At 56.7% G+C, this 115343-nt stretch carries 103 protein-coding genes, 1 tRNA gene and 4 pseudogenes (1 of these 108 running past the window's edge); 45 read left to right on the forward strand and 63 right to left on the reverse strand.

Translation table 11 applies throughout. The features are described from left to right. Positions 1-104 precede the first annotated feature (104 nt). The 14 genes from DU506_RS21555 to DU506_RS01860 form a co-directional block, all read right to left on the reverse strand. A complete protein-coding gene (locus DU506_RS21555; RefSeq protein ID WP_181870666.1) occupies positions 105-278 on the reverse strand; it encodes a hypothetical protein in 174 nt (57 codons plus the stop codon). A gap of 476 nt (positions 279-754) precedes the next feature. Next, entirely contained in the window at positions 755-916 is a 162-nt protein-coding gene (locus DU506_RS22060; protein WP_235825396.1) for a hypothetical protein, read from the reverse strand. A gap of 5 nt (positions 917-921) precedes the next feature. Further along, positions 922-1233, reverse strand: coding sequence for an N-acetylneuraminate synthase family protein (locus DU506_RS01805; RefSeq protein WP_235825397.1), 312 nt, complete (start codon positions 1231-1233; stop codon positions 922-924). Between the two features lie 47 nt (positions 1234-1280). Continuing rightward, positions 1281-1952, reverse strand: coding sequence for a PIG-L deacetylase family protein (locus DU506_RS01810; protein WP_114485255.1), 672 nt, complete (start codon positions 1950-1952; stop codon positions 1281-1283). Beyond that, complete coding sequence (gene pseI, locus DU506_RS01815; RefSeq protein WP_114485256.1) at positions 1949-3010, reverse strand: pseudaminic acid synthase; 1062 nt, start codon at positions 3008-3010, stop codon at positions 1949-1951. The genes DU506_RS01810 and pseI overlap by 4 nt, the downstream gene beginning before the upstream one ends. Beyond that, a complete protein-coding gene (locus DU506_RS01820; RefSeq protein ID WP_114485257.1) occupies positions 3000-3926 on the reverse strand; it encodes a GNAT family N-acetyltransferase in 927 nt (308 codons plus the stop codon). Before DU506_RS01820 ends, pseI begins: the two co-directional genes overlap by 11 nt. Further along, entirely contained in the window at positions 3919-4476 is a 558-nt protein-coding gene (gene pseH, locus DU506_RS01825) for a UDP-4-amino-4,6-dideoxy-N-acetyl-beta-L-altrosamine N-acetyltransferase (RefSeq protein ID WP_220254270.1), read from the reverse strand. Before pseH ends, DU506_RS01820 begins: the two co-directional genes overlap by 8 nt. Next, the gene (pseG, locus tag DU506_RS01830; RefSeq protein ID WP_114485259.1) at positions 4448-5572 is read right to left on the reverse strand and encodes a UDP-2,4-diacetamido-2,4,6-trideoxy-beta-L-altropyranose hydrolase; all 1125 of its coding nucleotides are present in this window, start codon (positions 5570-5572) and stop codon (positions 4448-4450) included. The genes pseH and pseG overlap by 29 nt, the downstream gene beginning before the upstream one ends. Further along, entirely contained in the window at positions 5545-6168 is a 624-nt protein-coding gene (locus DU506_RS01835; RefSeq protein WP_114485260.1) for a pseudaminic acid biosynthesis-associated methylase, read from the reverse strand. The genes pseG and DU506_RS01835 overlap by 28 nt, the downstream gene beginning before the upstream one ends. Beyond that, on the reverse strand, positions 6165-6884 hold the full coding sequence (gene pseF, locus DU506_RS01840; RefSeq protein WP_114485261.1) for a pseudaminic acid cytidylyltransferase: 720 nt from the start codon (positions 6882-6884) through the stop codon (positions 6165-6167). The genes DU506_RS01835 and pseF overlap by 4 nt, the downstream gene beginning before the upstream one ends. After that, positions 6884-8083 (reverse strand): UDP-4-amino-4,6-dideoxy-N-acetyl-beta-L-altrosamine transaminase, encoded by a 1200-nt coding sequence (gene pseC, locus DU506_RS01845; protein ID WP_328587947.1) that lies wholly within the window; start codon positions 8081-8083, stop codon positions 6884-6886. Before pseC ends, pseF begins: the two co-directional genes overlap by 1 nt. Further along, positions 8044-9042: a UDP-N-acetylglucosamine 4,6-dehydratase (inverting) gene (gene pseB, locus DU506_RS01850; protein WP_114485263.1), complete on the reverse strand. Its 999-nt coding sequence runs from the start codon at positions 9040-9042 to the stop codon at positions 8044-8046. The genes pseC and pseB overlap by 40 nt, the downstream gene beginning before the upstream one ends. Next, positions 9042-12623: a glycosyltransferase gene (locus DU506_RS21880; protein WP_220254271.1), complete on the reverse strand. Its 3582-nt coding sequence runs from the start codon at positions 12621-12623 to the stop codon at positions 9042-9044. The genes pseB and DU506_RS21880 overlap by 1 nt, the downstream gene beginning before the upstream one ends. 153 nt (positions 12624-12776) lie before the next feature. Next, entirely contained in the window at positions 12777-14003 is a 1227-nt protein-coding gene (locus DU506_RS01860) for a FliC/FljB family flagellin (protein WP_114485264.1), read from the reverse strand. A gap of 181 nt (positions 14004-14184) precedes the next feature. Between DU506_RS01860 and DU506_RS01865 the strand changes: the two genes are divergently transcribed. Then, positions 14185-15123, forward strand: coding sequence for a GNAT family N-acetyltransferase (locus DU506_RS01865; RefSeq protein ID WP_220254272.1), 939 nt, complete (start codon positions 14185-14187; stop codon positions 15121-15123). An 87-nt stretch (positions 15124-15210) separates the two neighbouring features. Here DU506_RS01865 and DU506_RS01870 read toward each other — a convergent pair whose 3' ends face one another. Further along, positions 15211-15597, reverse strand: a complete 387-nt coding sequence (locus tag DU506_RS01870) for a helicase C-terminal domain-containing protein (protein WP_147273728.1) — start codon at positions 15595-15597, stop codon at positions 15211-15213. Positions 15598-16082: 485 nt separating this feature from the next. On the opposite strand from DU506_RS01870, the gene DU506_RS01875 reads away from it, so the two are divergent. From DU506_RS01875 to DU506_RS01885, 3 genes are read left to right on the forward strand one after another with little or no spacing between them, the layout of a single operon-like run. After that, positions 16083-16592, forward strand: a complete 510-nt coding sequence (locus DU506_RS01875) for a hypothetical protein (protein WP_147273729.1) — start codon at positions 16083-16085, stop codon at positions 16590-16592. Next, entirely contained in the window at positions 16592-19021 is a 2430-nt protein-coding gene (locus DU506_RS01880) for a hypothetical protein (protein ID WP_114485268.1), read from the forward strand. Before DU506_RS01875 ends, DU506_RS01880 begins: the two co-directional genes overlap by 1 nt. Then, positions 19018-22335, forward strand: a complete 3318-nt coding sequence (locus DU506_RS01885; protein WP_114485269.1) for a site-specific integrase — start codon at positions 19018-19020, stop codon at positions 22333-22335. Before DU506_RS01880 ends, DU506_RS01885 begins: the two co-directional genes overlap by 4 nt. A gap of 98 nt (positions 22336-22433) precedes the next feature. Here DU506_RS01885 and DU506_RS01890 read toward each other — a convergent pair whose 3' ends face one another. The 4 genes from DU506_RS01890 to DU506_RS01905 are packed head-to-tail and all read right to left on the reverse strand — an operon-like array spanning position 22434 to position 24432. Next, positions 22434-22718: a hypothetical protein gene (locus DU506_RS01890; protein ID WP_114485270.1), complete on the reverse strand. Its 285-nt coding sequence runs from the start codon at positions 22716-22718 to the stop codon at positions 22434-22436. Next, positions 22709-23029 (reverse strand): hypothetical protein, encoded by a 321-nt coding sequence (locus tag DU506_RS01895; RefSeq protein WP_114485271.1) that lies wholly within the window; start codon positions 23027-23029, stop codon positions 22709-22711. Before DU506_RS01895 ends, DU506_RS01890 begins: the two co-directional genes overlap by 10 nt. Before the next feature lie 10 nt (positions 23030-23039). After that, positions 23040-24203: an Arm DNA-binding domain-containing protein gene (locus tag DU506_RS01900; protein WP_114485272.1), complete on the reverse strand. Its 1164-nt coding sequence runs from the start codon at positions 24201-24203 to the stop codon at positions 23040-23042. Beyond that, entirely contained in the window at positions 24196-24432 is a 237-nt protein-coding gene (locus tag DU506_RS01905; protein ID WP_114485273.1) for a hypothetical protein, read from the reverse strand. The genes DU506_RS01900 and DU506_RS01905 overlap by 8 nt, the downstream gene beginning before the upstream one ends. A gap of 154 nt (positions 24433-24586) precedes the next feature. On the opposite strand from DU506_RS01905, the gene DU506_RS01910 reads away from it, so the two are divergent. Together DU506_RS01910 and DU506_RS01915 are read left to right on the forward strand one after the other, a co-directional pair. After that, on the forward strand, positions 24587-24832 hold the full coding sequence (locus tag DU506_RS01910; protein ID WP_114485274.1) for a helix-turn-helix domain-containing protein: 246 nt from the start codon (positions 24587-24589) through the stop codon (positions 24830-24832). 21 nt (positions 24833-24853) lie between these two features. Continuing rightward, complete coding sequence (locus tag DU506_RS01915; RefSeq protein ID WP_114485275.1) at positions 24854-25075, forward strand: helix-turn-helix domain-containing protein; 222 nt, start codon at positions 24854-24856, stop codon at positions 25073-25075. Between the two features lie 20 nt (positions 25076-25095). Here the strand turns inward: DU506_RS01915 and DU506_RS01920 are convergent, their stop codons facing one another. The 8 genes and pseudogenes from DU506_RS01920 to DU506_RS01955 form a co-directional block, all read right to left on the reverse strand. Further along, entirely contained in the window at positions 25096-26193 is a 1098-nt protein-coding gene (locus tag DU506_RS01920; RefSeq protein ID WP_114485276.1) for a PDDEXK family nuclease, read from the reverse strand. Between the two features lie 295 nt (positions 26194-26488). Next, positions 26489-27688, reverse strand: a complete 1200-nt coding sequence (locus DU506_RS01925; RefSeq protein WP_114485277.1) for an ImmA/IrrE family metallo-endopeptidase — start codon at positions 27686-27688, stop codon at positions 26489-26491. A 12-nt stretch (positions 27689-27700) separates the two neighbouring features. Then, positions 27701-27985 carry a type II toxin-antitoxin system HigB family toxin gene (locus DU506_RS01930; protein WP_114485278.1) on the reverse strand — a complete coding sequence of 95 codons (285 nt, stop codon included), beginning with the start codon at positions 27983-27985 and terminating at the stop codon, positions 27701-27703. 121 nt (positions 27986-28106) lie between these two features. Beyond that, positions 28107-29843, reverse strand: a complete 1737-nt coding sequence (locus DU506_RS01935; RefSeq protein WP_114485279.1) for a restriction endonuclease subunit S — start codon at positions 29841-29843, stop codon at positions 28107-28109. Beyond that, complete coding sequence (locus DU506_RS01940) at positions 29840-31321, reverse strand: type I restriction-modification system subunit M (protein WP_114485280.1); 1482 nt, start codon at positions 31319-31321, stop codon at positions 29840-29842. Before DU506_RS01940 ends, DU506_RS01935 begins: the two co-directional genes overlap by 4 nt. Positions 31322-31411: 90 nt before the next feature. Then, positions 31412-33478 (reverse strand): annotated as a pseudogene (gene hsdR / locus DU506_RS01945) (EcoAI/FtnUII family type I restriction enzme subunit R); the annotation flags it as partial. A 7-nt stretch (positions 33479-33485) separates the two neighbouring features. Then, entirely contained in the window at positions 33486-34577 is a 1092-nt protein-coding gene (locus DU506_RS01950; RefSeq protein WP_114485281.1) for an ISAs1 family transposase, read from the reverse strand. Positions 34578-34646: 69 nt separating this feature from the next. Then, positions 34647-35030: pseudogene (locus DU506_RS01955) on the reverse strand (type I restriction endonuclease); the annotation flags it as partial. Positions 35031-35305: 275 nt separating this feature from the next. On the opposite strand from DU506_RS01955, the gene DU506_RS01960 reads away from it, so the two are divergent. The 3 genes from DU506_RS01960 to DU506_RS01970 all read left to right on the forward strand — a co-directional run bounded on the left by DU506_RS01960 (position 35306) and on the right by DU506_RS01970 (position 39302). Next, a complete protein-coding gene (locus DU506_RS01960) occupies positions 35306-36766 on the forward strand; it encodes a hypothetical protein (RefSeq protein ID WP_114485282.1) in 1461 nt (486 codons plus the stop codon). A 91-nt stretch (positions 36767-36857) separates the two neighbouring features. Further along, on the forward strand, positions 36858-37646 hold the full coding sequence (locus DU506_RS01965) for a hypothetical protein (protein WP_114485283.1): 789 nt from the start codon (positions 36858-36860) through the stop codon (positions 37644-37646). A gap of 99 nt (positions 37647-37745) precedes the next feature. Beyond that, a complete protein-coding gene (locus tag DU506_RS01970; protein ID WP_235825400.1) occupies positions 37746-39302 on the forward strand; it encodes an SIR2 family protein in 1557 nt (518 codons plus the stop codon). A 203-nt stretch (positions 39303-39505) separates the two neighbouring features. Here the strand turns inward: DU506_RS01970 and vapB are convergent, their stop codons facing one another. Then, entirely contained in the window at positions 39506-39733 is a 228-nt protein-coding gene (gene vapB, locus DU506_RS01975; RefSeq protein WP_114485284.1) for a type II toxin-antitoxin system VapB family antitoxin, read from the reverse strand. A 283-nt stretch (positions 39734-40016) separates the two neighbouring features. Beyond that, positions 40017-40093, reverse strand: a tRNA-Arg gene (locus DU506_RS01980). A 154-nt stretch (positions 40094-40247) separates the two neighbouring features. On the opposite strand from DU506_RS01980, the gene DU506_RS01985 reads away from it, so the two are divergent. Continuing rightward, positions 40248-41243 (forward strand): TRAP transporter substrate-binding protein, encoded by a 996-nt coding sequence (locus DU506_RS01985; RefSeq protein WP_114485285.1) that lies wholly within the window; start codon positions 40248-40250, stop codon positions 41241-41243. Positions 41244-41395: 152 nt separating this feature from the next. Beyond that, positions 41396-42331, forward strand: a complete 936-nt coding sequence (locus DU506_RS01990) for a LysR family transcriptional regulator (RefSeq protein ID WP_114485428.1) — start codon at positions 41396-41398, stop codon at positions 42329-42331. An 82-nt stretch (positions 42332-42413) separates the two neighbouring features. Here DU506_RS01990 and DU506_RS01995 read toward each other — a convergent pair whose 3' ends face one another. Continuing rightward, on the reverse strand, positions 42414-43805 hold the full coding sequence (locus DU506_RS01995) for an FAD-binding oxidoreductase (RefSeq protein WP_114485286.1): 1392 nt from the start codon (positions 43803-43805) through the stop codon (positions 42414-42416). A 325-nt stretch (positions 43806-44130) separates the two neighbouring features. Between DU506_RS01995 and DU506_RS02000 the strand changes: the two genes are divergently transcribed. From DU506_RS02000 to DU506_RS02010, 3 genes are read left to right on the forward strand one after another with little or no spacing between them, the layout of a single operon-like run. Continuing rightward, positions 44131-45174 (forward strand): TRAP transporter substrate-binding protein, encoded by a 1044-nt coding sequence (locus DU506_RS02000; protein WP_415843553.1) that lies wholly within the window; start codon positions 44131-44133, stop codon positions 45172-45174. After that, a complete protein-coding gene (locus DU506_RS02005; RefSeq protein ID WP_220254273.1) occupies positions 45175-45693 on the forward strand; it encodes a TRAP transporter small permease in 519 nt (172 codons plus the stop codon). After that, positions 45690-46952: a TRAP transporter large permease gene (locus tag DU506_RS02010; RefSeq protein WP_114485288.1), complete on the forward strand. Its 1263-nt coding sequence runs from the start codon at positions 45690-45692 to the stop codon at positions 46950-46952. The genes DU506_RS02005 and DU506_RS02010 overlap by 4 nt, the downstream gene beginning before the upstream one ends. 236 nt (positions 46953-47188) lie before the next feature. On the opposite strand, the gene DU506_RS02015 is transcribed toward DU506_RS02010, so the two are convergent. From DU506_RS02015 to DU506_RS02055, 9 genes are all read right to left on the reverse strand, one after another. After that, the gene (locus tag DU506_RS02015; protein ID WP_114485289.1) at positions 47189-49834 is read right to left on the reverse strand and encodes an AMP-binding protein; all 2646 of its coding nucleotides are present in this window, start codon (positions 49832-49834) and stop codon (positions 47189-47191) included. Between the two features lie 89 nt (positions 49835-49923). Then, positions 49924-50154, reverse strand: a complete 231-nt coding sequence (locus DU506_RS02020) for a hypothetical protein (protein ID WP_114485290.1) — start codon at positions 50152-50154, stop codon at positions 49924-49926. A gap of 59 nt (positions 50155-50213) precedes the next feature. Further along, positions 50214-50849, reverse strand: coding sequence for an urease accessory protein UreG (gene ureG, locus DU506_RS02025; protein WP_114485291.1), 636 nt, complete (start codon positions 50847-50849; stop codon positions 50214-50216). Positions 50850-50871: 22 nt separating this feature from the next. Then, complete coding sequence (locus DU506_RS02030; protein WP_114485292.1) at positions 50872-51585, reverse strand: urease accessory protein UreF; 714 nt, start codon at positions 51583-51585, stop codon at positions 50872-50874. Further along, positions 51563-52075, reverse strand: a complete 513-nt coding sequence (gene ureE / locus DU506_RS02035) for an urease accessory protein UreE (RefSeq protein WP_114485293.1) — start codon at positions 52073-52075, stop codon at positions 51563-51565. Before ureE ends, DU506_RS02030 begins: the two co-directional genes overlap by 23 nt. A 23-nt stretch (positions 52076-52098) precedes the next feature. Beyond that, on the reverse strand, positions 52099-53814 hold the full coding sequence (ureC, locus tag DU506_RS02040) for an urease subunit alpha (protein ID WP_114485294.1): 1716 nt from the start codon (positions 53812-53814) through the stop codon (positions 52099-52101). Further along, complete coding sequence (locus DU506_RS02045; RefSeq protein WP_114485430.1) at positions 53811-54131, reverse strand: urease subunit beta; 321 nt, start codon at positions 54129-54131, stop codon at positions 53811-53813. Before DU506_RS02045 ends, ureC begins: the two co-directional genes overlap by 4 nt. Before the next feature lie 38 nt (positions 54132-54169). Next, positions 54170-54472, reverse strand: a complete 303-nt coding sequence (locus tag DU506_RS02050; protein WP_114485295.1) for an urease subunit gamma — start codon at positions 54470-54472, stop codon at positions 54170-54172. Between the two features lie 27 nt (positions 54473-54499). Then, on the reverse strand, positions 54500-55384 hold the full coding sequence (locus tag DU506_RS02055; protein ID WP_114485296.1) for an urease accessory protein UreD: 885 nt from the start codon (positions 55382-55384) through the stop codon (positions 54500-54502). Between the two features lie 307 nt (positions 55385-55691). Here DU506_RS02055 and parS point away from each other — a divergent pair, with 307 nt between their 5' ends. Continuing rightward, positions 55692-56141, forward strand: coding sequence for a type II RES/Xre toxin-antitoxin system antitoxin (gene parS, locus DU506_RS02060; protein WP_114485297.1), 450 nt, complete (start codon positions 55692-55694; stop codon positions 56139-56141). Beyond that, positions 56138-56602 carry an RES family NAD+ phosphorylase gene (locus tag DU506_RS02065; protein WP_114485298.1) on the forward strand — a complete coding sequence of 155 codons (465 nt, stop codon included), beginning with the start codon at positions 56138-56140 and terminating at the stop codon, positions 56600-56602. Before parS ends, DU506_RS02065 begins: the two co-directional genes overlap by 4 nt. Before the next feature lie 16 nt (positions 56603-56618). On the opposite strand, the gene urtE is transcribed toward DU506_RS02065, so the two are convergent. The 5 genes and pseudogenes from urtE to urtA all read right to left on the reverse strand — a co-directional run bounded on the left by urtE (position 56619) and on the right by urtA (position 62332). Further along, on the reverse strand, positions 56619-57317 hold the full coding sequence (urtE, locus tag DU506_RS02070) for an urea ABC transporter ATP-binding subunit UrtE (RefSeq protein ID WP_114485299.1): 699 nt from the start codon (positions 57315-57317) through the stop codon (positions 56619-56621). Continuing rightward, positions 57317-58153, reverse strand: a complete 837-nt coding sequence (gene urtD / locus DU506_RS02075) for an urea ABC transporter ATP-binding protein UrtD (protein WP_114485300.1) — start codon at positions 58151-58153, stop codon at positions 57317-57319. Before urtD ends, urtE begins: the two co-directional genes overlap by 1 nt. Then, positions 58150-59295 (reverse strand): urea ABC transporter permease subunit UrtC, encoded by a 1146-nt coding sequence (urtC, locus tag DU506_RS02080; RefSeq protein ID WP_114485301.1) that lies wholly within the window; start codon positions 59293-59295, stop codon positions 58150-58152. The genes urtD and urtC overlap by 4 nt, the downstream gene beginning before the upstream one ends. A 3-nt stretch (positions 59296-59298) precedes the next feature. Beyond that, a pseudogene (urtB, locus tag DU506_RS02085) lies at positions 59299-60897 on the reverse strand (urea ABC transporter permease subunit UrtB). A gap of 91 nt (positions 60898-60988) precedes the next feature. After that, the gene (gene urtA / locus DU506_RS02090; protein WP_114485302.1) at positions 60989-62332 is read right to left on the reverse strand and encodes an urea ABC transporter substrate-binding protein; all 1344 of its coding nucleotides are present in this window, start codon (positions 62330-62332) and stop codon (positions 60989-60991) included. A 480-nt stretch (positions 62333-62812) separates the two neighbouring features. Between urtA and DU506_RS02095 the strand changes: the two genes are divergently transcribed. After that, positions 62813-64363 carry a BCCT family transporter gene (locus tag DU506_RS02095; RefSeq protein WP_114485303.1) on the forward strand — a complete coding sequence of 517 codons (1551 nt, stop codon included), beginning with the start codon at positions 62813-62815 and terminating at the stop codon, positions 64361-64363. Positions 64364-64482: 119 nt separating this feature from the next. Here the strand turns inward: DU506_RS02095 and DU506_RS02100 are convergent, their stop codons facing one another. The 5 genes from DU506_RS02100 to DU506_RS02120 form a co-directional block, all read right to left on the reverse strand. Further along, positions 64483-66009: a tripartite tricarboxylate transporter permease gene (locus tag DU506_RS02100; protein ID WP_114485304.1), complete on the reverse strand. Its 1527-nt coding sequence runs from the start codon at positions 66007-66009 to the stop codon at positions 64483-64485. After that, positions 66009-66461 (reverse strand): tripartite tricarboxylate transporter TctB family protein, encoded by a 453-nt coding sequence (locus DU506_RS02105; RefSeq protein WP_114485305.1) that lies wholly within the window; start codon positions 66459-66461, stop codon positions 66009-66011. Before DU506_RS02105 ends, DU506_RS02100 begins: the two co-directional genes overlap by 1 nt. Next, complete coding sequence (locus DU506_RS02110; protein ID WP_114485306.1) at positions 66461-67462, reverse strand: Bug family tripartite tricarboxylate transporter substrate binding protein; 1002 nt, start codon at positions 67460-67462, stop codon at positions 66461-66463. The genes DU506_RS02105 and DU506_RS02110 overlap by 1 nt, the downstream gene beginning before the upstream one ends. Positions 67463-67642: 180 nt before the next feature. Next, positions 67643-68374, reverse strand: coding sequence for a response regulator (locus DU506_RS02115; RefSeq protein WP_114485307.1), 732 nt, complete (start codon positions 68372-68374; stop codon positions 67643-67645). Between the two features lie 58 nt (positions 68375-68432). Continuing rightward, positions 68433-70118 (reverse strand): ATP-binding protein, encoded by a 1686-nt coding sequence (locus DU506_RS02120; RefSeq protein WP_114485308.1) that lies wholly within the window; start codon positions 70116-70118, stop codon positions 68433-68435. Positions 70119-70416: 298 nt separating this feature from the next. Between DU506_RS02120 and DU506_RS02125 the strand changes: the two genes are divergently transcribed. Both DU506_RS02125 and DU506_RS02130 read left to right on the forward strand, forming a co-directional pair. After that, positions 70417-71145 carry a ZIP family metal transporter gene (locus DU506_RS02125; RefSeq protein ID WP_114485309.1) on the forward strand — a complete coding sequence of 243 codons (729 nt, stop codon included), beginning with the start codon at positions 70417-70419 and terminating at the stop codon, positions 71143-71145. A gap of 283 nt (positions 71146-71428) precedes the next feature. Then, positions 71429-71851 (forward strand): CBS domain-containing protein, encoded by a 423-nt coding sequence (locus DU506_RS02130; protein ID WP_114485310.1) that lies wholly within the window; start codon positions 71429-71431, stop codon positions 71849-71851. Between the two features lie 52 nt (positions 71852-71903). Here the strand turns inward: DU506_RS02130 and folK are convergent, their stop codons facing one another. Then, positions 71904-72356, reverse strand: a complete 453-nt coding sequence (gene folK / locus DU506_RS02135) for a 2-amino-4-hydroxy-6-hydroxymethyldihydropteridine diphosphokinase (RefSeq protein WP_114485311.1) — start codon at positions 72354-72356, stop codon at positions 71904-71906. Positions 72357-72563: 207 nt separating this feature from the next. Between folK and DU506_RS02140 the strand changes: the two genes are divergently transcribed. Continuing rightward, positions 72564-73310, forward strand: coding sequence for an SDR family oxidoreductase (locus tag DU506_RS02140; RefSeq protein WP_114485312.1), 747 nt, complete (start codon positions 72564-72566; stop codon positions 73308-73310). A 135-nt stretch (positions 73311-73445) separates the two neighbouring features. On the opposite strand, the gene ybiO is transcribed toward DU506_RS02140, so the two are convergent. The 4 genes from ybiO to DU506_RS02160 all read right to left on the reverse strand — a co-directional run bounded on the left by ybiO (position 73446) and on the right by DU506_RS02160 (position 78031). Beyond that, the gene (ybiO, locus tag DU506_RS02145) at positions 73446-75830 is read right to left on the reverse strand and encodes a mechanosensitive channel protein (RefSeq protein ID WP_415843549.1); all 2385 of its coding nucleotides are present in this window, start codon (positions 75828-75830) and stop codon (positions 73446-73448) included. Between the two features lie 63 nt (positions 75831-75893). Beyond that, a complete protein-coding gene (locus tag DU506_RS02150; protein ID WP_114485313.1) occupies positions 75894-76325 on the reverse strand; it encodes a YqaA family protein in 432 nt (143 codons plus the stop codon). A 4-nt stretch (positions 76326-76329) separates the two neighbouring features. Further along, the gene (locus DU506_RS02155; RefSeq protein WP_114485314.1) at positions 76330-77157 is read right to left on the reverse strand and encodes an IclR family transcriptional regulator; all 828 of its coding nucleotides are present in this window, start codon (positions 77155-77157) and stop codon (positions 76330-76332) included. 79 nt (positions 77158-77236) lie between these two features. Next, positions 77237-78031 (reverse strand): enoyl-CoA hydratase, encoded by a 795-nt coding sequence (locus DU506_RS02160; RefSeq protein ID WP_114485315.1) that lies wholly within the window; start codon positions 78029-78031, stop codon positions 77237-77239. A 238-nt stretch (positions 78032-78269) separates the two neighbouring features. Between DU506_RS02160 and DU506_RS02165 the strand changes: the two genes are divergently transcribed. From DU506_RS02165 to DU506_RS02185, 5 genes are all read left to right on the forward strand, one after another. Continuing rightward, a complete protein-coding gene (locus DU506_RS02165; protein WP_114485316.1) occupies positions 78270-79589 on the forward strand; it encodes a DUF2252 domain-containing protein in 1320 nt (439 codons plus the stop codon). Between the two features lie 10 nt (positions 79590-79599). After that, on the forward strand, positions 79600-81357 hold the full coding sequence (locus DU506_RS02170; protein ID WP_235825403.1) for a sensor histidine kinase: 1758 nt from the start codon (positions 79600-79602) through the stop codon (positions 81355-81357). Then, on the forward strand, positions 81354-82736 hold the full coding sequence (locus DU506_RS02175; RefSeq protein WP_114485317.1) for a sigma-54-dependent transcriptional regulator: 1383 nt from the start codon (positions 81354-81356) through the stop codon (positions 82734-82736). Before DU506_RS02170 ends, DU506_RS02175 begins: the two co-directional genes overlap by 4 nt. Before the next feature lie 227 nt (positions 82737-82963). After that, positions 82964-83989, forward strand: coding sequence for a TAXI family TRAP transporter solute-binding subunit (locus DU506_RS02180; protein ID WP_114485318.1), 1026 nt, complete (start codon positions 82964-82966; stop codon positions 83987-83989). 81 nt (positions 83990-84070) lie between these two features. Next, positions 84071-86203, forward strand: a complete 2133-nt coding sequence (locus DU506_RS02185) for a TRAP transporter permease (RefSeq protein WP_114485319.1) — start codon at positions 84071-84073, stop codon at positions 86201-86203. 129 nt (positions 86204-86332) lie between these two features. Here the strand turns inward: DU506_RS02185 and serA are convergent, their stop codons facing one another. Further along, positions 86333-87577, reverse strand: a complete 1245-nt coding sequence (gene serA, locus DU506_RS02190; RefSeq protein ID WP_114485320.1) for a phosphoglycerate dehydrogenase — start codon at positions 87575-87577, stop codon at positions 86333-86335. 225 nt (positions 87578-87802) lie between these two features. Between serA and DU506_RS02195 the strand changes: the two genes are divergently transcribed. The 4 genes from DU506_RS02195 to djlA are packed head-to-tail and all read left to right on the forward strand — an operon-like array spanning position 87803 to position 91744. Further along, positions 87803-88102, forward strand: coding sequence for an exodeoxyribonuclease VII small subunit (locus DU506_RS02195; RefSeq protein ID WP_114485321.1), 300 nt, complete (start codon positions 87803-87805; stop codon positions 88100-88102). Then, a complete protein-coding gene (locus DU506_RS02200) occupies positions 88096-89013 on the forward strand; it encodes a farnesyl diphosphate synthase (protein ID WP_114485322.1) in 918 nt (305 codons plus the stop codon). Before DU506_RS02195 ends, DU506_RS02200 begins: the two co-directional genes overlap by 7 nt. Positions 89014-89017: 4 nt before the next feature. Continuing rightward, a complete protein-coding gene (dxs, locus tag DU506_RS02205; protein WP_114485433.1) occupies positions 89018-90952 on the forward strand; it encodes a 1-deoxy-D-xylulose-5-phosphate synthase in 1935 nt (644 codons plus the stop codon). Between the two features lie 30 nt (positions 90953-90982). Beyond that, positions 90983-91744 carry a co-chaperone DjlA gene (gene djlA, locus DU506_RS02210; RefSeq protein ID WP_114485323.1) on the forward strand — a complete coding sequence of 254 codons (762 nt, stop codon included), beginning with the start codon at positions 90983-90985 and terminating at the stop codon, positions 91742-91744. A 27-nt stretch (positions 91745-91771) separates the two neighbouring features. Here the strand turns inward: djlA and DU506_RS02215 are convergent, their stop codons facing one another. Then, on the reverse strand, positions 91772-92656 hold the full coding sequence (locus tag DU506_RS02215; RefSeq protein ID WP_114485324.1) for a LysR family transcriptional regulator: 885 nt from the start codon (positions 92654-92656) through the stop codon (positions 91772-91774). A 92-nt stretch (positions 92657-92748) separates the two neighbouring features. On the opposite strand from DU506_RS02215, the gene DU506_RS02220 reads away from it, so the two are divergent. Continuing rightward, positions 92749-93732: a DMT family transporter gene (locus DU506_RS02220; RefSeq protein WP_114485325.1), complete on the forward strand. Its 984-nt coding sequence runs from the start codon at positions 92749-92751 to the stop codon at positions 93730-93732. Between the two features lie 75 nt (positions 93733-93807). After that, a complete protein-coding gene (locus DU506_RS02225) occupies positions 93808-95373 on the forward strand; it encodes an alpha/beta fold hydrolase (RefSeq protein WP_114485326.1) in 1566 nt (521 codons plus the stop codon). A gap of 56 nt (positions 95374-95429) precedes the next feature. Here the strand turns inward: DU506_RS02225 and DU506_RS02230 are convergent, their stop codons facing one another. Both DU506_RS02230 and ribA read right to left on the reverse strand, forming a co-directional pair. Continuing rightward, on the reverse strand, positions 95430-95780 hold the full coding sequence (locus DU506_RS02230; RefSeq protein ID WP_114485327.1) for a hypothetical protein: 351 nt from the start codon (positions 95778-95780) through the stop codon (positions 95430-95432). Between the two features lie 35 nt (positions 95781-95815). Continuing rightward, on the reverse strand, positions 95816-96451 hold the full coding sequence (gene ribA, locus DU506_RS02235; RefSeq protein WP_114485328.1) for a GTP cyclohydrolase II: 636 nt from the start codon (positions 96449-96451) through the stop codon (positions 95816-95818). Positions 96452-96638: 187 nt separating this feature from the next. Here ribA and DU506_RS02240 point away from each other — a divergent pair, with 187 nt between their 5' ends. The 10 genes from DU506_RS02240 to DU506_RS02285 all read left to right on the forward strand — a co-directional run bounded on the left by DU506_RS02240 (position 96639) and on the right by DU506_RS02285 (position 107431). Continuing rightward, a complete protein-coding gene (locus DU506_RS02240) occupies positions 96639-97139 on the forward strand; it encodes an invasion associated locus B family protein (protein ID WP_114485329.1) in 501 nt (166 codons plus the stop codon). 152 nt (positions 97140-97291) lie between these two features. Continuing rightward, positions 97292-98395 carry a uroporphyrinogen decarboxylase gene (hemE, locus tag DU506_RS02245; RefSeq protein ID WP_114485330.1) on the forward strand — a complete coding sequence of 368 codons (1104 nt, stop codon included), beginning with the start codon at positions 97292-97294 and terminating at the stop codon, positions 98393-98395. Next, entirely contained in the window at positions 98395-99258 is an 864-nt protein-coding gene (gene speE / locus DU506_RS02250) for a polyamine aminopropyltransferase (protein WP_114485331.1), read from the forward strand. The genes hemE and speE overlap by 1 nt, the downstream gene beginning before the upstream one ends. 134 nt (positions 99259-99392) lie before the next feature. Next, on the forward strand, positions 99393-100403 hold the full coding sequence (locus DU506_RS02255) for an amino acid ABC transporter substrate-binding protein (protein ID WP_114485332.1): 1011 nt from the start codon (positions 99393-99395) through the stop codon (positions 100401-100403). 292 nt (positions 100404-100695) lie between these two features. Further along, a complete protein-coding gene (locus tag DU506_RS02260) occupies positions 100696-101721 on the forward strand; it encodes an amino acid ABC transporter substrate-binding protein (protein ID WP_114485333.1) in 1026 nt (341 codons plus the stop codon). A gap of 87 nt (positions 101722-101808) precedes the next feature. Then, positions 101809-102999 (forward strand): amino acid ABC transporter permease, encoded by a 1191-nt coding sequence (locus DU506_RS02265; RefSeq protein WP_114485334.1) that lies wholly within the window; start codon positions 101809-101811, stop codon positions 102997-102999. A 25-nt stretch (positions 103000-103024) separates the two neighbouring features. Beyond that, positions 103025-104125 carry an amino acid ABC transporter permease gene (locus tag DU506_RS02270; protein WP_114485335.1) on the forward strand — a complete coding sequence of 367 codons (1101 nt, stop codon included), beginning with the start codon at positions 103025-103027 and terminating at the stop codon, positions 104123-104125. A gap of 61 nt (positions 104126-104186) precedes the next feature. Next, positions 104187-104915, forward strand: coding sequence for an amino acid ABC transporter ATP-binding protein (locus DU506_RS02275; RefSeq protein ID WP_114485434.1), 729 nt, complete (start codon positions 104187-104189; stop codon positions 104913-104915). A 124-nt stretch (positions 104916-105039) separates the two neighbouring features. After that, positions 105040-105468: a host attachment protein gene (locus DU506_RS02280; protein WP_114485336.1), complete on the forward strand. Its 429-nt coding sequence runs from the start codon at positions 105040-105042 to the stop codon at positions 105466-105468. A gap of 112 nt (positions 105469-105580) precedes the next feature. Beyond that, on the forward strand, positions 105581-107431 hold the full coding sequence (locus tag DU506_RS02285) for a methyl-accepting chemotaxis protein (RefSeq protein WP_114485337.1): 1851 nt from the start codon (positions 105581-105583) through the stop codon (positions 107429-107431). Here the strand turns inward: DU506_RS02285 and DU506_RS02290 are convergent. Beyond that, entirely contained in the window at positions 107419-108345 is a 927-nt protein-coding gene (locus tag DU506_RS02290; protein ID WP_114485338.1) for a LysR family transcriptional regulator, read from the reverse strand. The two genes, DU506_RS02285 and DU506_RS02290, sit on opposite strands and share 13 nt — an antisense overlap. 227 nt (positions 108346-108572) lie before the next feature. Between DU506_RS02290 and DU506_RS02295 the strand changes: the two genes are divergently transcribed. Then, on the forward strand, positions 108573-109349 hold the full coding sequence (locus DU506_RS02295) for a ferredoxin--NADP reductase (protein ID WP_114485339.1): 777 nt from the start codon (positions 108573-108575) through the stop codon (positions 109347-109349). A gap of 109 nt (positions 109350-109458) precedes the next feature. On the opposite strand, the gene glnK is transcribed toward DU506_RS02295, so the two are convergent. The 3 genes from glnK to DU506_RS02310 all read right to left on the reverse strand — a co-directional run bounded on the left by glnK (position 109459) and on the right by DU506_RS02310 (position 111599). After that, positions 109459-109797 (reverse strand): P-II family nitrogen regulator, encoded by a 339-nt coding sequence (gene glnK, locus DU506_RS02300; protein WP_114485340.1) that lies wholly within the window; start codon positions 109795-109797, stop codon positions 109459-109461. 144 nt (positions 109798-109941) lie between these two features. Then, entirely contained in the window at positions 109942-111192 is a 1251-nt protein-coding gene (locus DU506_RS02305; RefSeq protein WP_114485341.1) for an ammonium transporter, read from the reverse strand. A 68-nt stretch (positions 111193-111260) separates the two neighbouring features. Then, positions 111261-111599 (reverse strand): P-II family nitrogen regulator, encoded by a 339-nt coding sequence (locus DU506_RS02310; protein WP_114485342.1) that lies wholly within the window; start codon positions 111597-111599, stop codon positions 111261-111263. A 328-nt stretch (positions 111600-111927) separates the two neighbouring features. On the opposite strand from DU506_RS02310, the gene DU506_RS02315 reads away from it, so the two are divergent. Together DU506_RS02315 and DU506_RS02320 are read left to right on the forward strand one after the other, a co-directional pair. Further along, a complete protein-coding gene (locus tag DU506_RS02315) occupies positions 111928-112317 on the forward strand; it encodes an accessory factor UbiK family protein (protein ID WP_114485343.1) in 390 nt (129 codons plus the stop codon). Between the two features lie 222 nt (positions 112318-112539). Beyond that, positions 112540-114047: pseudogene (locus DU506_RS02320) on the forward strand (YifB family Mg chelatase-like AAA ATPase). Here DU506_RS02320 and DU506_RS02325 read toward each other — a convergent pair. Further along, positions 113995-115020 carry an alpha/beta hydrolase gene (locus tag DU506_RS02325; RefSeq protein WP_114485344.1) on the reverse strand — a complete coding sequence of 342 codons (1026 nt, stop codon included), beginning with the start codon at positions 115018-115020 and terminating at the stop codon, positions 113995-113997. The pseudogene DU506_RS02320 and the gene DU506_RS02325 sit on opposite strands and share 53 nt — an antisense overlap. A gap of 183 nt (positions 115021-115203) precedes the next feature. On the opposite strand from DU506_RS02325, the gene DU506_RS02330 reads away from it, so the two are divergent. After that, positions 115204-115343, forward strand: the beginning of a protein-coding gene (locus DU506_RS02330) for a malate synthase G (protein ID WP_114485345.1). The gene runs 2035 nt beyond the window's last position; the window shows 140 of its 2175 coding nt (coding positions 1-140); it begins with the start codon at positions 115204-115206; its stop codon lies off the right edge, out of view.

The raw sequence follows: 115343 nt of genomic DNA on the forward strand, positions 1-115343 counted from the left end.
CCGTGAGCATTTGTCGGGGCATGGCAGGCTCGCCGTTTGTTGGTGTCGGAACCTCTATTCTGTGAGCTTGCCCCTATCCTGCCAAATCTTCCTGCCACCAAACATCAACAGACCCTAGCAACGCTGGTCGCTTTTTTACTGCGGCGCTTTTTCTTGCTGCCCCCCTGCGGTAACGATGACTTACCGGTCAAGATCAGATACACCACCACCAAGCTGCAATTGAGGCTGACCCACATCGCAAAAATGGCGACCAAAAGTATCCATGTCGTGGTATCCATCGTTTTCTCATCACATATGTCGAACGCATAAACTCAATATGCAGTTATTTAATAACTTCTAATACGCATGATACTAGCAACGGGCGAGGGCTTTCCAGGCTTAGCCACCCAAAACATCGCGCGGTTTACGCGCCCTCCCACCCTATATCAGCCATCTCAGACCTCAGGCTCAGCAGTTTCCCGGATTTCCACCCCTTTGGGGGCTTTGCCTTCCCACTGTGTAACGTCGGCAGCGTTTGGTGCCAGCGCCTGCTTTCTCATTCCGTTTGGCTACCAAACGCATTTGATAGTGTGGTAATCCATCCATTTTTAGCGGGATTCAAAAGTAGCCCTCAGGCCATCATGGCCAATTTCTGTTGAGGAGTAATCCCCTCTCAGTCCCATACTGGGGCGCTCGTTATTGTAATGCCAGAGCCAGCCGCGTGGCGTAATCCTGAACAGCTTCAGTGCTGTCGAAGAAATACTGAGCCAGCCAATTATTTCAACACATCTTCCGTAACCGGCGTATTAACACTAGCTGCAAACGGAACCACCTTCCCAATCACCCTATCCAAATACTTCGGCGGCAACCCATACCCCGGCCGAACGCACCGAATGCACCGAATGCAATCCTCAGTAATCACATCGCCGGCCTTCATATCCTTCACAAAGTAAAGCGAGCGCCGGAACTGGGCATTGCCCTGCGCACTGGATTTTCGGCCGTAGTCGACTTGCTCCAATGCCTTCCAAGCGGTTTTGCTGTCGCGACACAGAGCAGCGAGATCCGCAGGCTCCAGCGAGAAGCTGTCATCGGGGCCGCCGCCGTTGCGATCCAGGGAATAGAAGCGCCAAGTACCACGCTGGCAATGGCCGTGGTGTTATCCAGCGTGTGGTCCGACAAGTCGGTAACTAGGCCAAAGCGCTCGATCATGTCTCTGATGGTGCGCAGGTTGTAATCCTCTGTGGAAACAGGCATGTCTACCACGGGGTTCTCAAACCGCGAACTAGAAGTGCGGATACAGCTCAACAAATCACCCTCACCGCCATCATTGCTTCAGCAGCACCTACGCCCACAAAACTTCCCCGAAGTTCCGCAAACCGTCTCGCATTCACTATGGAGCGAGAATGCGGAGCTTCTCGCATCTCCAGCTCATAAGCAGCCAAGGCACTCATTTTAGTTTCCAGATGTTCTGAGATATCCACGAAAACGCTAGGCATGAAAGGTTTCGCGACCGGGGAATTCCACTCAGTCGTAGAGAGTACCTCAAATGCATATATCTCCATGACAGGCGAACCAGGTACCGGTCTACACGCCGTTAATACCGCCTGATGGGTGATTCGATGATCAATATTGAGGTCACCGTTGTGGTGCGTGTACACAATCTGCGGCTTCACTTCATCCACTACCTGCTCCAACTTCTGCACGATATCGAGCAGTGGCACTGTGTCCATGCGATTATCCGGGAAACCGAGCATAAAGCTTTGCTTGATCCCCAAAATCGTGTGAGCCGAAGTGGCGGCCGCGTTGCGCTCAGACAGTTCCTGTTCGCTGGCGTCCTGCCGAGAGGTGACGCCGTCCGCCAGAAACACGGCGTAAACTATATCTCCCTGTGCAACGTGCTTGGCGATAGTTCCACCGCAGCCTAATGCTTCGTCGTCAGTATGAGCCGCAACTACTAATACAGATCTACTCATCCGATATACCTCCACTTCATAGCTATACCAGCTTGCAAATCCTGATTGACTTTCCGGCCAAGTAGCACATCAATATGCTTTGGAGCCAAACCGTACCCGGGGCGAACGATTCGTAGGTTTTGCTCTGTCAAAACTTCACCCTTCTTCACAGCCTCAGCTATATAAAGGGAGCGACGAAATTTTAAGGATTTTTGCTCTACAACTGCGCCACCATATACAACCTTGCCGACACTAGCCCAAGCGCGCTCGCTTTCTTCTACCAGTGCTGCGAATTCTTGTGGTTCCAATGAAAAAGTGGAGTCAACACCGCCATCCTCTCGCCTAAGCGTGAAGTGCTTTTCAATCACAGTGGCACCTAGCGCTGCTGCAGCGCATGGAACGCCAATTCCGAGAGTATGATCCGACAGGCCCACCTGTAAACCAAACATCTCACGTAGATGGGGGATCGTCGCAACATTGGCATCTGCTGCCGTTGCAGGATAACTGGAGGTACACTTCAAAAGGATTATATTGTCATTCCCTTCGCCTTTGGCTGCCTGTACTGCATCTTGAATATCTGATACTGATGCCATTCCCGTTGACATTATGAGTGGCTTGCCTGTGGCTGCTGCCTTCCGGATAAGAGGCAGGTCAACTAGCTCAAACGACGCAATTTTGTAACAGGGAGCATTCAGCTCTTCAAGCAAGTCGATCGCGGAAAGCTCAAACGGGGAGCTAAACACTGTTAGCCCTAACTCATTACAACGATCAAAAATTGGCTTGTGCCATTCCCACGGAGTGACCGCCTCTTTGTAGAGTTGGTAAAGGTTACGTCCATGCCAAGGACTGGCTGGGTCATCAATCAGAAATTCTGGACTATCAATGTCAAGCGTAAGCCCATCAGGACTAGCGGTTTGAAGTTTAAGGGCATGAACACCAGACTTAGCCGCTGCTTCAACCAGCTCCATTGCGCGGTCAAGCGACTGATTATGGTTGCCGGACATTTCCGCAATGATAAACGGAGGGTGATCTGTCCCAACCTTTCTGCCATTTATCAGAATATCATTTTCAGTAGACATCATTATCACCCAAACAAAAATTTATATTTTGACCAAAATAGACAGGTTTTAAATCACTGACATTGAATGCGATAAAGTTGTCACCATCCTCAGAATCATCATAAGCATTAGATAAAAAAAGGCTTCTATGGATAGTGGTTGACCAAACATTTATCAATTTAAAACCTTCAGGAATAGCTTCAACATCTTCAAGCAATGAAGCAAGCGCATCTTTATCAGTGCCATCAAGGTCGATAATATGCAATGCACTTTTTTCTCCAAAAAATTTACATACACAATAGGCAACGACTTCTTTTTTCTTTCTAACTATGCCAAACCAGTATTTTACACCAGGCTTAGACTCGTATCGCCACCTGACGAAATCCCGGTCCTTCACTATACTAAACTCTCGCTCTTTCGATGCCTTCTTTGAACATTCAGCTAAACCAGATCTATCAGGCTCACTCAATTGTCCAAAAAACCATTCATTTTTCTGTCTTTTATTGACCCGGAAAACTTTCTTTTCGAGAAAACCAATCTTATCCTGATCCCCCCACCCAACTCTCTTATGACCCGGCAGGGCCAGAACGTTTGGAACTCCATATGCGATGGCACCGTAGTTATTCTCATGGGCGTCATTAAGTGAAGCCTTACTTATCTTTACAAACAGGTGCTTGCCTTGATGACCCGGACAAACAAAAACATTATTGCAAAGTAAGGCGGTGGCAGGCAGGCCTTGCCAGACACAGCTTACCGGGTACAAACAATATCCGGCTACAATTTCACCTTCCTGAATGAAGGCATATATTATATTTCTATTATCAAAAATCCATTCGTAAACTTCGGAAGCCAGCTTTCGATTAAATGCAGCCTCCCAAGCTGAAATAAAACCATTCTTCTGGCTAGAATTAATTTTCACCAAATCATATTCATTCATTTATACACACCTTGAGCCCGGAGCCAGAGTTAGCCCCCTCTATAAGCGCAAAGCGAGTTACACTTTCGTACCCCTCCGTCCCCATGTACTGATCACGAAAAACACCTTCAACGTTAAAGCCAAGCTTAAGGTGAAAATAGTAACTACGCTCATTGCTCTCTAATACATCAGCATTGAGCTTATGAAACCCGAGGTCATTGAAGTAATATATAAGAGCTTCCCGTCCCATTTTAGTACCAGTTCCTGGGGGCGCATCAGGTGCGGTGTAGAAACCCCAAAATGCATTACGAGAAACTCTGTTCATTTCCGTGAAATACATCACTCCACGGGGGGTATTGCCCTCGTCTAAAAAAATCAGCCATTCAGAGTCGCTCTTTTCGAACTCGCGCTCAAACCAAAGCTTATGCTTCTCGAGTTCTATAACTGATTGAGAGAACATGCTTGACCGAACCGATGGATGGTTTCTCCACCTCAGCATAAGCTCTAAGTCGTTTTCTCCAATTTCTCGTAACGCCATTATTTTATTTTTCCAAAAGCTCTCGGATGACATACTCTGTGCCGCGCCCATCCACAACTTTTCTCATCGCTGCTGAGCGTTTCGTATTAACTTCCAGATTCTGAAGTGCGTTTTCAATCGCGAGTGTCACAGCCGTATCTGTAAGCTTATCAGCAGGCCCAAGAAACTCAATCAAACCCTTACGCACCAGCGTTCGATTAATCTCATCTTGATTACTCGCAACACTGGTAACAATCGAGTTCAAACCAAGACACATTCGTTCCCAATTCGTAGCCCCTCCGGCCCCTAACATCAGGTCTGATCGCACCATTAAGGCCGCCAGGCTAGGCAACGCTGAATACAATCTCGTTTTAGAGCGCGCTTCAACTAGGTTTTCTACAATCGCTGGTGACGGGTGATTCTTTCCGATCACAACATCCACGAACAGATGCTTAAATTCCGGGCCTGCCAACGCTCTCAGATACCGCTCCGTGAGGTGGTAAGGGTCGCTGCCGCCCACAAAAATCAGAACCCGTGATATGACCCCATCGCGTTCCGGCAAAGATTTTGCTAGTTCTGCATATTCAGGGCGTAGCAGCGCGTACTTTGGCCCCAGAAGTAAGGTGCAATTCTCACTCACTATGCGTTCGTAACGCTCGATGATGCTGTGGTCTAAAGCATTCTGGTCCAACAAAACGGTACACTCATGAGGCCGATTCGCCAGATCGTCGATCACCATGATGTTGCCCACTGCGTTGGTCAGGGCACGCTCCCATTTCGCATCCAGCGCATAGTGGTCCACAACCAGCCAGTCCGGCGCGAGGTGCATCAGCAATGGTCGACAGGCCTCGGCATCGGCCTGCCAGCTCGTGCCTAGCCAGTGTGCATGGACCGGTTGCGCATCGCTATCTGGCCCGGTACCACCGGCTTGGCTCAGTATAGGCAGCCGATGTGCTATAAAGCCGCGTGCCTCGATCATATTTATCAAGTGACCAGGATGCTCGCGACACAGAAAGTGGCACTCGGCACCTTGCTCACGTAGCGCATTAGCCAGCGTTAGGCAACGCATGACGTGACCAGTGCCGATCTCGACAGCGGCGTCAACTCTTAATACGACGATGCTTATTGGCTTTTTTGCAGTAGAAACCATGTGATATCATCTTGGGGGAAATTAGGATCTCTGTAGTATACAAATCCATAGTCAATCAATTTCATTTCAGGGTACAGTTCCATGATTTCACCTGCAAAGTCACGCTTAAATAGCTTCTCCTTGTAACCACGGTACTCTACAGCTACTGGTGATGGATTATAGTATTCGGCTATAAGCAAGTATTTTTTTGTCGAATTAACAAGCTTTTGGTATGCCGTATTAAGTTCATCCGGATTGATGTGTATTAGCACTCCTTTTACTAATGAAAGGTCATATTTATTTTGGGATTTAAAATCTAATATACTAGTGTTTGATATATTTTTTTCAGGAATGTTTTTTTTTAGATTCTCGGCTGCATTATTATTTATTTCAACAGCGTACATCTCACTTTCAGGTAGCAGCAGATTAATTGCCTTCAGATTCATTCCAATATTTGCACCAAATTCAATGATACTTTTTATTCCTGAAGCATGACTTAGAGCTTTTGAGAAAAAGCTTATATTGCTAGCAAAAAGCAATTCACTCTGATTACGCTGAACGTATTCATCCCCAAAGGTTCCAGCCCAGAATTCTTCTTGATCAGTTTTAAATTTCATAGAGCCTCTTTATATCTTAATACGTTAAACAACCATCGTGCTCTTTCCCAGTCCTCCGGGGTATCAATATCCTGCACCCAGTGACGCGGCAATTTTACCGGCACGGCATCGTCGGTAAAGATAGGCTTACCCTGTAACCACGCTTCGGCGCGTCCCCAGTAGAACTGGCCGGCGTCGTGCCAAGCCTCTTCCAGATCCTGGGAACGGGTGGTGAAATGCTCGGGCTGGAACATCGCCACTCGCCCCTCGGCAGTCAGGCGCAAGGCGCGCTGAATGGGAAAGGCGTAGCTGGTTACCGAAAAGGCATACGCAACGCCTACGCTCTGCAGCGCTTGCCAACCCAGTTGAAGATCATCGGGCTGAACAAAGGGAGCGGTTGCATAAAGACAGCACACGGCCAGCGGGGCTTGATCATGCTCGCCCAGCCATTCAATCGCATGAGCGATTACAGGAATGGTGCCGGTATAATCATCCGATAACGCTGCTGGACGGATGAAGGGTGTCTCAGCCCCCCAGTCGCGAGCCACGGCTGCAATCTCATCGTCGTCTGTGGAAACGATCACCCGATCAAAGCAGCGGCTCGCGATGGCCGCTTCAATCGACCAGGCAATCATCGGCTTGCCACAGAAGTCTTTGATGTTCTTACGCGGAATGCGCTTGCTGCCGCCACGGGCGGGAATCACGGCGATGCAGCCAGTGACTGACGTATCATTCATCACAGCCCCAACGCCTTGCGCAAGGCAGCGATCACCAGGTCTTGCTCAGCCTCGCTCATAGTAGGATAGAGCGGCACACTGATCGCCTCAGCGTAGTAGCGCTCAGCTTCAGGGAAATTCCCGTGTTGAAAGCCTAATGGCTGATAGTAAGGCTGGGTGTACACCGGAATATAGTGCAGGTTGACGCCGATACCCTGCTCGCGCAACGCCTCGAAGGCCTGACGATGACTGACGCTAATCTCATCGAGCTTGAGACGAATCACATAAAGGTGGCGCCCCGAGTAGCTGTATGGATGCTGCCAAGGGGTAACGACGGGAAGATCAGCTAATTTTTCATCGTAACGCTCAGCCAGAGCATTGCGCCGTGCCACATAATCACCCAACCGCTCAAGCTGAGAAACGCCTAACGCCGCCTGCAGTTCAGTCATGCGGTAGTTAAAGCCCAGTTCCACCTGCTGGTAATACCAAGGGCCGTCGGCTTCATGGGTCATCAACGCCGGGTCACGCGTCACGCCGTGGCTGCGCAGCAGGTTCATCCGGCTTGCCAGCGTATCGTCATTGGTCAGCGCCATGCCGCCTTCGGCGGTAGTGATGATTTTTACGGGGTGGAAACTGAACACGGTGATATCGCTATAGCGGCCGCTACCAATGAATTCCTCTTGGTACTTGCCGCCAATGGCGTGGGACGCGTCTTCGATGATGCGAAAGCCATAGCGTTGGCTCAGCGCGTGGATAGCTTGCATATCGCAGGGCTGACCGCAGAGATGAACGGCCACCAGCACCTTGGGCAAACGTTCTTCTTGTTCCGCTTTTTGCAGCTTCGCTTCTAGCGCGTCGGGACAGAGATTGTAGGTACGTGAATCAATATCCACAAAATCCACCTGCGCGCCGCAGTAAAGCCCACAATTAGCTGACGCCACGAAAGTAATGGGGCTGGTCCACAACCAGTCACCTTTCCCCAACCCCAGTGCTAAACAAGCAATGTGCAGCGCCGAGGTGGCGCTGTTAACGGCTAACGCATGCTTAGCCCCCACGTGGTTGGCTATGCACTGCTCAAAGCGCGGCACCATCGGGCCTTGGGTCAGAAAATCTGACTGCAGTACTTCCAGCACCGCATCGATATCGGCTTGCTGGATATCTTGGCGACCGTAGGGAATCATCAAATAGCCCCGATTTTGTCCCAGTGCGAGTCGAGCCATGCCCATAAATCCGCATCGCTCATCCATTCAGGGTTGCTGTCACTGGAGTACTCAAAACCCTCCGGTACCTTTTTGCCATCCTTGATACGGTTGGCATCCTGGTCCCAGCTATTGATGGCCGGAAGAATCTTGAAATGCTCTGGGTATTCATAGGTGTAATAAGCATCTTCAATGCCGATCATCTGCTCATGCAGTTTTTCGCCAGGGCGAATACCCACCTCTTCCTGAACAGCATCGGGTGCGACCACACGAGCCAGATCCGTTACTTTCATGGAAGGGATTTTTTTGACGTAGATTTCGCCACCTTCCATGTCTTCAAACGCATGCCAAACCAACTCGACGCCCTGCTCCAAAGAGATCATGAAACGTGTCATGCGGTTATCGGTAATCGGCAACACGCCCTTGTCCTTGATTGAAACAAAGAAGGGAATAACAGAGCCACGCGAGCCCATGACGTTGCCATAACGTACTACCGAAAAGCGCGTCTTTTGATGACCAGCATAATGATTGCCGGCCACAAATAGTTTGTCGGAAGTGAGCTTGGTTGCTCCATACAAATTGATCGGGCTACTGGCCTTGTCGGTAGAAAGTGCCACCACTTTTTTCACGCCTTTATCGATACAGGCATCAATTAAATTCATCGCCCCCAGCACATTGGTCTTGACGCACTCGAAAGGGTTGTATTCTGCCGTTGGCACGATCTTGGTCGCAGCGGCGTGCACTACATAATCAACGCCATCCAAAGCACGATAAAGGCGCTCACGGTCGCGCACATCGCCGATGAAGAAACGCACGCGCTCATCACCTTGGAAAAGCTTGGCCATTTCCCACTGTTTCATCTCATCCCGAGAGAAGATAATCACTTTTTTAGGGTTGTAGCGTGTCAGCAACATCGGGATAAAGGTGTGGCCAAAGGATCCTGTGCCACCGGTGATGAGGATGCTGGCATGGTCAAACATTATTCGTATACCTCAGAAATAAATGAAGGAATCTGTATAAACTCTTCACTTGGCTGGTTTAATACTCGATAAGGAATGCCGAGGTACTCGCACTCCCAAGCTGAGGTAGTGAAAGGGTCTACAATAATAACTTTTTTAGCCCTAGCGTAAGCTTTTTCTATAGGCCTATTTTGATCATCAAGTATAGCTCCTTCTGGAAGGAGGTTAATTATATTTTTCTCATAGCTTGGGTCAAAACCATGCTGTCTTCGAAAGCGAAAAACAACCTTCTCATAACTCGAAGCATCTAACTCTCTCAAAAAATCAAAGATATCTTTATTATTGTAGGGACTGCAATCTGTACCATCAGTAATATTGGGAATTTTAGGCCTATTAGGACCAATAATCAATATTTCATCTTTTGCTTTTACTTCTTTCATAGCCTCTTGATAACTATTAGCTAAATGCTCTAACCTGTGCTGTGGTGCTGGAATAGTCTTCTCACTCTCATCATGCCAACCCCATGTATAGAAGACATCAGAAATCCTTTTTTCATATACTCCTGCATGGCTTGAATATTCACCGTACGCTCCCCCATGCTGTTGCAGATGGAGAGGAACACCTTTTTCTGCATACAGTGCTGCTATGATGCGGCTAAACGTTGATGCCAGCTGAGTCGAAACAATAACTTCTGGTGAATACTTTTTCTCAATACGTTCAGATCTATCCAACATTTCAGGAAAAAGTTCCATGAACTCACCGGGCAAGCTTAAAGCCAAGCTTGTCCAAAAGCCGTTAAATCCTTCTAGGGGATTTTCTAAATCTTTCCTTGCTATTCTACAGCGAGCAGGCCAATCAATATATTTTTTTTCACCAACCCATATCGAAGGAATAAAAACCAAATCAATTTTTTCTTTTTTTAGCTTATCTCTCCAATAAACATGGCTATGTGCACCCAAGTCAAAAGCATAACCTTGACCACCTTTAACGTTATTCTTAATGTGTCTTTTCAAGCTGTTAAAATTTTCTTCTGACTTTTCATCTATCGAAAAATTAGCTCGCTCTTTTGCAACACCCGCAACATCAAAATAATCAGAGACATATGGAGAAAAATCATCCACTCTGTTATAGGTAAGCTTTCCAAATTCCATCAAATTAGCACATGGAAATAAAGAGGTAACGCGTTCACCTGACCTTTCATTTAACAGCTCGTTATTCCACCTAGAAAGATAAGCCTGTATAAACCTTTGACCAAGAAAGTAATGCAAAACAATATCCCAAAAACGAGCACCTTTTTCTAGACCATGGTAGTCATTAAGGAATATCGTCAACTCTTTTCTTGCCGATTCATATAAAAAATCCCTACTCTTTATTATCTCTATTGTAGAACAAATCTTAAGATTATTCTTGCTTCTCGCCGGTTTAATTTTTCTTTTGTCAGTGACAAAAGAAAGCATGTAATCGCGAGCGTCTTTAGCTTCAAAAATCACATCCAAAACAAAAGAAAGCTTTATCTTACTTTCATCACTTAGCGATTTCAGCCTTTCCTCACTAGGCAAAAATACGGCATCTGCGCTTTCAAGCTCGGTTGCCTGGTACGGAGACTCACCAACCTCTGCATTAAAGAGGCTGTGAAATTTCATATCATTAAACCGATAGAAGCGAAAGCCGTTACGGCTGGCCCAGTATTGTAGCTCAGCAAGGCTGGGCTGCTTTTCATGGGTTGGCTGGAATGCCACGCGGGCTTGAATTAGCAACGTATCTTTCAGCGCTTCTTTGCCATGGCCAAGAATTGTTGCAGCGTCGCTAAGGTCATCAAGGATAAGCCAGTCTAGACTTCCCAGCCCTTCAATGCTGTCTAGGGCAATGGTGTTGATAGGTAGCTTAGTTAGCACTTTCGCGCCTTGGCGTCGGTGTTCCGGCAACTGCACTTCTGGTAGCGGCACTAAAGTGCTGCTCATCTCAGGGGCTAGGCACGTATAAAGTGTGCTGGGCTTACCATCTCCCAACAAAGCGTGCTGGAAAACTTGAATGGTTTCACTGCCTTCATATTGTTTTGGATCGTCAATTTCACTGGCAGGGTCAAAAGCGACAATGCCGAAAGCACCAAGTGCTGCTAGCTTATCGGACGCTCCAGTTTTTATTAACTTAGCGCGGTTATCCAGCACGATCACTTTTCCGCTAATCTGCCAGTCGAAATCTGGGGCCGCTAATGGGCGTGTAGGAGTTTTTGCGTTACTATGCTTACCCTGTACCATTCTCAGGAAAGAGGTATCTACCTTGAACTCGGGCTTGCCCGCTACACTAGTTAGGTTATGGCGGTGACGCTTTCTCTCGCTAAAGGTGAAGTCTTTATTACCTGCGCGCTGCTTCACCAAAGGGGTAAAGGCATTTACTAACCGTTGCGTCGCTTTATCAATATGGTGCTTTTGCTCACCTACACGCTTTGCGCGCTCTACATACGTTTGGTAAAGCGCTTCATCATCGTAAAAGACAATAACAGCATTGAGCAGTGGCTGCAGCTCTTCATCGTTGAGTAGATACTGGTGAGGCTCTTCATAGCATTCTTCAGGAAAGTCAAACGCGATACCGGCATCATCGATCATTTCGGGCATGCCGCCGCGGTTCGTTATTAGCGCGGGAATACTGTTAAGCATTGCCTCTGCCAATACACGGCCAGAGCTTTCCCACCATAGGCTTGGAGCCAGTAACACACGTGCACGGCTGTACGGCCCACACATATCGCTTGTGTTGGGAGTAACGATGATGTTGGGAAGGCTTTTCCGCTCTTGGCCAAGCTTTTTTGAGGTCTCGCGCAATACTTCTGCCCAATCCGCACGCGCTTCTACCACTTCTATCTCGATATCAGGCCTCGCGCGCTCAAGCTGCAGCGCAAGCTGAACAACGATACTCGCTCCTTTGACCCAGCTAGGGTTGACGTAAAGCAGTCGCTTACGCTCGTGGTGTTCAGCAACAAACGTCGCCGGGTCAATAAACTTACCTACTGGTTTAGCAACAAACCCTATGTCTTGGCGGTACATATCCGCAGTGGCTTGGCTATCGGTAAGAATCAAGTCGATATCTCGGCACCAACGTGTTGCCTTGTAGTTCCCATTGGCGAGGTAGAATGCTGACGGGATTCCACGAGAGCGGGCTTCATCAGGAATTAGCGTTTCTAGGGTTTGCCCACCGTAATACCAGACTACGTCCGGTTTGAAGCTATCAAGCAAGTACAAATACTGGCCATGCCACAGCTCTTCTTCGTGAGAAGTCAAGTGTCTTCTTTTACTGCTGTATGTCACTAATAACTGATGGGTAAGCGAATCGTCTTTCGCTTCAATCAGCTGATTAAGTTGCTTTTTGAAATCTGGGTGCTGTTCTTTTAAGCGCCCCATGCCTTTTACGTCATCGAATATAGTGGCACCTAGCACTTGCACCTCGTACCCTTGCCCCACCAGCTGATGCAGCATTTGCCGCACGCTCATGCTTGCCCCGCTGGAGGTATCCAGCAGGCAGGATGGATTCGCCCACAACAGACGGGGCTTACGTTTTTGATTAGCGGGTGCGGGTACAGCTGCTTGTTTAGCCATGGTGTTAATCAACCTAAAACATGAATGTCACTAGTGTACCTAATCACACCCGCGACGTAAGGATAAAAAATGATGTATTCAATGCGAAAAAAACCGGCCCCACAAAGGAGCCGGTTCATTGTGTTACTCAGCGATAAAGCGCTGGCTCTATCCTGACCGGTCAGGTTAACCCAGCAGAGAAAGTACGGACTGCGGGATCTGGTTGGCCTGGGCTAGCACGGAAGTACCGGCCTGCTGCAGGATCTGTGCACGAGTCATGTTGGCCACTTCTGTTGCATAGTCAGCATCTTCGATGCGCGAACGAGCGTCAGAGAGGTTGGTGGAGTTAGTATCGAGGTTAGTGATAGCGTCCCCGAAGCGGTTTTGCACCGCACCTAGCTCAGAGCGTAAACTATCAATGGTGCTCAGTGCTGAATCCAACTCGCTCAGTGGGTTTTCTGTGCGCTCAGCAACAGGTTGAGCATCCGCACCGTCTACAAACTTGACACCAAGCTTAGAGCCGCTTTGCTCAAACTCAACTGCATAGAAATCTTCGCCATCTTTGTAATAGATCTCACCATTCTCAGATGTTTCTAAATTAGCTTTATCAAAAGCAGCAGAAAGATCGGTTGGCACCGCGCCAGAAGCACCACCACTGACAATACTAGTAAGAGCAACAGCGCCTCCTGAAGTATTGACGTTGCCGCTAGCTGCGGTACCACCACTAGCCACAGCTGTAAATGTAAAGTCATCGCCATTCAGACTAAGGGTAAAATCACCTTCTTCATTTTGTGCAAGAGAACCGCCACTAATAAGATCGGCGTTTTCCGTTGTAGTGGCTTTTGCAAGATCTGCATCAGTCGTTGTTGCAGGATCTACTGGGCCATTCACACTAAAAGAGTCGATGCCGAGTGTGTCGGAGTTAATGGCCTCGAAAGCAATGGTGATAACCTCGTTGTCATTGGCCCCAACTTGAATATCCATCTCCTGAACGCCTTCTGCCAGCACTTTGGTGCCGTTGAAGTCAGTTTCTTTAGAAACGCGGTCAATTTCTTCGATACGCTGGTTGATCTCATCTTGAATAGAATTAAGATCAGATTGGCTGTTAGTGCCATTGGCCGATTGAACAGTCAACTCGCGGATACGCTGTACATTATCGTTGATCTGGTTCAGCGCGCCTTCAGCCGTCTGAGAAACGGAGATACCGTCGTTGGCATTACGGCTTGCCTGGTTGAGACCAGTGATTTGAGCGGTCATGCGGTTAGCAATGGCTTGACCGGCGGCATCATCCTTGGCGCTGTTGATGCGCAGGCCGGAAGACAGCCTTTCCATGGATGTGGTGAGCGCGTTCTGGGACTCACGCAGGTTCTGCTGGCCGATCATTGAAGTGATGTTGGTATTGATCACTGACATGGTGTGATTCTCCTTGACTGGACAATGGCCCGCTGGGCCTGCTGCTCGGCCACATTGTGCGCCGTTGTATTAAGTAACGGCGCCTCAGTCGCTTTCTTTAGGGCTCACATGAAAAATAATTGTAAAACTTGGTAACGTAGAGATGGGCTTGGTAGTCATAAGAGGTGCTAATGAGGAGATTATGCAGAGAATGGAGATGCATACCGGCACACCCGGAATGTCGGTTATCACCTGCCCCCAGCAATGGCGGCGCGAGGCCGTCTTGCAGCTGGCCGCCGCGCACGATGAACGCTACAGAGCCAAGCTGACGGCGGCGATCAAACAACGGCTGGAACGGCTTGACCCCGATTGGAGCGGCTTACTGATAAAGCCGGATGAGCAAGGCAAGCCCGCCGGTGCGGTTTGGGTGGAAGTACTGCCGGGTAACGAAGCCAACCTATGGCGACCGCATACTAAGTGTGACCATGCGCCGGAATTATTGCGCGCCGCCATTTGCTGGGTGAAGCGGCAGGGCCTGGGCGTGGTGAAAACGGTGCTTGAGGCGGACGACCTGCAAACCGCCGCGCTACTGGAAGAAAACGGCTTTCCCAAGGTGGTGAGCTTGCGCTATCTGAGCGTTTCCACCCGAACGCTAATGAAGGCGCCGGTGTCTGAAGCGGTTGCCGGCTTTACGCATGTGGAGGATGTCGCGCCTGAACGCCTTGAAGCGGTGTTTGGCCAGGTCGAGAAGGGCTCGCTGGACTGCCCCGAGTTGCAGGGGATGTTTAGCGTGCAAGAGGCGCTTCAGGGTTTTTATCGGCAGGACGCGCATGCCCCGGCGCAGTGGTACCTAGTGCGCTGCGAAGGCGAGGATGCCGGTGTGCTGTTGCTTGCCCCGCACCCGGAAGCCAGTAACTGGGAATTGATGTACATGGGGCTGGCACCCGCCTGGCGTAGCCGTGGGTTGGGCAGGCAAGTGGTAAATGAGGCGATACACCGAGCGAGGGCTGCCGGGGTGGAAGAGGTGGTATTGGCGGTGGATGATCGCAATAGCCCGGCGCGGGCGTTGTATGAGGGTGCCGGGTTTGGGTTAAGGGCCAGCTGTGCGGTGCATGCGTGGTTGGATACGGGCCGAGCCTGAGATTGCCGCGTCGCTGCGCTCCTACGCAATGACACCGTTGCTGGTGTGTCATCACGTGAAGTGATCTGGGGTTGTGCCGTTTTAGGGCTATAAAAGAACTGCCAACGGCTGCGTTGTTGTAGCCGTATTGTCTTGTTTCCCACCCGGTTCTGCTGCGTTCTGGTAGGCAAACAAGAAACGCGCCGGAATCGCGCCCAGCAAGGTGCGCTTGGGATACACACCTTGCCGCGCCGGGTAGCCGGAAGGCCGCGGAATACGTGGCTCCAGCAGGGTGACCAGTACGCCATCATCCGGGTGACGTATGGCGCGGCCCAACCCTTGGCGTAGCTTGTGCAAGGTGCGCACGGTGCTTTTGCGCTGCAGCATGCCCGAAGCAATGCGGATAGCATCTTCTTCAGCGACTTCTCGGCGGATTAATAGCTGCTCGACAAGGTGCTGTTCCACTTGGCTACGTATCGGGCGTGGGTTACGCACCACCACTAGATGCTGCCAGAACGCCTCATTTTTCTCTCGGTTGGGGGAAAGCCCTTCCCATCCGGCGGGGGTGGCAACCGTTCGCCTATCCCAAAAATAGTCCGCGTCAATAGGTGCTTCCGCTGTGATATGACCGGAGAGCTGGTACGCGAGCGGGGCTTATGATGGTACATCGTGCCGGTGAATGCAGGCCACTCAAGCCTCGATGCTTAAATATTGATGACGATACCAAAAGAAATTCTAAAGTTAGCTTCAATATTCTTTTAAAAATAATTTTCTATTGATTTGCATCATTATATATAACGCATAAAAACTATATATAAAACTCAAGCACTGGCCTTAGCATGACAAATTATTTTTAACTTTTTTATTACTTAGGGGTTGCGCCGCTTAAAAATCGTGATAAAAATAGATAGACATGTGATTAATACACACCCTTCTGTGAGCTCATAAAGCTCTCATCATAAAATAAAACAGGTGTTTTAATGCTGAAAGACTGTGGCTCCAGAAAGCTCTCGCTGTCTCAGTTAGCGGTATGTGATCACTTAACTCCTCCTGTGCGCCGCCTCTTGCTTTCTCGTCCTCCTTTTCTACGAGATGCACGGACCATGACAGAAGAGGGGATAAAAATAGCTATTTTTCAGTCGCCTCCGGTCGTCTACGAAGACTCGCCTGGCAATGATCGCTCCCGCTTCATGTGTATTGGCAATTTTTGGTCACTCTACCTCGCAAAGCAATTACCCGCTAGCGCAAAGATACGCGTTAACCTTATCGAGACACCGTTAAAAAAGAACATGGATGCGCTAGCACTAAGCCTAGCCTTGTCAGCAGACTCCTGTCACTCTTTAGCTCCCGACAAGACGTCACTTTACTTGGAAAGTATTCGTCAATACCTAAAGGCACACTTCCCTCAGATCGCTATGGATTTATCTCCACTATTTAAGGGAAAAAAGTCGTTCTCTGAAGCCTTCGGCATCAACCGACGCGACCTCTAATGGCTGGTTTTATGATTTCAGACGAAGAGCTCTACGCACTACTTGAAGAAGTGTTTCAACCACGTGAAGATTACTTTTCCATCGAACGGTTACAGCCACTGCTGGTAAAAACCATCGAGCACTTGGCAACCATTGCCGGCAAGGGCTGGGAAAATCCGGCGCTACTGCAACTGGCAAAGGCCCTCTGCAGTGGTCAGTTACCGTTGGCATCACAGCCGGGCAAGGGTGAAAAAGGTATTCGCGGCACCAACCCTGTACATGGCGCATTGTTTAAGCTTACCCAAGAGCAAAGCGAGACGAAAAAGCTTGATAGCCGTCTATTGCTACTTGCCCACATCATCAACGCTGCGTTTCAGTGGCGCAACGACATGCAGGCTGCTGACTTAAAGGAAAATTTCATAGAACAACGTGAAAAGCGCCTTAAACCAACCACTTACCTTAGAAACTTGGAAGCTGCTTGCAAGGTCGTTCGACTGATTGAAGCGGATTGGCTAGATTTTCTCGCGCCTTTAGATCAGTCGACTGAGGAGCTTCGCAAACGATGCGATGCGCATGCGGTAGACGAGGGAGAGGGCCAGCAACAAGACAACTATATAAAACAATTAGGTCGATTTTTCGCCTACGCCCTGAACAAACGGCAACCACGTCGCGGGTACCAGGAAGCAACTCACAATTCGTCGGAAAAAACGCCAACCGTTCAGCGCAAGCGCCGCTTTGACGACGACCTTGATGATAGCTGGAAAGAGACAGCCACCTCGGTCATCACGCTCCCGCCGGACCTTAGTGAACAGGCTGAGAGTGAGCTACGTACATCAGGGTTATCAACGACAGAGGAACGCCCTACAACAGAGCTTTCGCAGAGCGATCAGCCAATTAAAGCCGCAAAAGGAGATTCCTCTCTGCAAGCGGTGTTTCGTGCGCGTAGCCAGCAAACATTTCTAGATAAAGCCGCCCAGTTGTTACCCGGGCGCTGGGAGCAGCTCAGCTCTTTCGATCTTTGCCAGTTAATGCAGCAACTCAGCCAGCATCCGAAGGCAGCTCAGCGCCGCCAGCTTGGATGCGTGATCGGGCTGCTATTAATGACCGGCCGTAGCTTGGAAAGTGTGCTAAATGCACAGATCGTCAAGCGCCATAAATGGATTCCCAATGCCATCACGGATCAGTCGATATACGTTCGCCATGGTGACCAATTCTGGGTGTCAGGAATTTATAGGCCGGAAAATAGTCGCCAGCTGACAGGTGAATGGCCCCATCACATGCGCAAAACGCAAAAACACATGGCCCTTCCCATCGTACCTTTTTGCTGGCAGCTGATGGGGAATCATGCACACCATATCGCACAAAAAGTCAAAAAACGTTCAGTTTCACTGTTCGCAAACGACGATCGGGCACAACTGGAAAGTGAGCTGAAGTCGTTACTCACTGAGACCAACCGTAAAACAGGTTCTCGACTGACGGCGCACCGTTTGAGCACACACCTTTTTAATACACTCAACCAGGGAGACGCCGATTTAACAGCGGCCTGCCTGATCACGGCTCGCGTGCCCTCCTTTGGCCAACAGGCGTCACTTTATTATTACGCCCCAAGCGCGGAGCATCTGACACAACGCTATATACATGCGATGGAGACCATCAAGCAACAGTGGCTGGGGACATTCAAGCCAACTACAACCGACCCCTTTGCCCTTTCTCAGCCTCCCTCTCCAAATAACCAAGACCATGATGGCAGACCTCGTCATGTTGGATCTCAGCTCGTGCCGAAAACGGCGTATGTGGAAAGGCTCGTGTCGAATATGCTGCAACATATCAAGCGAGCCGATAAAACCCGTTCATTGCCGCATGCACTGCTAGATTTCCATAATGCCTACACGGCTTACACCATTGCGATGCTAATGTTCTGCACCGGCTATCGCAGTATTCGTGATCCATTACCCAGATGGGATCACATCTCCTTATCACGCCGTATGATCGCGATCGCGGATAAAACGGATGACCGACAAAGTCACGCTCGCTTCTTGCCGCTACCTGACATCATGGTCACACAGCTTCAGTACTATCTACGTCATCGTGACGGGGTTACTGGCCGCTTGCAGCTCTTTCTTCAAGAAGAGTGGGAAACGCCATTTATGTTCCTCGACCATCATGGCCATCCGAAACAAGTCACTCCCAAGCGCCTACAAGACCAGCTGAACTGGCCGGGCTCACCTCCGCTTAATATCAATCGCCATTATTTGCATACACAGCTCAAGGAAAGCAGCTGCTGCTCCGAGCTAGTCGATGCCTTTATGGGCCATTGGGATGCCGGACAAGAGCCTTGGGCCAACTACTCGACGTTCTGCCCCCGCGAATACTGCAATCATATTACGCCGGTGATAGCGCATTTGATGCAGCAACAGGGTTGGAAAGCTCTGCAGGGGGTTCCACGATGAATAATGAGACTATCTGGTCAGGCTGGAAACTGGCGAAGCCCACGAAAATGGCAACCGATGGCCAAGAAACCCGTCGGTATCAGCGCACAATGGGCCAATACAAGAGTTTATTGGCCACCCTTGAGACGTTGGACAATCTCGTACCTGGCGCATTGAATGGACAACACGGACTTGCTTTCCCAGACGAGGCAATCACTGGCGTATTTGAAGAGCTTCACCGAACAGCCTCACCCAAAGCGCTGAAAATTGCCCACAATTTGCTGGTGAAAGGACTAGAACGTGGCCATGCAAAACTGAAATGGCACGTGACGATTCCGAGTCCATTGGTCACTGTCACCCGCAAGCCCCCGACGGTGACGACCCATTCTTTCAGCGAATTGCATCCTTGGGACGATCTGGTGGAAGCCCATGAGGCAATGCCAAATTCTAAAGGGTTCAACGGCGATGCCCTGCATAAATGGCTTACGGGGCGGTGGCTCTTTCAGTTAATCCGTGAAGGCGCCTTAATGAACAGGCACGGCCTTGAGCAGATACCTGACGCTTTCGAGCGAGGCATCACCTTTTTCCCAGGCTCAGGATTTCTAACATTAGAGGAATGTATTCAGTCGTCAAACAAGGAGGATAAGGACGAAAAGGATGAGGGCGAAGAGAAAGATGGCGAGACGTCTGCTGACGACTCATCCTCTACGTCAACATTGGTACCTTCAATCGAAAAAGAGCAGCGCTTTCGCTACCGGCGGTTGTTCCTGAGTCCGGTTAGCCAGTTGCTTCTCCTCAACACCTATCAAGCAATAGGCAAAGCGTGGCCGCGGACCGCTTCCAAAAGTATCGTGCCCGTCGAGCAGTGCCTGATGTTTTATGTCAAAAATATCGCCGATGATGCACCGCCAGCGAGCTTCTCAGCCCTTCTATCAATGGCAAAAACATCGGCAGCACTGGAAATGTCGCCCTTGCTCACCCACTACGCGAGCAAAGCCGATATTTCGCTATCGCTGCGTCCGTCATCGTGGCAGCGTCTACTTCAACGAAAGGTGTTAACCGCTACCTCAGTAAAGACCGATGACGATGAAGTCTACCTGGACTTCCAAGCACCCAATCAAACTCGCACTACCGTTTCCGACCAACTAAAACAGCTTCGTCAGTTGCAGCGCTGTTTCTCGGCTTCTTTAGTAGGCCAAACAGGCAGGCACGAGGCAACTAACAATATTGAGGCATTTCTTGTCGTCTCAAACAATAACGGTGCAATGGTGACGCTATTGGCAAAATGGTGTCAAAAATTGATGCAAAAAGGCGGGCGCGTTAAATCCAAGCTCGTCGCCCGATCTGCTGCTACGTATTTATCGACCATAGCACGCCCGCTCGTCGCCCATAGCCAAGAGTTTGGAGATATACAGTCAGCAAGTGCCGATGAGTGGCAAGCCCTTTATGACAACGTCTTGAACAGTGCCAAATCACCTGGCATGCGGGCGAAGATGCAAAACCGTCTCAGTGATTTTCACCATTTCCTGGTCGACACCCTTGCGCTTCCGAACATCGACTTTGAGTACATAGGAGGGACAAAGCAACGCGTTGATGTAAACATCATCACCCCAGCTGAGTTTCACCGAGCCATGACGCTGATTGAGAAATCAGATCAGCCTGCGCGCTTTCGCACCATGCAGAAACTAGCGCTAATACTCGGGTATCGCCTCGGGCTGCGCCGCAGTGAGAGTGCCTCGTTACTGATACGTGATATCGCTTACCTTCCTGACCACGACGAAGTTCAGGGCGAAGTGATCATCCGTGCCAATCAGTACCGTCGCGGCAAAAGCTATTCGGCAACGCGACGGCTGCCGCTATGGCTGTTGATGCCCGAAGAACGCAAATCACTCATTCAGTGGACACAACAGCGGCGGGGTGAGGCCACTACTCAGGCCGTCGAAAAACAACTACTCTTTTGCCGCAGCGGGAGCGGCTACCTGCTGCTGGATGATAAAGAGCTATTTCGTCCCATACAGACTGCCCTAAAAACCGTAAGCGGTGACGATTCACTCCGCTATCACCACCTGCGCCACAGCTTTGTGACCTTTACGCTATTGCGCTTGTTGGAGCAGGCACCCGGCGAACTACTGCCACGCGCGTGGATACTCGACGATAATAGAAATGTAGCGATGCCAAACGCTGACGCCGACATTTCGGCCTTGGCCGGTCTTGCGCCCCAAGGCCGGCCATCGCGCAAACGGCTGTGGCAACTCGCACTATGGGCAGGGCATGCCAGCCCCGATGAAACACTCAGCTCGTATACGCACTTGTTGGACTGGGCGTTAGGCCAAGCACTGCGTGAGCGCTTCAACCCGATGCTCAGTATCGACACGCAATTCGCGCTACTTAACCTACCTTCTAAAACGGCGCTCAGTAGCTGGCGTAACCGTTGCGGGCTAAAAGGCCAGACTCAAGCCAGTGAATTGTTGCAATACCTGAAAGATGATTGGCAGAACTACCTTGCGGCTGACCTTTTTGAAAAAGAGTGGCACTCCTACCAGGCGCCCACACATAATCCACTCGATAACCCGCTGGAAGCCGCTTTCGACTGGCCCGAAGCCACGACGATTTATCAAAGCATGCGGCTAGTCGAGCAACAAGAAATCTGCGACGTACCGTTTGTTGATGCTATTCACCAGGCAGCCAGGCGGTTCGTCCTCGACCCTGAGCAGCTTCATCTCTTGATAGAAAATGGTGAAGCGCTGATGCAACGCAAAACGCGACGCAGCAATCAGCAATTTAGTCGTGAAGACAACCGCAATGACCGCTTACGTCGTGTTGCCTCAAAAAGCATTTACATGCCCGAGCTTCGTCGGTGCATGGCACCGCCTATCAAGCCGCCGGTATTGAGGGAAGCCGGGCAGTTTTTTCACCGGTTGCTCGACTGGCATCAGTCACAACCCGTTATCGCTGAAGAGAGCCTTATTACCTTACGTAAGCACATGCAGCGCAGCATCGGGCATATCGTGCTTCCCGATGCAAAGGCGATCAATCGAGTTCGTGAACTCTTACGACCGCTGCGTTGTTTTCAGCATGTTTATCTCGTTGTGGAAGTCGAGGCCACGGCAAAGGAGAAGAGAATTAAACAGCATTGGTCTAAAGCGACCGACATTCCTCATAAACGCATCAATTTAATGCCAACGCCCACCCCCTCAGGTCGCACGCGGCATTGGTACGGCAATGCCAACCTAAAAATCACTCGCGGCAACTACAAGGACACACAGCAACCCCTTTGGGAAGCTGTGCGCTTCGCGGCATTTATGGCGATCCTTGTATTGGGATTGGATAAGTGACGACAAGGCGTCAGATATAATCATCCCACCATAAAAACTATCCCCACCGCCTTGCTTAAAGGGGGTGGGGATAAGTTGATAATGGTAGTCCCACTGAACTAGCCGCTCAGCACCTCATAGGCTTTGATGAAGCAGAGTTTCTGACTGACGAAGTTGGCCCAGCGTACCGTTACCTGAAGACGCTGGCCCATTTTCGGAATCCCCGCTTCAGCCACATTGCGGTCGGTCAAGAAGACACGGAGATTGCCCTTCGGGCCGATCAGGTAGAGCGACCAGACTTGGTGCTGCATTAGCCATTCGGGGCCTTCGACACCGGCGACGTACAGCTCTACTTCGAACTGAAGGCCGGCCTTTTGGGCAGATGGTTGTTGTTTTACTGCCATGCCTGATCCTCCCACGCCCACAAGGTGCGTTCTAATTCGGCCAGCAAAAGCGGAATCGCACGCCGGTTAGCCATCAGGCCTAATTGCTTCAGCATCATCCCCACCCATGTCACCAAGGCTTCAAGGTTATTTGCTTCATCTCCATTGCCTAACCACATTACCAGTGCCGTGCCATTGGCTAAGTTGGTAGCCGCTGCGAGTGACTCCGCCAAACGACGCTCAACACGGCACCGAGCCTGGCGTTCAAATGTCAGCCTCACAGATTCGCGTGCCTGCTCGGGGGTCATTATCAGATTATCGAGTGTTTTCACTGGGTTCTCCTTAGGCGCGCTGAGCTTCTAGCATTTTTTCAAAGGCGGAGCCGTCTTGGCGGGTGAGATTCGGGACATAGCGCGAATAGACACGAAAGAGCATTTCCGTGGTGGTATGTCCCATTTGCCGTGCGATCCACTCGGGGTTCTCACCTGCCGCCAGCCATAACGTGGCGGCGGTGTGGCGCGTCTGATAAGGCCGGCGCTTACGCAGATCAAGCTCTTCAAGCAGCGGGTACCACACGCGTTTGGTGACGTTATGGTGAGAAAGAGAGGTTCCTTTACCTGTGGTGAATACGTAGCCGCTCTTTCCCGTCACTTCTCGCTGGGCTTTCAAGGCTTCGTAGACCGGCTTGGCCATGTCGATACTGCGGAAGGAGCCGTCTGTTTTGGTAGGCACCAATTTCCCGTTAACCAGCGACTGGTACACCAAAATTTGACGCCGAGAGAAATCCACGTGCTCCCAAGTCAGGCCATCGATTTCACCCGTACGCATGCCAGTGAAAAACCGCACGCTGTAGTAGTTGTGAAAATCAGGCCGCACACTGTCGATAATGAGTTGCACTTCCTCCAACGTGAACGGTTCCACATCGGTGCGCGGCACTTTGAGTGATTTAATCCCCCGGTAGGGTGAGCTAAACTCGTAGCGGTCGGCGGCTTCATTCAGCATCATGCGCAATGGCGTCATGATGTGGTTGATACGGCTAGCAGAGAGTTTCTTGCCGCTTCGGGTATTCACTTTGGCGAGGGAAGCCCGGAACTCAAGAATCTCTGCACGGGTGATGCTGCCGACCTCTTTCTTGCCTAATGCCGGCAAGATGTGGCAATCCAAACACCCCTGCACCGTTACAATTTGCGACTCACGCCATTCGATTTCCTTCTCTGCGAACCACGTTTCTGAAAACTGGATGAGTAGAGGCGTTGCCCGATAGCCGCCTGCAGCCGTCAACGCCCGCTTGCTCAAAGTCTGTACCCGTGGGCTCTCCGGAAAGTAGCGCCCGTAATCAAACGAGCCCAGCGTGATCTCTGCTTCGATCTTCTCCAGAATCCGTTGCAGCTTTTTACGATTAGCGGGTGTGTCGTCCAGCGCGGTTTGTTCACGGCAGCGCTTGCCCAAGTAACGAAAATCAAAGTACAGCTTGTCGGTTTCTTTGCGTGCGGCAACTTTACCCATGGCACACACCTCCCCCAGCCATCGGTACGCCGATGCTCTCCTCTTTGGAGTGCAGCTGCATATCGCGCTCGATAGGCTCCCACAGGTACAGAATCTTGCGGCCGCCAAACGGGCGGATGTAGTGGATGCCTTCCAGCAACACGTTGTCCTTCAAACGTTCACGAATGGTCCGTGCGTCGTACTTGATACGCTCGGCTAACTCAGCTGTTGTTAAGTAGTGCATAGACATCTTATGAATCCTAAAGTGGATTTATGTAGACTACACGCTACATAATAAGACCTTAAAAGAGGATGTCAAGCAGCTTTTGTAGCGTTTGCTCAACATAAGATGCGAGAACCCAAAATATTTGATAGGATGCGGCCAATTGAAAAAGGCAACCTCCATGATTCGATTTCGTTTAAAAGAGCTACTTGCTGAGAAAGGGTTTCAAGAAAATCGGCGGGTTACCCTTGATGAAGTGTCACAGGCGACTGGCATCCACCGCACGACACTGTCGAAGATCGCTAATCAGCGCGGCTATAACACCGGTACGGAAAATGTAGACCGGCTCTGTGAATATTTTGGCTGCAAGGTCGAAGATGTCATCGAATATGTCCCCATGCCCGATGCGCCACAATCATCCGATTAAGCTAACGTCCTGGGAAGGTTCATGCTCAAATGTCATCTATCCCGAATCATGGGAGAGAGAAAGCTGAAAATCGTCGATGTGGCCCGTGATACCGGCATCAACCGGGGAACCATCACGCGGCTATATCACGAGACGGCGAGCCGCGTAGAACTTGAGGTAGTCGAGGAATTGTGTCGATATTTTGACTGCCAAGTGGGAGATATCTTTGAGTATCAGCCTAATGGCACCAATAAATCATTGTGAGGGTTAAGCAACCCTTGACACTAAATCTGCCAGACCTGCTTGAGGCGACTGACGGTATGTGACCATTTGGGCGTGGTGGGTTTGCATACGGTGTTCTGGTTGCCGAACAGGCCTACTTCGCTGAAGGCTTCCTCACGGCTGACGGTATGTAGCCAGCGCACTGGCACCAGGTACTCGGCTTGTTCGTCGTCATCGTTGCGGTAAAGGTGCGGGTATGTCGATTGCGAGGCAAGTTCAAGCAGGGTCTTGCTGCCCAGCGCCGTCTCAAACCGATAGGTATCAGCACGCCAGCGCTCTCCGATGACCTCACCGACACCCACATAGCCTGTCTTGGGGATATTGACCCAAACTCGGTCGCCCTCCGAGAGCATGGCAAGGGTCTTGGAGTACCAGGTCGCACCACCACCGGCAATAAAACCGTACTGGCGTGCCAGCTCCCACGGGCGGTCGTCGCCAAAAGAAGCGTAGAACTCACCGTTCCAGGGTTCCTTCTTTGCCTTCCGGGAAGTGGGCTGAGCCGGCTCGTCTGGATCAATCATCCAGGCACGGCTGAGATAACGGTTTCCGCCATCCTCGAAGGCGGCGAAGAACATGGCATTGATCGACAACTGGGCATGTTCGTTGAGGTAATTGATGATGCGCTCGCTACTGGCATCGAGCCGGGTGGCGACCACCACCAACTGGTGGCTTTCGTTAAGAGGAGCAGCGTCCAGCGAGATACCGAACTTGGCCTCGAAAGCCTCTTCCAGGGTAGCGTGTGGGCGATGATAGCGTTCGGCGAACTGCTGATAGATATCGATCAGCTGGTAGTCGACCAAGGTGACTACCCAAGAGGCGTAATCGATGGCCTGGGCCACCACGTCGCGTGGGGTCTTGTCACGCTTCAGCTCGATGATGATCACCGTGCCATTGGCGTCGATGGCCATCAAGTCGATCAGCTTGTCGAAGGCGGTGCGCACCTGACGGCCGATCAGCAACCAGTCCCGGTTGAGAATCGAAACATCCTGCATGATCTGCTCTTCCAGCAGCCCTTCGTCGGCAAGTCCCGCATGGCGCAATTTCTCGGGCAGCTCGCCGGAGGAGCTCGCGAGCTTCCAGATTCCTTGTTCGATGGCCATGGTGGCTCCTTATCGCCCGCGGTAACTATAACTCTTGTCGTTTCCAGGGCAGTGCCCTATCGTGCTGTGTAACACGACCCCTGCCTCTTGGTCCCGACAGGAACCTACGCGGGGGTTCTTATGCCTACCTCCACGACAAAGGCTCTGTGAGCTTGCACAAGAAGTCACCGAAAAGTCATTGAAAATGATCCGGGGGGCACTGTAGTTCCGCACAGATCATTTACCAGCCCTTGGGTGTAAATATGGGGGGAGTTACGGCTCTGCACTCTTGGAGGGCGCCATCTGCCCTTGCTCGCTAACCGTCGATCTCTGCAGCTACTTTCTCTCTGAACGCGCTCCCAAACAGCCGGTGATTGCCTGTTTCATATCTAACCCGGCCGGCAATAATCGCTGGGGCAATGCTCAGATCATTCGCCAGCTGCCGGACAAACGATGCGCGAGTAATGGATCGGTAATCAATGCCTTCAGGCAGCAATGCTTTCTGCGCCAGGGCGTCGGCTTGCTGTTCTTTGTCATCCCCCGATTCGGCTTCCAAGTTATCGATAAACCAAGCCTCATTTCCATCTAGGTGCAAGGCGACATGAGCAAGCTCGTGCATCAGGGTAAACCAGAAATTGTCGAGCCTGTTATGGCGAAGTGTTAAAGCAATGACCGGGCTGCCACGTGTGCCTGCACAGGCCGCGCCGTCAAGGTAAGTTTTCGGCAAGTGCGGTTCAATGACGAGATGGATGCCGGATTTTTCCAAGTACTCCCGCGCCAGTTCCGGGCCTTTCTCAGACCAGGATAGCTGGGCGAGATTGCGCATCCATTCCAGATTAACCGTACCGCTTTGATACGTATTAGGGAGTCGCTGCTCCGCCGCGCACTGGAGAACTCGCGCCTGCCATGCCCACAGGGCGTAATGGTCACTGACCTTGTCATTGGTGCGAAGATGCGAGGTGGTCCGAAGCATTGCGGGCTCCAGCTCAAAGCCACCCCGTACGCCACTGAACAAGCGGGTCACCCACTCAGCAGCGTATTCCTTCAATTCCTGCAGGGAGCCTTCGAAACCCTCGAAATAACCTCGTTTTTGCATTACTGCCAAGGGGAATGCCTGCCAGTCGATGTCTTTCTCGCTGGCCGTCTCCTGTATCGGTTCCTGGATCAGTATGTCGGCGGGTATGCCAAGCCCCGCGTTCAACCGGCGGATCATATTGAGGCTGAGCCGCCGGGTGCCATTCAACACTTCGCTGACCTTTGGGGCCGAACCGATATAGGGGATAAGGTCTTTATTCTTCAGGCCCTGTTGATCCATGCGAAAGCGAATTGCCTCCACCGGATCTGGGCGGTCAATGGGGAACTCCCGCTGCTCATACTGATCGATCAGCATGGCCAGAACTTCGAGTTCATCGGCCTCCCGGGAACCTTCCTGCGGGTCAGCATCCATCAGCTCCATAAGGCGCGCCAGAGCAACCTCATGCTCTTCCGGAGTTTTGATGATTTTCAGATGATCCATGATGCCATTCCCTTAGAATTTCTTCTTGCTATATTCAGCGTGTGTCCCGACCCACTCCACCACAACGATGCCGTTCTGATAGCGAACCTTGACCACGAGCCGGAAGTGGTTGCCCTTAATGTTGAAGATCACCCGATTGCCGTCGAGAAAGTCCGCACTGGAATAGAGGTTTTTGATGTCCTGCGGAGTCTTCCACTCATATTGCTCGGCCTCGGCGTACCATGCCTCCAGCGCCTTCTTGGCGGGAGCATGCTTGCGCATGAAGTCGGTGAGTTTGTCTCGTCCTAAGACCTTCATGGAGTGAGGAGGTTCCTTTTTTTGGGAATTCTACTGTATATTCCCAAAATGGGAAAATAACGAATGGTTATAGCAGCCAAGCCTGTCAGCCATAAACGCACCCAAGTCATGTTTTCCACCATTAGTGCAGTGCCCCATCAGTGACGGCTTCGGCCAACTGGCAGCGGGTTTCGCTGGCCTGGTTCAGACGTTCCTTGAGGTGGGCGCATATGGCCATCAGTTCATCGACTTTTTGGACGATGCGGGCTTGTTCTTCCATCGGCGGCAAGTGAATAGCGTGCGACCAAAGCTTCTCTGAGATCAGTTTGCATGTGCCATGACTTGAGCGGTCCACAAGCTCGACTACTTTGGACTTACCTGCCTGCATATACAGAAGCAGATACGTGCTGATTTCTTTCGGGGGGACCAGTGCCTTCATGTCCTGGTTGATCGTAACCTCACGACCGGTGATCGCTACTGGGAAAGAGTGAGCCAAAATCATACCTCGAACAACCATTATAAGGCTGTTTTCAGGTACTACTTTCAGGGTCGTCTGTTTCAAAGCCTGTTCTGTAATTCTGATTTGAGAGTCTTGGATTAGGGGAAGCTTCATGTCTTTTGGTGATACCCAAGGAATGCTTCCATCCCAAAATTCAGCTTTGGACTTGGTAGGAGTAGACCCACCAAGAATTTTCCCCACGCTACCCAAAGCAACTTCAGCCCACCCTTGCAGAGAATGCGGTTTGCTTTTGATGCCATATCGTTGAAGAAGACATGTCACTGGTTCATCGTTGGGGTCCTGCTCCACCAATCGCCCCATCACTGCCAGTTGAAGAATGGTCTGCTTGAGCTTGTCGATGCTCAGCTCGGTGGTGAACAGGGTATCGAAATGGGCGGCGAGGCGGGTCCAGTTCTCGGCCAGTTCGGTAGCGTTTTCGGATTGGGTGAGAGTGCCGAGCAGGGTATCCACAAGGGTTTCGTGGGCCTCTAGCTGGTCGCCGACGTGCTGTTCCAGCCGGTCACAGAGGGCCAATAGCTCGTCGACTTTATCGACAATTCGGTATTGTTCAGCAAGTGGAGGCAGAGGAGTTGGAAGAGAGCTGATATGTTTTTGATTGACTGTTTTTTGTCCAGCTGTACTGATAAATAGTTCTTTTATTCTGGAGCGAAAGACAGATGAGGCACTCAGGATACAAAGGTACTCTGCTGCCACTAGGTTTTCAGGAGTTCTTACTCTAATAAAGTGATCGCAATATATCGCTTCGAGGCTAGTTCTGACAGGGATTAGCTGACCCACCAAGTCTTCGCTACCGTTGACTCGGATGATTAGTATGTCATTTTTGACGATACTGTATTTTTTTATAGACTTTCGACTTATGGGTAAAAGGCGCGTGTCTTCTAGGGATATCTCAAGATTGCTTATGTCGGCAAGTCGAATTACGGTGATTTCTTCACCATCAGCGTCACCTCGGCTTGATGCTCCGTTTTGAAAACTGGGATATAAATTGTCAAATTTGATCCACTTCCAACTTTTTGGTGCCGTGTAAGGTATATCTTCCTCCGTAACCTCCAGCAACTTCTTGATCTTCCCTTCCTTGACCAACCGGGCCTTCTCCTCAGCGATACGCTCCAGCAACACGCTTGCGGACTCATCGCTGGGGTCCTGATCGACCAGCTTACCGCGCACAGCAAGCTCCATAATCAACTCCCGAAGCTTCTTAATCCCGGTCAGCTCGATCTTGCCGTTTCGCCCTCTGCCCGCCGTTGATTTGGTGGTAACGGCGCTGGTCCAGAGGTCGAGGTGATCGATGACTGCTCCTGCCACATCGACACTTCCGCCATCCGTGGCGATCGCCGTTAATCTCTCCTGCCCACTCATGTCTGGCCTTCCACGTCGCGGGTGAGCGCATCGCCAAGGATGGTTTTCAGCTGGTTGCGCAGTGCCTGGATTTCGGCTTGCTGCTTTGCGTATTTGGCCAGCAGCTCGTCCGGGTCGTGGTTGATCTGCTCGCCCTGCCAAGGGTTCTTGATGTCCAGGTTGTAGTTACGGGCTTTGATCTCCTTGATGCCGACCTTCCAGGCCTGCTCGGTTTCCTCGCGACTGGCGAAGCCGTCGCTCTCGCTGCCCCACCAGTCGATCTCGGTCTGGAACTCCTCGACCTTCATCGGGCGGGTCTTGCTGTAGTTCTTCACGCCTTCCGGGTAGGGGTGTTCGTAGTACCACACAGCTTCGGTGGGCTGCCCTTTGGTAAAGAACAGCAGGTTGGTCTTGATGCCGGTGTAGGGGTTGAACACGCCGTTGGGTAGCCGAACGATGGTGTGCAGGTTGCACTCGGTGAGCAGCTTTTCCTTGAGGCGGGTCTTCATGCCCTCGCCGAACAGAAAGCCGTCCGGCAGTACCACTGCTGCTCGCCCGCCGTCTTTCAGCAGGTGGATGAACAGCGTCATGAACAGGTCGGCGGTTTCGCGGGTGCGGAAGGCGCTGGGGAAGTTGGTCTCGATGCCGTCTTCTTCCATGCCGCCGAACGGCGGGTTGGCGACGATGACGTCCACCCGTTCCTTGGGACCCCAACTGATCAGCGGGCGTGCCAGGGTATTGTCGTGCTTGATCTGGTCGGGTATCTCGATGCCGTGCAGGATCAGGTTGGTGGTGGCCAGCAGATGGGGCAGCGGTTTCTTTTCCACGCCGTGAATAGTGCGCTGCAGAATCCGCTCGTCCTGCGGGGTCTGCACGTAATGCTTGCGTTTGTGTTCGATGGTGCAGGTGAGAAAACCACCGGTGCCGCAGGCCGGGTCCATCACGCTTTCTTCAAGCCTGGGGTCGACCCGGTCGACCATGAATTGAGTGACCGCTCGCGGGGTGTAGAACTCGCCGGCGTTGCCGGCGCTCTGCAGGTCCTTGAGGATCTGCTCGTACATGTCGCCGAGTTCGTGGCGCTCGCTGGCCTTGTTGAAGTTCACGCCGTCCTGCAACTTGTTGATGACCTGGCGCATCAGCTGGCCGGACTTCATGTAGTTGTAGGCATCCTCGAAGACGTTGCGGATCACCACCCCTCGGTAGTCATCGCCACGCGCTTGGAGCTGCTGCAGGCCCGGGAACAGCATGGTGTCGATAAAGTCCTTGAGCTCGTTGCCCGTCATGCCCTCGGGATCGGCGGCCCAGTTTCGCCAGCGCAGCGGCTCGGGAATCGGCGAGCGGTAATCGTCATCAAGGGCTGCCCACTCTTTTTCCCGGTCATCAAAAATCTTCAGGAACAGCATCCAGACGAGCTGACCGATACGCTGGGCGTCGCCGTCGACCCCAACGTCTTTGCGCATGATGTCTTGAATGGACTTGATCGTGCTGCTGATTGCCATGGTAAGTCGTTTTCCATCAATAAAAGCAAACATGACCGCCCGGCGTAAATGAATCGCGCCGGGCGGCTGAAAATTAGGCTAGCCATCTTGTCATGCAGGCATGTGGTAGAGCGCGTCTTCCAGTTCGTGCAAGGCCTTTTGATATTTCGGCTTGCCGCCAAACGCCTCGAAGAGTTCCAGAACCGTGCCGATTTCGTTGAAAGGCGCCATGGTGAGCACGTTGGTATCTTCGATGGGCGTGATACCGGCATCGGCATACTTGTCGACCAGGGAATCCAGCACCTGGCGGGCCTGACCTTCGTAACGATTGAAGATGTCGCGCTTCTTGACCTGGTCGGCACGCTCACGGCGGGTCAGCGGCGGGCGGTCGAAGGCGATATGACAAATCACATCAAACGGATCGGGCTCGTCGCCAAGCGTGTCGCCCAGGTCCTTGATCAGATCTTCCCAGAAGATACCGCTTTCCTCCAGCTCTTCAAGGATCGCCTGCTTGCGCTCGGTATCCTGCCAGCGGCGCAGGAAATCGTCCAGGGAGGCGTACTGCTCCTGCACCTTCTTGCGGGTGTAGTCGCGCAGGCTCTCCGTGATCAAGTCACCGTTGGCATCCAGATACTGCACCCGCTCGGCCACCACCCTGACCTCCACGTCATCGACCACGTACTTGCGCCGTGGCTCGGGTCTCTGCTCCGGCCCCAGTGAGCCGGTATCGTCGGTCTCCCAGGTGGCACCCTCCTCCACCTCGTAATCACCATGCTCCTCGGCGACACCCTCGGCACTGGTGCCGGGTTCCAGGGAATCCTCTTCCAATTCGTCGTCCGGCGCGATGGGGGTATCGCCGCCCTGCGGTTGGTAGACCTTTACCGGGTCGCCGTCGAAGTCAGGGTCAGCGAACAGCTCGGTGGCCTTCTTGAAGTCGAGGATGGTGAACCAGTGCTTGTGGTAGTCGTCATTGATGCGGGTACCGCGACCGATGATCTGCTTGAACTCGGTCATCGACTGAATGCGCTGGTCGAGCACGATCAGCTTGCAGGTCTGGGCGTCGACGCCGGTCGTCATCAACTTGCTGGTGGTGGCGATGACCGGGTAGCGCACCTCGGGGTTGATGAAGTTGTCGAGCTCCGCCTTGCCCTCGGCCTCGTCGCCGGTAATGCGCATCACGTACTTGCGGTTCTCGGCCACTCGCTTGGGGTTGAGGTTGATCAGCGCCTGACGCATACGCTCGGCGTGGTCGATGTCCTCGCAGAAGACGATGGTCTTCTGGAACGGATCGGTGCTCTCCAGCAATTCGGTAATCTTGCGCGCCACCAGCTGGGTGCGCTTTACCAGCACCAACTGTTTGTCAAAATCCTTCTGGTTATAGATGCGATCTTCGATCTCCTGCCCGAGCTTGTCGCGCTGGCCTTTACTGGGCCGCCAACCCTGGAGATCGCGGTCGATATCCACCCGCACCACCTTGTAGGGGGCGAGAAAGCCATCCTCGATACCCTGCTTGAGCGAGTAGCTGTAGACCGGCGCACCGAAGTAATCGATGTTGGAGACTTCCTTGGTTTCCTTGGGCGTGGCGGTCAAGCCGATATGGGTGGCCGAAGAGAAATACGCCAGGATCGAACGCCAAGCGGAGTCTACCGCCGCGCTTCCGCGATGACATTCATCGATGACGATGAGGTCGAAGAAGTCGGGCGAGAACTGCTTGTAGATGTTCTGCTCTTCCTCGCTGCCGGTGACGGCCTGATAGAGCGAGAGATAGACCTCGTAGGACTTGTCCACCGTGCGGTGGGTGACCTTGGTCATCGCCTGGCCGAAGGGTTTGAAGTCGTTGTTCTTGGTCTGGTCGACCAGGATGTTGCGGTCCGCCAGAAACAGGATTCGCTTCTTCTGCTTCGACTTCCACAGCCGCCAGATGATCTGAAAAGCGGTGTAGGTCTTGCCCGTGCCGGTAGCCATCACCAGTAGGATGCGGTCTTGGCCGCGAGCCACGGCTTCCACGGCGCGGTTGATAGCGACGCGTTGATAGTAGCGCGGGCTGCGGCCGCTGCCGTCATCAAAATAGGGCTGCTCTACCGCCGGGCGCTCGGCGGAGCCTAGCCCCTTGTACTGGCAGTAGCGCTCCCAGAGTATTTCAGGGGAAGGGAACTCGTCCAACGCTAGGGGCGTTTCCGCAGGGCTATCGCAGTTGAGCGAACTGCTGAATGATAGCGAGTAGATAGTCGTCATCCCAACCGGCTTTCTTGCGTTTCCCCTTCTTGGAGCCTTTCGAGGGCTCTCGTTCGGTGGCGTTAAGTGCAAGTTTGCGCAAGAGAGCCAGATTTTCAGCGCCATGACCGCGACGCGTGCGGTTTTCATCTTCCTTGAACGTGACATCCAGCACCCAGTGCAGACTATTTTCAATGGCCCAATGCTGGCGAGTCACATCGATCATTCGCGCCGGTGACATGGCGTCACTCAGCAAGTAATACGCGGTTTCTTCTGTTGTTTTATTGGCCAGTTCTCGACGCCGCGTAATGCGCCCAACCGCTCCCAGGCCGGGCCACTGATGGCCTTCCTGCAGCCAGTTCAGGTCTGACACGACGGTGGCCGAACGCGTTTCGATGCGCCCGTGGCCGCTATCCGTAACAACGGTTGTATCCGCCTCATGCTCCATCATGAAACGGATGTCATCGAAAAGCGTCTTCTGGTTTCCTTTGACGGCCAATACGTACTGGCCGTTAGCCTCTGTGATCTGCCTGGAGAGCGAACGTTGGCAATGCATCGCATCGGCAGTGATCGTCACATCCGTTAACGACAACCACTCGAGTATGTCGGGGACGGCCTGGATCTCGTTGGATTTCTCATCGACCAGAAGCTGTCCCAATACCAGGCGTTGCTCCACTGCCCAGACATTGACAAGATGTAGCGGTGATTGTCCATCCACATGGTCATAAGCGCGTCTAAGGGACTTACCATCCACGGCGACGACGCCTTTCAGCTGCGCTGCAAAATCTGACATGAATGTCAAAAACTGCTCATGAAAGGCCTTTGGATCCAGATACCGAAAGACGCGGCTGAACGTATCGTGACTTGGCGTTCCATGCGGCAGTGAGAGAAATCGACCGAGAAAATCAGCTTTCGAACGTGCGAACAGCGCCATATCGGAACAGTCCTCGGCGCCGCTGATGACGGCGCACAGGGCAATGAACAGGACGTCGTTTAATGGATAACGGGCATTGCTGCCTCTGGGATCAGGAAGGTTATCAAAGCATGACGTCTCGATAGGCATGATATCTCTCTGATGAAGCAAATGATGATGCCCTCAGGGTGATTGATCACGAAGCAATATGTCCAATCCATCTGCGATAGCCCTGGGCGTTTCCGTCTGCCCATTCAAGCCGGTGCGGTCATGAAACAGGAAGCCGTCGCCGTTGCTCGAAAACACAAAGGGAACGTCCAGCGCATCGCTATAGGCCAACGCCTGCTGCATACCGTCGCCGAGGCTGTGCTTGTTGTCTTTGGCCTCGATCACCGCGATGGGGTGGTTCTTCTGGTAGCTGAGCAGGTAATCGGCTCGCCGCTTTTTACCCCGCGTATGCAAGCGCCCCCGCACGATGATCCGCCCAGCCGTGAAGGAAACCTCTTCACGAACCTGGGCTTGAATATCCCACCCGGCCTGCTCCAGAGCGGGAGTGATGAACTTGGTGCAAATATCCCTTTCGCTGAGGGCCTTCTTATCCATGGCAGATCCTGCTCGTCTGGCGGGTTGGGCGTTGGCCACCCCAGCTTACGGCACTCAGTCGACTTAATCATCCTGTGGTAGGCTGGCCTCAGTGGTTCAACTGAGCAATAAATGCAGTAAAGTAATGGCGAGGAAGTAACGGCGCGAGGCTTGGGTGCTGAGCTTGGGGCAGCTAACGACCCTAAGCGGACATCACGGCAGAAGCGGCATGCTGGTTCTGCCGTGTTACTTAGGTGGCATGATAATCTATGTTGTATTTCAATAGGAGCACTTAAGTGAGTCAGCAGGAATTACACGACTTAATTATTTATCAAGATAGATACTTTGAGATATTGACCGAGTTTTTCCTCAGCGTGACAGGGTGTCTGCCACGTGACTTTTCACTACTGGATAGGTTTTCGGAATCTATCCAAGGAATGGCTAGTACTTTAAAAGAGAACCCTAGAAGAGCTGAAAGTGCGATGGTGGCATTTTCAACTCTCGAAACAGAACTTAAGAAACTATATTCGGAAGAAGGTGGAAAAGCGTTTGGCGCAGCTAAGAAATTAGACGCATGTAAATTGAATCTGGGTGGAAGCAGTCGTTTCTTAGAAACACAGTTAAATGCTACGCGCAAATCACTTCTATATTCCGATACGGTTTTAATTCCAGACCCTGTAATGCCATGGCTGGAGAAAAAACGAGACGAAGAAAAGTTCAATCATGTTATCCCTCTTCAGATGGCATTTTTTATATTGCATTTGTGTGACCTCAAAGGGGGTGAATTTGATCTCCCACCATTTTTTGTATTTCCAAGTTTTGAGAAGTCACTTGAAGAACATGATCTGCAAACGCAAGAAAATGGCATTCAGCTTATCACCGATGTATTTTCACATTATGTAGACTCAGGTATAGCGCACCCTCATGATATTTTGGAGTTTGCTGGAAAATACCCTGACCTGTACTTTGAAAAAATTGAAGGAGCAAAGCTTTTTGTCTCACCCGGATCTGAGCCTGGGGAGCCTCTAAAAGTAGAGTTAGAAAATTACAAGGCTGAAATGAGGCAATGGAGGTCAGAAGATTGGTGTGATGAGCTGTTTTCGAAAGGTGATGTTAGTGTTGTAACTAACGCGATCTTTGAACGTATTATGCCAAACTACCATTTACTGGAAAATTCCGATGAACTCAAAAGCCATCCATTTCTCTGTGTTAATGCACAGGCGCATTATTACCAGCTTATCGCAAGTATGAAGAATGTATCTGCTGGTGACGTTGCGGCATTTGATCAATCTACCGCAGCAATTCTACAGTCTCTTACGTCTAAAAGACTTGATTATTTAGCTAATATTAAAGACTCGCAACTCGTGGCTTTGAGAAAGACAGATGAGAATGTTGAGTTTAGGAGAGAGTTAAGAGATTTAGTTAACAGTTTACCTAATACCAAGCTCGAAGATTTAGGGTATGTTGCTGCCGAAGTATGCTCTCATATTGAAAGGGCAATATCAAAACATGAGAAGCAGGTTTCATTATTTAATGATAAATATCAAGCAAAACATAAATACACGGCTTTAATCGCTGCTGGCACATTAGGCGTAACAATGTTTCCTGTTTTAGCACCATTCTTAGGTGCGTTACTTCCAGTAGGTGCGGCCGCAGCTACTGGAAAATATGTTTCCGATAAGCTCGACCAGAAGGCCGAGTTTGGACAGTTTTCTCATTCAATGATGGGTGTGATTTCGAGAGCAAAAGGGAAATGAAATATAACAAGGCGCTGCTACGGAAAATTTACTCGCTGGCGCTCCTAAATTTCTTCAGATAGCGGCGTTAGGCAATAAGGATATCGATAGAATGACCGAAGATGAGTGGCAAGGAATTTTTAGTGATACCGTGAATGCCATGATTGAGCATGTGAAACCATACTTATCGCCTATTTCATATCAAGAATCACCTGAGCGTGGAAGACACTACGGTAGTGGGTCGTATTTTGAGGCAGAAGAAGAAAAGTACTTAGTCACGAATGAGCATGTTGCAAGAAAGGTCAAAGAGGCATCCCTAGGGTGTCAGTTCATAGAAAATGAAAACATCATTAGGCTGACGAATCCGTTTTGCTGTAGGCCTCACCCAATTGATATTGCTATTAGCAAAATCGACTCGGGCATATGGGATCAGTATGGAGCAGGCTCTAAAGCAATACCGCTAGAACGATTTGCAAAGCAACATAGCCCTGCCACCCATGAGCTATTGTTTTTTGCTGGATACAGCGGCGAACGATCAGTATTTAGCTTTGATCACCTGATTACTAGGGGTACTCCATACCTAACACAAGAGTCTCCATTTCCTGAATCTGTCCAAGAAGGCGATCAGAACTACCATTTTTCTCTATTTTATCCGCCCGACCTTGCCCGAAGCGTTGATGGAACGTCTCATTTGCCAAATCCACATGGCTTCAGTGGATCCCTAGTTTGGGATACAAAGCGAGTTGCTTGCTTTTCTGAGAACAAAACTTGGGATCCAAGTATGGCTGAAGTTACTGGCATTGTGTGGGGCTGGCCTTCATCAAGTGGATGCATCCTTGTAACTAGAGTAGAGCATTTTATGCTCAAAGATCTTTTGCAGGAGTCCCGAAAAAATGCCTAACAAAGCACTGCTGATGGACAATTTTTCCGTTGTGCTCCAAATTTGCCGCAGAGCGCGGCGTTATACGTCACAATTAATTAGCCACGGGAACCGGCATAAATGATAGAGATGGAAGAGAATCTTGTAGGAATTTTTCGTGAGTCCGCCGCCGGGCCATTCCTTTTTTTGGGATCAGGGTTCTCTCGAAGATACCTTGGTTTAGAAAATTGGAGAGGTCTACTTTCCAAATTTTGCGTTGCTGGAAGACCTTTTGAGTATTACCTATCTTCAGCCAACGGTGACTATCCTAAAGTCGCGTCGCTATTAGCAAAAGATTTCAATGAATATTGGTGGTCGGCTGATGAATATTCGTCCAACGTAGAACGCTATAAATCAAAAATAGAAGATGAGACATCTGCCCTTAGAATAGAAGTATCCAACTACCTAACTACATTAGATCAATCCAAAGCAAAGGAATCTGAATACCCTGAAGAGGTCGCACTTCTAGCAAAATTGAACGTTGATGGTGTAATAACCACGAACTGGGATATGTTCGTTGAACAGCTCTTCCCTGAATATAAGACCTACATTGGACAGAAAGAACTGCTATTTCAGAACCCTCAAGAAATCGGAGAAATATATAAAATACATGGTTGTTCTACCATGCCTGACTCATTAGTTCTTACTGACACCGACTATGAAAAATTTAATGAAAAAAACACCTATTTAGCTGCAAAGTTAATAACTGTTTTTGTCGAACATCCCGTGGTGTTTATAGGCTATTCAATCTCAGATGAAAATATTAGCAGCCTCCTAAAAGCTATATCCTCTTGTATCGGAAGAGAAAATATTGAGAAATTACGTCGCAACTTAATCTTCATACAAAGGCTTGCGGATGGTGAAGAACCAAATATCTCAGATACGTATCTTACAATCGATGGCATTCAGATCCCGCTCGTTTTGGTGAAAACCAACGATTACCTGCCCGTCTACCGGGCTATAGAATCTACAAAAAGAAAAATCCCAGCTAGGGTGCTTCGTTATTGTAAAGAGCAGCTTTACGAGTTAGTTCAATCATCCGAGCCAGAAGAAAAAATATGCGTAGTTGATATAGATGAAATTGAATCCAAAGAAGATGTGGAATTTCTTGTTGGTGTCGGTGTGGCGCACCAAGAACAAGCAGGCCCTTCTTCGGTTGGTTATGCGTCGATAGGAGTGTCAGAACTGTTAGGTGACCTGCTGCATGAGAATCAAGATTATGATAGTGAGCAAGTATTAACACATGTTGCGCCTAGAGCCTGTAAGGGTTCGCAAAATGTGCCCGTATTTTACTATTTGAGAAAGCTCGGTATTGATAACCTTGAGCAGTATCAAGCATCCGCTTACAAGCTAGATAAAGTAGTGATGAGAGAGCTGAAGTCATTTCGTATGGAATCCTACAGAAAGCCGTTCTTCAGGACATATCGACACATGTCAATGAGTGAAATACTTGCGGCATGTACTCCGGAAAACGCCGCCGCCTACATTCCATTTCTGGTCGCTGATAAAATCGATCTTGATCTACTTCATAAGTTTCTACTTGAAAATGAGGCGAAATTTGATTACGGCGTATCTAACTATGCTAGTAGTTTCAAGAAGTTGGCTGCCCTTTACGATCGATTAAAATGGGGCTGGTGACGTATAAAAATGCTTTGCAGCCGATCCACTTTCCGCTACTTTTCTTCAGTCATCCGCTTCACTCGGTCGGCTGAAGGCGGGTATTATATCAGTTGTAACTAAAAGACTGCTCTTGGCCGTTACCGGCAGGCATATAAAACGGATGTTTTCTTCCCTACGCGCCTGGTTCCTGTAGTTCGCTCAGGATTGTCCTTCCCGGGGTTCTATTTTTCCCTATTTTCGCTACCAATGACCCCGGGGCGTTCTTTCAGAAAATCATCGTCAGCCTTCGGCAGATCGAGGAAGGATGCCCAGGATGGGCGAACAGGGCACAGGGTGATCACGTCCCCGTCCCGGGAGATAGCCAATTCCTCCAAGCCTTCATAGGCCATGTCAGCGGGCAGGCAAACAGCTTGGTCCTTGCCGATTCGGTAGATAGGTACGGTTCGCATTGGCCAGAGTCTCCTTGTCACGTGGGAGAGGAACGGAATTATGGTCAATTATTGTGGTGAGTATAATTCAGCGCCATGACGTAAAGAAAACCAAGGTTTAATTTTGATGAGGGGTATACGCCAATAAAGTGTGTGGCCAAGCTTGTGCCTAATAAAAGCCAAAGGTCATAACCGAATAGGCGTATCAGGAAGGTGATTAAGAGGTTGTGGTCACGATTTGGTCACAGGGTGGTCACAGGCAAAAAATAAGGGCTTACGCGTTAACGTAAGCCCTTGATATTCTTGGCGCGCCCGGCAGGATTCGAACCTGCGACCCTCGGCTTCGGAGGCCGATACTCTATCCAACTGAGCTACGGGCGCATTGCGTTTTTCAACGCGAGCGTATCGTAACCGTACGCGGGCAATGTGTCCAGCCATGAGGCGAGTCCGGCGCGGGAAAGCGGTTTGACCGTTCTCGCTCCCTTGGTGCATTCTTTCAAGGCGTTATCGCCTTATTCCCCAAGGAAAAATCACAATGAAAAAATTTGCTTTGAATACGCTGGCACTCGGGGTTTCCCTCGCGTTGGCCGGTACGGCTTTTGCTTCCGAATTTACCGATATGGACCCGGTCACGCTGCGCCTGGCGCACGTGGTCAACGAGCAGGATGGCTTTCATATTGCCGCCGTCAAGTTTCAGGAGCTGGTGGAAGAGCGTACCGAAGGCGCGGTGAGCATCGAGCTTTATCCCAATGCTTCGCTGGGTGACGAACGCACCCTGCTGGAAGGCATGCAGATCGGCACCGTGGATATGGGCGTGATCACCAACGGCCCGGTGGCCAATTTCGTCGAAGAGATGGCGGTGTTCGAGCTGCCGTTCCTGTTTCCCTCGCCGGAAGCCGCTTACGACGTGCTAGATGGCGAGATCGGCCAGGAGCTGCTCGACAAGCTGGCTGAGGTCAACCTGAAAGGCCTGGCCTATGCCGAACGCGGCTTTCGCAACCTGACCAACAGCGAACGCCCGGTGAATACGCCGCAAGACCTGGACGGCCTGCGCATTCGCGTCATGGAAAACCCAGTGTATGTGGATACCTTCCGCGAACTGGGCGCCAATGCCATCCCCATGGCGTGGACCGAAGCCTTGACCGCCATGCAGCAAGGCACCATCGATGGCCAGGAAAACCCGGTCAATGTGATTCATTCGTTCAATCTCTACGAAACCCAGGACTACATGACCCTCTCGCGGCACACCTATGCCCCGGCGATCTTCGTGATGGGCATGCCTGTCTGGAACCAGCTGCCGGAAGCGGCTCAGGACGTATTGGCCCAGGCCGCCCAGGAAGCCGCCGAGCATGAGCGCCAGGTAAACGCCGAGATGGAATCCGAGCAACTGGCCGAGCTGCGCGAGGCGGGTATGCAGATCAACGAATCGCCGGATATCCAGGCCTTCCAGGAAGCCGTTGCGCCGGTGTACGACAAGTACGGCGAGCAGTTCGGGGACTATCTGGAACGTATCCAGGCCACACTTCACTGACAGGCTCTCGTAACTGAGTCTCGTAACGAGCTCTCGTAACGGGCTTTCCGCCAAGGTGGGCCCAAGCGATGGATTTTCTGTTGTGGCCGGCGGCTGTTCAGGCGACATTACAACGATGCTTGAACAGCCGTTCCAAACAAGAGAAACGCTTGATGGATGAAACAACCAATACAAAACTGACATCAAGACTCAATAAGATAAATCTCAATTTATTATTGGTTTTTCATACGCTCTACCGGAAGCGGAGTTTGACGCTTACCGCGGAATCGCTCTGCCTGAGCCAGCCCGCCGTCAGCCACTCCCTGAAAAAGCTCCGCTTGTTACTGGGTGATCCGTTATTCATCAAGAGCGTGGATGGCATGCAGCCGACCCCGTTCGCCCGGCAGATGGATATCGCCGTGGGGAAAGGTCTGTTCTATTTCGACCAAGCGATTCACAGCAACAGCGAGTTCTCGCCCACCACATCGAAAAGGGAGTTTCGCGTCAGCCTGGTGGATTATGTCAGTCAGCAGCTACAACCCAAGCTCATTCAGCACTGCCTGACGCACGCACCGGGCTTGTGTTTCAACATGCTATCGACGCGCATCGCAAGTGCCGAGGGGGCTCAGCAGGTCCTGCAGCAACACGATATTGACCTGGCCATGGTGCAGCTCGAAACCCTGCCGCTCACCTCGCACCATGAGTATCTTTTCGACGATGAGATCGGCTGTGTCGGCGATGCCACGCGGCATGGGCATAAAAGCCATATCACTCTGGAGACATTCCTCAACACCCCGCAAATCGCCCTGTCTCATCGCGAGGACAGCCCGTCATTGATCAATGAAAGGTTAAAAAAGCTGGGGCTGGAGCGCAAGATCGTGGCCAAGACCCCATATATCAATCCGCTTCAGGAGATATTGGTCTCGACGAACCTGCTGTGTGTGGTAACCCGCAGCGCGGCCGATGCCATCTGTCGCAACAACGCCTTGAAGTTCTATGCCCTTCCCCTGGATGTGCCGACGTTCAAGGTATGCCTCTGCTGGGATGAACGGAAGGATCACGACCCTGGCATACGCTGGCTGAGAAAACTAATCAGGGAGCTGATATAACCCGCGCCCTGATCGTGTTTGCTGCTGGAACCGATTGGCTGTTTCTCAAGTTCAAGCTTTTCAAGTTCAAGCTTGCCCAAGCTCAATCCAGCGCCACCACCTTGCCGGGATTCAGCAGGCCCTTGGGGTCGAGGGCGGTTTTCATGCGTTTCATCAGGGCGATTTCCTCGCTGGAGCGGGTAATACTCAGGTAATCGCGTTTTTCGAGGCCGATGCCGTGTTCCGCGGAAATGGAGCCGCCATACGCTTTCAAAGGGTGGTAGACCAGTTGCTCGACCTGGCGACGGCTTTCAGGACTCTCGTCTCTCACCGTTATCATGATGTGCAGGTTGCCATCGCCGAGATGGCCGAATACCACTATCTTTGCCGCTTGGGGCCACTGCGCCTTTAGATTCTGTTCCAATTGCTCGGCGTACGCTTGCATATGCGGAATCGGCAAACTGACGTCGTAGGAAAACATCGGCTTCAGCTCTTTCACCAGGACTTCGATGTCTTCTCTTATCGCCCAGATGACCTGGCGCTGGGCACGGGAACTGGCCAGTACCGCATCGGTGATCAAACCGGCTTCCAGCGCTTTCTCCAGTATCAGCGAAAAGTCCTCGGCATCGCGTTCCTCGTCCAGGCCCAAGGTTTCGATGATGGCGTAGAAAGGCGAGTCATCCGCCAGCAAGGGGGTATGCTTGCCGCTCTCGGTGGTCATCAGCCTGTAGTGGTTGTTCCATAACGCCTCGAAGGCGCTGAGGCTATTGGCAAGCTCACGGGAGACAAAGCCCAACAGCCGGGTCAAGGCATCGAAGGAGGGCACCGCGACCAAGGCGGTCTGCTCGCTGGGCATGTAGGGCTGTAGCCGCAGTACGGCCCGCGTGACGATGCCCAAGGTACCTTCGCTGCCGATAAACAGCTGCTTCAGGTCGTAGCCGGCATTGTTCTTCAGCATTTTGTTCAACGAGCTGACCACGGTGCCGTCGCTGAGCACGGCTTCCAGCCCCAGGACTTGCTCGCGCATCATGCCGTAGCGTATGACCCTGATGCCCCCGGCGTTGGTGGCAATGTTGCCGCCAATGGTGCAGGAACCCCTGGCCCCGAGGTCGAGCGGAAACTGCATGTCGATCTCGCCTGCGGCTTCCTGCACATGCTGAAGCGTCACCCCGGCCTGAACCTGAATGGTGAAACCCACGGAGTCGATCTCTTCTATCCGGTTCATCAACTCCAGAGAGACCACCAGCTCGTCAGGGCTCGCCTCTCCGCCATGCACAACGCCGGTCATGCCGCCATGGGTCACCACCGGCTGATCCGCCTGATAGCACAAGGCCATTACCTTGCTCAGCTGTTCGGTGGTGCGCGGCCTGACAATCGCCTTGGCGCGACAAGGCGCACCGGTAAACCAGTCTACGCTGCGCTGCGAGACATCGTTACCCAGCAGCATCCCCTCGGGGCCGACTATCGCCACCAGGTCGTTCAGTAACTTGTCCATTTCTTGTTCCTGTTCCTGTCATAGCTTTCGCTTTAGCGGGCTACGCCATTGGTAGAAAGGTTTGGTAGAAAGGCCCGGCAATTTCGCCAGCCGTTTACAACTTCCACCAGGGGCATGCCATCAATGGTAAACACTTGCAGGCTAGCGCTAACCGTCATCACGCTCAAGCCCAAGATCTATAAAGATTTTTTGGATAAACGCCACGAATAGCGGAATAAAAATAAGTAATTTGTGCCGCAAGTTCGATGTGATATAGATGAAGCCCCAAGAAGACAATAACGCCGCGATTGCACACGACAAGAAAAGCCAACCCTCAGGAGCCCATGTGAACAACCTCGCCCGTTTCACCCCTCACCCCGTATCCAACACTACCGTTACCGGTCGGTTCAAACAGTTAACGCTTTCCCTCGCCTGTGCGGGTCTGTTCGGTTTACCCCTAGCCGGCCAAGCCGAGGAAATCGCCCCCACCACCCTGCGGCTTGCCCATGTGGTAAATACAGAAGATACCTACCATATCGCCGCCGAGCGATTCCAGCAGCTGGTCAGCGAACACACCGATGGGGCGGTAACCATAGAGATATTTCCCAACGCCACCCTGGGTGACGAGCGCACCCTGCTGGAAGGCATGCAGATCGGCACCGTCGATATGGGCGTGATCACCAACGGGCCGGTGGCCAATTTCGTGGATGAGTTTTCCGTCTTCGAGTTGCCGTTCCTGTTTCCCTCCTCTGAGGCCGCTTATGGTGTGCTGGATGGCGAGATTGGCCAGGAAATCCTGGGTAAATTGCAGGAAGTCAACCTCAAGGGGTTGGCATACGCCGAACGCGGATTTCGCAATATCACCAATAGCCAGAATGCGATCAATGAGCCCGCAGATCTCGACGGCCTGACGCTGCGCGTCATTGAGAACGAGGTCTACGTCGACACATTCCGCGAACTCGGAGCTAACGCCGTACCCATGGCGTGGACGGAAGCACTGACCGCACTGCAGCAGGGCACCATTGATGGCCAGGAAAATCCGGTCAATGCCATCCACGCCTTCAACCTGGCAGAAACCCAGGACTATCTCACCATGACGCGGCACATCTATGCGCCAGCGATCTTCATCATGGGCCTGCCGGCCTGGAATGGCCTTCAGGAGGAACTCCAGGACATCGTGCTTGACGCCGCGAAGGAAGCCTCCGCCCACGCCAGAGAACAAAATGCCGTCATGGAAGCCGAACAGTTGGCCGAACTGCGCGAGGCGGGCATGGACATCAATGAAACGCCCGATATCCAGTCATTTCAGGCAGCCGTTGCGCCGGTCTACGACACGTATGGCGACAAGTTCGGTGACTATCTGCAGCGAATTCAGGAAGAAGTAAACTAAGTGCCTGCCCACACCCATCCACTGGTGCTTTTCCTGCAGCGTATCGAGCGGGGCGTTGACGCCGTCATCGAGCCCACGGTTTTCTTGGGCATGGCGGCGTTGATCGGGGTGATCACCCTGCAGATCATTTCCCGGGTGCTGTTCTCCGCCGTGGGCTGGACCGAGGAAGTCGCCCGCTTTCTGCTGGTGTGGATCACCTTTCTGGGCGCCACCCTGGCCTTTCAGCGCGGTCGGCATATCGCCGTGACATTCGCCGTGGACGCCCTGCCTGGGCGGCTGCGCCAAGTCGCCCGTATTGCCGCCACCCTGATAGTGCTGGCCTTCATGGTGGCGCTAGTGGTGATCGGCTATCGCTACATGCAGGTGCAAAGCTTTCAGAAGTCGGCGTCGATGCGACTCTCCATGACCTACGTTTACGCCGTGATTCCGCTTAGCGCGGCCCTGATGGGCTGGTACGCCCTGGTCGATCTCTTGGAGCTATGGGTGGATGGCGAGCAACTTGAGGAGCCGAAGCCATGACGCTGCTACTGTTCGGCCTGTTTTTCGGCTTCATGCTGCTGGGTGTGCCTATCGCCCTGGCGATTGGCGCCAGCACCCTGGTCGCCCTGAGCCAGGCCGGGGTGCCCTTGATGGTGGTCACCCAGCAGATGTTCCAGGGCATCAATTCGTTTGCCCTGGTGGCGATTCCCATGTTCATCCTGGCCGGCGACTTGATGGCCCAGGGCAAGGTCAGCGAGCGGCTGGTCAACTTCGCCGACTCCCTGTTCGGCTTTCTGCGCGGCGGTTTGTCGGTGGTCTCGGTGATGGCGGGGATGTTCTTTGCCGCGATTTCCGGCTCCGGGGCGGCGACCACGGCGGCAGTGGGCTCGAGCCTGGTGCCGGAGCTGCGCAAGAAAGGCTACGACCCGGCCTCCGCCGCCAGTTTGATTGCCGCCAGCGGCACCATCGGGGTGGTGATTCCGCCTTCGGTGCCCATGATCATCTATGCGGTGATCGCCCAGCAATCGGTATCCAAGCTCTTCTTGAGCGGTTTTTTGCCGGGGCTGGCCATGGGGTTAGGGTTGATGGCGATTGCGATTACCCAGGCGTACCGGCGTCAATACCCCAAGGGCACCCCGCTTTCTCTGGCAACCATCTGGCGCACGCTGAAAAGCGCCAGCTGGGGGTTGATGACCCCGGTGATCATTCTGGGAGGAATATTTTCGGGCATCTTCACCCCCAGTGAAGCGGCGGTGGTGGCGGTCAACTACGCCCTGCTGGTATCGCTATTCGTTTATCGCGATCTCAAGCTGGGCGATGTGTATCGCATCCTGATTCGCTCGGCGATGACCACCTCGGTGATCATGCTGGTGATCGCCACCTCGGCGGTGCTGAGCTGGACGCTTTCCAGCTGGCAGGTGCCCGGCGCCATCGCGCAAGCGGTACTCTCCATCTCCACCAACCCCTACGTGATCATGCTACTGGTGGTGGGGGTAATCCTTTTGACCGGGGTGTTCATCGAAACCGCCAGCGCCCTGATCATTCTGACGCCGGTGTTGCTGCCGCTGGTGCTTCAGCTGGGCATCGACCCGATTCACTTCGGTTTGATCATCGTGGTGGGGCTGGCGATCGGCATGATCACCCCGCCGGTGGCGATCAACCTTTATGTGGCGTCATCGGTCACCCAGCTGCCCCTGGAGCGCATTACCCGGGCGATCATTCCCTACTTGCTGGGGTTGATCAGCGTGTTGCTGCTGGTGGTGTATGTGCCGATTCTCGCCGGCTGGTCGGGGGCTTGAATACCCGATCAAGAGAGTCGGATACGCCATTCAAAAAACAAACAAAGTCTAGCTTTCTATAACTCAGGTTAACGCCTGCAACCAACCGTACGGTGCACAGTGAAGGTGTGGTGGCCATGGAAGGCTCTCGAGGCCTGTGAAGGAAAGCGCGCGACACACAGGGAAGGGGAAAAGGCCTGCCACAACCTTTACGATTGCTCTGACCATCACCTGCCCGGTCAGGGCAATTTTTTTATTCAGCGCTTAGCCAGCGCAGCCACTTCATCATGCACAAGCCTGGCAATCGCCTGTTCATCACCCTTGAAGCGCTCGGGGTCGATAGGCTCGCCAATCACCACCCTGACCCGTTCGCGCTTCGGCATGCGCCGCCCCGGTGGCAGTGCCTCCCAAGTTCCTTCGATCCATATGGGTATCACCGGCACCGGCTTGGCGCACAATACCAGCCCCATGCCCGGCTTGAAGGCTTGCAGGTTGCCATCGAGCGAACGCCTGCCTTCGGGAAACCAGACCAGGCTATAACCACGTTCCAGACAGGTTACTGCAAGCGCCAGGCTGCTGCGTGGCGCAGTGCCGGGGTCGATAGGCAACACCCGCGCGCAGCGGCTTAACCAATGCGTCACCGGCCCGGAAAACAGCATGCCGGTCCAGCCCGCCCAGTAAAGCGATTCCAACTGATGACGGTCGAGTATCCGTGCCAGCACCAAGGGGTCGAGCAAGCTTAGATGGCGCGGGGCGATCAGATACCTGCCCTTGGTGGGTATGTTACCGCGCACCTCCAAGTCCATGAACAGATAACTGATGGCTCGCGCCAGTCCCAATAGCACCACACCGGTCGTTCGTTGCAAGGCGCTGCGCGGCGCCAGCATCGCCTTCTGGTCGTCATTGAGCATGTCTTCCGGTTGGCCGAGCGAGGTCAAAAAATCCTCCCCGGCTTCATCGGCGCCGGAAGCCCCCGCAGCCTCGTTGAGCAGGTCGCGCACATTCTGTACCCGGGAAATGGCGGCATCGTCCAAGTCGATCCCGGCATGCTCGCGCAGCGCCAGGGTCAAATCCACCCAGCTGAGTGAATCGATGTCCAAGTCCCGTGCCAGGCTGCTGTCCGGGGTAAGGCGAATATCATTGAACCGCCTGGCCAGATAATGCCAGGTCTTCTCCGCCGCCGGGTCGGAGAGCAACTGCTGATCCTCCGGGGCCATGGCTTCCGGGGTGATCGGTTCGGGCGCGGCCGGGGAGGTTTCGTCAACGTTACCCAGGCTCTCGAACAGCGCCTTCAATTTATGGCGGCGCAACTTGCCCAGGCGGGTGCGGGGCAGGGGGTCGAGCGTGATACGCAGTTCCCCCGGGCGGTGGTGGCTGGGCAGCTCGCGGGCCGCTTCGTTCACTGCGCTTTCGACGGCCCGGGGCAGGTCTTCGCCGCTGGCTTCATGCAGCAGGTCGGGCTCCGGCACCACCGCCGCCGCCAGGCGATCCTTATGCGCGAGCACGCCAGCTTCGCGGATCTTCGCGGAGGCCGTCAAGGCCTTTTCGACGCGTTCGGGATCGACGTTTTCGCCGCCGGAAAGCACGATCATCGCCGACTTGCGCCCCTGGATGTACAAATAGCCGTCCTCATCCAGCCAGCCGACATCACCGGTATGAAACCAGCCCTGGTCATCGAGGGCTTCCCGGGTCTTTTCCGGCAGGTTCCAGTAGCCACTGAAGACGTTGGGGCCACGCGCCAGTATCTCACCCTTTTCGGAAATTCTCAGCTCGACCCCGGGCAAGGCGGCGCCGGCGCTTTCAAGGCGAACGCTCTCGGGCGGGTTCATGGTCAGAATCGGTGAGGTCTCGCTGAGCCCGTAGCCAGTGGCCACATCCCAGCCCAGCCCTTGCAGCCTGGCGCCCAGTTCAGGGTCGAGCGCGGCGCCCCCCGCCACCATCAGGCGTAGGCGCGGGGCAATGCGTTGATGAAGCTTGCCGAACAGACGTTTCCCCAACTGCCAACCAAAGCGTCGGCGGGCGACAATCGAAAGCTTGAGCAACCCTGAAAACACTTCAGCCGCCAGTTTTCCGCGCCCGGCCACGCGCTCGTGCAGCGCATTCCAGATCGCTTCATAGAGGCGGGGAACCGCCAGCATCAGGGTGGCGTCACCCTCGCGCAGCGCCCGGACAATCTGCGGTCCCACCAACGAGAAGGGAATGATGATCGGTGCGCCAAGGGTCAAGGGAATCAGAATCCCCACGGTAAAGGGATAGACGTGGTGAAACGGCAAGGGCACCAGGATGCGATCACGACTGTCCGCCAGATTTTGCGTGCGCAGCGCTTCCACGTTGCTGGCGATGTTGAAATGGGTCAGCGGCACGCCCTTGGGGGGTCCGGTGGTACCGGAGGTATAAAACAGTGCCGCGACATCCTCCACCCGCGCGCGAATCGGTATCGGTTCGGCTTCCAGTAACCTGGCCCAAGGCTCGGCTCCGACTTCGTCCTGAGCGTCATCGAGAGATTCGTCATCGAGCACAAACAGCCTCACCTGCTCTTCGATCTCGGCCAGACGAGGGCGCAGCGCCCGGGTGGTAATCGCGAAATGCGGCTCGCAATCGTTCAGCGCATGCTGCATATCTTCGCCGGGCATCTGGGTATCCAGCGGTACCACCACGCCCCCGACATGCAGGATGCCCAGCGCCGAGATGATCCAGTCGACACTGTTGGGGGCCAGCATCACCACCCGGTCACCGCGTTTCAGCCCTTGCTGCTCCATGCCGCCGGCGAGACGTGCGCAACGTTCGAATACTTCCTGGCGACTGGTGGTGTCGAGCGTTTCTCGCCCCAGCTCGACGGCGGCGGGATGCTGTTCATCCACCTTTGCAGAGGCCAGCATCTGATTGAGCGTGGTGACATCCATTGACCGGGCGACTCCTCGCTTTTGGAATGGCTACTTAGTCCTAACCCTAGTCAAGCCTGGTCACCATCGCCATATATCATCAGACTGGCTCAACGCTGGGCTTGGCGCGCCTTGTAGCGCCGACGCGCGATACGCACCAGGGGCACCAGAGCGGCGCCACCCACAGCGACAAGCCCCAGAAACAGCCAGTGCGAGGGATGGCCGGTATGGCTGTGGACTTCCGTGGGAGCATGGCCGGAGTGGGAGCTGGCCACGCTGGCCAATACCAGTGCGAAAAAGCCCAGCAGCGAGCGGGAAAAGACATTTTTCACCAGAGTCATCACGTTTTCCTTGTATATATTTTGTATATATTTTGTATATAAACCGTATATAGAAACCATCAAGCCGTGGCGGCGGCCGTGGGACGCCGCTCGTCGAGCATGCCCTTGTCGAGAATGAAGCGGATAATCTCCTCAAGGCCCACGCCGTCATACAGGTTGGTGAACACGAAGGGCCGCTCGCCGCGCATCTTCTTCGAGTCGCGCTCCATCACCTCCAGTGACGCATGCACCTGCTCGGCGATATCGATCTTGTTGATGATCAGAAGATCCGACTTGGTGATGCCCGGCCCGCCCTTGCGCGGAATCTTGTCGCCGGCGGAGACATCGATCACGTAAAGCGTGAGATCGGAAAGCTCGGGGCTGAATGTCGCCGAGAGGTTGTCGCCGCCGGACTCCACCAGCACCAGCTCCAGGTTCGGATGGCGCCCCTGAAGTTCGTCGATGGCCGCCAGGTTCATGGAAGCGTCTTCGCGAATCGCGGTATGCGGACAGCCCCCGGTCTCCACGCCCAGAATCCGGTCGGCGGCCAGGGCATCGTGCTTGAGCAAAAAATCGGCGTCTTCGCGGGTGTAGATATCGTTGGTCACCACGGCGATGTCGTAATAATCGCGCAGCGCCAGGCACAGCTGCTTGAGTAGCGCCGTCTTGCCCGAACCCACCGGGCCGCCGACGCCGATGCGTAAACAATGTGTCATGTGTCTCTCCTGATGGTTCTCTTTAGCTTCTGAACAGCCGTGAATATTGGGTTTCGTGCAAGGCACTGGCGAGTGCCAGGCCGGGCAGCACCGGGCCAAGGTCGTCGTCATCCAGTGCCAGCGCCTTGTCTACCGCCGCAACCAGCTGGGGTCGTAGCCGTTCGACCAGCCGCTGGGCACTGGTATGCCCCAGCGGCAGCGCCTTGCAGGCCACCGCCAGCTGGTTTTCCAGCCAGGTCCAGGCAAAGCCGAGCAAGGTCTGGCGAATCGACACCCCGCGCATCTGGGCCGTCCAGGCGAAAACCGTGACATAGCCCGTCCCGGCGGGAAGCTCGGGCTCGCTGGGTAGCAGCTCAAGGCTTTCCAGCAGGCGCTTGAGCGAGGCGCCCAGGCGGGCATCCTCCGCCGCCAGTTCGGCGGTTTCGCGGTTGGCGCAGAGCCAGGCATCCCATTCGCTCAGGGCGCTGGCATCGCCTTTCACCCAGGCACGTTGCAGACGTACCAGCACCGGCAGCTCACAGCGGGTCAGGCCGTCTTCCAGCACGCCGGAAAGCCAGTCGCCCAGGCTTGCTTCATTCGTCACCCAGCCAAGCTCGAAGGCACTTTCCAGGCCTTGGGAAAAAGCGAAAGCTCCGATGGGCAGCGCCGGGCTGACCAGTTGCAGCAGACCCAGCAGCGCCAGATCGTCGCTTTGGCTTTCTAGCACGGCAAGCTCAGTGGGCATGGTGGTGCTCATGGCTGTGGTCGTGGGCATCCGAATGCGAATGCCCGTGTGAGTGACCGCCCGTTTGGTTATAGGCACCCGGCTCCGGGTCGAAGGTGGCGTTGTGGTGCTCAAGCTCAGCGCCCAGAAGCACGGCGAGTTCTTCCAGGACGTGATCCGGGGGGAAGCGTACCCAGCCGCCCCTGTCATCTTCACCTAACGCCAGCTGTACGTGGCGATTGCCCAGGTGATAGGCCAGCCGCGCCAGCGGTAAGCCAGCGGCCACCCGCGCAGTGACCACCGGCTCTACAGCGGCACAGACACGCACGACTTCACCGCTCTCAGCTTTCAGGCCTTCGCCGCTGCGCAGCACCGGGCCGCGATCCAGAAACAGCCCCAGTTCGCGACCGCTATCGCTCTGGGCTTTCAAGCGCCCGCGAATGCGCAGCTCGAAGGGCAGCGTCAGCGTGTCGCTGGCGGCGCTAGCCTCCACCGGCCCTAGACGTTCTATCAGTCTCAGCATGAGGGTTCCTTATAAAACGGTACTTAAAACAGGTGGTAGCGCTGGGCCAACGGCAGCTCGGTGGCGGGCTCGCAGGTTAAAATTTCGCCATCGCAGCGCACTTCGTAGGTCTGGGGGTCGACGGTCAGGTCGGGGCAGGCATCATTCAGCTTCATATCTTTTTTACGTACCTGGCGCACGTTCTTGCACGCCGCCAGTTCGCTATTGAGCCCCAGCGACTGCTTGATACCCGCATCCAGTGCGGCCTGGCTGACAAAGCTGAGCCGGGTCTGGCTCGCCGCACGGCCTAGGGCACCGAACATGTAGCGGTAATGCACCGGCTGCGGAGTGGGAATCGAGGCGTTGGGATCGCCCATGGTGGCCGCCGCAATCATGCCGCCCTTGATCATCATCGCCGGCTTGACGCCAAAAAAGGCCGGTTTCCACAGCACCAGATCCGCCAGTTTACCCACTTCGATGGAACCTACTTCGTGAGCGATGCCGTGGGTGATCGCCGGGTTGATGGTGTACTTGGCGATATAGCGCTTGGCACGGAAGTTGTCGGCACCCAGGGCTTCGTCTTCCGGCAGCAGACCGCGCTGCACCTTCATCTTGTGGGCGGTCTGCCAGGTGCGACACACCACTTCGCCTACCCGCCCCATGGCCTGGGAGTCTGAAGCGATCATCGAGATCACCCCCAGGTCGTGGAGAATATCCTCGGCGGCGATGGTTTCCCGGCGAATGCGCGAGTCGGCAAAGGCCACGTCTTCAGGAATGTTGGGGTCGAGGTGGTGGCACACCATCAACATGTCGAGGTGTTCGTCGATGGTGTTGACCGTGTAGGGCCGGGTCGGGTTGGTCGACGACGGCAGCACGTACGGTTTGGAGCAGGCGGTGAGGATATCCGGGGCGTGACCGCCTCCGGCGCCTTCGGTGTGGTAGGTGTGAATGCAGCGCTCCTTGAACGCGGCCAAGGTGTCTTCCACAAAACCCGATTCGTTCAGGGTATCGGTGTGAATCGCCACCTGGACATCATACTTATCGGCGACGTTCAGGCAGTTGTTGATCGAGGCGGGTGTGGTGCCCCAGTCTTCGTGTAATTTCAGCCCTATGGCACCGGCCTTGAGCTGTAGCTCCAGGGATTCGGGCAGGCTGGCGTTACCTTTGCCAAGAAAGCCGATGTTCATGGGCATATCGTCCACCGCTTGCAGCATCTTGCCGATATGCCAGGCGCCGGGGGTGCAGGTGGTGGCGTTGGTGCCGGTCGCTGGGCCTGTGCCGCCCCCCAGCATGGTGGTGATGCCGCTCATCAGCGCTTCTTCGACCTGCTGGGGGCAGATAAAGTGAATGTGGGAGTCGATGCCGCCTGCAGTGATGATCTTGCCTTCGCCGGAGATGATTTCGGTGCCGGGGCCAATCACGATTTCAACATCGGGCTGGGTATCCGGGTTGCCGGCCTTACCAATCGCGGCAATGCGGCCCTGCTGGATGCCCACATCGGCCTTGACGATGCCCCACCAATCCAGAATCAGTGCGTTGGTAATCACCGTATCCATCACCGTGTCATCAAAGCGCTGGCTCTGGCCCATGCCGTCGCGGATCACCTTGCCGCCGCCGAACTTCACTTCATCGCCGTAATGGGTGGCGTCCCGTTCGACTTCGATCCACAGGTCGGTATCGCCTAGGCGCACGCGGTCACCCACCGTAGGGCCGTACATGTCGGCGTAGGCTTGGCGGCTGATCTTGTTAACCGGTTTCATTGCTTACCTCCATCGAGCGCGCCCATCACATCGCCACGAAAGCCGTAAATTTCCCGCTTGCCGACATAGGGAATCAGCGTGACGTCACGGCGCTGGCCGGGCTCGAAGCGAATCGCCGTACCGGCGGCCACATCCAGGCGGTAGCCGCGGGTTTTGTCGCGATCAAACACCAGCGCCGGGTTGGCTTCGGCAAAGTGGTAGTGGGAGCCAATCTGAATGGGCCGGTCACCGGTATTGGCCACTTCGACACTAATCCGCTCACGCCCCACGCACAGCTCGATATCACCCGCTTTTAACTGATACTGTCCTGGAATCATTGGGCCGGGAATCATGGCAGCCTCCTGGTTGCTGATAATTAGTTAATCGGCGTATGGACTGTCACAAGTTTCGTACCGTCGGGGAAAGTGGCCTCGACCTGCACTTCGCCGACCATCTCGGCGACGCCTTCCATCACCTCATCGCGGCTGAGAATTTCACGACCGAAACTCATCAGGTCAGCGACACTCCTGCCGTCGCGGGCGCCTTCCATGATCTCGAAGCTGATCAACGCCACGGCTTCCGGGTAATTGAGCTTCAAACCGCGAGCCTTGCGGCGTTCGGCCAGCTGGGCGGCTGAGAACAGCAGCAGCTTGTCCTTGTCTCTCGGTGTTAATTCCATGGTGCGTTTCTCCAACAGTGCATCCGATTACGTTAACCAAATACGCGGTGTATGGGCGTCTCGTTCAATCCACAGGGGGCGCAGAACATGCCAGGCCTGTTCGCATAATGCCCAGGCTTCGTTGCGCGAGTTGCCTAAATAGCGCAGTAGCAGAACACCGTGGCGGACGGTCACCGCCCAGCGCGGGTTATCCGGCAGCGCTTCACGAAGGGCTTCAACGGCGGCAGGTGCATCGGCAATGCCCACCACCCAGAGCGTGGCCTGCACCGTGGCGCCGCCCTGCCCCCAGCGGCCTTTGAAGCGTGGGTGCAAAGGATCGAGCGGTTGACGTTCGAGCCACAGCGGTTTGCCGTCCAGCGTCAGGCGGAAACGCTGCTCGATACGCCCGGAAACATAGGGCAAGTCGCTTGCCGGACGGCCCAGGGCCATCAATTCCCAGCCCAGGCAACGGGCGCTGCCGTGAAGATCGATGGTGGTGCGCTGCTCGCCTTTGGAGCCATCAAAAGCGATGGTCTCCTGGGGTAGCCACTCAAGGGAGGCGCCATCGTCAACGCTGAGCCGGGTGTGCTGCGTCCACGCCACGCCCTGGCTGTCGGCTTTATAGAGTTTATTGGCGGCGGGGGTAGTCAGCAGCGCATGGGCACCGCGCTCTACATGAGCGCTAATGGTGAGCGCATCGCCGCTGACCAGCCCGCCCGGCGGGTGAAGCACATACACATGGCAGGCCTCATTGCTGCCTTCCGGGTAGAAGGGGCGCTGAACCCGCAGCGGCCCCTGATGGCGCGCCTGCACCATGCGAGTAGCGCCATCGCGCCGGGCAAACACCAGCTCAAGCGAAGCCGCCCAGTGACGGCCTGCATCGAAACGGTGGCCGGAGGGGGAAACTGGCATTGCTGGCGCACATAGGGTCATAAAGCAGGCTCATTGGCGTCGTGATCTGCCCTTACCTAAGCAATCTATGTGCCAAAATTGTGAATTTTAGATTTTTTATATTTATATTCAATTACTTGCTAATAAAAAAGCAGCACCAAAAAACACCCAGCGCGCCATTTTGGCACGCTGGGTGAGGGTAAGTGCACGGTTTTGGTACGCGTATTTAACTTATAAAGCCAATAACTCCCTGAGATCGCACCCTTGGCCACGCGCACCACTTGACGGGAGCCAAAGCGCCACGTATACCATTTGATATGTCTTCGAAATATCAAATGAGGATAGCGCCATGGATATCCATTTCACGCAATACCAGCCACCCAAAGCCTTGGCATCCGGTTTCTGGCAACAGATCGGCTTGCCTGCCCGAGGCCGCAAGCTGCATGAGTTACTGCATGAAGGCGTGGAGTACCGGGTCTACCCCAAGCTTGCCCAGGTGACAGGTATCGAGCAGAAGGCACTGGCACGCTACGTGAACATTCCCTCTGCCACACTGAGCCGCCGCGCCAAATCGGGCCGTTTCAAGATGGCGGAAAGCGATCGGCTATATCGCTTTGCCGAGCTCTTCAAAGCGGCGCTGGATCTGTTTGAGGGTGACACCGAGGGAGCCCGCGCCTGGCTGCTCAAACCCAATATCGGGCTAGGCGGACGCAGGCCCATCGAAATGTGCGCCACATCGGCCGAGTACCAAACGGTATTGAACCTGATAGGACGGCTAGAGCACGGGGTCTCTGCATGACTGAGATCACCGCCTATCGACTGATCAAGCGTAAGTATCTGGAAAGCGCTTTCGATGGCGAGGGCGCACGCCTTTATGGTGGGCGCTGGAACAGTCCCGGGAATGCCTGTGTGTATGTGGCAGGCGCCGAGTCGCTGGCGCTGCTTGAAATCATGGTGCATCTGGAAAGCTATCGGCTGCTCAATGCGTATGCGCTGCTGCGCCTGACCCTGCCATCCGGGAGCATTTTAAGCGTTGGCGCAGAGGATCTACCGGGCAACTGGCAGGAAGCGCCAGCGCCGGCAGAAACCGCCGAACTTGGCGATGGCTGGCTGGCGTCCGGCCAGAGTCTGGCCCTGGCACTGCCGAGCGTGGTCGTGCCAAGAGAGTTCAACTACATGCTCAACCCAGCACATCCCTTGTTTGATCAAACCGTCGCGGTGGCCGGGGCGCTGCCCTTCCAGCCCGGCCCAAGACTTTGAACCGGGTGTGGATAACTTAAACCGTCAAATGCTGCTTGATCAGCTCATCGGAAAGCGCTGCGATCTCGCCCTTGGCAACAGGGCGGCCGCGGTCCATGATCACGAAGCGGTCGGCGTATTTGCGGGCGAAAGGCAGTTTCTGTTCCACCAGCAGTACGGTCAAGCCGTCCTCCTCGATCAAGCGACGGATCACCTGGCCGATCTGGGCGACGATATTGGGCTGAATGCCCTCCCCCGGCTCGTCCAGAATCAATACCTTGGGCTCGATGACCAGGGCACGGCCGATGGCCAGTTGCTGTTGCTGGCCACCGGAAAGGTCCCCACCCCGGCGGTGCTGCATTTCCTTGAGTACCGGAAACAGCTCGAAAATACGCTCGGGAATTTTCTTCAGGCCATCGCTGCGGGCGGCAAGGCCGGTACGTAGGTTTTCCTCCACGGTGAGCAGCGGAAATATCTGGCGGCCCTGGGGCACGTAACCGATGCCCAGGCGCGCACGCGCCTCCAGCGGTTTCTGGGTCAGTTCCACGTCGTCGGCGTAGCGGATATGCCCGCCGGCAACCGCCACTTCGCCCATGACCGCCTTGAGCAGCGTGGTCTTGCCCACCCCGTTGCGCCCCATCACGCAGGTGCATTCCCCCTTGGGCACTTCCAGGTCGAGCCCCCAGAGGGTGTGGCTTTCGCCATAGAATTGGTCGAGCTTTTCGATCTTGAGCATCAGGCCGCCTCCTCGTCTTCCACGCCCAGATACACCTCGACCACTTTCGGATCGCTTGCGACCTGATCCATGCTGCCCTCGGCCAGCACGCTGCCTTGGTGCAGCACGGTGACCTTACGGGCAATCGAGCGTATGAAGCCCATGTCGTGCTCCACCACCACCACCGACTGCTTGCCGGCCAGACTGATGAGAAGCTCTCCGGTACGCTCCATTTCCTGCTCGGTCATGCCCGCCACGGGTTCGTCGACCAGCAACAGACGCGGCTTTTGCATCAGCAGCATGCCGATCTCCAGCCACTGTTTCTGACCGTGGGAGAGAATTCCCGCCGGGCGATATCTGAGCTCGGTCAAGCCGATGGTTTCCAGCACTTCCTCGATGCGGTCTTTGATCTCGCCGGTCATGCGGGCGGTCAGGGTAGCAAAGATGCGCTTGTCCGCCGCCATGGCCAATTCCAGGTTGTCGAACACGGAAAGTGCCTCGAATACCGTGGGTTTCTGGAACTTGCGGCCGATACCCAGGCTGGCGATTTGCGGCTCGTTCATGTCGAGCAGGTTATGTCGGCTACCGAACCACACGCTGCCGGTCGTCGGCCGGGTCTTCCCGGTGATGATGTCCATCATGGTGGTCTTGCCTGCGCCATTGGGGCCGATGATGCAGCGCAGCTCGCCGTCGTCGATGGTCAGGTTGAGGTTATTGATCGCCTTGAAGCCATCGAAGCTCACCGTGACGTCTTCCATGTAAAGAATCGGCCCGTGGCGCACATCCACAGGGGAAGCCTGGGGCGCCAGAAAATCAAACACCCGCTCACGATCGGCCAGGGAACGTAACAAGCTCATGCGGTTGCCTCCTGGGGTTTCGTGTTGTCGTCTCGATCATTGGGTTTACGCTTGACGCGGTAGGCCAATAGTCCCGCCACGCCCTTGGGCAGAAAGACCGTGACCAGCACGAACAGCGCACCCAGGGCGAACAGCCAGGCATCCGGCATCACCCCGGTGAAGACGGTCTTGGCGTAGTTGACCAGAATCGCCCCGATCACCGCGCCGTACAGCGTGGCTCGGCCACCCAGTGCCACCCACAGCACGATCTCGATGGAGAAGATCGGCGAGAATTCACTGGGATTGATGATGCCCACCTGAGGCACGTAGAGCGCCCCCGCCACCCCGGCGAGCATCGCCGAGACCACGAACACGAACAGCTGGAAGCGCTCGACCCGATAGCCCAGAAAGCGCGTGCGCGCCTCGGCGTCCCGGCTGGCGATGCTCACCCGGCCCAATTTGCTGCCAACAATCGCCCGGCACAGGATATACCCCAGCCCCAGCGCCACGCCGGTGGCCAGAAACAGCCCCAGGCGGGTGGCGTCGCTGCGCAGGCTGAAGCCGAGAATCTCGCGAAAGTCGGTCAAGCCATTGTTGCCGCCGAAGCCCATCTCGTTACGAAAGAACGCCAGCATCAGCGCGAAGGTCAACGCCTGGGTGATGATCGACAGATAGACGCCGGTGACCCGCGAGCGAAACGCCAGGAAGCCGAACACCAGCGCCAAAAGCCCCGGCGCCAGCAGCACCATCAGGAAGGCGAACCCGGCCATGTCGAAGCCCTGCCAGTACCAGGGCAGGCTGTCCCAGTTGAGAAAAACCATGAAATCCGGCAGTTCCGGGTGGCCGTAAGTGCCCCGGTCGCCGATCTGGCGCATCAGGTACATGCCCATGGCGTAGCCGCCCAGGGCGAAGAAGGCGCCATGGCCCAGGCTGAGAATCCCCAGATAGCCCCACACCAGATCCACCGCCACGGCAAGCAAGGCGTAGCTCAGGTACTTGCCGAACAGGTTCACGGTATAGGCGCTGACGTGCAGCGGATTGCCTTGGGGCACCGCCACATGCAGCAGGGTGACAAGCGCCAGGGCGGTCAACAGCACCCCCAGGAAAACTTGTGTCGAACGCTCGCTGAATGGCCGTGCCAGCCAGAATTTTGAAGCATGCATGACTTAGCCCTCCGCTGCCCGGCCCTTTTGCGGAAAGAGTCCGCGTGGGCGTTTTTGAATGAACAGGATGATGAACACCAAGACGATGATCTTGGCCAGCACAGCGCCCGCCCAAGGCTCGATGAGCTGGTTCATCACCCCCAGCGAAAGACCCGCTACCAGTGTGCCCCACAGATTGCCCACCCCGCCGAACACCACCACCATGAATGAATCGATGATGTAGTTCTGACCCAGGTTGGGGCCGACGTTGGTCAGCTGGGACAGCGCCACCCCGGCCAGCCCCGCCACCCCGGAACCCAGGGCGAAGGTCATGATATCCACGCGGGTGGCGCGAATGCCCATGGCGCGCGCCATGCTGCGATTCTGGGTCACCGCGCGCACTTCAAGCCCCAGGCGCGTGCGGCGCATGATCAGCATCAGCCCGGCGAACACCACCAGCGCGAAGCCCAGCACGAACAGGCGGTTCAGCGTCAACGACAGCGCATCGTTGACCACCAGCGAACCGCTCATCCACTCCGGCGACACCACGGTGCGGTTGAGGGGCGAAATCACGGTACGTACCAACTGCTGCAGAATCAGGCTGACACCGAAGGTGGCCAGCAGGGTTTCCAGGGGGCGTCCTTTCAAAAACTGGATCACGCCGCGCTCGATGGCGATGCCCGCGAGCGCCGCCACCAGAAAACCGGCGGGAATTGACATAATCAACGCCAGGCCGGGCTGGCCCGGTAATAGTTGCTACATGCCCCAGGTGGTGTAGGCGCCCAGCATGATCAACTCGCCATGCGCCATGTTGATCACCCCCATCACGCCGAAGGTGATCGCCAGGCCGATGGCCGCCAGCACCAGCACCGACCCCAGAGAAAGCCCGAAATACAGGGTCTCCAGGCCGCGATTGATCTTGAGGTTCTGCTCGATGCTGGTCAGCGCCGCCTGGGCGGCATCGGCGACTACCGGGTCATCGCCTTGGGCGGCGCGGCTCAGGGCCACGCGCGCTCGGGGATGCAAGCTGCCGTGCAGCGCCTCGACCCCGGCCATCTCGCCCTGCTCGGCCCGATGGATCGCCACTGCCTGGGTCAGGCGTCGCTTCACCTGGGCGTCATCTTCCTGTTCGATCAGCTCGCTTATCGGCTGGACCAGATCGCCATCCACTTCGCCCAATAAGCGTTCGGCGGAAGCACGCCGCTTGTCCAGGTCGGGGGAGTACAGATCCGCCACGGCAATGGCGCTACGCAGCTGGTTGCGCAAGGCATTGTTGATGCCGATGCGGTCCAGCTCGCGGCGCGACATTTCGCCGAGGTGTTCGCCGCTCAAGGCGTCTTCGACCGGCCAGTCGCGGCCACGGTTTTCGAGTACGATCACGAAGCGGCCGTCGTCGCTGCGCTGCAGGCGGCCGTCCAATAAGGATTCCAGCCAGCCGCGGGCGCGTTCGTCGTCGCTCTGAACGATGGCGGTAATCGCTTCGCCCTTCTCGGCGTAGGAGTCGGTATCCAGCGCTTCGAGCAATTGGGTGGCTGTCTTATCCTCGGGAGAAGTGCCTTGGGCCTGGGCGCCGAACGCCAGCGCCAGCATCACCCACAGCCAACAGCAAAGAATACGCCGCATGGGTTCTTCCTTTGTATAAACAAGCGGTCAGGAGATAGCGTGCAGCCCCGCTGCCTGGCGGCGAGGCTTGAGTGGTGTTACTTATCTGGTATCACTCGGCGAGTGCCGCTTCGGCTTCTTCGACCGCTGTGCTACCCCCGCAGGAACCTTCCGCCACGTTGAAGTTGCCGCAGCGCATCGGCGCGCGCCAATCGGCAATCAGGTCACGCGAGCCGGGCAGGTAGTCGGACCAGGCATCGCCGACCACGGTGGAAGGCGTCTGCCAGACCACATCGAACTGGCCGTTGTCCTGTATTTCACCGATCAGCACCGGCTTGGTGATGTGGTGATTGGGCATCATCGCCGCATAGCCGCCGGAGAGGTTGGGTACGGTTACACCGATAATCGCGTCCTTGACCGCATCGACCTCGACGGTGCCGGCCTTGCGTACCGCTTCAGTCCACATGTTGAAGCCGATGTAGTGCGCTTCCATGGGATCGTTGGTCACCGACATATCGTCCCCGGTGTAGTCGATCCAGGCATCGATGAAGTCGTAGTTGGCGTCGGTATCCACGCTCATGAAGTAGTTCCAGGCGGCAAGGTGGCCGACCAGCGGGCCGGTATCGATACCCGACAGCTCCTGCTCGCCCACCGAGAAGGCGACCACCGGAATGTCGGCGGCATCGATGCCCTGGTTGGCCAGCTCACGGTAGAAGGGCACGTTGGCATCACCGTTGATGGTCGAGACCACGGCGGTCTTCTTGCCTTCACGGCCGAAACGGCTGATATCGGAGACGATGTTCTGCCAGTCGGAATGCCCGAACGGCGTGTAGTTGACCATGATGTCCGCGTCCGCCACGCCGAATTCTTCCTTCAGATAGGCTTCGAGAATGCGGTTGGTGGTGCGCGGATAGACGTAGTCGGTACCCGCCAGCACCCAGCGCTCCACACCCACCTGGTCGTGCAGGTAGTTGACCGCCGGAATCGCCTGCTGGTTGGGCGCCGCCCCGGTGTAGAAGACGTTCTGCGAGGACTCCTCACCCTCGTACTGCACCGGGTAGAACAGCAGGCCGTTGAGCTCCTCGACCACCGGCAATACCGCCTTGCGCGACACTGAGGTCCAGTTGCCGAAGATCACATCCACTTCTTCCTGGGCAAGCAGCTCACGGGCACGCTCGGCGAACAACGGCCAGTTGGAGGCCGGGTCGACCACCACGGCTTCCAGCTGGCGCCCCAGCAAGCCGCCCGCTTCGTTCTGCTTTTCGATCAGCATCTCGACGGTATCTTTGAGCGTGGTTTCACTGATCGCCATGGTGCCGGAAAGCGAATGCAGAATACCCACCTTGATCGGGTCTTGCGCCTGGGCCATTGCCTGAGCCCCGGCGCCCATGACGGCGGCTGACACTAGCGCAGTGGCCAGGTAACGGGCATGTGGTTTAGGTTGCAATGTGATCACTGGAACTCCTTCGCCCCGCAGGGGCTCGTTAGGGTGATCGCGTACGCTCGACGGTCGTGCAAGGCGGTACGCGGAACAGCCACCAGCACTTGCAAAGGCTGCGCCACATTGCTGAAAAATATTTTTTAATGCTTAAATTCAAAAAGTTGAAACAAAACGTCCAACCCGCTTTCGCGCAACTGCACTACTTTTGAGCACCAACTTCCTGCGCCTTTTCGGCAGACGCACCAAAAAAGTGCTTTCAGGCACCCGGTTGCGGTTGCGCCATTCCAGGCACTGCCTAGGCACTGACGAAGCATACCTAGGCGCTACATGAGGCGCCCACAAAAGACTGGCCAGATGAGAGACTTAGACCTTGGCGAAAATTAGACCTTGGTCTATGGCATGGGTTACAATTCGGCAAATCTTGCTCCATTTCCAGCGCCATTCAATGAGTGGCGTTTTTTTTATGCTCTTTTTTCCTACTGGATATGTCTTTCAATGGCTCAAACTCAAACCGATTCACCTCCTCGCTCACATAAGCTAGGCGATCCCGTGGTGCTTGTATTGACCATCGGATTCGTTCTCGCCTTCGTATTGCTTTCGCTTTACGACATCGAGCTTGTCGCCGACAGCATCAGCAGCGGCTTCGCCTGGACGGCGCTGACCCTGGGTTCTTATTTTCAGTTGCTGCTGATTCTGACGTTCTTCATCGCTATCGGCCTTGCCATGACGCCCGCCGCCAAGGCGCGTATCGGCAATCTCGACGCGCCGGAGATGAGTACGTTCAAGTGGCTCTCGATTATCTTGTGCACATTGCTTGCCGGGGGCGGCGTCTTTTTTGCTGCCGGTGAACCGGTGTATCACTTCGTGGTGACGCCCCCGGCCTTCGATACCGAGGCAGGCACCGCCGAAGCGGTTGCCGGTGCCTTGGCGCAATCGTTCATGCATTGGGGATTTCTGGCCTGGGCGGTGCTCGGTTCGTTATCCGCCGTCGTACTGGCGCATGCGCACTACGTGAAAGGCGAACCCCTGCAACCCCGCACCCTGCTCTACCCGGTGTTCGGCAAGCGCCTGATGCGCGGGCCGCTGGGCGGGGTAGTGGACGCCTGTTGTGTCATCGCGGTGGTGGCCGGCACGGTGGGGCCTATCGGTTTTCTGGCGACCCAGATGAGCTACGGCCTGCATGAACTATTTGGCTTGCCAGAAGGCTACCCGACCCAACTGGGCATTCTGGTGGTATTGGGAGCTGTCTATGTCGGCTCGGCGGTCAGTGGCGTACATCGCGGCATCCAACTGCTCAGCCGTTTCAATGTGTTCCTGGCGCTGGCCATCGCCCTGGTCATCGTGGTGTTCGGTCCCACCCTGTTTCTGGTCAACAGCTACCTGCAAAGTACCGGCACTTACCTGAGTCAATTCTTCACCATGGCGAGCATGACCGCGGAAACCGCACCGGCCTGGTGGATGCAATGGTGGACGGTGTTCTTCTTTGCCTGGTTCATCGGCTATGCGCCGTTGATGGCCATTTTCGTGGCGCGAATTTCTCGCGGCCGCACCATCCGCCAGATGATTCTGGCAGTGGCGGTCATTGCACCGATTGCCACCACGATCTGGTTCACCTTGCTGGGTGGCTCGGGCATCTATTATCAACTGACCGGTACCATCGATCTTACCGAGGCACTCAACAACTTCCAGTTCGATGTGGCGACCCTCACGGTGGCTCAGGCACTGCCCGGTGGCACCTGGATGGCATTCGCCATTCTGCTGCTGACCAGTATCTTCGTGGCGACGACCGGCGACTCTATGAGCTACTCGATTGCGGTGGTCGGCGCAGGCCATGACGCCCCGAGCTCTCTCATTCGGGCTTTCTGGGGAATCACCATGGCGCTGATGGCCGCCATCCTGTTGTACATGGGAGCCGGTCAAATCGGTGTTCTGCAACAATTCATCGTGCTTACCGCGATCCCGGTTTCCTTGATCCTGCTTCCCTCATTATGGAAAGGGCCGCAAGCGGCTTATGCCATGGCCCGCGAACAAGGGATTATTGATTGATTGACCCGATATACACAGCGGATGTTTTGCTCGTGAAAACGGGGCGCCGACGAAAGTCGACGCCCCGTTTTTTATAGCTTTTTTTCAACTACTTAGCTTCCAGAGCCAAGGCTTTTAGATCAATCGCTTTCCGGCATGCCTTTTTCGATGGGCGTACGCATCCGACGGCGTAAAATGGGACCCACGACATAGGGCAGGATCAAGCCCAGACCCGCGAAGACCCACAGGCCGATGGCCAGCCCGCTGTCCCACAGAATCATCCAGTCACCATCGGAGATATCCATGGCATGGCGCAGGTTCTTCTCCATTTCCGGCCCCAGCAACAAGCCGAGAATCACCGGCACTAGCGGAATCTCCAGCTTGCGCAGTACATAGCCGCCCACCCCGAAAGCCACCATGAAGTAGAGATCGAAGATGGTGTTACTGATCGAGTAGATGCCGACGAAAGCCACCATGGTGACGATCGGCAGCAGATACATCGGCGGTACGGAAAGCAATTTGACGAAGATACCCACCAGCGGAATGTTGAGCACCAGCAACAGGAAGTTGCCGATCAGAAGCGCCGCGATCACGCCCCAGACGATGTCGGCGTTCTGGGTGAACATCAAGGGTCCCGGGGTGATGTTCAACGAGATCAACAGCGCCAAGAGTACCGCCGTGGTACCGCTGCCCGGCACTCCCAGGGTCAGCATGGGCACCAGGGCACCGCTGGAAGCAGCGTTGTTGCCGGCTTCGGGCGCCGCCACACCGCGTGGATCGCCTTGTCCGAAATAGCCTTTCTTGCCCAGCACACGCTTTTCCAGGGTATAGCTGATGAAGCTACCCAGGGAGGCACCGGCCCCCGGCAATACCCCGGCGACAAACCCCAGCACCCCACCACGAAAGCTGGTGGGCAGAATCTCGCGGATATCCTTCCAGGAAAGCGAGAGCTTGTTGACCTTCATCTTTTCCTTGCCGCCACCGGCGCGTTCCTCGATGAAGAACAGTAGCTCGGAAATGGCGAACAGTCCCACGATGGCGATGATGAAGTCCACGCCTTCGAAGAGTTCGAGCACGCCGAAGGTGTAGCGCGGCACCCCGGTGTTATCGATTCCCACGGTCGCGATCATCAGGCCGATACAGGCGGCGACCACTGTCTTGATGGGGTTCTTGCCGGTGATCCCGCCGAGGGTGGCAAACGCCAGCAGGAAGAGCGCGAAATATTCCGCTGGGCCGAACGTCAGGGCGAAGTTGGCCAGCAACGGCGCCAGCAGGATCAGACCGATGGTAGCGATCAGACTACCCACAAACGAGGCCACCGCGGAGATCGCCAGCGCTTCGGACGCCTTGCCCTTCTGGGCCATGGGGTAGCCGTCCAGGCAGGTCATCATCGCCGGCTCATCGCCAGGAATATTCAGCAAAATCGACGAAATGCGCCCGCCGTACATCGCCCCGGCATACACCGAGGTCAGCATGATCAAGGCGGTTTCCGGGGCGAGTCCCAGGCTGAAGGCCAGCGGAATCAGGATGGCCACCCCGTTGGCCGGGCCCAACCCCGGCAAGGCACCGATCAAGGTACCCAGAAAAGCGCCCAACAGGGCGAACATCAGGTTATGCGGCGCCAGGGCGACGCCGAAACCATCCATCAGATAGCCGAGGGTTTCCATCAGTTCATCTCCAGGAACGAAAGCAGACCCAGCGGCAAGGCGAGATCAAGCGCAAAACTGAACAGAAAGTACACCACCACCCCCGAGACCGCGCCGGTGATATAGGCATTCATCGGGGGCGCGCCCATCCGCCAGCAAAGCGTTCCCACCGCCAGCGTGGTGCTGATAATGAAGCCCAGTGGCTGAAGCAGCAGGGCATACAGCAGCAACACCACCACGGCGATGATCAGCTCGATGCCGGTGCGGTTCCAGGGCCAGGCATTGTCAGGATCGGGACGTACGATCAGATACAGGCTGGAAAGCGCCAGCACCACGGCCAGCAATTTTGGAAAAGTATCGGGGCCGACGGACTCGGCCCCCCCGAACGGTTCCGGGAACTGTGTCGCGGCCCAGCCGTACGCAACGGCCAGGACGATCATCAGGACCCCAAAGATGCGGTCATTGAAAGTCATTACTGAATCAATCCGATATCTTTGGAAAGCTGTTCGATATCCTTGATCTGGTTGAGGACGAATTCTTCGAACTCACCCGCGGTCATGTGGAAAGGCATCAAACCGTTCTGGGTCATGACACTTTGCCATTCCTCGCTCTGGTAGATGGTGTCCATGGCATCGGTCCAATACGCCTCGGCGTCTTCCGAGATATCCGCCGGCATGTAGAAGCCGCGCCAGTTGGGGCCCAATGCATCGATGCCCTGCTCACGGGCAGTGGGAATATCGGACAGATCGCCGGGCAGGCGCTCTTCGGAGAGCACCGCCAGGACGCGCAGGTCACCGGATTCCATGAACCCTTGGGCTTCGGTGATATCGCCGGTGAAGGCGTCAACGTGCCCACCGATTACCTGGGTCAAGGCCTCGCCGCCATTGTTGTACGACAGGTAGGCAATGCGCGGAAGATTCTCGACATCGGCGGCCTGAGCGGCAATCAACACCTTGAGATGATCCCAGCCGCCCTTGGCGCTACCCCCGGCAAATTTGACGCTGCGCGGGTCTTCCTTGAGCGAGTCCATCAGCTCATTGAGGTCATCGATCTCGGAGTCTGCGGCCACGGCGATAATTCCGTAATCCGCGCCCAGAGCACCGATCCAGTTGACCATATCGGCGGAGAGCCCCGGGAATTGCCCTTGTGCCAGACGCGTGGTGGTGGCGGTGGAGGCTGCGACCAGCAGATGATCGTCACCGGCACGCTTGCTCACGGTATGGGCAAATGCCACCCCGCCGCCGGCACCGGCCATGTTGATGGTCTGCACATTCGCCGGGACCAGATCGAGCTCCTGCATGACATTGCCCACGCTGCGGCAGGTAAAGTCCCAGCCGCCGCCTGGGTCGGACGGGGCGATACATTCCACCTTGCCCTTGGGTTCGAAGGCGCTGGCAGTGCTGGAAAAAGTGGTAACGGCGGCTAGCGGCAGGGCCAGCAGGGTTACGTACTTCAAGGAAGGCTTGAGAGTCATGGCGTTCTCCACGTTTCAATCTATTGTTGTAGTGCTGCGTGTTGTGGTGATGCGTGGTGCTTCACGCTGCGAACGTTAGAAGAATGCAGACCCTGGTGACAAGCTTGTGAACATAAAGCACAAAAAGAGCATTTTGGGCATTTTGTTCATTCTGTTCACAGCGGCTTTTCAAGGGCTTTCTTAAGGGCTTTCCAGCCAGCCGATGGCATCAGTCTGCAACCGATAGCGTCGCTCGGGCCTACCAACATCACCGTAGCCCAGTTCCGCTTCCACCACCTGTACCGATACCAGAAATTCCAGATAGCGCCGCGCCGTGGAACGGCTTGCACCCATGACGCGTGCCACCTGCATGGCGGCCTGCGATTCAGGCGCCTGCTTGAGCGCTTCCACCACCGAGCGTAACGTCAGGCGGTCGATACCTTTGGGCAAGGCGCGCATCCCTGCGTTCGAGGGGCTTTCCGGGCGCAACCTGGCAAGGGCGCGATCCAGCTCCTCCTGGCTCATTTCTCCCTGAGCCGCTAAGGCACTGCGTTCGCGGCGAAAGCGCGCCAGCATCTGCGCCATGCGCGCGGCTTCGGTGGGTTTGATCAAGTAATCGAACACCCCGCCGCGCAAGGCTTCGCTGATGGTTTCCACCTCGCGTGCGGCGGTGACCATGACGATATCCACCTGGACGTAATCGCGACGCAGCGCCCAGAGCAGTTCGAGGCCTTCTACATCGGGCAAATAAGCATCCAGCAATACCAGCTGAATATTCGATGCATGGCGCGCCATCAGCTCGCGGGCTTCCGCCCCGTTGCGAGCCACGGCAACCACCTCAAAGCCTGGGCTTTGTTCGATAAAGGCACGATGGATGTCAGCAATGCGAAAGTCGTCTTCTATGATCAGGAGTCCGTAATTCGAAGCGGGCATCCCTCCTCCTGCGATGTCGGGCATCGTCTTGTCGTGGTTGGCGTGGGATCTCAGGCGCTCAGGAAAAACCTGCTGTCGCGCGACACAAGGAGCGATCGAGCACCACGATAAAGCAGGCCCCGCCCAGTTCACTTTCCTCCAGTGTTACGGCACCGCCGTGTTCGCGGCATAACCGCACCACCAGCGCCAGGCCGATGCCACGGTGCTTGCCCGGCTTGGTCGAATAGCCTTCGCGAAAGATGTGCTCGATGTCCTTCTCCGGTACGCCGGGGCCGTTGTCCTCGACCTCGATCAACAGCTGCTCGCCCAGATCGGTGAAAAACAGCCGCACCTGTGGCTCATCGGAGGCTCCCTGCAAGGCGGCGTGACAGGCGTTATCCAGAAGGTTGCCCACCACGCTCATCAGCACTTCCTGTCCGATGGCGGTCAACGGCTGGGAAAGCGAGCTCTGTTCGTCGATTTCCAGGCTGACGCCGAGTTCCCGGGCGCGAGTCAGCTTGCCCAACAGGGTGCCGCTCAAGACGGGATCAGCGACATGCTGCATCAGGAAGTTCATCTGCGCCTGGGCGCGTTCGCTTTCCTGATGGATCAATGCCAGGGCATCGTCGATGCGATCAAGCTGCAACAACCCCGAGATGGTATACAGCTTATTGGAAAATTCATGCGCCTGGGCGCGCAGCATGTCCACATCGCGGCTGGCCTGACTAAGCGCCTGGGAAAGATCGACGATTTCACGCCGGCTACGAAAGGTCGCCACCGCTCCTTCGATTTCGCCTTCATAGGAAATAGGCACCCGGTTGACGACCACCGGATGGTCCCCCAGCCACATTTGCTGGTCGAACTGCTGCTCTCCTCGCTCCAGTACTTCAAGCAGGCGCGAATTAGGCACCACCGCCTGAATGTGCTGGCCCAATACGGCTTTTTCGGTAGCGGCCAACCCCAGAAAGCGCCGCGCCTGCTGATTGACCAGGGTGATGCGCCCTTCCCGGTTTATCGCCAGGATACCTTCGTGGATCGACTGCAGGATAGCCTCTTTCTCCATGGCCAGGCGGGCGATTTCATGGGGTTCCAGGCCCAGAATCACTTTCTTCAGATGGCGCGAGAGCAGGTAGGCCCCGGCAAAGCCGAGCACGATCATCAGCGCCACCAGCCACCAGCCGAAACTGGTATGCCGCCCCACGTCCATGGCGATTCGGTCGAGCATGAAGCCCACCGAGACCAGCCCGAGAATATTGCCTTCGCCGTCGAAGACCGGCGTCTTGCCGCGAATCGCCTCGCCCAGCGAGCCGGTGGCTTCAGAGACGTAGGATTCGCCGTGCAGCAAGGCTCGCTGGTTGTCGCCGCCCACCATCGGCAAGCCGAGCCGCTCGGGCAAGGGGTGGGAGTAGCGCATCCCCTGGGTATTGCCCACCACCACATAGCGCGCCCCGGTTCGCAGGCGAATGCGCTCGGCAATCGGCTGGATGGTCGCGGCAGGGTTCTCATCGGAAAAGGACTCGATCAGCGCGGGAATACTCGCCACGCTCTTGGCCACCGCCAGGGCGCGTTCACCCATCTGGTCGCTGATGATTTCCGCCTTGCGATGATTGAGATAAGTGCCTTGGGCCAGCAACATCCCCGCCAGCAGTACCCCGACGAGCACCATGACCTGCAGGCGGAAGCTACGCGTCAACCAGCTTCGCCGGGCACGCGCTCGGCGCCAACGCTGGATGTCGGCAATGGTTCTGGGGCGGGAAGCGCTCATGGCGGTACTCATCGGCGGTTGCTGCGTCAGTATGGCACGCCCAATACTTGAGGTTAATCGGTGCCTTTTGTTACTGAACTGGTGTAGCGCTAATCTATACTCAGTTAGTGTGCTGTCCCAGAAATAAGCGAGTAAATCTGTTTGCCCTTTGCGAGAATGAACTCGGCGCCATCATTGGGATTACACAGTGGAGAAAAATGGATCCAGGAGTTGGCGGTGCCTGTACTACTGCCGTGGGCCTTTGTCGTGGTAGGGGCGCAGTGGCCGGGCTGATGACAGCCATAATCTGGAGATAACAATGGCAAATAGCTTCTGGACGGCTTTTGTCGCCAGTGTCCTGGCGGCGCTGGTGACCGGCATCGGCATCTACACCATCCGCCGCTTCGAGGCCTGGGGACGCAAATACAGCATCTACTTTGTGTGCTTCGCCGCCGGCGTGCTGATCTCGGTATCCTTCCTGCACATTATTCCCAAGTCTTTCGAATTGAGCCCCTATGCCCCCGGCTATCTGCTCGGCGGGTTCGTGTTGATGCACCTGCTCAACCGTTTCATCACCGCCTTCGTGTGCGAGCGCGGCACGAATCCGGCTTACGGCATCGGCCTGGTACCGATGATCGGCATCGGCTTTCATTCCTTCATCGACGGCTTCATCTACTCCATCACCTTTTCCGTCAGCGCCTTGACCGGCGTGCTGGCCGCTATCGGCATGGTGCTACATGAATTCCCCGAAGGCATCATCACCTATCTGTTACTGTCGCGCGGCGGCTTCAGCGACAAAAGCGCCTTGCTCCTCGCCGTCATTGCCGCGGCACTCTCCACACCACTGGGCATGCTGGTCTCTTGGCCCTTTATCAGCCGCATCGACCAATCACTGCTGGGTGTTCTGCTCTCCCTGTCAGCCGGCGCACTGGTGTACGTGGGTGCCACACATCTACTGCCACAGGCGGAAAAGGAACCTGGCCGGTTCAGCCTGCTCTCCCTGGGCGCCGGAATCCTGGTGGCGGTGCTCATTGTATTGTCGAAATAAACGTACAAGATCTGTCACGGTGCATCGGGATAGCCGTACATCGCACTATACGCATCGAGGTTCACCCTGCCGCTGGCGAACTCATCGTGCCAGCCTTCCGGCAGCGGCCCCACCGCCGATTGCATTTTCGTCATGGTCAAACGAATTTTCTCGCTTAGTTCTGGGACGTCAATCGAATTGAAATTCCCGCCATGGCCAACTAGCTTTTTTAGAGCATGCAAGTAACGGAATCACCCGGCTAACGCACTTCAAGTGATTGATGAAACGTAAAGGGAGACTAACGATGCAAGCCAAAGAAGTCATGACCACACGCCCTGAATACCTGAATGCGGAGGTATCCATCCGCGAAGTCGCTGAACTGATGCGCGATACCGATTCCGGCTTCGAGCCGCTCGTCAGGGGTGCAAAGGTGGAGGGGGTTATTACCGATCGAGATATCACCATCCGCGGCATTGCCGAAGGCAAGAGTCCCGAAGACAGCGCAATCGATATCGCAACACACGCCGCTCTCTATACCTATTCAGACACGGATGTGGTGGATGTGCTGAAGAACATGCAGGAGCAGCAAGTTCAGCGCCTGCTGGTACTCAAAAGCCCGGATCAAAAAGACTTGGTGGGCATTATTACCGTGGGTGACATTGCCGATCAGTGCAAAGACGAGGCGGTGAGCAAGGAGCTGGTCAACTGCGCCAAGCACTATCGTTAAGTACTTTTTCAAGCACGACCGTTAAGGACTTTTCAGGCTGCCTGATAAGCTTTTACAGCGAAGGGCAGCCTCGGTTGTGTAGCTGTCGGCCACTGCCTGCGAGCACTTCATCCACGGGATGGCGGACGTAGTCATGCCGGTAATAGCTCTCGTCCACCACTTCGCCATCCCAGGCGATGATGTCCAGGTCCATGGTACGCGGGCCGGACTTGACCGGCCCGCGTACCCGACCAAGCCTGTCTTCCACTTGCTTGAGATAAGCCCGAAAAGCCTCTCTTTCCAGTGAGGTTTTCACCAGCAAGGCGGCATTGAGAAAGTCCGGCTGCTCCTGCAACCCCACCGGAGCGGTACGGATGCTGCGCGAGGCCTTTATCAGCTCGCATTCCTCATCGAGAATCTTCTGGACCTGGGCAATATGCCGTGCAGGTTCAATGTTCGAACCCACCGAAATCAGGCATTCATGCATGTCTTGCGACGTATCCGGCGGTGATATCGGTTGCGGCATAACGGGCTACCTTGTATCGGGCTCAAATCGAAGCGCAGCATGGCTGCCATGGCAAAGAGAAATATACGCAGAAATAGACAAAACCGGCATGAAAGTGTCTCGTGCTCAGCCTAGCGCTTTACGCCCCATGTGCAAGTGCTGTACAACTTATTGACAAACGCTGCTCTCACGCAGCCTGCCATCCTGCCGCATCAATAAGGACAGTCAATGAGCGCATACGCTGCACTGATTACCGGGGGAGCCACCCGGCTGGGTCGCCATTTTGCCGAAGCCTTGGCCGAGGCCGGGTTCGATATCGCCTTGCACGTCAATCGTTCCCGCGATGAAGCCGAAGAAGTCGCCGCCGGCATTCGCGCCAAGGGCCGGGAATGCGAGATATTCAGCTGCGATTTCATGCAAGAGGATGTCGCCGACCTGATCACAGCGGTATCGCAGCGCTTTCCTCGGCTGAATGTACTGGTCAACAGTGCCTCGGCTTATGCCCCGGCACCGCTGGCCGAGACCGACATGGCCATGCTCGAAAGCCAGTTTCGCGTCAACTTGTTCACCCCGCTACTGCTGCTGAAGCATTTCGCCGCCGTGGTGAAAGAGGGGCGCGTCGTCAATATCATCGACAACAAGGTGGCTTATCACCAATACCCCTATGCGGCCTATCTGCTTTCCAAGAAAAGCCTAGCGGAGATGACCCGCATGGCGGCGCTGGAATTCGCTCCGCGCATTCGCGTCAACGGTATTGCGCCGGGAGTGGTGCTGCCTGCTTCACAGCGCACCAGCGACTACATCCAATGGCGCATCGATGGCATTCCCCTCAAGCGCCAGGGCGACCCGGACCACTTGGTGCAGGCACTGCACTACCTGCTCGACAACCCTTTCGTGGCCGGGCAGATCCTGTTTGTGGATGGCGGCGAATCGGTCAACCTGGAAGGTCGGCACTCGGAGAACTATTCTCCATAAGAACTATTCCTCTCAGAACTATTCCCCTCTCTGAGCCGTGCCTTTGCTGTTGGATAACCCGCAAAAGGGCTGCCGAGGCAGCCCTTTTGCGTTCAGCTCAAGACGAGCGGGTCAAGATGAGTTAGTCAAGACGAGTCAGGTAGTCTCCTCGTCGTCGAAATCGCCCTTGAAAGCGGGGTTGGGTCTGGAGCGCGGGTCCTCCGAACGGTTCGACTCGTCGGAGCGCGGCTGCCCGCCAGGGCGGCCATCGATATCGAAAGGTTGCTGCATCACCCGCAGGTTGGCCGGGGGCGCTTCGCCCTCCTTGCCCACACCGAAGTAGAGCGTGGTGTGCGGGAAGGGAATTTCGATGCCCGCCTGATCGAAGTGCAGCTTGACCAGACGATTATAGGCGCGGCCGACGGCCCATTGGGTGCCCGGGGTCGTCTTGATGCGCACTCGGATATTTACCGAGCTGTCGGCCAGGGCAATCACACCTGCCACTTCCAGCGGCGCCAGAATACTCATCTTGTGCTCTTCGTCCTTCGACAGCTCATCGAAGGCGTTGCGTAGCGCGATGATCGCGTCGTCGATGCTTTCGCGGTAGGCAATCCCGTATTCACCCACGTGATAGCCGAACTCGCGCATGAAGTTGGAAACCGTATCCACGCTCGAGAACGGAATAATGTGGTAGGTACCGCTCAGGTCACGAATACCTACCGAGCGGATGCTCAGGCGCTCCGCCGTGCCGGTAATTCCCCCGACGGTGACCACATCGCCGGTGTTCATGGCATTTTCCACCTGAATGAAGATCCCGGTGATGATGTCCTGCACCAGCTTCTGGGAGCCAAAACCGATTGCCAGACCCAGCACCCCGGCACCCGCGATCAAGGGGCCGATATTGATGCCGATTTCCGCCAGCACGATCATCGCCGTCATGGTGATGATGGCGATCGCCAGCGCATTGCGGAACAGGCTGAGCAGCGTCTTGGCCCGGGCATCCGGCTCGCCGGACCCGGTTTCGGGGTTGAGCTTGTGCTCGATCAGGCTAGCCAGCCCCAACCAGGTGGCGATGGAAATGAACAGGATCAATGCCACCCCGAACACCTTGCTGACCAGACCGCTCCCCGCTTCCGAGGCGTACCAGCCCACCAGATCGAAGGCGCCCCAGGCATTGAGCACCACCATGATCACCACAATGAGGATGATCGTGCGGATAACCCTGAGGGCGTTGGGTACGTAGGAATTGAGGCGCGTTTCGAGTAACGGCAACTTGCGCCGCAGGTCATCGGAAAGCTTGATACGACGCCCGATAGCTTGAGTCAAGAACGCGGAAAACAACAGACCCACCACCACGGCCGCCAGGGTTTTCAGCGTCGCGAACAGCACGAAGGGCAGTGCGTCGGCGGGGCGTGTCAGCACCAGCACCAGCACCATCAAAAAGTAGAATAAGGCAAACAGGTGCCAGGTACGCGCGAACAACTTCAACGATACGCGGCTGGCGGTAAAGCTCGAATTGGCCGCCATCTGGTTGAGGTTGTCGCGCAGGTGGACACGATTCTTGAGCACCACCGCCACGGCATAGATAAACGCCAATAGGATAATAAGCGTGCCCAGCATCTGTCCCAGCGACGTGGCCACGTAGAAGTTGACCAGTGGCACCACCACCATCAAACCATAGCCGACCATGCCAACCAGCCGGGCCAGCCAACGGTTCCAGTAGGAGGCTTCCAGCGTGGAAATCGGCAGCAGGCGAAGGCCCTCATAGCGCGAGGAAAACAACATCCGAACCGCCGCCTTGAGCAGCTCAATCACCAGAAAAGCATTCAGGAACAGCGAGGCGCGTGTGGAAAGCTCACCGGTTTCCCCCACCGCAAAGGTGGCGATCAGGTTGCCGGCGACATAAGCCAGCACCACGACCAACACATCCACCAGGGCCGCCAGGGCCACACACAATATCAGGCGCAGCACCGGGTTGAGTCCCGCACCATGCAGCGACCAGTTGCTGATCCTGGAGAATAGCGGCTTGGCAAAGCGGCGAAACAAGACGAAGGCAATGACGGTGGAGAGAATCACCAGGCCCAGGTTGACCGCTGCGCTGGTGAATGCGGCCAGATCGAAGGTGCTTTCTCCCTCGGCACTGAGCAGTTCTCTCACCAGCGAGCCCGTCTGGCCCAGCTGCTCTCCCACTTCGCTGACCATACGACTGGTCAGCTCCGCCAGTTGGCGGGGCAGCGAGACATCCGCCGGCGCCATGTCACTGCCTTCAGCAGCTTGTGCGGGCGAAAGCTCGGCACCTTCCGAGGTTTGCGCAGCCAAGTTACGCAACTGGTCAATCAGCTCCTGGCGTGCCTGGTCGTTCTCGAGCAGATCCGCCAGGGTGGAATACGCCGGGGGCTCGGCTTGCGATGATTCTTGCGGTGAATCGGCGGGACTGTCCAGCGTCAGGGTGGTCTGCGCCGAAACAGGCGCTGCCAGCAAGACCAGCATTGCCAACAACCAGATGCCCAGCCAGGGCAATAATCGTAATGGCGTCACCATAACCTCCGTATCGGTGGGGAAATATCAAAAGCTAACGTCTGTCTACTTTTTGTACAAGTCAGGCTACTGACACAGCGGGGAAAGCCACAGATGGGCCAGCGACAGCACCACCGCGTAGCGTCCGCCCTTGGCAATCAGTATCCATGCCAGTGCCCGCCACCAAGGCAAGCGAAATACACCTGCCAGGACGGTCAAGGGGTCGCCGATCACCGGCGCCCAGGCAATCAGCAAGCTGTACTCACCAAAACGATGATACCAACCTTCGGCACGCGCCAACCCTTGAGGCGAGGCGGGAAACCAGCGCTTGTGCTGAAAATGCCTGGCGTAGCGTCCCAGGGCGACATTGACCAGGCTTCCCAACGTATTGCCAGCGGTGGCGACTACCCACAGCATCACCACCGGCTCACCGAGGCACCATTGGCGCGCCAGCCATACTTCCGAGCCCCCGGGCAGTAACGTGGCGCTTAGCAGCGCTACGACAAACAGACTCAGCATGCGATCAGCAGCACTTGGGCGCCTGGCCTCCCAATCGTGCGGTGATCTCGGCGGCCACTTCCCGCACCAGCTCACCGAGTTCCATCAGGCGTGGCTCGGGGATCCGCGCCACAGGCCCGGAGACCGAAATCGCCGCCAGCGGCGTCGCGGTTTCATCATGAATACAGGCGGCCACGCAATGCAGGCCGATAGCATGCTCTTCACGGTCGCAGGCAAAGCCTTGATGGCGAACCTCGCTCAGATTCTTCAGCAGTGCCTCGGGTTGGTGCAGGGTGTTGTGCGTCACTTGAGCCAGCTCACGCCCTTCAAGCAGGCGTGCGCGCTCGTCCTCCGGCAACCAGGCCAGAAGCGCCTTGCCCACACCGGAAGCATGCAGCGGCGCCCTTGAACCCAGCCGAGTGATCATACGCATCATCTGCGGGGATTCATGCTGGGCGAGAAATACCACCGTGGTAGCGTCACGCACGCCCAGGTTGGCGGTTTCGCCGGTTTCTGCGGTCAACCGGCGCAGGAAGGGACGACTGGTGGCGACGAAATCGCGCGCTTCGAGAAAGCTGTTGCCGATACGAAACGTCTTGACGTCGATGCGCCACAACCCCTGCTCGCTTTCCTGGGTGACGAATCCCTGGCTTTGCAGTGCCTGCAATAAGCGGTGCGTGGTGGAAGGGGCCAGGTCGGCGGTTTCGGCAAGCTCGGAAAGCGCCATGCCGTCGGGGCTGACCGATAGATATTCCAGCATGTTCAGGCCACGCACTAACGACTGGCTGTGTCCGCCACTGGCTTTCTTGGTACCTGCTGGGCGGCCCGCCGTCCTGCGCTTGACTTCATTCACCCTGTCTCTCCCGCTTGAAAACGTCAAAGCGCATCAGGATAACGTGCCAGCCCTGTGCTGTCGCCTTCACCAAAAACGCTCAGCGATGTTTCCATTGCGGCGCCCGCTTGGCCATGAAGGCATCGATGCCCTCGGCCACGTCGTCCGCCAGCATGTTGCAGGCCATGGTTTCTCCGGCAAACGCATAGGCGTCTTCCAGCGGCATCGCCAACTGGCGGGCGAACATCGCCTTGCCGGTGCGTACCGCCACGGCGCTCTTGGCGCAAATACTCGCGGTGAGCTCGGCCACGGCAGCGTCTAGTGCATCCTCTTCCGCCACCCGGTTGACCAATCCCCACTCACAGGCCTGATCGGCACTGATGAATTCGCCGGTCATCAGCATTTCCATGGCGCGCTTGCGCGAGACGTTACGGCTCAACGCCACTGCCGGGGTGGAACAGAACAGCCCCACATTGATGCCCGAAACGGCAAAGCGTGCCGAACGGGCGGCTACCGCCATATCGCAGCTCGCCACCAATTGGCAGCCCGCCGCCGTGGCAATGCCCTGAACCCGGGCAATCACCGGTACCGGCAGGTTGACGATGGCTTGCATTACCTGGCCGCAGCGGGCGAATAATGTCTGATAGTAGGCCTTGTCCGGGTTGGTGCGCATCTGCTTCAAGTCGTGCCCGGCGCAGAACGCCTTGCCTTGAGCGGCTAGCACCACGCAGCGTGCCTCTTCATCCTGGGCAATCTCATTGAGCGCCGTCTTGAGCGCTTCGAGCATTTCTTCGGAAAGGGCGTTGAAGCTTTTGGGGCTGTTGAGTGTCAGCGTGATCACGCCCTGTTGTGCATGTCGCTGAACCAGCGGCTCGGTTGTAACGCTAGTCGTCATCTTGTTGCTCCTTTCTTGTTGTGTTTTGCACGAGGGTGGTTATCCGGGCTTTCAAGCCAACCTGGCTTTGCCAGGCTGACCCTTGAGCCACGATAGCAGGACAATGGCTAAAGGAACTTGGAACTTTTGTCCATTGCGGCAGGCGTTGCACCCGGTCGCTCAGGTTTCATGTGGCTGTCGTGTTATCGGTTGGATGCACTGCGTATAGTAGAGGCAATGATTACCAGGAGATCGTTGGATGTCGCAACCCTTGACTCGCCATAACCGCCCTCAGCTAGTGCTTGATGCCATCGCGGCCGTCAATGCCGACCTCTCGGACGCTGATCGTGCGGCAAAATACGACAAACTCGCAACATCACCGTACCGCTTCTTCCGTGGTACCAACCATCTCTATTGGAACGATGTCTGGCATGACTGGCGCTTCGCCCTGTTCGGCGGGCTGTCCGAGACTCAGACGTGGCTGCAGGGCGATGCACATGCCTACAATTTCGGCGCCTACGGCCACCATGACGATAATGTGCGTTACGGCATGGACGACTTTGACGATGCGCTGATTGGCGACTACCAGTACGACGTCTGGCGCCTGGCCATCAGTCTGGTGCTGGATGCCCGCGAGAACGTTGGGCTGTCGCGCAAGAGCACTCGCAAGGCGCTCAAAGCGTTACTGGAAAGCTACCATGACGAACTGGCGGGTCATGCGCGCGGCGAAACACCAGAGGCGGTAACGCTCGATACAGCCAAGGGTCCCTTGAAGCCCTTCATGCAGAAAGTGGCTGACAAGCGCAGTCGAGCACAGATGCTGGAGAAATGGACGCGGCAAAGCGCCGAGGGACGTTGCTTCGCCGATAGGCCGGATAAGCTTGTCGGTTTGCCGGCGCATACGGCCAGCCAACTGCGCAAGGCCGTTGAGGAAGAGTACCGCCAGACACTGCAGAGCGTACGCGCCGAGGCGGACGAGGATCATTTCCGAGTCAAGGACATGGCGCGGCGCCTGGATGCGGGGATCGGCTCGCTGGGGCGAGAGCGTTTTTACGTACTGATCGAAGGCGGACGCGATCATGAACACGACGACGTGATTCTCGACGTCAAGCACCAGGCGCCGCCGGAGGGGTGGGCGATGATGACAGCGGCCGAGAAACGAGCTTGGCGAAAAGCCTTTCCGCATGAAGGCATCCGCCACGCGGCGGCTTTCTGCGCCATTGCCGAGCATCCAGATATCTATCTGGGCTGGCTGCATCTAGGCGACCGGGTGTTCTCGGTACGCGAGCGCTCACCCTTCAAGGTCGACTTCCCGACCCACAAAATCGACGCCGCCAAGCCCTATCGCAAGCTGGTCAAACAATGGGGCCGGATTCTGGCGCGCGAACACCTGCGTGGCGCACGTGCCCTGCACCAGGACGACCCGGCCCGCTTCGCGCGAAGCGTCTGCGCACGGCTCGATGGACGCCTGGAGCATTTCGTCGATATGGTGACGACTCTGGCCGTGAGCTACGCCGATTGTGTGACTCAGGATTACCGCACCTTTGTCGAGGCCCTGCCGGACAGGCTAGACCCTTGAGGCAATCGCAGTGAACAGGAAAATCGGGCTACGCGCCCTGGTTCTGCCACCCTTGCTGGCGCTGGGCCTTTTGGGGCTGTGGTGGTTATGGCATTGGCAATACAGCCAAACCCAAGCTGATGCCCAGCGCCACGCCGAAAATCGTCTGGCCCTCTACACCAGCAGCCTGCAAGGCGCGCTGGAACGCTTTACCTATCTGCCCGGCCTGCTGGCCCAGCAGCCTTTAATTCAGGCAGCGCTACGCGACCCCAGTGATCTATCCCTGCCGCAAGTCAACCGGCATCTGGCATTGGTGGCCGAACGTTCCGGCGCCGAAACCATCTTTCTCATGAATGACCAGGGTGTCACCCTGGCCAGCAGCAACCATGAACTCGAACAAAGCTTCGTCGGTCACGATTATCACTTTCGCCCGTATTTTTTTGACGCCATGCACAAGGGTAGCGGAGAATTCTTTGCGGTAGGCAGCACGACCGGGCGGCCGGGTTATTTCACCTCTTACGCCGTCACGCTTTCCGGTGCGGCGACCGCGGGGGTGCTGACGGTCAAGGTCTCGCTGGAAGCGCTCCAGGACGATTGGCGCCGAGCGCATGAAAACGTCATGCTGTCGGATGCCAACGGCGTAGTGATACTTTCCAGCCGCGAGCAATGGCGTTTTCAGCACATCGATGGGCTTTCCGATGCCGCCCTGGCCCAGATTCACGCCCAACGTCAATTTCTCGATGAGCCGCTCCCCCTGTTGGGTCGCCGTCTGCATGACGGTACCCTGGTCATGGATACCCAGGGGGTAGGCGAGCGTTTTCTGGTCACCTCCTTGCCGCTTTCCACGCTTGGCTGGTCGATGCATTACCTGAGTCCGGTGCGCCCGCTTTATACCAGTGCACGCAACATGCTCCTGGCCGGCCTGGTCACGCTTTCGGCGTTACTGTTGCTAGGCCTGTGGCTACGCGAACGCCAAAAACGCCAGCACATGCGCGATGCCCAGGCGCAGATCGTCCAGCAAGCCAATGTGCGCCTGGAAGAGCGTGTCCAGGAGCGTACCCGGGCATTGGAGGATGCCCAGGCCGAGCTGGTCCAGGCAGGCAAGCTGGCCGCCCTGGGCACCATGGCGGCAGGTATCGCCCATGAGCTCAACCAACCACTTTCCGGCATACGTACCTACGCCGCCAACGGCGAACGCTTGCTGGCGCTTGGCCGCCAGGAAACGGCAGGCGCCAACTTTCAGCGCATTCAGGTATTGAGCAAACGCCTGGCCCGGCTGATCGAACAACTCAAGCTCTTCGCCCGCAAGGGGGGCAGCCGAGACAGTGTGGACCTCCAGACCAGTCTCGACTTCGTGCTTGAACTGCTCGAGGAGCGCTTCCAGCAACAGAAAGTGCGCCTGGAGCGCGACGGTGCCTGGCAGCAGCCACTGCTGGTGCGTGGAGACGACGTTCGCCTCGAGCAGTTGCTCACCAATCTGCTGGGCAATGCGCTGGATGCCTTGGGCGACACGCCGGACGGCGTGATTCACCTTCATGCCGAGGTAACCCCGGCGCAAGTGCTATTGACCATCCATGACAACGGCCCCGGTTTGCCCCAAGAGGTTATCGAACAGATGTTCGACCCCTTCTTCACGACCAAGCCGGTGGGCGAAGGCCTGGGGCTGGGACTGTTCATCAGCTACGGCATCGTTCAGGATCTTGGCGGCAAGCTCAGCGCCGGCAATCACGTCGCCAAAGGCGCCTGGTTTCGTCTGGCGTTACCGCGTGGCGAGGAGCTCCCTACATGACACAACCATCTGCCGGCACCTTCTCTCGCATACCTGCCGCCACACTGCCGGTCTGGCTGGTGGAAGACGACGCCGATGTTCGCGACTCTCTCAGCCAGTGGCTGGAAGTATCCGGGCTGGAGGTGCGAACGTTTTCCCGTGCCCGCGAGGCGCTCAAGGCACTTCAGAGCGACCAGCAGTGCGGCGTCTTGATCAGTGACATCAAGATGCCCGAGATGGATGGCCTGGCCTTGTTCGCCGCCGTGCAGGCGCTCGACACACCCCCTCCGGTGATTCTGATTACCGGTCACGGCGACGTGCCCATGGCGGTGGCGGCGATTCAGCAGGGGGCCTGGGATTTCGTGCAAAAGCCCTTCGAGCCCGAGCGCCTGGAAGAATGCGTTCGCCGGGCGCTGGAGCATCGCGCCCTGGCGCTGGAAAACCTGCAGTTGCAACAGGCGCTGCGCCATAACTATTTGAGCACTCGACTGCTCGGCGACTCCGCGCCCATGCAAGCGCTGCGGCGCCAGGTGGAAAACCTGGCCGCCAGCCGCGCCAACGTGGTGATCAACGGCGAAACCGGCAGCGGCAAGGAAGTGGTGGCCCGTGCCCTGCACGATTTCGGCACCGGCAGCCAAGGCACCTTCGTGGCCTTGAATTGCGGCGCCATGAACAGCGACTTGATTGAATCGGAGCTGTTCGGGCATGAAAAAGGCGCCTTTACCGGGGCGGGCGAGCGGCGCATCGGCCGTCTGGAAGTCGCCAGCCACGGCACCCTGTTTCTGGATGAAATAGAATCACTGCCCCTTTCTGCACAGGTCAAGCTGTTGCGCGCCCTGCAGGAAGGCGAAATCACGCGCCTGGGCAGCAACCAGGTGATTCACCTTCACCTGCGAGTCGTGGCGGCCAGCAAGGAAAACCTGCTGGAAATGGTATCGGAGGGCGGTTTTCGCGAGGATCTCTATTATCGCCTGGCGATTGCCGAGCTTGCGATTCCTCCCCTGCGCGAGCGACGCGAGGACATTCCCTTGTTGTTTCGCCACTTCTGCCATCAGGCCGCCGAGGTTCACGAAAGGCCCCTGCTAGAACCCACCACGCAACTGCTTGGCGCCCTGGGCAATCATCGTTGGCCGGGAAACCTGCGTGAGCTGCGCAATATCGCCACGCGCTTTATTCTGGGGCTGGATCTGCCCTGGCAAACCTCGCTTGTGCCGAACCACCAGTCCTGCGCCCTGTCGGCGCGTATGGAAGCATTTGAAGCCACCGTCCTGAAAGAGGCGTTGCAGCGTCATGCCGGCAACATTCAAGCGGTACTCGAAGAGCTCGACCTGCCTCGCCGCACTCTCAACCAGAAGATGCAACGCCATCAGTTGCGCCGCGAAGACTTTCTGGCTCCCTGAAAGCCTTTCAGACAGGCTTGTACCATCGGCCATTTCTTGCCGATGAAGGCGAAAACCACCGGCGAAAAATGGCCGGTGGTCGCGCCACTCTCTTCTTCTTTAGTCGTATAAATAAAAACACAACTCATTGATTCATATATGTCTATTTAAACATGGCCGGTTTCTCGCTCTATTGGAATATGGGGTAGCGATTACTCCCACAATTCCAATAAGCCAGGAGACACTCCATGCTGAAACGCCAATTTCTCAAGACCACTCTTTGCCTTGCCACCGCCGCTGCACTAGGCGTGAGCGCCTCCGCGGTTATCGCTCAGGAAAACGACCAGGGCGGCCAGTACATCATGGGCACCGCCACCACCGGGGGCACTTTCTACCCGGTAGGTGTGGCGCTTTCCACCCTGGTGCGTGTCAAGCTCGAACCCACCCACGATATTTCCATTTCCGCCATCAGCTCGGCGGGCTCGGCGGAAAACTTGCGCCTGATGGACGACGGTCAGGCGCAGTTTGGCATTCTCCAGGCGCTGTACGGTGCCTGGGCGTGGTCCGGTGAAGGTCCGGTGCCCAAGGCCTACGACAACGTGCGCTCAATTTCCATGCTGTGGCAGAACGTCGAACACTTCGTGATGCGCGCCGAGCTTGTCGAAACCGGCACCATCGACGACCTGGCCCAGCTGTATGGCCGTGGTTTCTCGATCGGCGCGCGCAATTCGGGTACCGAAGGCTCCGGTCGGCAGATTCTTGCCGGCCTGGAAATCGATCCAGAGCAGATGGACATCGCCTACCTGGGTTACAGCCCTAGCGCCGATTCCATGCAGAACGGCAATATCGACGGCATGAACATACCGGCGGGCGTACCGGCTTCCGCCGTGACCAGGGCCTACGCCAACATGAGCGATGAGATCACCACCCTGAACGTGACCGCTGAGCAGCTTGAGCGTATCAATGGCCAATACCCGGTATGGAGCGCTTTCGACATTCCCGCCGACACCTACCCCGGTCAGGACGCGTCGATCAACACCATTTCCCAGCCCAACATCCTGGTGGTCAACGCAGATGTGCCGGAAGAGCATGTCTATCAGATCACCAAGGCGATGTTCGAGAACCTGCCGTTTCTGAACAACATTCACCCGGCGACGCGCGACATGGCGGTGGAAAAAGCCCTCGACGGCCTGCCGATGCCGCTGCATCCAGGCGCCGCGCGCTATTTCCAGGAGCAAGGCATGCAAATTCCCGAGCACCTTCTCGAAGGCTGATGCCCCTCTCGTCCAGCATCCGCCCGGCACCGGCCGGGTGGATGACCTCTCTATGCCTTACTGTGTTTCATGAGGTACACCATGAGCCATTCGACACCTGATACGGTGCGCGACGAATCCGCAAGCAACGCTCCGGAGCGCCTCGACCACCCTTGGCTTGGCCGGATTCTGAGCCTGCTCGCCATCGTCGTTGCCTTCTCGCATATCTATTTCAATACCCTGGGCACCGTCTCGGAGGTTTGGGTCAGCGCCCTGCACTTCGGCATGTTCGGCTTGTTGTGCGCCCTTTCCGTGCCCATGTTCAAGGCGCGCTCCGCTAGCGGCCAACGCCTGTTGCTCGCGGTCGATGTGTGTCTCGGCCTGGCCGCCTTGGGCTGTGCGTTTTACTTGATCGGCTTCGAAGACGCCCTCTATGCCCGTGGGGTGCGCTTTTCCCTGGCCGACTGGATCGTTTCGATTACCGCTTTGGCGTTGGTACTGGAATTCGCCCGCCGCACCACCGGCTGGTTCATCCCACTGCTATGTATCATTGCGCTGACCTACGTGGCCTGGTGGGGACGCTACGTAGGCGGGGTATTCAATTTTCCCGGACTGAACTGGGAAACCGTCCTCTTTCGCAGCTTTCTCGGCGGTGACGGCATCCTGGGCTCGATCGCCCGGATTTCCTGGTCCTATGTCTTCATGTTCATTCTCTTCGGCGCCTTTCTGGTACGTTCCGGCGCCGGCGAGTTCATCATCGAGTTGGCGCGTTGCGCCGCTGGCCGCTTTGTCGGCGGCCCGGGGTTCGTGGCGGTGTTCGCTTCCGGGCTGATGGGGTCGGTATCGGGTTCCAGCGTGGCCAATACCGTTTCCACCGGCGTGATCACCATTCCGCTGATGCGCAAGGCCGGTTTTCCACCGCGTTTCGCTGCCGGGGTTGAAGCCGCGGCTTCCACCGGGGGCCAGCTCATGCCTCCGGTGATGGGTGCGGGCGCCTTCATCATGGCCTCCTATACCCAGGTCTCGTACCTCACCATCATCGGCGTCGCCGCCCTGCCGGCACTGCTGTACTTTCTTTCGGTAGCCATGTTCGTGCGCATCGAAGCCAAGCGCAGCGATGCTCAGCACATGGAAACCGAACAGGCGCCACGGCTGCTCGACGTGCTCAAGGGCGGCTGGCATTTCCTGCTGCCGCTGGTGATTCTGGTCGCGGCGCTTATCAATGGCTTCACCCCCACCTACGCCGCCGGTATCGCTATCGTGTCGGTGGTGGGCGCTTCCTGGCTGTCGCGTTCCCCCATGAACCTTCGGGCGGTTATCGACGCCCTGGTGCTGGGTACCCGCAACATGATTCCCACCGCGATCCTGCTGCTGACAGTCGGGCTGATCGTCAACGTGGTGTCCACCACGGGTATCGGCAACATCTTTTCGTTGATGATCACCGACTGGGCCGGCGGCAGCCTCCTGATCACCATGGTGTTGATCGCGATTGCCTCCCTGGTGCTGGGCATGGGCCTGCCGGTAACCGCCGCTTATATCGTGCTGGGCACACTGTCAGCTCCGGCGCTTTACGGCCTGATGGCGGAAAGCCAGCTACTGGAGCTGATCATGGCCGGTGAGCTACCCGAGCAGGCACGCGCGATCTTCATGCTCGCCGCCCCGGATGCCCTGGAAGCGCTGAACGCGCCGATGGATGCCGCCGGCGCCCGGGAACTGCTGGCGGTGGTGCCGGATAACTTCCGCTCACAGCTTTACGAGCAGGCGCTTTCGCCGCATACGCTGTCGATGCTGCTGGTCGCCGCGCACATGGTGATCTTCTGGCTGTCGCAGGATTCCAACGTGACCCCGCCGGTATGCCTTACCGCCTTCGCCGCGGCGGCCATCGCCAAGACACCGCCCATGCGCACCGGCTTTACCGCCTGGAAAATCGCCAAGGGGCTCTACATTATTCCCTTACTGTTCGTGTGGTCGCCAATGATCACCGGCACGCCAATGGAGATGCTGGTGGTGTTCGCCTTCGCGTTGTTCGGTATCTACGCGATTATCGCCGGACTGGAAGGCCACCTGGAAAGCGAGCTGCCCTGGTGGCTGCGCCTGGCCATGTTCCCCATCGGCGCCCTGATGCTGTGGCCTCATGGGGTCTTGCTGATGGACTTCCTGGGCCTGGCGCTGTTTCTGACCACCCTGTGGTGGAGTGCCAGACGCGACCGCCGGACGGTACTTGCCACGGCCTGACGCTTAACGAGAATGCGGGGAAGTTGAACGACTCCCTGCAAGGCGCGTACATAAAAACGCCGCCACCCTTAGGGTGGCGGCGTTTTTTGTACTTCTTCGAAAGTACCTGGCTTACCAGCGTCTGACGGGTCAGCTGTTCTGTGACGAATACAAGGCACGGATTTTCAGGGTGTGCTGGACCTTCTTCAAGGCTTCCAGCGCCTGGGGACCGTAGGCCTTGTCCACGTCGATCACCACGTAACCCACCTTCTCGTTGGTCTGCAGGTACTGTCCGGAGATGTTGATGCCATTTTCCGACAGCACCCGGTTGATCTCGGAAAGCACCCCAGGCACGTTGTCGTGAATGTGCAGCAGGCGATGCTTGTCCGGATGGGCGGGCAGCGCCACTTCGGGGAAGTTGACCGAAGTGACGGTGGTGCCGTTGTCGGAATAGGTGATCAGCTTCTCGGAAACCTCGATGCCGATATTTTCCTGAGCTTCCAGGGTCGAACCACCGATGTGCGGGGTCAGGATGACGTTTTCCAGGCCGCGCAGCGGGCTTTCGAACTCTTCGTTGTTGCCCTTGGGTTCCACCGGGAACACATCGATGGCCGCACCGTTGAGTCGACCTTCCTTGATTGCCGCCGCCAGGGGTTCGATTTCCACCACGCTACCTCGCGAGGCATTGATCAGAATGCTGCCGGGCTTCATCGCGGCGATTTCCTTCTCACCGATCATCCAGCGGGTGGAGGGCAAATCCGGCACGTGCAGGCTGACCACCTCGGAGCGGCTCAGCAGCTCTTCCAGGCTGGAGGCCTGGGAGGCATTGCCCATGCCCAGCTTGGCGATGACGTCGTAATAAAGCACCTTGAAGCCCAACGACTCCGCCAGCACCGAAAGCTGTGCGCCGATACTGCCGTAACCCACGATACCTAGCGTCTTGCCGCGGGCTTCATGGGAATTGCTGGCCGATTTCAGCCAGCCACCCTGGTGGGCTCGGGCGTTCTTCTCGGGAATGCCGCGCAGCAGCATGATGGCTTCCGCGAGCACCAGCTCCGCCACCGAGCGGGTATTGGAATAGGGCGCGTTGAACACCGGAATACCGCGCGCCAAGGCCGCATCCAGGTCCACCTGGTTGGTACCGATACAAAAGCAACCTACCGCGACCAGCTTTTCCGCCGCATCGAACACCCGAGCGTTGAGCTGGGTGCGCGAGCGAATGCCGATAAAATGTACATCGCGGATCTTTTCGATCAGCGCGTCCTCGTCCAGCGAGGTCGGCAGATATTCGATATTGCTGTAACCCGCGTTATGAAGATTGTCCACCGCACTCTGGTGGACGCCCTCGAGCAGCAGGATCTTGATCTTGCTCTTGTCCAGGGACGTTTTGGCCATGGCTGAATCAACCCCTTGGTCGGCGGCTTCCGCCGTGTATCGGTTCGTGGAAGGGCAATATGTTAGCACAGCCGATTCCCCCACAACGGCCCAAGCAAGATGAAAATGCTGCGCTGCGCGCATGAAGGAGACACATATTCACCGCATGGCGGGGCAGACGCCACCCCTGGGGTAAGGTGTATACTGTCGGCTTTATTTCGAGTCACCGGGTAGACGGGCACTGGCATGAGCGACACGAGCAACCAATCTCAGCGGGATTTCGCCACCACGGTCGAGCAACTGGAAGCGTTGGTCGAGCGCCTGGAGTCCGGCGAACTGTCGCTGGAAGACGCCTTGAGCGCCTTCGAGCAAGGCGTGCGCCTGACCCGCGACGCCCAGCAGCGTCTGGATAACGCCGAGCTCAAGGTGCGCGCCTTGAGCGAAAGACCTGACGGCAGCCTGGAGGTCGCCTCTTTCAGCGCAGGCGGCGCTGAGCAAGCCTTTGAAGTCGACGATGACGCGGCACAGGAGACACCCCCATGGTAGCCTCACAGCCCGCTGCCCCGGTCACGCTGGATGCCTTGCGTGAACAGGCCCGTGCCCGCGTGGACACCTCCCTGGCGGCGCTTTTCGACGAGCGGCGCAATAATCGCAACCCGGCGACGGCACTGCGTCTGGAAGCCGCCATGCGCCACGGCCTGCTGGTCGGAGGAAAACGCCTGCGGCCATTGCTGGTGTATCTTGCCGGACAGGCGCTGGGCGCCGATGAACGCGCCCTCGATGCCCCCGCCGCCGCCATCGAACTGATCCATGCCTACTCGCTGATTCACGACGACCTGCCCGCCATGGACGACGACGACTTGCGTCGCGGCCAGCCTACGGTGCATAAGGCGTTCGACGAAGCCAGCGCGATTCTTGCCGGTGATGCGCTGCAAGCCCTGGCCTTCGAAGTGCTGGCCGGTTCCGCGCATCCACGTCTGGGCAGTATGGTAATGACGTTGGCCCAGGCCTCGGGGCGTGACGGCATGGTGGGCGGTCAGGCGCTGGACCTCGACGCAGTGGGCGGCCATCCGGATGTCGATGCCCTGGCGCATATGCACGCCCACAAGACCGGCGCGCTGATTGTCGCCGCCGTGCGTCTGGGGGGGCTCGTTGCCGTGGCCGAGACCGACCCGCGCCTGCAAGCCCTGACGCGCTACGCCCGTGCCGTCGGGCTGGCCTTTCAAATACACGACGACATCCTGGATGTCACCGGCGATACCGCGACACTGGGTAAAGCCTCCGGTGCCGATGCCGCCCGCGCCAAACCCACCTACCCCGGCCTTCTGGGCCTGGAGGGCGCCAGGCAAAAATCCTTGGCCCTGGTGGACGAAGCAGTGGCTGCCCTGGCACCGTTAGGCGATGCCGCCATCCCGCTGGCCGATCTGGCCTGTTACATGATCGAGCGTGACCACTGACCTTATGCCCATGAAGCTGTTCGACAAGATTCCCCGCGAGCGTCCGGCCACGCCGTTGCTCGACTCCTTTGATCATCCCGCTGCGCTGCGGGCCATGAACGCCAAGCAACTGGCCCAGCTCGCCGATGAATTGCGCGCTTACCTCCTGTACAGCGTGGGACAGAGCGGCGGCCATTTCGGTGCCGGGCTCGGCGTGGTGGAACTGACCGTGGCCCTGCATCAAGCCTTCGACACGCCCTTCGACCGTCTGGTCTGGGATGTCGGCCACCAGGCCTATCCCCACAAGATTCTCACCGGGCGCCGAGACGCCATGCTCAGCATCCGCCAGCACGGCGGCCTGGCTGCCTTCCCCCGGCGCTCCGAGTCCGAATACGACACCTTCGGGGTGGGTCATTCGAGTACCTCGATTTCCGCCGCCCTGGGCATGGCGCTGGCAGCGCGTGCCCGGGGGGAAAAGCGCCGGGTGTGCGCCGTGATCGGCGATGGCGCCTTGACCGCCGGCATGGCCTACGAAGCGCTGGCGCATGCCGGCCATGTCGACGCCAACCTGCTGGTGATACTCAACGACAACGAGATGTCGATCTCGGAAAACGTCGGCGGGATTGCCACCTACCTGGCGCGAGTGCTTTCCAGCAAGCCCTATCTGAAGATGCGCGAAGAAGGCAAGAAAGTACTTTCGCACCTGCCCGGCGCACTGGAACTGGCGCGGCGAACGGAAGAACACATGAAGGGCATGGTCAGCCCGGCCACTTTATTTGAGGAAATGGGCTTTCATTACATCGGCCCGCTCGACGGCCATGATCTGGAAATGCTTACTCAGACATTGCACAACCTGCGCGACCTCGAGGGTCCGCAATTTCTGCATATCAAGACCTGCAAGGGTAAAGGCTTTCTTCCGGCCGAAGCAGACCCCATCGGCTACCACGCCATCACCAAGCTGGAAAAACCCGCCGCCGCCAAGTCGCCGCCCGCCCCTGCGAAACTCGACCCGTCGCAAGCCGGCCCTGTAAAACGCAAGTACTGCAACGTGTTCGGTGAATGGCTGTGCGACATGGCCGCCACCGATGCGCGCCTGATCGGCATTACCCCGGCGATGCGCGAAGGCTCCGACCTGATCCGCTTTTCCAAGGAGTATCCCGAGCGCTACTTCGACGTGGCGATTGCCGAACAGCATGCGGTCACCTTGGCGGCGGGCATGGCCTGTGAAGCCATGAAACCGGTGGTGGCGATCTACTCCACTTTCTTGCAGCGCGGCTATGACCAGCTGATTCACGATATCGCCGTGCAGCACCTGGATGTGACGTTCGCCATCGACCGCGCCGGTCTGGTGGGTGAAGATGGCCCCACCCATCACGGCAGCATGGACCTTTCCTTTCTGCGCTGCGTACCCGACATGGTGATCCTGGCCCCGGCGGATGAGGCCGAATGCCGCGCCATGTTAAGCGCCGCCTACCACCACCCAGGCCCCGCGGCGGTCCGTTACCCGCGCGGCAGCGGCCCTGGCGCGGTGATACCCGACCATCTCGAGCCACTTGAAATCGGTAAGGCCGAGCTGCGCCGCACCAGCAAAAAACAGGGAACACGCATTGCCCTGCTGGCGTTCGGTAGCCTCAACACCGCGGCTGCCGAGGTCGCCGAACGCCTGGATGCCACCTACCTCAACATGCGTTCGGTCAAACCGCTGGACCGCGATGCCGTGCTTGCCGCCGCCGACGACCATGAGCTGATCGTCACGCTGGAGGAGAACGTGATCGCCGGTGGCGCGGGTAGCGCGGTCAACGAACTCCTCGCCGCCGAAGGCGTCCAGGTGGAAGTGCTCAACCTGGGCCTGCCCGATGCCTTTGTGGAGCACGGCACGCCCGCCGAGTTACTCGCCGAATGCGGTTTGGACGCTGACGGCGTCGAGAAAGCCATTCGCACCCGCTTGCCCGAGGGCTGATTACTCAATGCAGTATTTTTCGAGATTCCTATGCTATTTCTGATATTGATTTTTGCCCTGCTGGGCTATGCGTTCGGCGGCCCCTTGGGGATATTGATCGGCGGTGGTCTGGGGTGGTGGCTTGCCCGCCGGATTCGTCGCGGCCTGAACATGGTACGCGTTCGCACCCAGACGCAGTTCCTGGATTCGGTTTTCTCGGTGATGGGTTGTCTGTGCCAAGCCGATGGCAAGGTGACCGAAGGCGAATTGGGTGCTGCTGAAAAGCTATTCGACCAACTCCATCTTCAAGAGCAGCAACGTACTCAGGCGCGTGCGGCCTTCGAGCGCGGCCGGGCCGATGACTTCGACCTGGACGCCGAACTGGCCGAGATTCAACGCCTGACCAAGGGGCAGCGCGCCCTGCGTCAGGTCTTCCTGCAGGTTCAGCTTGCCGCTATTGCCGCCGACGGTGTGCTCCACCCTTCCGAGCACGAGATGATTCTGCGCGTGGCTCGCGGACTAGGATGCAGCGAGGCGGAAGTCCAGCAGATCGAAGCGATGCTCCACGGGGCGGCGGCAAACTCCCAGGGCGCCAGCGAAGAAGCACTCAAGGATGCCTATCGCGTGCTCGGCGTCGAGGAAGAGGCCAGTGACGCCGAACTCAAGAAAGCCTACCGCCGCCTGATGAGCCAGAACCACCCCGACAAGCTCGCCGGCAAGGGCCTGCCCGACAGCATGCGCGAAGTCGCTCAGGCACGTACCAGCGAAATCACCAATGCCTATGAGCGCATTCGCAAGGCTCGCGACGCCTAAGGGTTGGGTGTTTTGCTCTGAAAGGCCTCAAGACCGCCAGGTCAAATGCTGGGTCAACATCTCGCCCAGCGCCTCGACGGCGGGCCAGGAAGCCGCGGAGACGTGGCGTCCGTAATGCAGTTGGGCCTGACAGCTTGATAAGGGCGGCAAGCCGTCGGTCCCGCCCAATTCGCGCATGGTCGGGGTCAGCCGACTGCGCTCCAGAATGCTGATGGCCAACCCCGATTCCACCGCGGCTTCCAGCACATGAATACTGGTGCTGGTGAAGACGGCATGCCAGGCACGTCCCACGGCTTCCAGGGCTTCGACGCCCAAATGGCGGTAAGGACAATTCAGTGGATGCAGCGCCAATGGCAGCGGCTTATCCGCCGCTACCGCCAACTCCCTGGCGCTGGCCCACACCGGCATGGTTTGCCACAGCGGCGTGCCCCCCGCCAGCGAATGGGGGCGATCCAGGGCGACGATCAACGAGAGGTCGCCCTTTTCCAGCTGCTTGACCAGGTCGCCACTGGTGGCCGTGACGGCCTCCAGCACCACCTCTGGATGGCGGGCCGTGAAATCGGGCAGCAACCTTCCGACAATCCGTGTCGCATAATCTTCCGGCATTCCGAAGCGCACCCGCCCGCTCAGCCCCCGCCCCGTCATTCGCGCCACCATGCCATCATGCTGACGCAGCAATTCGCGCGCTTCTCCGAGTAGCACCTCGCCGCTCATGGTGGGTGTCATGCCCCTTGCGCTACGCACCAGCAGGCGGGTGTCCAGGCTCGCTTCCAGGCGTTTGATCTGCATGCTCAGCGCGCTGACCGTGCGATGGCGTTGCTGGGCGGCCGCCGCCAAAGTGCCCAGACGCGCCACCACCACGAAGCTGCGCAGTGCCTCGAGATCCAGGGTGTTCAAGGGGGGTTCAGCCATATTGAACGCTCAGTGAAGTAATTGTCGATTCCCTGAAGACTGTATGCCTCCCAGACTGTCGTCACAAGTCACATGACACGCCCGGAGGCTGCATGACCGCTATCACGCGCCAGCTCTATCATTCATTGTCACATCCGACCCCGAGCTTTCTGGGGGGATGGATTGTCGCGGCAGGATTCGTAATTTGCTGGAGTAGCGGCTTTGTGGGCAGCCGGCTGGCCGTGGCCATCGACACACCCACCTTGGCGCTTTATGCCTGGCGTTTCGCGCTGGCTACCTTGCTGGTGGGGCTATGGTGGGGCTTTCGGACTTGCCGAAGCAGACGGGCTATCTATCTCCCGAGCCTTGCCCATGAGGCCTTGATAGGCAGCCTGACGGTGGGCATCTACTTGCTTGCCATGCTGTTGGCGGTAAAGGCCGGCGTCAGCGTCAATGTGGCGGCGCTGATTGGCGCCCTGCAACCCTTGGCCGCCATCACTCTGGCCGGTTGGTGGCTAGGCGAACGCTCCGTGCCGCTTCAATGGCTGGGCATGAGCGTGGCGACTCTGGGTGCCGGCGTGAGTGTGCTGGATGATTTTCAAGGCATGGGCGGTGCCCCGGCCTGGGCCTACGGCCTGCCGGTGCTGGCAGTCGCCGCCGTGACCCTGGGCAGCGTAATGGCGGCACGTCGGCCCGCGACACTGCCCCTGGAGGCCCGGTTAACCGTGCAGCTGGGCGCAGCCACGCTGGTCTTCTTTATGGCCGCCGGGTATCTGGACGCAGGCCGAGTGGCACCGCCGCCCTTGTCCATGGACACCTTCACCACCCTGACCTGGCTGATCGTGCTGGCGACCTTCGGCAGCTACGGCTTCTTCAACGAGAGCCTGCGGCTCTTCGGCGTCGGGCAAAGTGCCGCCCTGATCGCCCTGACCCCGGCGATGACATTGGGCTGGACGGCGCTGCTTTTCAAGGAACTGCCGGGGTGGCTGGGTGCCGCCGGCATGCTTCTGGGCCTGCTGGGGGCTATCGGCGCCCTTGCCGCCAAGCGGTCGACGCCTCGGGCAGTGCCTTCATTCAGGCCGTCGTCATCCGTTTGACGCTCTCATGGCGGACAACTAACTTGAGTCGGTACTCCCCGATAACAGCAAGAACAACCCTGATGGAGGCATGGCATGGATTTCCCTCCTTGGCAGCATGGCCGGTCTCGCAGCCGGCTACTGGCAGGTGCCCTGTCGTTGTTATTCGCACCTTCCCTTGTTTATGCCCAATCCGCTGAGACCGGCACGATACCACTCATGGAGAGCACGGATTGCCCCACCGAAGCGCTCAGGACCCTGGGCGCCGAGTGCTATACCTTTTACGGCGAGGAAAACTGGGATGAACCCAACGGCAATATCATTCGGATGCCGGTGGCGGTGATCGAGCCGGAAGGCAAAAAGACGGACGAGGTGCCGGTGTTCTTCTTTCCCGGAGGCCCCGGCTACTCCTCGCTGGGCAACCTGGATTACCTAGAACAGCTGCGCAAGGATATCGGCGAGCGCACCTTGGTGACAATGGACCATCGCGGCTACATCCACTCCGAACCGGCGCTGGAATGCCCCGACTACGCCCATGTCTCGCCCTACCACAACATCGTTCACACCCCGGCCATCACCTCCTCGCTCGACCCGATGCAGCGGCTCGAAAGCATCACCCGTGTCGTGGAAGACTGCTATGACAAGCTCGAGGAGGAAGGCATCGAGGTGGCCCAGTACAACCAGTACAGCGTGTCGCGGGATGTCGACGAGATCCGTCAGCTGCTCGACTACGAGCACATCGACGCCTTCGGCTCTTCGACCGGCAGCGGCACGGTGCTGTCGTACATTCAGTATCATCCGGAGAGCGTGCGCGCCGCGATTTTCGGCTGGCCCTGGTTCGCCCACCTGCGCAACCGGCCGCCCGTCGACGAGTTCTACACCGCCAAGCAGACCTTCAACGATGTGCTGGCGCTATGCGTGGCTGAGGATCCGGCATGCCGGGAGCTGCTGCCTGCCTGGCTACTCTCGGTGGACAGGGCCCGCCGAACCCTGGATGAGCGGCCCTTTGTGGCCACGGTCGAAGACAGCGATGGCCGCGAGAAAACCCTGTATTTCGACGGCGCCGCCTTTCTCGACACCCTCTACCTGTTTCTTCCCAGCGTCTATGCCGAGCTTCCGAGCCTGGTCACCGACATTCAGGCCGACGACTATTCACGTCTCGAGGACTTTTTCCTGATCGACGACTACAACCCGGAACCCGAAGCGCCCAACTATGCGCTGGGCTATTTCCTGGCCCATGTGTGCAACGACATGGGCAGCAACCGGCCCAGCCGTGACGACTCGATCGCCGCGGTACAGCGCGAACCCGCCATACTCGGCTTCGAGCCACCCTGGGTATGCGGCTGGTGGGGTGAAGATGGCGACGTGCCTCCCGAGCACAACGACCCGCCCGCCACCGACATACCGGCCCTGGCGATTCACGGCCAGATGGACCCCTGCTGCGGTACGCGCTGGAGCGAACACCTCAAGAAGACCATGCCCAACCTGCAGTTCGTGGAGTACCAGGGGCTGGGGCACAACCCCGTCAACGAATGCCGCTCGGCCATGGTCAACGCCTTTCTTGACGACCCGCATGCCGAGGTGGATGACAGCTGCAAGGATGAGGTAGAGCTCGAATCTTGGGTGATCGAACCGCCGCAATCGCAATCATCGAACCGCTGAAAGAACGCAGCCTATCGAACTCAGGTGCCAGACGTTAGCTACCACATTGCAGGCGCTTAACGCTGGGCAAGCGCTTGGCGAAACTCGGCATGATAGGCGCTCGCGTGCTGCACGGGGTTCGGCGGGAAGCGCTCGAGCTCGACGGCAAGATCGAAAAAGCCTTTAGCGGGTAATCCTTCGCCTCGCCTGCTGATCACCAAGGCGGCGATGAAGGGGCGTCGCTGCCCGGCGTCCTCGCGCATCAGCGCTTCGAGGGTCATGGCAACGCGCTGGATCGTTCGCGGCGGGCCAAGGCCCAGATCGTCGGCAAGTTGCTGGTAGGTTATCGGCAGCTGCGCCTCGGGTGTGGTTTCGAGGATCTTTCGTACCTGGGCCGCCAGGGGGGCGTTGCGGCTATCTGCATTCATGCCGGCTCCATGTGAATAAGGGCCAAAGAAGCACCTCACTCCTTGCGTTCGATGTCCACATCGCTGGCCTGGGTGAAGTCTCCCAGTGCCATCATGTGACCGAGCTTGCCCGCCTTGGTGGAAAGGTACTGCTCGTTATGCGGATTCAGGCCGGTGGTGATCGGCAGGCGTTCGGTGATGATCACCCCGTCCCGGGTCAGGGCATCCACCTTGCGTGGATTATTGGTCATCAGCCGAAGTGACTTGATGCCCAAATGATCGAGCATGGGGATGCAAAGATCATAGCGACGCATGTCGGCGCCAAAGCCCAGCTCCTCATTGGCCTGTACCGTGTCGCGACCCTGATCCTGAAGATGGTAGGCACGAATCTTGTTGAGCAGGCCGATCCCACGCCCTTCCTGGCGCAGGTAGAGCAACACCCCTCGCCCTTCTTCGGCAATACGCTTGAGCGCTTCCTGCAACTGATAGCCACAGTCGCAGCGCATGGAAAACAGCGCATCGCCGGTCAAACACTCCGAATGCACACGGCCCAGCACCGCCTCACCATCGGCCACATCGCCTAAGGTCAACGCAATGTGATCCTTGCCGGTGGCTTCGTCTTCGAAACCATGCATGGTGAATGTCGCCCAGGGAGTAGGCAGCTGAGAAGCGGCAATGAAGCGAATCGTCACGGGGTACCTCGGGATCAGCCACGCCAAGTCGGCAAAAGGGGAGCCATTCTAGCAGGAACCGGCGCCGGGCTCACGAATGTTGCGTATACGAAAGGCGCTGCCATGAAGCCATGGTTGATTCACCTGGCCCCGATCCGCCTGTATGGTGGAATCTCAGCTATTTTTTTAACAAGGAAGAAGCCTGCCCATGACGAACCAACTCAAGACCTTATATCTACTGCTGCTATTGCTGCTGGTTCCATTGAGCGCTCTGGCGAACGAGCCGCGCATCACAGAACACCAGGATTGGCGCAGTGTGTGCGTCGATATGCCGGAGGGGGAACGCTGCCAGGCCCAGCAATCACTGAACATGGAAAACGAGCAAGGCAGTAGCCGATTGCTGCTGGCGAGTGTCTTGCGCAATGGTGACGACGCACCGCCCATCCTGGAGCTGCTGCTACCCCTCGGGCTGGATGTGTCATCGGGTATCGTGATGCAAATAGACGACGGCGACGAAGTCCGCGTGCCTTTCGCGACCTGCCTGGAACAGGGCTGCTATGCCATTTTACCTATTGAAGGCAATCTCATGGATACCATGCGCAGCGGTAACGTGATTCGCATTGGGTTCCGGCCTTTCAATGCACGCCAGACCCATGCGGTGGAAGTGTCGTTGATAGGCTTCACCGCAGCGACCAACGCCTTGAAGTAACGGCGTGGATACACGCTCTATCCAGCGAGGCGATGCGTCGCTTCAGCCCGCTGTGGCGAAGCATCGCGAGCTTGTAGCGCGCCTGTACGTGCTATCTCACCTCCGCCCAACTCAAGTACAATGCAGGCAAATGTCTCAAGAGTCAGTCTTCCATGTCTATCCAACCTCTGCATAATGACCGTTTCCTGCGCGCCCTGGCGCGCCAGCCCGTGGACCGCACACCGGTATGGATGATGCGCCAGGCCGGGCGTTACCTGCCGGAATACCGTGCCTCACGCGCCGATGCCGGAAGCTTCATGGACCTGTGCCGCAACCATGACCTGGCCTGCGAAGTGACCATGCAGCCACTGGAACGCTACCCTCTGGATGCCGCCATCCTGTTTTCGGACATTCTGACCATCCCCGACGCCATGGGGCTGGGCCTTTACTTCGAAACCGGCGAAGGGCCGAAATTTCGCAAGACGGTGCGTACCGCGGAAGACGTCGCCGCGCTCAGCGTTCCCGATGCCGAGCGTGACCTGGGCTATGTCATGCGGGCGGTTTCCACCATCCGCCGCGAACTCAACGGTCGCATGCCGCTGATCGGCTTTTCCGGCAGCCCCTGGACGCTGGCCACCTATATGGTCGAAGGCAGCTCGAGCAAGGACTTCCGCCATGTGAAGACCATGCTCTACGACACGCCGGACACCATGCACCAGCTGCTGGATACCCTGGCGCTTGCGGTCACCGACTACCTCAACGCCCAGATTCGTGCCGGCGCTCAGGCGGTGCAAATCTTCGACACCTGGGGTGGAGCCCTTTCCACGCCGGCGTACCTGGAATTCTCGCTGCGCTACATGGAGCAGATCGTCGCCGGCTTGATTCGCGACCATGAAGGGCGGCGTGTGCCGGTCATCCTGTTCACCAAGAACGGCGGGCAGTGGCTGGAACACATCGCCGCCGCCGGCAGTGATGCCGTGGGCCTGGACTGGTCGACCGAGCTTTCCAATGCGAGGCAGCGCGTGGGGCATAAAGTGGCACTGCAAGGCAATCTCGACCCCAATGTGCTGTTCGCCCGGCCTTCGGCCATTCGTGCGGAAGTCGCCCGGGTACTGGACAGCTACGGAGAAGGGCCGGGGCATATTTTCAACCTCGGCCACGGCATCAGCCAGTTTACCAACCCGGACCACGTCACCGCCTTCATGGATGCGCTGCATGAACTCAGTCCGGCGTATCATCGCGGCATTGCCAGCACTGCCTCTCAGGGAGCCAAGTAATGACCTCATCGCTTGACGGCCAGTGGTTCACCGAAGTCTTTGACAGCCACGGCAGCGCCTTTTCGCTCAAGGTGAGCGAAAAGCTGCTCGACGTGCAGAGCCCCTATCAACACCTTGAAGTCTACGCCACCGAAACCTTCGGCAACCTGATGGTGCTGGACGGCTGTGTGATGCTCACCGATCGCGACAACTTCCTCTATCACGAAATGATCGCCCACCCGGCCCTGTTCACCCATGCCGACCCCAGGCGTGTGGTGATCATCGGTGGGGGCGATTGCGGCACGCTGAAGGAAGTGCTGCGTCACCCCGGGGTGGAAAAGGTCACCCAGATCGATATCGATGAAGAGGTCACCAAGGCCGCCGAGCGCTTCTTCCCCGCCCTGGTGGAAGCCAATCACGATCCACGTGCCGAACTGCTGTTCGCCGATGGCGTGAAATGGGTGGACGACACCCCCGATGAAAGCATTGATGTCCTGATCATCGACTCCACCGACCCGGTGGGCCCGGCGGAAGGCCTGTTCAAGACCGATTTCCTCAAGCGTTGCCACCGCATCCTCAAGCCCGGCGGTGTCATGGTGCAACAGAGCGAATCGCCGCTTTATCACAGCGGCTCGATCATTCGTGAACTGCGCCGGGACATGCAGGAAGCAGGTTTCGACAGCGTGGCGACGCTGCCCTTCCCGCAACCGGTATATCCTTCGGGCTGGTGGAGCGTGACCCTGGCGGGCAAGAATGCCGATGTCGGCGCTTTTCGTGAACAAGATGCCGCCTGCAACGAAATGCCCTTGGACTACTATACGCCTGAGGCGCATCGTGGCGCCCTGGTGCTGCCACCCTTCATGCGCCGGGCATTTGCCGAATAAGCGTAGCGAAGTGCTGCGACGTTGTTCGGTGGCGGGGCCACCGAACAACGCTCAATGCCAATAACGGCTCCAAGAACGATTCAAAGACAGTTCTAAAAACAGTACCGAAAACAATGCCAAGAAAGGGGAAAAGTATGCGCAACAAATTGATGGTGGGGATGGCCGCGCTAATGGCCGGGCCGTTACTGGCCCAGGCGGCGACGCTGGATGATGTGCTGGAAAATGACAGCTTGCGCTGTGGCGTGAATGCCGCCCAGCCGGGATTTTCCGCGCTCAGCGATGAGGATACCTATCTCGGCCTGGACACCGATGTATGCCGCGCCGTAGCAGCGGCGGTACTCGGCGATGCTGAAAAAGTCCAGTTCGTGCCGCTGGATTCGGTGGAACGCTTCACCGCGCTGCAGTCCGGCGAAGTGGAGATGTTATCGCGTACCACCACCTGGACGTCGAGCCGCGATACCAGCATGGGGGTGAACTTTACCGGCGTCAGTTATTACGATGGCCAGGCCTTCATGGTGGCCGGCGACCTGGGCGTTCAGAGTGCTCAGGAGCTGGATGGCGCAGCGGTTTGTACCCAGGCGGGTACCACCAGCGAGCTGAATCTGGCGGACTATTTCCGGGTCAATGACATGAGTTACGATCCGGTCATATTCGATGCTCCTGAACAGTCGATCATCGGCTTCGAAGAGGGCCGCTGTGATGTCCTGAGTTCGGACGCCTCTCAGCTCTACGCCCAGCGCATGCAGCTGAGCGATCCGGAAAGTGCCGTGGTATTGCCGGAAATCATTTCCAAGGAACCCCTGGGACCCGCCGTTCGCCAAGGTGACGATCAGTGGTTCAACATCGTCAAATGGTCGCTGTTCGCCATGATCAATGCCGAAGAGTACGGCATCAGCAGCACCAACGTGGATGAGATGCTGGACTCCGAAGACCCCAACATCGCGCGCATTCTGGGCCAGAGTGACAACTACGGCGAAGCCATGGGCCTTGAGGCCGACTGGGCCTACCAGATCATCAAGCAAGTGGGCAATTACGCCGAGATGTTCGACCGTAACGTAGGCCAGGACTCCGATTTTGCCATTTCCCGTGGTCTCAACGCCTTGTGGACGGATGGTGGCATTCTCTACGCACCGCCGATTCGCTGATTGCTTTCCCGCTGATCCCTCCGAGAACTGTTTTCTAGAGCTATTTTCAAGAGCTGTCTTCAAGAACGATTCTCGAAACCCTGCAAGACCCTGCCGAGCAGATATCGGCAGGGTTCTGCGACCCCACGAACAGTCTGTTTCACCCCAGCCCCAGCGCCTTTTCGAGTCGTTTTCGTCGAGCGTTGAAAGCTCGATGAATTCACAGCCATACCCATGTTGGCACCTTCTTTGCTAGGTTTTAGGGTACATGCTTAGGCATGCATCATATTATTTTCGTAGGTGGGGAACTCACATGCTGAACAAGAAACACTTGGTACTGCTGGCGTCAGCCGGCACCTTGGCACTGACGGGCGTGACGACCGTTCAGGCCGATACGCTTGAAGATACACGCAACAACGGCGCCGTACAGTGCGGTGTCAGCGATGGTCTGCCGGGCTTCTCTTCTCCCGATGACCAGGGCAACTGGCAAGGGCTAGATGTGGACGTATGCCGCGCGGTGGCCGCTGCGGTGCTCGGTGATTCCGAAGCCGTGGACTACATTTCGCTGAATGCCGTGGAGCGCTTCACCGCCCTGCAGTCCGGTGAAGTCGATGTCCTGTCGCGTAACACCACCTGGACCACCACCCGTGATACCACTCTGGGGCTGAACTTCACCGGCGTGAACTTCTACGACGGCATCGGCTTCATGATCAATCGTGACCTGGGCGTTGGCAGTGCCAAAGAGCTTGATGGGGCGGCCATCTGCGTTCAATCCGGGACTACCACCGAACTTAATGTGGCCGACTACTTCCGCGCCAATGACATGCAGTTCGACCCCATCGTTTTCGACACCTCCGAACAGACCGTGGGCGGCTATCAGGCGGGGCGCTGTGACGTCCTGACCTCCGACACCTCCCAGCTGGCCGCACTGCGCATTCAGCTGGACAACCCTAAAGGCTCCATGATTCTGCCGGAAATCATTTCCAAGGAACCGCTGGGGCCCGTGGTTCGTCAAGGGGATGACACCTGGTTCAACATCGTTAAATGGTCGCTGTTCGCCATGATCAATGCTGAGGAATATGGTATTAACAGCGCCAATGTCGACGACATGCTGAGCTCCGAAGACCCCAACATCGCGCGTATCCTGGGCCAGAGTGACAACTACGGCGAAGCCATGGGTCTCGAGGCCGACTGGGCTTATAACATCATCAAGCAAGTGGGCAATTACGGTGAAAGCTTCGACCGTAACGTGGGCATGGACTCCCCGCTGGAAATCGAACGGGGCGTCAACGCTCTATGGACAGAGGGCGGCATCCAGTACGCACCGCCGATTCGCTAAGCGTCTCGCTTGACCTTTGGCCCGCCGCCCTTTTCAAGAGCATGGCGGGCCTTTTGAATGACTTTCCGTGTGGCGGAGACGCAACCCATGTCCGTTAGACCCAATGCTCGCCCAGTGGGCCAAAAGCCCCCTTTCTGGCGAGACCGCGCCAAGCGCGCCCTCATCTTTCAGCTGCTGTTAGTTGCTGCCGTGGCAGCTTTTCTGCTGTATATCGTGGGAAACACCCAGGCCAACCTGGAAGCTCGCGGCATCACCACCGGCTTTGGCTTTCTCAGCAACACCGCCGGTTTCGGCATCGTCCAGACGTTGGTGGATTACTCTTCTCAAAGCACCTATGGACGCACCTTTCTGGTGGGGCTGCTCAATACGTTGCTGGTAGGCGGTTTGGGCGTTCTCGCGGCGACCATCATCGGCTTTACCGTGGGTATCGCCCGGTTATCCCCCAATTGGCTGTTGGCACGCCTGGCCAATGGCTATATCGAGATCTTTCGCAACATCCCTTTGCTATTGCAGATCTTTTTCTGGTATTTCGCCGTGCTGCGTACCCTGCCCAGCGCAAGGGACAGCCTCGCCTTCGGCGAAGCGGTGTTTCTCAACGTACGCGGGCTCTACCTGCCTGAGCCGTTGTTCGAATCGGGTTTCGGCATCATCCCGGCGACGTTCCTTGTGGCGATCATTGCCAGCATCGTGCTGGTGGTATGGAACAAGCGGCGCCAGGATGCCACCGGCAAGCGCCTGCCGGCGGGCTGGATATCGCTGCTGCTGATTTTCGGCCTTCCACTATTGGCATTGGTTGCCACCGGCGTACCGGTGACCTGGGACATGCCGGAGCTACGCGGTTTCAACTTCCGCGGTGGCATTACGATCATTCCCGAGTTCCTGGCACTGTGGCTGGCGCTATCGATCTATACCGCCTCGTTCATCGCCGAAATCGTGCGTTCGGGTATTCAGGCGATTTCCCACGGACAGACCGAAGCCGCCCAGGCACTGAGCCTGCCCCGCAAGCTGGTGCTACGTCTGGTAATCATCCCCCAAGCACTGAGGGTGATCATTCCCCCGCTGACCAGCCAATACCTGAACCTGATCAAGAACTCGTCGCTGGCCACCGCCATCGGCTATCCGGATCTGGTTTCGGTATTCGCCGGCACCACACTGAACCAGACAGGCCAGGCAATCGAAGTCATCGCCATGACCATGGCGGTATACCTGACCATCAGTCTATTGGTCTCCATGTTCATGAACTGGTTCAACGCCCGCGTTGCGCTGGTGGAACGCTAGGCCCAGGCGAGGTTAGGAGACAAGCATGATCCATAATCAAGACATGATTCCCCAGCAGCCGGCGCCGCGCAGCACCATCGGCCCGCTAGCCTGGATGCGCGCCAACCTGTTCAGCGGACCGATCAATAGCGTCTTCACGCTACTCGGGCTCTACGTGCTGTACATTCTTCTGGTACCCACCATTCAGTGGGCATTCATCAATGCCGACTGGATCGGTACCTCGCGCGATGACTGCTCCGGCGAAGGTGCCTGTTGGGTATTCGTCAATGCACGCTTCACCCAGTTCATCTACGGGCTCTATCCCCAGGAAGAGCTATGGCGAGGCAATATCGTCTTCGCAGGTTTCGCCATTCTGATTGCCTGGCTGGCGATCCCGCGCCTGCCTTACAAGCGCTGGGTGGCGATCTTCGCCCTGACCGCTTTTCCGGTCATCGCCTATGTATTGCTTCACGGTGGCTATTTCGACCTGCCGCGGGTGCCGACGCATCGCTGGGGCGGGTTGATGTTGACCCTGATCCTGGCAGTGGTGGGCATGGTGGGCGCGTTACCTATCGGCATCGTGCTGGCACTGGGGCGGCGCTCGAACATGCCCATCGTCAAGAGCTTCTGTGTGGTGTTCATCGAGTTCTGGCGTGGTGTGCCCTTGATCACGGTGCTGTTCATGGCCTCGGTGATGCTGCCGCTGTTTCTGCCCTCGGAACTCAGTGTAGACCGCCTGATACGCGCCCTGATCGGGATAACGCTGTTCCAGAGCGCCTACATGGCAGAAGTCATACGTGGCGGGCTGCAGGCGATCCCCAAAGGACAGGAGGAAGCTGCCGCTGCCCTGGGCATGACCTACTGGAAACGTACCGCCCTGATCGTGATGCCCCAGGCGCTCAAGATGATGATTCCCGGCATCGTCAACACGTTCATTTCGTTGTTCAAGGACACCACCCTGGTAATGATCATCGGGTTGTTCGACTTGCTCGGGATCGTGCAGGCTGCGCTTTCCGACTCGCGCTGGCTGGGCTTTTCGCTGGAAGGCTACGTCTTTGCCGCCTTCATGTTCTGGATCTTCTGTTTCAGCATGTCGCGCTACAGCCAATACCTCGAACGCAAGCTGCACACCGGCCACAAGCGCTGATCCCTCAGGAACCTGTCAGGAAATCATCATGAATCAAACAGCCACACAGTCAGCAGACCTGATGGTCGAGATGCACAATGTCAATAAATGGTTCGGTGACTTTCACGTCCTGCGCGACATCGATCTGGAAGTAAAGCGTGGTGAACGTATCGTCATCTGCGGCCCTTCGGGGTCGGGCAAGTCCACTCTGATTCGCTGCATCAACCATCTGGAAGAACATCAGAAAGGCGAGATCGTGGTGGGTGGCGTCCCACTGACCCAGGATGTGAAGCGCATCGAACAGATTCGTCGAAGCGTGGGAATGGTGTTTCAGCACTTCAACCTGTTTCCCCACCTGACCGTCCTCGAAAATTGCTGTATTGCACCGATGTGGGTCCAGAAGAAATCACGGCGCGAGGCTGAGGCGGAAGCCATGCAGTACCTGGAGCGGGTACAGATCGCCGAGCAGGCGAAAAAATACCCGGGCCAGCTTTCCGGGGGCCAGCAGCAGCGCGTGGCCATTGCACGGTCGCTGTGCATGCACCCGGACGTCATGCTGTTCGACGAACCGACCTCGGCGCTGGATCCGGAAATGATCAAGGAAGTGCTGGATGTCATGGTCGAGCTTGCCCATGAAGGCATGACCATGATGTGCGTGACCCATGAAATGGGCTTTGCCAAGACCGTGGCGGACCGGGTGATCTTCATGGATCAGGGACAGATCATCGAGGAAAATGCACCTGAGCCGTTCTTCAACAACCCACAATCCGAGCGCACACAGCTGTTTCTCAGCCAGATATTGGGTCACTGAGTCATGGGATTGGAATAGCGAGTCTTGGGGCACCGTGACTCTTTGTAGCGGCAGCGGTAGTTGACCATTCCCCCAAGTCTTGCCATGGTTTAACTGACACTCACCCACAGGAGTAAGTGACCCCATGACGACTTATATCGTGGTAGCCGATGCCGCTCGCGCTCGAATCTTCACCCGTGACGCCCTGACAGTGACCGAAAAGGAAAGCTTGGTGCATGCCGAAGGGCGTTTGCACGAAGGTGACCTCGTCACGGATAGGGGCGCTGATGTGAGTGAGTCGATGGGGCCTGGTTCACGGTCCTCTTACCCGGAAGGCATCGCCTCGAAACATGAAGCGAAGGTATTTGCCAAGCAAATCGCCGACCGGCTTTACCAGGCACGCGTCGAGAACCGTATGGAAAAACTCATCTTGGTGGCCCCTCCCAAGTTTCTCGGCCTGCTGCGAGACGAACTGGATAATTCCACCCGCAAACTGGTTCTGCATACTCTATCCAAGGATCTGAGCAAGGCACCGCTGGAAGAAATCAAGGAAGCCGTCAGCGACTTGCGCTAAACCTACGACGTTCGGCTAAAGATTGAGATCCGCTTGCCGATAGGTGTCTTTCGCGCCGACACGTGACACCCGCGTGTCGGTGACAATAAGACTCTCTACCGCGAGTGTGTTCATGTTTTCCTCCCTGCGAATACGTATCCTGATCACGACGCTCGTCGTGATCACCCTGGCCTTGTTGATCAATAGCACTGCAAGCTATCTCACCGTCAAAACCCATAACGACCAGCAAATAAACCAACAGTTATCCGCGGTTTCCCAAGGACATACCGAGGCCATTGGTACCTGGCTGAGCTCGCGCACCCATATGATGGAAGCGGCACGCGACCCGGTTACCGGCGACAACCCGGTGAGCGCCCTGAAACAGGCGGGAGAATCGGGTGGCTTTCTTTCCACTTACCTGGGGCGCCCCGACGGCAGCTTAATCACCTCGGATGGCTGGGTTCCTCCGGATGACTACGACCCGCGTAAGCGCACCTGGTATAAAGATGCCGTAGAGCAGGGGCAAAGCATCGTATCGTTACCCTATATCGACGCCAATAGCGGTCAGATGGTGGTGACCTTTGCCACACCGGTCAAACGCAATGGCAGACTCTACGGGGTGCTCGGCGGCGATGTGGTGATCGATAGCATTATTGCCAATGTCGCCGCCATTTCACCGACACCCTCAAGCTTCGCCTTCCTGAGCGCTGAAGACGGTACCCTGATCGCTCATCAGGATAGCGACCTTATCCTTGAACCCTCAACGCGACTCAACGACCAGCTTACCGCTGAACGCATGGAAAGCCTGGCCAGCCGAAAGGGCGAGCATCCCCTTGGCATCGCCGAACGCGACACCCTGCTTTCCATCACGCCCATTGAAGGCAGTCAATGGATGTTGGGTGTGGCCCTAGACAAGCATGAAGCCACCTCAGGGCTGCGCGGCATCGTCAGTGCCTCGTTGCTGACGCTGGTGGTTGTGGCGCTGGCGTCCGGCATCTTTCTAAGCCTTTTGCTCAAGGTCATCTTTCGCCGGCTGCGTTATGTGAGCGACGCCATGGAAGGTATCGCCGGTGGCAATGGCGACCTGACCCAGCGCCTCCCGGATGAAGGCCGTGATGAAGTCGCCCAGATTGCCACCGCTTTCAATCATTTCGTGGCCAAGATGGAAACGGTAATGATGACCATCCGGGATAGCAGTGATTCGGTACGAACTGCCGCCAGTGAAATTGCTCACGGTGGCCAGGATCTCTCCCGCCGCACTGAAAATGCGGCTTCCAGCCTGCAGCAAACCTCGGCTTCGATTGAAGAAATCACCAGTACCGTCGAGCACACCGCCCATTCCGCTCGTGAAGCCAATGAACTGTCTCGCCAGGCCTCGGAAGTCGCCGGCCGAGGCGGCAAAGCGGTCGGCCAAGTGGTCACCACCATGGACGAGATTACTCAATCCTCGCAAGAGATCAGCGAGATCATCACCGTCATGAACGGTATCGCCTTTCAGACCAACCTTCTGGCGCTGAACGCCTCGGTGGAAGCCGCCCGTGCCGGCGAACAGGGACGTGGCTTTGCCGTGGTCGCCAATGAGGTACGCCAGCTGGCCAGCCGCAGCACCCACGCCGCCAGCGATATCAAGGCATTGATCGAAGCTTCCGGCGCCAAGGTGGATGCCGGCACGCGCCTGGTGCGTGACGCAGGCAAGACCATGCAGGAAATCGTGGCCAGCATCACCCAGGTCACGGCGGTGCTGGGAGAGATCAGTTCCGCGACACACGAACAGAGCGACGGCATTCAACAGGTCAACGTGGCGGTTGCCGAGCTCGATCGCATGACCCAGCAGAATGCCGCCATGGTCGAGGAATCCACGGTGGCCGCCGAACAGCTCAAGGAACAGTCCTTGCGACTGGCGGATGTGGTAGGCGGCTTTACGCTGACAGAGCGCCCTTCTCCCGGTCGTTTGCTGGAAATGCCCCAGACTCAAGGAATGTAAGGCAGCGCGATTTCATCACTACGCTTGGCCCCGGCGGTCATCTCGCGGCACAACCGCAGAAACTCCCTTACGCCGGTGGTCAGGTATTTGTGACGGTGCCAGATAAAGGTGAACTGGCGTTTCAAGTCCAGCTCCGGCGTGGGCAGCGGTACCAGACTGCCGCGCCGGAACGCATCGCGCAGCGCCAGCTTCGAAACACAGCCGATGCCCAGCCCCGACTCCACCGCCCGTTTTATGCCTTCGGTATGTTCAAGTTCAAGCAACGTATTGAAACGGCTGCGCCGATGGCGTGCGGCCTGCTCCAGGGTCATGCGCGTCCCCGAGCCTTGTTCGCGCATGATCCAGTCCTCGCGCAACAGGCGCTCGAGTTCAAGGTTCTGACTTCCCGCCAGCGGATGACGTGGCGAGCAGAACACGCATAGCTCATCTTCCACCCACGGCTGGCTGATGATTGCCTCGTCATCGCACTGGCCTTCTATCAAGCCCAGATCCAATGAGTGTTGACGTACGCCTTCGATGATATTGCGTGTATTGCGCACCGCCAGTCGCACCCGGCTACCCGGATAGCGCTGCATGAAGTCACTGATCAACAGGGTTGCCAGGTAATTGCCGATGGTCAGCGTTGCCCCCACATCCAGCGAGCCTACGCCCTGCTGACCACGCAGCAGTTCTTCGACCTCTTCGGCCCGGTCAAGCAACGCCACCGCCTTGGGCAGTAGCTGAAATCCCAGCGCATTGAGTTTCAAGCGCTTGCCGATGCGATCCAGCAGCTGGCAGTCAAATTGTCGCTCCAGCTCCGCAAGCGCCGTACTCGTGGCAGACTGGGAAAGCGCTAAGGTGCGTGCCGCCTGAGAAACGCTTTCATGCTGAGCCACCGCCACAAACACTTCCAGCTGACGCAGGGTGTAATGCATGAATTACCTCGGTGGCAAAAATGCCGGCCCATCGGGTTGAAAAAATAGCGTTGGCGGAATGCCTTATCAAAATCGTTTATCCAAATCGTTTATCCAAAACACTGATAAACGTTATTCATATTATCTGTTTAACAGATATAGCAAAGTTTTTTAGACTTGTCGGCAACCTTACTCAATTTTTTTATTCTTAAAGCGAATAAAAAGCGACCCAACAGCAAGGAGTCATCATGAGCAAATTCGCCTTGGAAGAAGTCCTCAGCGTTCATCACTGGAACGACTCGCTGTTCAGCTTTCGCACCACCCGTGAGCGCAGCCTGCGCTTCAAGAATGGTCAATTTGTCATGATCGGCCTGGAAGTAAACGGTAAGCCCTTGATGCGCGCCTATTCCATCGCCAGCCCCAACTACGAAGATCACCTTGAGTTCTTCAGTATCAAGGTGCCTGACGGCCCGCTGACGTCACGCCTGCAACACCTCAAGGTCGGCGATCAGATCATGGTCAGCCGCAAGCCCACCGGCACCTTGGTCACCGATGACCTTCTGCCGGGGCGCAATCTCTATATGCTCTCGACCGGCACCGGTCTAGCGCCATTCATGAGTTTGATTCAGGACCCGGAAGTCTTTGAGCGCTTCGAAAAGATCGTGTTGATTCATGGGGTACGCCACGTTTCCGAGCTGGCCTATACGGATTTCATCACCCGTGAGCTGCCCGCGCATGAGTACCTGGGTGAAGAGATCGCTGAAAAACTGGTCTACTATCCCACGGTCACCCGTGAAGAGTTCCATACCATGGGCCGTCTGACCGACCACATTCGCACCGGCAAGTTGTTCGAGGATACCGGCCTGCCCCCCATCGACCCGCGCCAGGATCGCGCCATGATCTGCGGCAGCCCGGCCATGCTCGACGACACCAGTACCTTGCTTGATGAGTTGGGCCTGAATATTTCGCCACGTATGGGTGAGCCGGGCGATTACGTGATCGAGCGCGCCTTCGTCGAGAAGTAATCCCGCCCCGGCGTTATCGAAAAGTCGTCATCGAAAAAAGTCCCACCGCTTCAATGCGATGGGACTTTTTATTGCCGCAGCTAACTTGATTGACGCAACCCGGTGACGATCACACCGCGTCTTTGCCGGTTTCGCCGGTACGGATACGAATCACCTGCTCTAACGGCATCACGAAAATCTTGCCGTCGCCGATCTTGCCGCTATTGGCCACTTGAGTGATGGCATCAATGACCTGCTCTGCCATTTCATCATCCACCGCCACTTCCAACTTCACCTTGGGCAAAAAATCCACCACGTACTCGGCGCCTCGATAAAGCTCCGTGTGACCCTTTTGACGGCCGAAGCCTTTCACTTCCGTCACGGTGATGCCTTGCACGCCAATTTCGGACAGCGACTCGCGCACGTCGTCAAGCTTGAACGGCTTGATAATTGCTGTGATCAGTTTCATCGCCAATTCCTCTATGGATCATGTTATCGAGCTTAGCGCCCAAGCATACACCGCCCAGGTCACAGAATAAAAAAGACCTCCCCGAAGGGAGGCCAGAAGGAGCACGCCAGCTCACCAGGTAAGCGACAGCTATTTGTTTTTGCTTTATTTCTTGCTGGCACTAAACTCGGGGTAGGCTTCGAGACCGCATTCGGTGATATCCACACCTTCATATTCTTCTTCTTCACTGACTCTGATGCCCATCACGGCCTTGAGAATCAGCCAGACAACCAGGCTGGCCAGGAACACCCAACCGAAGATCCCCAGGATACCGATGAGCTGGGCACCGAAGGTGGCATCGCCATTGGATAACGGCACCGCCAACACACCCCAGATGCCCACGACCCCGTGTACGGAAATGGCGCCCACCGGGTCGTCGAGTTTCATCTTGTCCAGCGTGACGATGGCAGTCACCACGATCAGCCCGCCCACGGCCCCAATGGCCGCGGCGCCTAGCGCAGAAGACGACAAGGGGTCAGCGGTGATCGCGACCAGACCGGCAAGAGCACCATTCAACGCCATGGTCAGGTCCGCCTTGCGGAACCACAGCTTGGCCAGGACCAGTGCGGCGATCACACCCCCGGCGGCGGCGGCATTGGTATTGACGAAGACTTGAGCGACGTTATTGGCGGATGCCACATCGGACATCTTCAATTCAGAGCCGCCGTTGAACCCGAACCAGCCCATCCACAGAATGAATGTGCCCAAGGTGGCTAGCGGCATATTGGCACCCGGAATAGCAAAGATAGTCCCGTCCTTGCCGTACTTGCCCTTACGCGGACCCAGCACCAGGACACCGGCCAGCGCCGCGGCGGCACCCGCCAGGTGGACGATTCCCGAACCGGCGTAGTCGGAATACCCGATTTCGGACAACCAGCCGCCGCCCCAGGTCCAGTAGCCGGATACCGGGTAGATGAAGGCAGTCATCACCACGGCAAAAGCCAGGAAGGCCCAGAGCTTCATGCGTTCGGCCACGGCACCCGAGACAATCGACATGGCGGTAGCCACGAACACCACCTGGAAGAAAAAGTCGGAACGCATGGAATAGTAGGGGGCATCATCGCCTCCGGCGGTCACCGCCTCCACGCTATTTTCGCCTCCCAGCAGGAAACCGAGATTAGGCAAAAACCCACCGCCCGGGCTTGAGTACATGATGTAGTAGCCCACCAGCAGGTACATGGTGCAGGCGATGGCGAACAGGGCGATGTTCTTGGTCAGGATTTCAGCGGTGTTCTTGGAGCGCACCAGACCGGCTTCCAGCATGGAAAAGCCCGCGGCCATCCACATCACCAGCACACCACAGATCAGAAAATAGAAGGTATCGAGCGCATAACTCAGCTCTGTTAATTCCGTCATTGGAATGTCCCCTTAAGCTTGCAAACGACGCAGTCGCTAGACGGCGAGAGGTTTAAATGGCATCAGATTTAAACGGCATCGGCGCCGCGTTCACCGGTACGAATACGGATGACATCTTCAAGAGGGGTGACGAACACCTTGCCGTCCCCGATCTTGCCGCTATTGGCTGCGTTACAGATGGCATCCAGAACACTTTCCAGACGGTCGTCGTCGACCGCGACCTCCAGTTTGACCTTGGGCAGGAAATCCACCACGTACTCGGCACCCCGGTAAAGTTCTGTATGGCCTTTCTGGCGACCGAAGCCTTTGACTTCCGTGACGGTGATCCCTTGAACCCCATTTTCTGCCAGGGCTTCGCGCACGTCGTCCAGCTTGAATGGTTTGATGATGGCGGTAATGAGTTTCATCCGGAACTCCTTTGGTGAACAGCGGCAAATGCCGCCCGGCAACTACCTGAACCGTTAATGCGCATACCGTGCCACCAATAATTTAACTCTTTTATTTCAGTAATTTATTTTTAAATTTTTTGTATTTTCGTGGCCAAGCCAGAGGGATTCCAAGAGTTGTTTTCCACTGATGCACCATAAAAGAACAGCCTGTGACGGCGCTCGCATCATTTTGATGCATAAAAGACCCCGACAAGCACATGCGCGTCGTCATCGGGTTGCGTATCCTGTGAGGGATACCGTAAAAAGCAACGCCAAATTCCACAGGCTTTACTTTCAGGAGAGTGCCATGGCGCCCCAAGACCCCATTAGCCGGCTGGCTCAGCAAATCGGCGAGCGTTTGCAGAATGCATCCCAAGCCCCCGAAGACATTCAAAAAAGCATGCAGCAGGTCGTGCGCGGTGCATTCGACCGCCTCGAGCTCGTGTCGCGGGAAGATTTCGATATCATGATGGACGTGCTGCAGCGTACCCGCGCCCGTGTCGAGGCCCTGGAAAGCCAGGTGGCCGCCCTAGAAGCGGCGGTGGATAAAGCACAGTCCACTTCCGCCGCGCCTGTCCCGGCTAAAGACACGCCCCCCATGGAAGCCGAAGCACCGCCCCTCCCGGTGGACGCCGACAACGATGCCCCCAAAGCGGCGGACACCTCACCCAAATCCCCCAAGCCCGGCGATTCCTGATCCAACCCAAGCCCACACCCGCTGGGCTTGGTTTTTTTGATGTTCGGTTTCTATGATGCTCCCCTCGCTGACCGCATGACCTTGTCGCCGCCACTCGCGAAACGGGCAGGATCAACCTGCCCAGACTGTTCTGGATCAATTTTCCTGGGAACACCTAACCCCTTCGGCTTACACGAGAGGGTCAAATAGGCTAGGTTGGGGAAAAACTGCGAGGGAACGCTCATGACACTGGCCATTGTCGCCACCCGTGCCGGGCTGGGGTTGGAAGCACCGGAAGTGCATGTCGAAGTTCATCTGGCCAACGGCCTACCGGGTTTGACCCTGGTGGGCTTTGCCGGAAACCGCCGTGAAAGAAAGCCGCTAGCGGGTACGCAGTGCGCTGGTCAACGCCGGCTTCGATTTTCCCAACACCCGGCGCATTACCCTGAATCTCGCCCCGGCGGATCTGCCCAAGGAAGGCGGGCGTTTCGATCTGCCCATCGCCCTGGGGATCCTGGCGGCCTCCGGCCAGCTTCCGGTGGAAGCCCTGGAAGGCATGGAGTGCGCCGTAGAACTGGCGCTGGACGGCAAGCTGCGCGCTTTTCCCGGGGTGCTGCCCTTTGCGCTGGCCACCCGTCGCACGGGGCGCCGCTTGATCATCCCCCGTGAATGCGCCGACGAAGCCGCCCTGGCCGGTGACTTGGCGGTATTGCCTGCCGACAACCTCTGGCAGGTGGTCGCCCATCTGCTCGGCCAGGAATCCATTGTGCCGCACCGGCTGGGCTCCAGGGCCAAGGCGGAAGGCCTGATCGACGACCTGGCCGAGGTGCGCGGACAGCATCAGGCACGCCGCGCCCTGGAAGTCGCCGCAGCAGGTGGCCATAATCTCCTGTTTGCAGGTCCTCCGTGCCACCGGCAAGACCATGCTCGCCAGCCGGTTGCCCGGCATTTTACCGCCGCTGAGCGACGATGAAGCCCTGGAAGTGGCAGCCATGCGCTCGGTCTGCGGGCTGACGCTGGACCAGCATTGGGGGCGAAGACCTTTCCGGCAACCGCACCACAGTGCCAGTGCCGCGGCCCTGGTCGGTGGCGGCTCCAAACCCAAGCCCGGCGAGATCTCGCTTGCCCACCTAGAACTGTTTCTGGATGAATTACCCGAATTTTCCCGTCATGTGCTGGAAGTGCTCAGGCAAACGCTGGAATCCGGCACCATCCATCTGGCCCGCGCCAGCCACGAACGCCGCTATCCGGCGCAGTTCCAGTTAGTGGCTGCGATGAACCCCTGCCCTTGCGGGCATCTGGGTGACCCGCGCCAACGTTGTCAGTGCAGCAACGCCCAGATCCAGCGTTATCAGGCGCGGGTTTCCGGGCCGCTGCTGGATCGCATCGATCTTCAAGTGGAAGTGCCTGCCTTGCCGGCGCAGCAACTCACCGCCCAGACCCAGGGCGAATCCTTCGCTGCGGTACGCGAGCGGGTCATCGCTGCACGGGAACGCCAGTTGGCGCGCGGGGCATTGAACAGCCATCTGGGTGGACGCGAACTCGAAGCCGCCTGCGCCCTGCAAGCCGATGAGCGCGCCTGGCTTGCCGAGGTGCTGGAAAAACTCAGGCTTTCGGCCCGCGCCTATCATCGGATACTGCGCGTGGCGCTGACCCTGGCGGATCTTCAAGGGGAGCCTCGCCCGGCACAACCGCATCTCATGGAGGCGATTGGTTATCGTCAGCTGGATCGGCTGTTGAAATGTGGCTAGCCGACAGCGCCAAGTGGTCGATGAAGCCATCCAGAGCGCTGAACAACACTTGGCGAATGGGCTCAGCTTCATTGACCAGATGATGGCGCGCCTCGGGGTGACGATGCACTTCCGCTTGAGGAAACTTTTCCTGCAGCACCGCCAGGTTCCATTCCCAATCCACGGTAAGGTCTTGCTCGCCCTGAAGAATCAAGGTGGGCACCTGGCTGGGTGGCAACGCCAGCAACCGAGGCATCCAGCGGCGCATGGCGCTGATCCAGGCCACGTTCAAGTGGTTGTGCTGGAGTGGGTCCCGTTCACGCAGGAAGTCGGTGAAGGTCTTATCGGTGGTGTTAGCTTGGTACTTGCGCGGTAGCTGGCTCACGAACGGACTTGCCAACCAATGCACCCAGCTCGACTGACTCCAGCCCCAGGGGCGCACCAACGGTGCCAACAATACCAGTCCCGACCATTGGGCATTATCGGCGCGGGTCAGGGCATCGGTGGCCAGAATCGCCGCACCGGTACTTTGCCCGACGCCCAGCCAGGGTTTCGGGGCCAGGCCCTGTTGCTCAAGGTAGTTCTGCAGGTAGGTCAGACAGTGCTGGTAGTCTGCAAAATCTTCAATCGTCGCCCGTGGCCCGCTGGAAAGGCCATGGCCGGGCAAGTCCCATAACACCACCCGAAAGCGTTGCGCCAACAGCCGTTCGAGCAGATGCCGATAGAGCCCTAGGTGGTCGTAATAACCGTGCACCACGAACGCCGTGCCTATCGGCTTCGGGGGGCTCCATACCTGGCACCACAACTGGAAGTGCCCGGTATCCACATAACCGGCATATAATTCGCTTGATTCGGCAAACAGCGTCTCCAACCCATAATGAGAAAAATAGCCCTGCAGGACGTCTGCCAGCTGCCCACCCACTATAATTGGAGACAAGCGTGACGCCTCTTGGCACTCACGAAATATGTTCTCGAAATGACGGAAATCACTCATGCAATATCTCCGTATAACCCATAGGCGGCCGATGTAAAGCTTATCATTTGGTCGAGCATTCGGGGGCTTTAGCGTTTACGCTATTTACATGACAGTCCAAATATGGAAGTATTTTCCACAAAGTAACTTCACCCTGACCGTGGCCTCTCAATTCGCCCACGGGCATTCCACAGGAGAGATTCCATGAGCGAGCGTATCACGCGTCACCGCCTGCAGGTGGCCGCCGAGCTGGATCAGTTCATCACGGAACAGGCACTACCGGGTACCGGTATTGATGAAAGTGCCTTTTGGGCAGGTGTAGACGCCCTGTTTCACGACCTGAC

Origin of the sequence: Vreelandella rituensis, assembly GCF_003336665.1 — a bacterium.
Lineage (GTDB): Bacteria > Pseudomonadota > Gammaproteobacteria > Pseudomonadales > Halomonadaceae > Vreelandella > Vreelandella rituensis.

What these genes read in the sequence shown, in the direction of transcription:
- urtE (WP_114485299.1), bottom strand. Translation starts at nt 57,317, where the DNA reads ATGCTCAAGATCGAAAAGCTCGACCAATTCTATGGCGAAAGCCACACC.
- DU506_RS01995 (WP_114485286.1), bottom strand. Translation starts at nt 43,805, where the DNA reads ATGGACAAGTTACTGAACGACCTGGTGGCGATAGTCGGCCCCGAGGGG.
- ureE (WP_114485293.1), bottom strand. Translation starts at nt 52,075, where the DNA reads ATGCTGAGACTGATAGAACGTCTAGGGCCGGTGGAGGCTAGCGCCGCC.
- DU506_RS02010 (WP_114485288.1), top strand. Translation starts at nt 45,690, where the DNA reads ATGACGCTGCTACTGTTCGGCCTGTTTTTCGGCTTCATGCTGCTGGGT.
- DU506_RS02140 (WP_114485312.1), top strand. Translation starts at nt 72,564, where the DNA reads ATGAGCGCATACGCTGCACTGATTACCGGGGGAGCCACCCGGCTGGGT.
- DU506_RS02115 (WP_114485307.1), bottom strand. Translation starts at nt 68,374, where the DNA reads ATGCCCGCTTCGAATTACGGACTCCTGATCATAGAAGACGACTTTCGC.
- DU506_RS01920 (WP_114485276.1), bottom strand. Translation starts at nt 26,193, where the DNA reads ATGGCCATCGAACAAGGAATCTGGAAGCTCGCGAGCTCCTCCGGCGAG.
- DU506_RS02065 (WP_114485298.1), top strand. Translation starts at nt 56,138, where the DNA reads ATGACTGAGATCACCGCCTATCGACTGATCAAGCGTAAGTATCTGGAA.
- DU506_RS01900 (WP_114485272.1), bottom strand. Translation starts at nt 24,203, where the DNA reads ATGGGTAAAGTTGCCGCACGCAAAGAAACCGACAAGCTGTACTTTGAT.
- DU506_RS02045 (WP_114485430.1), bottom strand. Translation starts at nt 54,131, where the DNA reads ATGATTCCAGGACAGTATCAGTTAAAAGCGGGTGATATCGAGCTGTGC.
- DU506_RS02280 (WP_114485336.1), top strand. Translation starts at nt 105,040, where the DNA reads ATGACGACTTATATCGTGGTAGCCGATGCCGCTCGCGCTCGAATCTTC.
- DU506_RS02105 (WP_114485305.1), bottom strand. Translation starts at nt 66,461, where the DNA reads ATGACTTTCAATGACCGCATCTTTGGGGTCCTGATGATCGTCCTGGCC.
- DU506_RS02015 (WP_114485289.1), bottom strand. Translation starts at nt 49,834, where the DNA reads ATGGATGTCACCACGCTCAATCAGATGCTGGCCTCTGCAAAGGTGGAT.
- DU506_RS02270 (WP_114485335.1), top strand. Translation starts at nt 103,025, where the DNA reads ATGATCCATAATCAAGACATGATTCCCCAGCAGCCGGCGCCGCGCAGC.
- parS (WP_114485297.1), top strand. Translation starts at nt 55,692, where the DNA reads ATGGATATCCATTTCACGCAATACCAGCCACCCAAAGCCTTGGCATCC.
- DU506_RS01990 (WP_114485428.1), top strand. Translation starts at nt 41,396, where the DNA reads ATGGATGAAACAACCAATACAAAACTGACATCAAGACTCAATAAGATA.
- DU506_RS02240 (WP_114485329.1), top strand. Translation starts at nt 96,639, where the DNA reads ATGACGAACCAACTCAAGACCTTATATCTACTGCTGCTATTGCTGCTG.
- DU506_RS01890 (WP_114485270.1), bottom strand. Translation starts at nt 22,718, where the DNA reads ATGGCAGTAAAACAACAACCATCTGCCCAAAAGGCCGGCCTTCAGTTC.
- DU506_RS01985 (WP_114485285.1), top strand. Translation starts at nt 40,248, where the DNA reads ATGAAAAAATTTGCTTTGAATACGCTGGCACTCGGGGTTTCCCTCGCG.
- ybiO (WP_415843549.1), bottom strand. Translation starts at nt 75,830, where the DNA reads ATGGTGACGCCATTACGATTATTGCCCTGGCTGGGCATCTGGTTGTTG.
- DU506_RS02315 (WP_114485343.1), top strand. Translation starts at nt 111,928, where the DNA reads ATGGCGCCCCAAGACCCCATTAGCCGGCTGGCTCAGCAAATCGGCGAG.
- DU506_RS02275 (WP_114485434.1), top strand. Translation starts at nt 104,187, where the DNA reads ATGGTCGAGATGCACAATGTCAATAAATGGTTCGGTGACTTTCACGTC.
- DU506_RS01910 (WP_114485274.1), top strand. Translation starts at nt 24,587, where the DNA reads ATGATTCGATTTCGTTTAAAAGAGCTACTTGCTGAGAAAGGGTTTCAA.
- urtD (WP_114485300.1), bottom strand. Translation starts at nt 58,153, where the DNA reads ATGAGCTTGTTACGTTCCCTGGCCGATCGTGAGCGGGTGTTTGATTTT.
- DU506_RS02260 (WP_114485333.1), top strand. Translation starts at nt 100,696, where the DNA reads ATGCTGAACAAGAAACACTTGGTACTGCTGGCGTCAGCCGGCACCTTG.
- DU506_RS01905 (WP_114485273.1), bottom strand. Translation starts at nt 24,432, where the DNA reads ATGTCTATGCACTACTTAACAACAGCTGAGTTAGCCGAGCGTATCAAG.
- DU506_RS02125 (WP_114485309.1), top strand. Translation starts at nt 70,417, where the DNA reads ATGGCAAATAGCTTCTGGACGGCTTTTGTCGCCAGTGTCCTGGCGGCG.
- pseC (WP_328587947.1), bottom strand. Translation starts at nt 8,083, where the DNA reads ATGGCTCGACTCGCACTGGGACAAAATCGGGGCTATTTGATGATTCCC.
- DU506_RS02100 (WP_114485304.1), bottom strand. Translation starts at nt 66,009, where the DNA reads ATGGAAACCCTCGGCTATCTGATGGATGGTTTCGGCGTCGCCCTGGCG.
- hemE (WP_114485330.1), top strand. Translation starts at nt 97,292, where the DNA reads ATGTCTATCCAACCTCTGCATAATGACCGTTTCCTGCGCGCCCTGGCG.
- DU506_RS02215 (WP_114485324.1), bottom strand. Translation starts at nt 92,656, where the DNA reads ATGGCTGAACCCCCCTTGAACACCCTGGATCTCGAGGCACTGCGCAGC.
- pseF (WP_114485261.1), bottom strand. Translation starts at nt 6,884, where the DNA reads ATGAATGATACGTCAGTCACTGGCTGCATCGCCGTGATTCCCGCCCGT.
- djlA (WP_114485323.1), top strand. Translation starts at nt 90,983, where the DNA reads ATGCTATTTCTGATATTGATTTTTGCCCTGCTGGGCTATGCGTTCGGC.
- DU506_RS02265 (WP_114485334.1), top strand. Translation starts at nt 101,809, where the DNA reads ATGTCCGTTAGACCCAATGCTCGCCCAGTGGGCCAAAAGCCCCCTTTC.
- DU506_RS02185 (WP_114485319.1), top strand. Translation starts at nt 84,071, where the DNA reads ATGAGCCATTCGACACCTGATACGGTGCGCGACGAATCCGCAAGCAAC.
- DU506_RS02120 (WP_114485308.1), bottom strand. Translation starts at nt 70,118, where the DNA reads ATGAGCGCTTCCCGCCCCAGAACCATTGCCGACATCCAGCGTTGGCGC.
- DU506_RS01835 (WP_114485260.1), bottom strand. Translation starts at nt 6,168, where the DNA reads ATGAAATTTAAAACTGATCAAGAAGAATTCTGGGCTGGAACCTTTGGG.
- speE (WP_114485331.1), top strand. Translation starts at nt 98,395, where the DNA reads ATGACCTCATCGCTTGACGGCCAGTGGTTCACCGAAGTCTTTGACAGC.
- DU506_RS01970 (WP_235825400.1), top strand. Translation starts at nt 37,746, where the DNA reads ATGATAGAGATGGAAGAGAATCTTGTAGGAATTTTTCGTGAGTCCGCC.
- DU506_RS02030 (WP_114485292.1), bottom strand. Translation starts at nt 51,585, where the DNA reads ATGAGCACCACCATGCCCACTGAGCTTGCCGTGCTAGAAAGCCAAAGC.
- DU506_RS01865 (WP_220254272.1), top strand. Translation starts at nt 14,185, where the DNA reads ATGCAGAGAATGGAGATGCATACCGGCACACCCGGAATGTCGGTTATC.
- DU506_RS01885 (WP_114485269.1), top strand. Translation starts at nt 19,018, where the DNA reads ATGAATAATGAGACTATCTGGTCAGGCTGGAAACTGGCGAAGCCCACG.
- DU506_RS01950 (WP_114485281.1), bottom strand. Translation starts at nt 34,577, where the DNA reads ATGCCTATCGAGACGTCATGCTTTGATAACCTTCCTGATCCCAGAGGC.
- DU506_RS01965 (WP_114485283.1), top strand. Translation starts at nt 36,858, where the DNA reads ATGACCGAAGATGAGTGGCAAGGAATTTTTAGTGATACCGTGAATGCC.
- ureG (WP_114485291.1), bottom strand. Translation starts at nt 50,849, where the DNA reads ATGACACATTGTTTACGCATCGGCGTCGGCGGCCCGGTGGGTTCGGGC.
- DU506_RS21555 (WP_181870666.1), bottom strand. Translation starts at nt 278, where the DNA reads ATGGATACCACGACATGGATACTTTTGGTCGCCATTTTTGCGATGTGG.
- DU506_RS01930 (WP_114485278.1), bottom strand. Translation starts at nt 27,985, where the DNA reads ATGAAGGTCTTAGGACGAGACAAACTCACCGACTTCATGCGCAAGCAT.
- DU506_RS02130 (WP_114485310.1), top strand. Translation starts at nt 71,429, where the DNA reads ATGCAAGCCAAAGAAGTCATGACCACACGCCCTGAATACCTGAATGCG.
- dxs (WP_114485433.1), top strand. Translation starts at nt 89,018, where the DNA reads ATGCCCATGAAGCTGTTCGACAAGATTCCCCGCGAGCGTCCGGCCACG.
- DU506_RS02055 (WP_114485296.1), bottom strand. Translation starts at nt 55,384, where the DNA reads ATGACCCTATGTGCGCCAGCAATGCCAGTTTCCCCCTCCGGCCACCGT.
- DU506_RS01820 (WP_114485257.1), bottom strand. Translation starts at nt 3,926, where the DNA reads ATGAATGAATATGATTTGGTGAAAATTAATTCTAGCCAGAAGAATGGT.
- DU506_RS02175 (WP_114485317.1), top strand. Translation starts at nt 81,354, where the DNA reads ATGACACAACCATCTGCCGGCACCTTCTCTCGCATACCTGCCGCCACA.
- DU506_RS01860 (WP_114485264.1), bottom strand. Translation starts at nt 14,003, where the DNA reads ATGTCAGTGATCAATACCAACATCACTTCAATGATCGGCCAGCAGAAC.
- DU506_RS02220 (WP_114485325.1), top strand. Translation starts at nt 92,749, where the DNA reads ATGACCGCTATCACGCGCCAGCTCTATCATTCATTGTCACATCCGACC.
- DU506_RS02305 (WP_114485341.1), bottom strand. Translation starts at nt 111,192, where the DNA reads ATGACGGAATTAACAGAGCTGAGTTATGCGCTCGATACCTTCTATTTT.
- glnK (WP_114485340.1), bottom strand. Translation starts at nt 109,797, where the DNA reads ATGAAACTGATCACAGCAATTATCAAGCCGTTCAAGCTTGACGACGTG.
- DU506_RS01880 (WP_114485268.1), top strand. Translation starts at nt 16,592, where the DNA reads ATGGCTGGTTTTATGATTTCAGACGAAGAGCTCTACGCACTACTTGAA.
- DU506_RS02225 (WP_114485326.1), top strand. Translation starts at nt 93,808, where the DNA reads ATGGATTTCCCTCCTTGGCAGCATGGCCGGTCTCGCAGCCGGCTACTG.
- DU506_RS02050 (WP_114485295.1), bottom strand. Translation starts at nt 54,472, where the DNA reads ATGGAATTAACACCGAGAGACAAGGACAAGCTGCTGCTGTTCTCAGCC.
- DU506_RS02180 (WP_114485318.1), top strand. Translation starts at nt 82,964, where the DNA reads ATGCTGAAACGCCAATTTCTCAAGACCACTCTTTGCCTTGCCACCGCC.
- DU506_RS01925 (WP_114485277.1), bottom strand. Translation starts at nt 27,688, where the DNA reads ATGGATCATCTGAAAATCATCAAAACTCCGGAAGAGCATGAGGTTGCT.
- DU506_RS01935 (WP_114485279.1), bottom strand. Translation starts at nt 29,843, where the DNA reads ATGAGTGGGCAGGAGAGATTAACGGCGATCGCCACGGATGGCGGAAGT.
- DU506_RS02165 (WP_114485316.1), top strand. Translation starts at nt 78,270, where the DNA reads ATGTCGCAACCCTTGACTCGCCATAACCGCCCTCAGCTAGTGCTTGAT.
- DU506_RS01915 (WP_114485275.1), top strand. Translation starts at nt 24,854, where the DNA reads ATGCTCAAATGTCATCTATCCCGAATCATGGGAGAGAGAAAGCTGAAA.
- DU506_RS01875 (WP_147273729.1), top strand. Translation starts at nt 16,083, where the DNA reads ATGCTGAAAGACTGTGGCTCCAGAAAGCTCTCGCTGTCTCAGTTAGCG.
- DU506_RS01940 (WP_114485280.1), bottom strand. Translation starts at nt 31,321, where the DNA reads ATGGCAATCAGCAGCACGATCAAGTCCATTCAAGACATCATGCGCAAA.
- DU506_RS02200 (WP_114485322.1), top strand. Translation starts at nt 88,096, where the DNA reads ATGGTAGCCTCACAGCCCGCTGCCCCGGTCACGCTGGATGCCTTGCGT.
- DU506_RS02195 (WP_114485321.1), top strand. Translation starts at nt 87,803, where the DNA reads ATGAGCGACACGAGCAACCAATCTCAGCGGGATTTCGCCACCACGGTC.
- DU506_RS02020 (WP_114485290.1), bottom strand. Translation starts at nt 50,154, where the DNA reads ATGACTCTGGTGAAAAATGTCTTTTCCCGCTCGCTGCTGGGCTTTTTC.
- pseI (WP_114485256.1), bottom strand. Translation starts at nt 3,010, where the DNA reads ATGTCTACTGAAAATGATATTCTGATAAATGGCAGAAAGGTTGGGACA.
- urtC (WP_114485301.1), bottom strand. Translation starts at nt 59,295, where the DNA reads ATGCATGCTTCAAAATTCTGGCTGGCACGGCCATTCAGCGAGCGTTCG.
- serA (WP_114485320.1), bottom strand. Translation starts at nt 87,577, where the DNA reads ATGGCCAAAACGTCCCTGGACAAGAGCAAGATCAAGATCCTGCTGCTC.
- DU506_RS02255 (WP_114485332.1), top strand. Translation starts at nt 99,393, where the DNA reads ATGCGCAACAAATTGATGGTGGGGATGGCCGCGCTAATGGCCGGGCCG.
- DU506_RS02310 (WP_114485342.1), bottom strand. Translation starts at nt 111,599, where the DNA reads ATGAAACTCATTACCGCCATCATCAAACCATTCAAGCTGGACGACGTG.
- DU506_RS02110 (WP_114485306.1), bottom strand. Translation starts at nt 67,462, where the DNA reads ATGACTCTCAAGCCTTCCTTGAAGTACGTAACCCTGCTGGCCCTGCCG.
- folK (WP_114485311.1), bottom strand. Translation starts at nt 72,356, where the DNA reads ATGCCGCAACCGATATCACCGCCGGATACGTCGCAAGACATGCATGAA.
- pseH (WP_220254270.1), bottom strand. Translation starts at nt 4,476, where the DNA reads ATGTCATCCGAGAGCTTTTGGAAAAATAAAATAATGGCGTTACGAGAA.
- pseB (WP_114485263.1), bottom strand. Translation starts at nt 9,042, where the DNA reads ATGTTTGACCATGCCAGCATCCTCATCACCGGTGGCACAGGATCCTTT.
- DU506_RS22060 (WP_235825396.1), bottom strand. Translation starts at nt 916, where the DNA reads ATGAAGGCCGGCGATGTGATTACTGAGGATTGCATTCGGTGCATTCGG.
- pseG (WP_114485259.1), bottom strand. Translation starts at nt 5,572, where the DNA reads ATGGTTTCTACTGCAAAAAAGCCAATAAGCATCGTCGTATTAAGAGTT.
- DU506_RS02095 (WP_114485303.1), top strand. Translation starts at nt 62,813, where the DNA reads ATGGCTCAAACTCAAACCGATTCACCTCCTCGCTCACATAAGCTAGGC.
- vapB (WP_114485284.1), bottom strand. Translation starts at nt 39,733, where the DNA reads ATGCGAACCGTACCTATCTACCGAATCGGCAAGGACCAAGCTGTTTGC.
- DU506_RS02230 (WP_114485327.1), bottom strand. Translation starts at nt 95,780, where the DNA reads ATGAATGCAGATAGCCGCAACGCCCCCCTGGCGGCCCAGGTACGAAAG.
- DU506_RS02285 (WP_114485337.1), top strand. Translation starts at nt 105,581, where the DNA reads ATGTTTTCCTCCCTGCGAATACGTATCCTGATCACGACGCTCGTCGTG.
- DU506_RS01805 (WP_235825397.1), bottom strand. Translation starts at nt 1,233, where the DNA reads ATGCCTGTTTCCACAGAGGATTACAACCTGCGCACCATCAGAGACATG.
- DU506_RS02295 (WP_114485339.1), top strand. Translation starts at nt 108,573, where the DNA reads ATGAGCAAATTCGCCTTGGAAGAAGTCCTCAGCGTTCATCACTGGAAC.
- ureC (WP_114485294.1), bottom strand. Translation starts at nt 53,814, where the DNA reads ATGAAACCGGTTAACAAGATCAGCCGCCAAGCCTACGCCGACATGTAC.
- DU506_RS02290 (WP_114485338.1), bottom strand. Translation starts at nt 108,345, where the DNA reads ATGCATTACACCCTGCGTCAGCTGGAAGTGTTTGTGGCGGTGGCTCAG.
- DU506_RS02160 (WP_114485315.1), bottom strand. Translation starts at nt 78,031, where the DNA reads ATGACGACTAGCGTTACAACCGAGCCGCTGGTTCAGCGACATGCACAA.
- DU506_RS02150 (WP_114485313.1), bottom strand. Translation starts at nt 76,325, where the DNA reads ATGCTGAGTCTGTTTGTCGTAGCGCTGCTAAGCGCCACGTTACTGCCC.
- DU506_RS02325 (WP_114485344.1), bottom strand. Translation starts at nt 115,020, where the DNA reads ATGAGTGATTTCCGTCATTTCGAGAACATATTTCGTGAGTGCCAAGAG.
- DU506_RS01810 (WP_114485255.1), bottom strand. Translation starts at nt 1,952, where the DNA reads ATGAGTAGATCTGTATTAGTAGTTGCGGCTCATACTGACGACGAAGCA.